106 protein-coding genes, 2 tRNA genes and 3 pseudogenes (1 of these 111 only partly in view) are annotated in these 114153 nt (G+C 66.8%); 72 read left to right on the top strand and 39 right to left on the bottom strand.

Features of this window, described 5'->3' with window-relative positions:
* Positions 1 to 83: 83 nt before the first annotated feature.
* Positions 84 to 317: pseudogene (locus AB0J46_RS43360) on the bottom strand (transposase); the annotation flags it as partial.
* A 789-nt stretch (positions 318 to 1106) separates the two neighbouring features.
* On the opposite strand from AB0J46_RS43360, the gene AB0J46_RS43365 reads away from it, so the two are divergent.
* The gene (locus tag AB0J46_RS43365; protein WP_364341012.1) at positions 1107 to 1817 is read left to right on the top strand and encodes a hypothetical protein; all 711 of its coding nucleotides are present in this window, start codon (positions 1107 to 1109) and stop codon (positions 1815 to 1817) included.
* Positions 1818 to 1885: 68 nt separating this feature from the next.
* On the opposite strand, the gene AB0J46_RS43370 is transcribed toward AB0J46_RS43365, so the two are convergent.
* Complete coding sequence (locus AB0J46_RS43370) at positions 1886 to 7348, bottom strand: LamG-like jellyroll fold domain-containing protein (protein ID WP_364341014.1); 5463 nt, start codon at positions 7346 to 7348, stop codon at positions 1886 to 1888.
* A gap of 2729 nt (positions 7349 to 10077) precedes the next feature.
* Between AB0J46_RS43370 and AB0J46_RS43375 the strand changes: the two genes are divergently transcribed.
* The 14 genes from AB0J46_RS43375 to AB0J46_RS43440 all read left to right on the top strand — a co-directional run bounded on the left by AB0J46_RS43375 (position 10078) and on the right by AB0J46_RS43440 (position 28589).
* The gene (locus AB0J46_RS43375; protein ID WP_364341016.1) at positions 10078 to 12264 is read left to right on the top strand and encodes an AAA family ATPase; all 2187 of its coding nucleotides are present in this window, start codon (positions 10078 to 10080) and stop codon (positions 12262 to 12264) included.
* Positions 12261 to 13478, top strand: coding sequence for a hypothetical protein (locus tag AB0J46_RS43380; RefSeq protein ID WP_364341018.1), 1218 nt, complete (start codon positions 12261 to 12263; stop codon positions 13476 to 13478). The genes AB0J46_RS43375 and AB0J46_RS43380 overlap by 4 nt, the downstream gene beginning before the upstream one ends.
* 585 nt (positions 13479 to 14063) lie before the next feature.
* Entirely contained in the window at positions 14064 to 14414 is a 351-nt protein-coding gene (locus tag AB0J46_RS43385; RefSeq protein ID WP_364341020.1) for a hypothetical protein, read from the top strand.
* Positions 14415 to 14443: 29 nt separating this feature from the next.
* Positions 14444 to 16075, top strand: a complete 1632-nt coding sequence (locus AB0J46_RS43390; protein WP_364341022.1) for a YDG/SRA domain-containing protein — start codon at positions 14444 to 14446, stop codon at positions 16073 to 16075.
* Between the two features lie 287 nt (positions 16076 to 16362).
* Positions 16363 to 16779, top strand: a complete 417-nt coding sequence (locus AB0J46_RS43395; RefSeq protein WP_364341024.1) for an HIT family protein — start codon at positions 16363 to 16365, stop codon at positions 16777 to 16779.
* A gap of 518 nt (positions 16780 to 17297) precedes the next feature.
* Entirely contained in the window at positions 17298 to 18617 is a 1320-nt protein-coding gene (locus AB0J46_RS43400; protein ID WP_364341026.1) for a helix-turn-helix transcriptional regulator, read from the top strand.
* Positions 18617 to 19348, top strand: coding sequence for a toll/interleukin-1 receptor domain-containing protein (locus tag AB0J46_RS43405; RefSeq protein WP_364341028.1), 732 nt, complete (start codon positions 18617 to 18619; stop codon positions 19346 to 19348). The genes AB0J46_RS43400 and AB0J46_RS43405 overlap by 1 nt, the downstream gene beginning before the upstream one ends.
* A 56-nt stretch (positions 19349 to 19404) precedes the next feature.
* Entirely contained in the window at positions 19405 to 21255 is a 1851-nt protein-coding gene (locus tag AB0J46_RS43410) for a hypothetical protein (RefSeq protein WP_364341030.1), read from the top strand.
* A gap of 21 nt (positions 21256 to 21276) precedes the next feature.
* On the top strand, positions 21277 to 22347 hold the full coding sequence (locus AB0J46_RS43415; RefSeq protein ID WP_364341032.1) for a hypothetical protein: 1071 nt from the start codon (positions 21277 to 21279) through the stop codon (positions 22345 to 22347).
* 7 nt (positions 22348 to 22354) lie between these two features.
* Positions 22355 to 22762, top strand: coding sequence for a hypothetical protein (locus AB0J46_RS43420; RefSeq protein ID WP_364341034.1), 408 nt, complete (start codon positions 22355 to 22357; stop codon positions 22760 to 22762).
* A 393-nt stretch (positions 22763 to 23155) separates the two neighbouring features.
* Positions 23156 to 24241: an AAA family ATPase gene (locus tag AB0J46_RS43425; protein ID WP_364341036.1), complete on the top strand. Its 1086-nt coding sequence runs from the start codon at positions 23156 to 23158 to the stop codon at positions 24239 to 24241.
* Positions 24242 to 24246: 5 nt separating this feature from the next.
* Positions 24247 to 24918 (top strand): DUF4276 family protein, encoded by a 672-nt coding sequence (locus tag AB0J46_RS43430; protein ID WP_364341038.1) that lies wholly within the window; start codon positions 24247 to 24249, stop codon positions 24916 to 24918.
* A gap of 1302 nt (positions 24919 to 26220) precedes the next feature.
* Entirely contained in the window at positions 26221 to 28167 is a 1947-nt protein-coding gene (locus tag AB0J46_RS43435; RefSeq protein WP_364341040.1) for a hypothetical protein, read from the top strand.
* Between the two features lie 83 nt (positions 28168 to 28250).
* On the top strand, positions 28251 to 28589 hold the full coding sequence (locus AB0J46_RS43440) for a hypothetical protein (protein WP_364341042.1): 339 nt from the start codon (positions 28251 to 28253) through the stop codon (positions 28587 to 28589).
* 184 nt (positions 28590 to 28773) lie between these two features.
* On the opposite strand, the gene AB0J46_RS43445 is transcribed toward AB0J46_RS43440, so the two are convergent.
* The gene (locus AB0J46_RS43445) at positions 28774 to 29286 is read right to left on the bottom strand and encodes a VUT family protein (protein WP_364341044.1); all 513 of its coding nucleotides are present in this window, start codon (positions 29284 to 29286) and stop codon (positions 28774 to 28776) included.
* Positions 29287 to 30659: 1373 nt separating this feature from the next.
* Between AB0J46_RS43445 and queC the strand changes: the two genes are divergently transcribed.
* From queC to dbpB (AB0J46_RS43480), 7 genes are all read left to right on the top strand, one after another.
* Positions 30660 to 31355, top strand: a complete 696-nt coding sequence (gene queC, locus AB0J46_RS43450) for a 7-cyano-7-deazaguanine synthase QueC (protein ID WP_364341046.1) — start codon at positions 30660 to 30662, stop codon at positions 31353 to 31355.
* 13 nt (positions 31356 to 31368) lie between these two features.
* On the top strand, positions 31369 to 32007 hold the full coding sequence (gene queE, locus AB0J46_RS43455) for a 7-carboxy-7-deazaguanine synthase (RefSeq protein WP_364341048.1): 639 nt from the start codon (positions 31369 to 31371) through the stop codon (positions 32005 to 32007).
* Entirely contained in the window at positions 32007 to 32372 is a 366-nt protein-coding gene (gene queD / locus AB0J46_RS43460) for a 6-carboxytetrahydropterin synthase QueD (protein ID WP_364341232.1), read from the top strand. The genes queE and queD overlap by 1 nt, the downstream gene beginning before the upstream one ends.
* The gene (gene folE2 / locus AB0J46_RS43465) at positions 32362 to 33162 is read left to right on the top strand and encodes a GTP cyclohydrolase FolE2 (RefSeq protein ID WP_364341050.1); all 801 of its coding nucleotides are present in this window, start codon (positions 32362 to 32364) and stop codon (positions 33160 to 33162) included. The genes queD and folE2 overlap by 11 nt, the downstream gene beginning before the upstream one ends.
* A gap of 946 nt (positions 33163 to 34108) precedes the next feature.
* The gene (gene dbpB / locus AB0J46_RS43470; RefSeq protein ID WP_364341052.1) at positions 34109 to 35254 is read left to right on the top strand and encodes a DGQHR domain-containing protein DpdB; all 1146 of its coding nucleotides are present in this window, start codon (positions 34109 to 34111) and stop codon (positions 35252 to 35254) included.
* Positions 35251 to 36498: a tRNA-guanine transglycosylase DpdA gene (dpdA, locus tag AB0J46_RS43475; protein WP_364341054.1), complete on the top strand. Its 1248-nt coding sequence runs from the start codon at positions 35251 to 35253 to the stop codon at positions 36496 to 36498. The genes dbpB (AB0J46_RS43470) and dpdA overlap by 4 nt, the downstream gene beginning before the upstream one ends.
* A 21-nt stretch (positions 36499 to 36519) precedes the next feature.
* Complete coding sequence (gene dbpB / locus AB0J46_RS43480) at positions 36520 to 37662, top strand: DGQHR domain-containing protein DpdB (protein ID WP_364341056.1); 1143 nt, start codon at positions 36520 to 36522, stop codon at positions 37660 to 37662.
* Positions 37663 to 37698: 36 nt separating this feature from the next.
* Here the strand turns inward: dbpB (AB0J46_RS43480) and AB0J46_RS43485 are convergent, their stop codons facing one another.
* The 4 genes and pseudogenes from AB0J46_RS43485 to AB0J46_RS43500 all read right to left on the bottom strand — a co-directional run bounded on the left by AB0J46_RS43485 (position 37699) and on the right by AB0J46_RS43500 (position 41432).
* On the bottom strand, positions 37699 to 38523 hold the full coding sequence (locus AB0J46_RS43485; RefSeq protein ID WP_364341058.1) for an HNH endonuclease signature motif containing protein: 825 nt from the start codon (positions 38521 to 38523) through the stop codon (positions 37699 to 37701).
* Complete coding sequence (locus AB0J46_RS43490; protein ID WP_364341060.1) at positions 38480 to 40036, bottom strand: hypothetical protein; 1557 nt, start codon at positions 40034 to 40036, stop codon at positions 38480 to 38482. The genes AB0J46_RS43485 and AB0J46_RS43490 overlap by 44 nt, the downstream gene beginning before the upstream one ends.
* 636 nt (positions 40037 to 40672) lie before the next feature.
* A pseudogene (locus AB0J46_RS43495) lies at positions 40673 to 41146 on the bottom strand (NUDIX domain-containing protein).
* A gap of 34 nt (positions 41147 to 41180) precedes the next feature.
* A complete protein-coding gene (locus AB0J46_RS43500; protein ID WP_364341062.1) occupies positions 41181 to 41432 on the bottom strand; it encodes a winged helix-turn-helix domain-containing protein in 252 nt (83 codons plus the stop codon).
* A gap of 118 nt (positions 41433 to 41550) precedes the next feature.
* Here AB0J46_RS43500 and AB0J46_RS43505 point away from each other — a divergent pair, with 118 nt between their 5' ends.
* Positions 41551 to 41769, top strand: a complete 219-nt coding sequence (locus AB0J46_RS43505) for a hypothetical protein (RefSeq protein WP_364341064.1) — start codon at positions 41551 to 41553, stop codon at positions 41767 to 41769.
* 277 nt (positions 41770 to 42046) lie between these two features.
* Here the strand turns inward: AB0J46_RS43505 and AB0J46_RS43510 are convergent, their stop codons facing one another.
* The 3 genes from AB0J46_RS43510 to AB0J46_RS43520 all read right to left on the bottom strand — a co-directional run bounded on the left by AB0J46_RS43510 (position 42047) and on the right by AB0J46_RS43520 (position 44251).
* On the bottom strand, positions 42047 to 42613 hold the full coding sequence (locus tag AB0J46_RS43510; RefSeq protein WP_364341066.1) for a guanylate kinase: 567 nt from the start codon (positions 42611 to 42613) through the stop codon (positions 42047 to 42049).
* Positions 42610 to 43638 carry an AAA family ATPase gene (locus AB0J46_RS43515; RefSeq protein WP_364341068.1) on the bottom strand — a complete coding sequence of 343 codons (1029 nt, stop codon included), beginning with the start codon at positions 43636 to 43638 and terminating at the stop codon, positions 42610 to 42612. Before AB0J46_RS43515 ends, AB0J46_RS43510 begins: the two co-directional genes overlap by 4 nt.
* Positions 43639 to 43885: 247 nt before the next feature.
* Entirely contained in the window at positions 43886 to 44251 is a 366-nt protein-coding gene (locus AB0J46_RS43520; protein WP_357999276.1) for a winged helix-turn-helix domain-containing protein, read from the bottom strand.
* 152 nt (positions 44252 to 44403) lie between these two features.
* On the opposite strand from AB0J46_RS43520, the gene AB0J46_RS43525 reads away from it, so the two are divergent.
* The 8 genes from AB0J46_RS43525 to AB0J46_RS43560 all read left to right on the top strand — a co-directional run bounded on the left by AB0J46_RS43525 (position 44404) and on the right by AB0J46_RS43560 (position 50394).
* Entirely contained in the window at positions 44404 to 44733 is a 330-nt protein-coding gene (locus AB0J46_RS43525) for a hypothetical protein (RefSeq protein ID WP_357696286.1), read from the top strand.
* Positions 44726 to 46060, top strand: a complete 1335-nt coding sequence (locus tag AB0J46_RS43530) for an FtsK/SpoIIIE domain-containing protein (RefSeq protein ID WP_364341070.1) — start codon at positions 44726 to 44728, stop codon at positions 46058 to 46060. The genes AB0J46_RS43525 and AB0J46_RS43530 overlap by 8 nt, the downstream gene beginning before the upstream one ends.
* Positions 46061 to 46081: 21 nt before the next feature.
* The gene (locus AB0J46_RS43535; RefSeq protein WP_364341072.1) at positions 46082 to 46759 is read left to right on the top strand and encodes a DUF2637 domain-containing protein; all 678 of its coding nucleotides are present in this window, start codon (positions 46082 to 46084) and stop codon (positions 46757 to 46759) included.
* A 10-nt stretch (positions 46760 to 46769) separates the two neighbouring features.
* Positions 46770 to 47099 carry a hypothetical protein gene (locus AB0J46_RS43540; protein ID WP_364341074.1) on the top strand — a complete coding sequence of 110 codons (330 nt, stop codon included), beginning with the start codon at positions 46770 to 46772 and terminating at the stop codon, positions 47097 to 47099.
* 12 nt (positions 47100 to 47111) lie between these two features.
* On the top strand, positions 47112 to 47273 hold the full coding sequence (locus tag AB0J46_RS43545) for a hypothetical protein (protein WP_364341076.1): 162 nt from the start codon (positions 47112 to 47114) through the stop codon (positions 47271 to 47273).
* 241 nt (positions 47274 to 47514) lie between these two features.
* A complete protein-coding gene (locus tag AB0J46_RS43550) occupies positions 47515 to 48849 on the top strand; it encodes a replication initiator (RefSeq protein WP_364341078.1) in 1335 nt (444 codons plus the stop codon).
* The gene (locus AB0J46_RS43555) at positions 48842 to 49033 is read left to right on the top strand and encodes a helix-turn-helix domain-containing protein (RefSeq protein WP_357999261.1); all 192 of its coding nucleotides are present in this window, start codon (positions 48842 to 48844) and stop codon (positions 49031 to 49033) included. The genes AB0J46_RS43550 and AB0J46_RS43555 overlap by 8 nt, the downstream gene beginning before the upstream one ends.
* Positions 49030 to 50394, top strand: coding sequence for a tyrosine-type recombinase/integrase (locus AB0J46_RS43560; protein ID WP_364341080.1), 1365 nt, complete (start codon positions 49030 to 49032; stop codon positions 50392 to 50394). Before AB0J46_RS43555 ends, AB0J46_RS43560 begins: the two co-directional genes overlap by 4 nt.
* A 1370-nt stretch (positions 50395 to 51764) precedes the next feature.
* Here AB0J46_RS43560 and AB0J46_RS43565 read toward each other — a convergent pair.
* The 3 genes from AB0J46_RS43565 to AB0J46_RS43575 all read right to left on the bottom strand — a co-directional run bounded on the left by AB0J46_RS43565 (position 51765) and on the right by AB0J46_RS43575 (position 54868).
* Positions 51765 to 53807 (bottom strand): hypothetical protein, encoded by a 2043-nt coding sequence (locus tag AB0J46_RS43565; protein WP_364341082.1) that lies wholly within the window; start codon positions 53805 to 53807, stop codon positions 51765 to 51767.
* Positions 53807 to 54100 carry a hypothetical protein gene (locus AB0J46_RS43570; RefSeq protein WP_364341084.1) on the bottom strand — a complete coding sequence of 98 codons (294 nt, stop codon included), beginning with the start codon at positions 54098 to 54100 and terminating at the stop codon, positions 53807 to 53809. Before AB0J46_RS43570 ends, AB0J46_RS43565 begins: the two co-directional genes overlap by 1 nt.
* A gap of 108 nt (positions 54101 to 54208) precedes the next feature.
* The gene (locus AB0J46_RS43575; RefSeq protein ID WP_364341086.1) at positions 54209 to 54868 is read right to left on the bottom strand and encodes an HAD family hydrolase; all 660 of its coding nucleotides are present in this window, start codon (positions 54866 to 54868) and stop codon (positions 54209 to 54211) included.
* Between the two features lie 296 nt (positions 54869 to 55164).
* Here AB0J46_RS43575 and AB0J46_RS43580 point away from each other — a divergent pair, with 296 nt between their 5' ends.
* Positions 55165 to 57048 (top strand): DUF2075 domain-containing protein, encoded by a 1884-nt coding sequence (locus AB0J46_RS43580; protein WP_364341088.1) that lies wholly within the window; start codon positions 55165 to 55167, stop codon positions 57046 to 57048.
* 130 nt (positions 57049 to 57178) lie between these two features.
* Complete coding sequence (locus tag AB0J46_RS43585) at positions 57179 to 57346, top strand: GIY-YIG nuclease family protein (protein ID WP_364341090.1); 168 nt, start codon at positions 57179 to 57181, stop codon at positions 57344 to 57346.
* Between the two features lie 204 nt (positions 57347 to 57550).
* On the opposite strand, the gene AB0J46_RS43590 is transcribed toward AB0J46_RS43585, so the two are convergent.
* Complete coding sequence (locus AB0J46_RS43590) at positions 57551 to 57850, bottom strand: nucleoside triphosphate pyrophosphohydrolase (RefSeq protein WP_364341092.1); 300 nt, start codon at positions 57848 to 57850, stop codon at positions 57551 to 57553.
* Between the two features lie 183 nt (positions 57851 to 58033).
* On the opposite strand from AB0J46_RS43590, the gene AB0J46_RS43595 reads away from it, so the two are divergent.
* Positions 58034 to 58990, top strand: coding sequence for a hypothetical protein (locus AB0J46_RS43595; RefSeq protein WP_364341094.1), 957 nt, complete (start codon positions 58034 to 58036; stop codon positions 58988 to 58990).
* A 276-nt stretch (positions 58991 to 59266) separates the two neighbouring features.
* Here the strand turns inward: AB0J46_RS43595 and AB0J46_RS43600 are convergent.
* Positions 59267 to 59339, bottom strand: a tRNA-Arg gene (locus tag AB0J46_RS43600).
* A gap of 1735 nt (positions 59340 to 61074) precedes the next feature.
* Between AB0J46_RS43600 and AB0J46_RS43605 the strand changes: the two genes are divergently transcribed.
* Entirely contained in the window at positions 61075 to 62088 is a 1014-nt protein-coding gene (locus tag AB0J46_RS43605) for a D-alanyl-D-alanine carboxypeptidase family protein (protein WP_352366392.1), read from the top strand.
* Here AB0J46_RS43605 and mscL read toward each other — a convergent pair.
* The 3 genes from mscL to AB0J46_RS43620 are packed head-to-tail and all read right to left on the bottom strand — an operon-like array spanning position 62085 to position 63904.
* Entirely contained in the window at positions 62085 to 62483 is a 399-nt protein-coding gene (gene mscL / locus AB0J46_RS43610; RefSeq protein ID WP_364341096.1) for a large conductance mechanosensitive channel protein MscL, read from the bottom strand. The two genes, AB0J46_RS43605 and mscL, sit on opposite strands and share 4 nt — an antisense overlap.
* Before the next feature lie 33 nt (positions 62484 to 62516).
* Positions 62517 to 63098 carry an RcpC/CpaB family pilus assembly protein gene (locus AB0J46_RS43615; protein WP_364341098.1) on the bottom strand — a complete coding sequence of 194 codons (582 nt, stop codon included), beginning with the start codon at positions 63096 to 63098 and terminating at the stop codon, positions 62517 to 62519.
* Entirely contained in the window at positions 63095 to 63904 is an 810-nt protein-coding gene (locus AB0J46_RS43620) for an S-methyl-5'-thioadenosine phosphorylase (protein ID WP_364341100.1), read from the bottom strand. The genes AB0J46_RS43615 and AB0J46_RS43620 overlap by 4 nt, the downstream gene beginning before the upstream one ends.
* A gap of 132 nt (positions 63905 to 64036) precedes the next feature.
* Between AB0J46_RS43620 and AB0J46_RS43625 the strand changes: the two genes are divergently transcribed.
* Complete coding sequence (locus AB0J46_RS43625) at positions 64037 to 66004, top strand: MFS transporter (protein ID WP_364341102.1); 1968 nt, start codon at positions 64037 to 64039, stop codon at positions 66002 to 66004.
* Between the two features lie 31 nt (positions 66005 to 66035).
* Here AB0J46_RS43625 and AB0J46_RS43630 read toward each other — a convergent pair whose 3' ends face one another.
* The 3 genes from AB0J46_RS43630 to AB0J46_RS43640 all read right to left on the bottom strand — a co-directional run bounded on the left by AB0J46_RS43630 (position 66036) and on the right by AB0J46_RS43640 (position 68509).
* A complete protein-coding gene (locus AB0J46_RS43630) occupies positions 66036 to 66341 on the bottom strand; it encodes an FmdB family zinc ribbon protein (RefSeq protein ID WP_352366385.1) in 306 nt (101 codons plus the stop codon).
* A 69-nt stretch (positions 66342 to 66410) separates the two neighbouring features.
* Positions 66411 to 67916, bottom strand: a complete 1506-nt coding sequence (locus tag AB0J46_RS43635) for a potassium/proton antiporter (RefSeq protein WP_364341104.1) — start codon at positions 67914 to 67916, stop codon at positions 66411 to 66413.
* Positions 67917 to 67939: 23 nt separating this feature from the next.
* Positions 67940 to 68509: a 5-formyltetrahydrofolate cyclo-ligase gene (locus AB0J46_RS43640; RefSeq protein WP_364341106.1), complete on the bottom strand. Its 570-nt coding sequence runs from the start codon at positions 68507 to 68509 to the stop codon at positions 67940 to 67942.
* 24 nt (positions 68510 to 68533) lie between these two features.
* On the opposite strand from AB0J46_RS43640, the gene galU reads away from it, so the two are divergent.
* The 7 genes from galU to AB0J46_RS43675 all read left to right on the top strand — a co-directional run bounded on the left by galU (position 68534) and on the right by AB0J46_RS43675 (position 73079).
* Positions 68534 to 69436, top strand: a complete 903-nt coding sequence (galU, locus tag AB0J46_RS43645; RefSeq protein WP_364341108.1) for a UTP--glucose-1-phosphate uridylyltransferase GalU — start codon at positions 68534 to 68536, stop codon at positions 69434 to 69436.
* Positions 69423 to 70598 carry a gephyrin-like molybdotransferase Glp gene (gene glp / locus AB0J46_RS43650; protein WP_364341110.1) on the top strand — a complete coding sequence of 392 codons (1176 nt, stop codon included), beginning with the start codon at positions 69423 to 69425 and terminating at the stop codon, positions 70596 to 70598. Before galU ends, glp begins: the two co-directional genes overlap by 14 nt.
* On the top strand, positions 70595 to 71071 hold the full coding sequence (gene moaC, locus AB0J46_RS43655; protein WP_364341112.1) for a cyclic pyranopterin monophosphate synthase MoaC: 477 nt from the start codon (positions 70595 to 70597) through the stop codon (positions 71069 to 71071). Before glp ends, moaC begins: the two co-directional genes overlap by 4 nt.
* Entirely contained in the window at positions 71068 to 71547 is a 480-nt protein-coding gene (locus AB0J46_RS43660) for a MogA/MoaB family molybdenum cofactor biosynthesis protein (RefSeq protein WP_352325746.1), read from the top strand. The genes moaC and AB0J46_RS43660 overlap by 4 nt, the downstream gene beginning before the upstream one ends.
* A gap of 58 nt (positions 71548 to 71605) precedes the next feature.
* Positions 71606 to 72259 (top strand): GNAT family protein, encoded by a 654-nt coding sequence (locus AB0J46_RS43665; RefSeq protein WP_352366396.1) that lies wholly within the window; start codon positions 71606 to 71608, stop codon positions 72257 to 72259.
* A gap of 124 nt (positions 72260 to 72383) precedes the next feature.
* Entirely contained in the window at positions 72384 to 72956 is a 573-nt protein-coding gene (locus tag AB0J46_RS43670) for a hypothetical protein (protein WP_364341114.1), read from the top strand.
* 49 nt (positions 72957 to 73005) lie between these two features.
* Positions 73006 to 73079: transfer RNA gene (locus AB0J46_RS43675), tRNA-Ala, on the top strand.
* A 615-nt stretch (positions 73080 to 73694) separates the two neighbouring features.
* On the opposite strand, the gene AB0J46_RS43680 is transcribed toward AB0J46_RS43675, so the two are convergent.
* Both AB0J46_RS43680 and AB0J46_RS43685 read right to left on the bottom strand, forming a co-directional pair.
* Positions 73695 to 74528 (bottom strand): NAD(P)H-binding protein, encoded by an 834-nt coding sequence (locus AB0J46_RS43680; RefSeq protein ID WP_364341116.1) that lies wholly within the window; start codon positions 74526 to 74528, stop codon positions 73695 to 73697.
* A gap of 396 nt (positions 74529 to 74924) precedes the next feature.
* Positions 74925 to 75452, bottom strand: a complete 528-nt coding sequence (locus tag AB0J46_RS43685) for a CGNR zinc finger domain-containing protein (RefSeq protein ID WP_358301036.1) — start codon at positions 75450 to 75452, stop codon at positions 74925 to 74927.
* A 26-nt stretch (positions 75453 to 75478) separates the two neighbouring features.
* Between AB0J46_RS43685 and AB0J46_RS43690 the strand changes: the two genes are divergently transcribed.
* On the top strand, positions 75479 to 75943 hold the full coding sequence (locus AB0J46_RS43690; protein ID WP_364341118.1) for a GNAT family N-acetyltransferase: 465 nt from the start codon (positions 75479 to 75481) through the stop codon (positions 75941 to 75943).
* A complete protein-coding gene (locus tag AB0J46_RS43695) occupies positions 75940 to 77103 on the top strand; it encodes an MFS transporter (RefSeq protein ID WP_364341120.1) in 1164 nt (387 codons plus the stop codon). The genes AB0J46_RS43690 and AB0J46_RS43695 overlap by 4 nt, the downstream gene beginning before the upstream one ends.
* Positions 77104 to 77144: 41 nt before the next feature.
* On the opposite strand, the gene AB0J46_RS43700 is transcribed toward AB0J46_RS43695, so the two are convergent.
* A complete protein-coding gene (locus tag AB0J46_RS43700) occupies positions 77145 to 77909 on the bottom strand; it encodes an SDR family oxidoreductase (RefSeq protein WP_364341122.1) in 765 nt (254 codons plus the stop codon).
* 233 nt (positions 77910 to 78142) lie between these two features.
* On the opposite strand from AB0J46_RS43700, the gene AB0J46_RS43705 reads away from it, so the two are divergent.
* Positions 78143 to 78628: an NUDIX domain-containing protein gene (locus tag AB0J46_RS43705; RefSeq protein ID WP_364341124.1), complete on the top strand. Its 486-nt coding sequence runs from the start codon at positions 78143 to 78145 to the stop codon at positions 78626 to 78628.
* Here the strand turns inward: AB0J46_RS43705 and AB0J46_RS43710 are convergent.
* The gene (locus AB0J46_RS43710) at positions 78621 to 79589 is read right to left on the bottom strand and encodes an NAD(P)-dependent alcohol dehydrogenase (RefSeq protein WP_364341126.1); all 969 of its coding nucleotides are present in this window, start codon (positions 79587 to 79589) and stop codon (positions 78621 to 78623) included. The genes AB0J46_RS43705 and AB0J46_RS43710 overlap by 8 nt on opposite strands.
* A gap of 59 nt (positions 79590 to 79648) precedes the next feature.
* Here AB0J46_RS43710 and AB0J46_RS43715 point away from each other — a divergent pair, with 59 nt between their 5' ends.
* Entirely contained in the window at positions 79649 to 80344 is a 696-nt protein-coding gene (locus tag AB0J46_RS43715; RefSeq protein ID WP_364341128.1) for a helix-turn-helix domain-containing protein, read from the top strand.
* Positions 80345 to 80616: 272 nt separating this feature from the next.
* Here AB0J46_RS43715 and AB0J46_RS43720 read toward each other — a convergent pair.
* A pseudogene (locus AB0J46_RS43720) lies at positions 80617 to 81015 on the bottom strand (FAD-dependent oxidoreductase); the annotation flags it as partial.
* Positions 80942 to 81376, bottom strand: coding sequence for a hypothetical protein (locus tag AB0J46_RS43725; protein ID WP_364341236.1), 435 nt, complete (start codon positions 81374 to 81376; stop codon positions 80942 to 80944). The pseudogene AB0J46_RS43720 and the gene AB0J46_RS43725, both read right to left, overlap by 74 nt.
* A 255-nt stretch (positions 81377 to 81631) precedes the next feature.
* Here AB0J46_RS43725 and AB0J46_RS43730 point away from each other — a divergent pair, with 255 nt between their 5' ends.
* A complete protein-coding gene (locus AB0J46_RS43730) occupies positions 81632 to 81997 on the top strand; it encodes a hypothetical protein (RefSeq protein ID WP_364341130.1) in 366 nt (121 codons plus the stop codon).
* A 24-nt stretch (positions 81998 to 82021) separates the two neighbouring features.
* Here AB0J46_RS43730 and AB0J46_RS43735 read toward each other — a convergent pair whose 3' ends face one another.
* Positions 82022 to 82591, bottom strand: coding sequence for a helix-turn-helix domain-containing protein (locus AB0J46_RS43735; RefSeq protein ID WP_364341132.1), 570 nt, complete (start codon positions 82589 to 82591; stop codon positions 82022 to 82024).
* 67 nt (positions 82592 to 82658) lie between these two features.
* On the opposite strand from AB0J46_RS43735, the gene AB0J46_RS43740 reads away from it, so the two are divergent.
* On the top strand, positions 82659 to 83828 hold the full coding sequence (locus AB0J46_RS43740) for an FAD-dependent monooxygenase (protein WP_364341134.1): 1170 nt from the start codon (positions 82659 to 82661) through the stop codon (positions 83826 to 83828).
* Between the two features lie 21 nt (positions 83829 to 83849).
* Here the strand turns inward: AB0J46_RS43740 and AB0J46_RS43745 are convergent, their stop codons facing one another.
* Positions 83850 to 84866 carry a lytic murein transglycosylase gene (locus AB0J46_RS43745; RefSeq protein WP_364341136.1) on the bottom strand — a complete coding sequence of 339 codons (1017 nt, stop codon included), beginning with the start codon at positions 84864 to 84866 and terminating at the stop codon, positions 83850 to 83852.
* A 152-nt stretch (positions 84867 to 85018) separates the two neighbouring features.
* On the opposite strand from AB0J46_RS43745, the gene AB0J46_RS43750 reads away from it, so the two are divergent.
* Entirely contained in the window at positions 85019 to 85489 is a 471-nt protein-coding gene (locus AB0J46_RS43750) for an STAS domain-containing protein (RefSeq protein ID WP_364341138.1), read from the top strand.
* Positions 85490 to 85527: 38 nt separating this feature from the next.
* On the opposite strand, the gene AB0J46_RS43755 is transcribed toward AB0J46_RS43750, so the two are convergent.
* From AB0J46_RS43755 to AB0J46_RS43765, 3 genes are read right to left on the bottom strand one after another with little or no spacing between them, the layout of a single operon-like run.
* Complete coding sequence (locus AB0J46_RS43755; RefSeq protein ID WP_358301000.1) at positions 85528 to 85896, bottom strand: STAS domain-containing protein; 369 nt, start codon at positions 85894 to 85896, stop codon at positions 85528 to 85530.
* The gene (locus tag AB0J46_RS43760; protein WP_364341140.1) at positions 85893 to 86996 is read right to left on the bottom strand and encodes a cobalamin-dependent protein; all 1104 of its coding nucleotides are present in this window, start codon (positions 86994 to 86996) and stop codon (positions 85893 to 85895) included. Before AB0J46_RS43760 ends, AB0J46_RS43755 begins: the two co-directional genes overlap by 4 nt.
* On the bottom strand, positions 86993 to 88573 hold the full coding sequence (locus AB0J46_RS43765; protein ID WP_364341142.1) for a PP2C family protein-serine/threonine phosphatase: 1581 nt from the start codon (positions 88571 to 88573) through the stop codon (positions 86993 to 86995). The genes AB0J46_RS43760 and AB0J46_RS43765 overlap by 4 nt, the downstream gene beginning before the upstream one ends.
* 294 nt (positions 88574 to 88867) lie before the next feature.
* Here AB0J46_RS43765 and AB0J46_RS43770 point away from each other — a divergent pair, with 294 nt between their 5' ends.
* From AB0J46_RS43770 to AB0J46_RS43785, 4 genes are all read left to right on the top strand, one after another.
* Positions 88868 to 88996, top strand: a complete 129-nt coding sequence (locus AB0J46_RS43770) for a hypothetical protein (protein WP_364341144.1) — start codon at positions 88868 to 88870, stop codon at positions 88994 to 88996.
* 17 nt (positions 88997 to 89013) lie between these two features.
* Positions 89014 to 89253, top strand: a complete 240-nt coding sequence (locus tag AB0J46_RS43775; protein WP_364341146.1) for a hypothetical protein — start codon at positions 89014 to 89016, stop codon at positions 89251 to 89253.
* Between the two features lie 2 nt (positions 89254 to 89255).
* Positions 89256 to 89525: a hypothetical protein gene (locus AB0J46_RS43780; protein WP_364341148.1), complete on the top strand. Its 270-nt coding sequence runs from the start codon at positions 89256 to 89258 to the stop codon at positions 89523 to 89525.
* 384 nt (positions 89526 to 89909) lie between these two features.
* Positions 89910 to 91181 carry an MATE family efflux transporter gene (locus AB0J46_RS43785; protein WP_364341150.1) on the top strand — a complete coding sequence of 424 codons (1272 nt, stop codon included), beginning with the start codon at positions 89910 to 89912 and terminating at the stop codon, positions 91179 to 91181.
* A gap of 62 nt (positions 91182 to 91243) precedes the next feature.
* Here the strand turns inward: AB0J46_RS43785 and AB0J46_RS43790 are convergent, their stop codons facing one another.
* From AB0J46_RS43790 to AB0J46_RS43805, 4 genes are read right to left on the bottom strand one after another with little or no spacing between them, the layout of a single operon-like run.
* Positions 91244 to 91987, bottom strand: a complete 744-nt coding sequence (locus AB0J46_RS43790; protein ID WP_364341234.1) for an amino acid ABC transporter ATP-binding protein — start codon at positions 91985 to 91987, stop codon at positions 91244 to 91246.
* 29 nt (positions 91988 to 92016) lie between these two features.
* Positions 92017 to 92925 (bottom strand): amino acid ABC transporter permease, encoded by a 909-nt coding sequence (locus tag AB0J46_RS43795; RefSeq protein WP_352353100.1) that lies wholly within the window; start codon positions 92923 to 92925, stop codon positions 92017 to 92019.
* Positions 92926 to 92927: 2 nt separating this feature from the next.
* Positions 92928 to 93890 carry an ABC transporter substrate-binding protein gene (locus AB0J46_RS43800; RefSeq protein ID WP_364341152.1) on the bottom strand — a complete coding sequence of 321 codons (963 nt, stop codon included), beginning with the start codon at positions 93888 to 93890 and terminating at the stop codon, positions 92928 to 92930.
* A 14-nt stretch (positions 93891 to 93904) separates the two neighbouring features.
* On the bottom strand, positions 93905 to 95467 hold the full coding sequence (locus tag AB0J46_RS43805; protein ID WP_364341153.1) for an amidohydrolase: 1563 nt from the start codon (positions 95465 to 95467) through the stop codon (positions 93905 to 93907).
* 117 nt (positions 95468 to 95584) lie between these two features.
* Between AB0J46_RS43805 and AB0J46_RS43810 the strand changes: the two genes are divergently transcribed.
* Positions 95585 to 96460 carry a LysR family transcriptional regulator gene (locus AB0J46_RS43810; protein ID WP_364341155.1) on the top strand — a complete coding sequence of 292 codons (876 nt, stop codon included), beginning with the start codon at positions 95585 to 95587 and terminating at the stop codon, positions 96458 to 96460.
* A gap of 111 nt (positions 96461 to 96571) precedes the next feature.
* Positions 96572 to 97747, top strand: a complete 1176-nt coding sequence (locus AB0J46_RS43815; protein WP_364341157.1) for an amidase — start codon at positions 96572 to 96574, stop codon at positions 97745 to 97747.
* 18 nt (positions 97748 to 97765) lie between these two features.
* Here the strand turns inward: AB0J46_RS43815 and AB0J46_RS43820 are convergent, their stop codons facing one another.
* A complete protein-coding gene (locus tag AB0J46_RS43820) occupies positions 97766 to 98806 on the bottom strand; it encodes an AsnC family transcriptional regulator (RefSeq protein ID WP_364341159.1) in 1041 nt (346 codons plus the stop codon).
* 109 nt (positions 98807 to 98915) lie between these two features.
* On the opposite strand from AB0J46_RS43820, the gene AB0J46_RS43825 reads away from it, so the two are divergent.
* From AB0J46_RS43825 to AB0J46_RS43855, 7 genes are all read left to right on the top strand, one after another.
* Positions 98916 to 99626, top strand: a complete 711-nt coding sequence (locus tag AB0J46_RS43825; protein ID WP_364341160.1) for an amino acid racemase — start codon at positions 98916 to 98918, stop codon at positions 99624 to 99626.
* 146 nt (positions 99627 to 99772) lie between these two features.
* Complete coding sequence (locus AB0J46_RS43830) at positions 99773 to 99925, top strand: hypothetical protein (protein ID WP_358300966.1); 153 nt, start codon at positions 99773 to 99775, stop codon at positions 99923 to 99925.
* Positions 99926 to 99989: 64 nt separating this feature from the next.
* Complete coding sequence (locus AB0J46_RS43835; protein ID WP_364341162.1) at positions 99990 to 100967, top strand: MvdC/MvdD family ATP grasp protein; 978 nt, start codon at positions 99990 to 99992, stop codon at positions 100965 to 100967.
* Positions 100964 to 101932 carry a TIGR04500 family putative peptide maturation system protein gene (locus tag AB0J46_RS43840; RefSeq protein WP_364341164.1) on the top strand — a complete coding sequence of 323 codons (969 nt, stop codon included), beginning with the start codon at positions 100964 to 100966 and terminating at the stop codon, positions 101930 to 101932. The genes AB0J46_RS43835 and AB0J46_RS43840 overlap by 4 nt, the downstream gene beginning before the upstream one ends.
* A gap of 88 nt (positions 101933 to 102020) precedes the next feature.
* Positions 102021 to 103226: an SMI1/KNR4 family protein gene (locus tag AB0J46_RS43845; protein WP_364341166.1), complete on the top strand. Its 1206-nt coding sequence runs from the start codon at positions 102021 to 102023 to the stop codon at positions 103224 to 103226.
* A 52-nt stretch (positions 103227 to 103278) separates the two neighbouring features.
* The gene (locus tag AB0J46_RS43850; protein WP_364341168.1) at positions 103279 to 103773 is read left to right on the top strand and encodes a hypothetical protein; all 495 of its coding nucleotides are present in this window, start codon (positions 103279 to 103281) and stop codon (positions 103771 to 103773) included.
* Between the two features lie 109 nt (positions 103774 to 103882).
* Positions 103883 to 104014 carry a bacteriocin gene (locus AB0J46_RS43855; protein ID WP_352353089.1) on the top strand — a complete coding sequence of 44 codons (132 nt, stop codon included), beginning with the start codon at positions 103883 to 103885 and terminating at the stop codon, positions 104012 to 104014.
* A 58-nt stretch (positions 104015 to 104072) separates the two neighbouring features.
* On the opposite strand, the gene AB0J46_RS43860 is transcribed toward AB0J46_RS43855, so the two are convergent.
* Both AB0J46_RS43860 and AB0J46_RS43865 read right to left on the bottom strand, forming a co-directional pair.
* Positions 104073 to 104516 (bottom strand): PaaI family thioesterase, encoded by a 444-nt coding sequence (locus AB0J46_RS43860; RefSeq protein ID WP_364341170.1) that lies wholly within the window; start codon positions 104514 to 104516, stop codon positions 104073 to 104075.
* A gap of 45 nt (positions 104517 to 104561) precedes the next feature.
* A complete protein-coding gene (locus AB0J46_RS43865) occupies positions 104562 to 106505 on the bottom strand; it encodes a BTAD domain-containing putative transcriptional regulator (protein ID WP_364341172.1) in 1944 nt (647 codons plus the stop codon).
* 78 nt (positions 106506 to 106583) lie between these two features.
* On the opposite strand from AB0J46_RS43865, the gene AB0J46_RS43870 reads away from it, so the two are divergent.
* The 9 genes from AB0J46_RS43870 to AB0J46_RS43910 form a co-directional block, all read left to right on the top strand.
* The gene (locus tag AB0J46_RS43870; RefSeq protein ID WP_364341174.1) at positions 106584 to 107456 is read left to right on the top strand and encodes an alpha/beta hydrolase; all 873 of its coding nucleotides are present in this window, start codon (positions 106584 to 106586) and stop codon (positions 107454 to 107456) included.
* Positions 107457 to 107613: 157 nt separating this feature from the next.
* Positions 107614 to 108636, top strand: a complete 1023-nt coding sequence (locus AB0J46_RS43875) for an oxidoreductase (protein ID WP_364341176.1) — start codon at positions 107614 to 107616, stop codon at positions 108634 to 108636.
* Positions 108617 to 109465 (top strand): TIM barrel protein, encoded by an 849-nt coding sequence (locus tag AB0J46_RS43880; RefSeq protein WP_364341178.1) that lies wholly within the window; start codon positions 108617 to 108619, stop codon positions 109463 to 109465. Before AB0J46_RS43875 ends, AB0J46_RS43880 begins: the two co-directional genes overlap by 20 nt.
* The gene (locus AB0J46_RS43885) at positions 109455 to 110741 is read left to right on the top strand and encodes a M20/M25/M40 family metallo-hydrolase (protein WP_364341180.1); all 1287 of its coding nucleotides are present in this window, start codon (positions 109455 to 109457) and stop codon (positions 110739 to 110741) included. The genes AB0J46_RS43880 and AB0J46_RS43885 overlap by 11 nt, the downstream gene beginning before the upstream one ends.
* Positions 110738 to 111913: an Ldh family oxidoreductase gene (locus tag AB0J46_RS43890; protein WP_364341182.1), complete on the top strand. Its 1176-nt coding sequence runs from the start codon at positions 110738 to 110740 to the stop codon at positions 111911 to 111913. Before AB0J46_RS43885 ends, AB0J46_RS43890 begins: the two co-directional genes overlap by 4 nt.
* Positions 111910 to 112830: a Gfo/Idh/MocA family oxidoreductase gene (locus tag AB0J46_RS43895; protein WP_364341184.1), complete on the top strand. Its 921-nt coding sequence runs from the start codon at positions 111910 to 111912 to the stop codon at positions 112828 to 112830. Before AB0J46_RS43890 ends, AB0J46_RS43895 begins: the two co-directional genes overlap by 4 nt.
* Positions 112827 to 113285, top strand: a complete 459-nt coding sequence (locus AB0J46_RS43900) for a hypothetical protein (protein ID WP_352353080.1) — start codon at positions 112827 to 112829, stop codon at positions 113283 to 113285. Before AB0J46_RS43895 ends, AB0J46_RS43900 begins: the two co-directional genes overlap by 4 nt.
* 181 nt (positions 113286 to 113466) lie before the next feature.
* Complete coding sequence (locus AB0J46_RS43905; RefSeq protein WP_364341186.1) at positions 113467 to 113994, top strand: EF-hand domain-containing protein; 528 nt, start codon at positions 113467 to 113469, stop codon at positions 113992 to 113994.
* A gap of 128 nt (positions 113995 to 114122) precedes the next feature.
* Positions 114123 to 114153: the 5' portion of a DegT/DnrJ/EryC1/StrS family aminotransferase gene (locus AB0J46_RS43910; protein WP_364341188.1), read on the top strand. Its footprint extends 1175 nt past the window's final position; only the first 31 of its 1206 coding nucleotides appear in the window; it begins with the start codon at positions 114123 to 114125; its stop codon lies beyond the right edge, outside the window.

A 114153-nucleotide genomic window follows, 5' to 3' on the forward strand; every position in this document is an offset into this window, starting at 1 on the left:
CCCGTCGGAAGCCTTTCGCCACCCGCCCATCCAATGGTCATCCAGATCACCGAATGCACGGCTCACCAAGATCGTGCTCAAAAAGCAACAGCCACCGTTCCTGTGCGGGTGTCCCACTCGCGGCTGCGGTAGCCGTTGCGCGAGTTGGTCCGCTCGCTGCTGCGCTGCCCGTAGGCGGCACCGCACAGGCTGTCGGCCTCAGCTGACATCAACGCTTCGGCCATGGTCTTCACCATGGATCGCAACATGTCAGGGTCGTCGGTCTCGATCTGCTTCGCGAGCCATTGAGCAGGCGTCACACTGTTGTCTGCGGCCATCGACTGGTTCTCCTTCGATCTTGATCTTGCTACTCGAAGGATCACTCGATGGCCGTCTTCATTTCACGACGCCACGCCTGCGACCAGGCCAAACTCGTACACCACTCCCGTGGACGCAACCTCGGTGAACGCCACTCGTGCTGGGGGGCTCCTATCGCTCCGTGTCTCGACGATCAAGGACCTGGCCTTGACGATCTCCCGTGGGGATGGCGGACGACCACCTCGTCGCCGTGCGGAACCTGCTATGTCCATGGTGCTGACGCAGCTATCATGGCCGCTTCGGTGCAGTCGCGTCCGACGTGGACGGGGTAGAGCCTGAGCCGGTTGTCTTCGATGGCTCAGCGCAGGCTTCGTGCAACGCGGCCGGCGTTGTCCAACTCCAGTGGGAGACAGGAATGGGGAAGATCTTCTCTCCGGAGCCTGGCGCGCAGAGTTCGGGTTCCTCGTATGCACGCAGCCATACGTGTGTCGGCAACTTGGCGCACTCTTCCCCGCTGTCGGATAGACGACGATCGTCGGTGCCTCAGCACAGGCATCTGACTCCTTGAGCGTCTGAAGCCTACCGAGTATCCGCCTCGCCGCCTCCCCTCACAGATCAATGCGTGCGGCAGGGACACCACGCGAAGCAGGATTCGCCCCGTGTCCGGCCGCATGACGGTGAAGGTTCGCGTCGCCTCCCAGCGCAACGCCACCTCGCTCTCGTCATAGACGTAGACCGCTGACCGCATTCGCTGATCTGCTCTAAATGGCAGAATGAAGCACGACGTATGGCCCAGGGGAGTGGAACAAGTGACAATGCTCTATTCCACAGTTTCGGACTTCTGCACTGTGTTCACCACACACGACGACATCGGGACTGTCGCGTCGCTGATCGGTGCAGTCCCTCTGACGGTGGACTACCGGATGCCGGAAGCTTACAACGAGAGCACCGTCACCATCATGCGCTGGGGCGAGGGGATCCTGGTCACACATCCCTACTACAGCGACCTATGTGCCCGCCAAGAGGCCATGAGGTCCCTGTCCCGCGATGGCCACCTCGCCGTCTGCGTGACTTGGGGAATCTCGATCGCTCCATGGTCGAAAACCCGCTCCAGGATGGATCCGTGGCGCTCGGCGGGGGCATTGTTCGCGTACTTCGCCTACGCCGTCAACGGGAGACTGGAGGTCGGGTTCGACCCTGACGAGTTCGACAAGTCCGACCCGGCCGCCCGGTGCGGCTGGAATACCGGGGCGGTCGACGCCTACCTGCATGACCTGGACTTCAGCCCGCTCATGGTCGAGACACAGCCGCTGTCCGAGGGGGGTTCGGGACAGAGTCGGGGCGCTGTTTCCCAGCACGAGGACGCCTGCATCACCATGCTGGAACGCATCGCAGGCGCTGCCTTTCCGATCGATCACAAGCGGCCAGCCGGGCCTCATGTCGGCTTCACCATCGCCACGCCGCTCCCGGCCATGAGTGATGCTGATTTCACCCACTTCATGGGGCCATCGCTGAGTTGAGGATCGCGTCGCCGGCTCCATGAAACGGATGAAGCCGGCGACGCCTCTCTTAGTAATGCAGTCTCAGCTTACGGATTAGATCCCGTACCTGAGGAGATGAACATCCAGAAGGGGTCCTTGTCGAGTAGCCTGTACTTCTGCCAAAACCATCTCAATGCGGTGCCCGCACTGCTGTTGTGCGTTTGGCGCACGTACTTGTAGCTGACATTGGCCGTGAGCGTTCCGGAGGTGTTCCTTCCACCTCCTTCGTAGCTTGAGGCGAATGGGTATTCATCGCATTGGTCGGTGGCGTTGTTCTTGGTGAGCAGCACGCACGCCTTGTCTTTCGCCTTGACATTGTCTTTGTAGAGTTGGTTGTCCGTGCCGTCCGGGTTCTTCTCCCAGATCCTGTGCAGCGGAGCGCCCTTGCCCCCGATACCATTTACGATGTATTCCAGGTAGTCCCCTGGGATCACCTTGCTGGTGTTGGCGAAGGCGCTTTTGATGTGACCAGCGACCTCTCCGTGGGTGGTGCTGCCTTCATAATAGGTGAGGAACCTGTTGCCTCTGGCCAGAACGCAGCCTCCGCGATGGTCGGTGTATTTTGGAGAGGTGTCGCACATCACCTCCGGCTCTGTAACGAAGTTCTCGATATCCTCATCGTTCAGGAGCTTACCGTTGAGATATCCTCCGACTTCGATGTACGTGCCTATCTTGCAAGTGCCCTGATTGTGGAAACCGGAGCTAGCAGCGGTACTGGACTTGATTTTGAAGTGCGCGTATGGGTCGGATTTCCATCCCGCGCGCAATGCCGTTCTGGAAGAGGCGCCATCGACGGCACAGACCCCCGCACTCGGGTGGCCGGCCGTCGTGATGTTGGCATTCAGCGTGATGCTGTTGTCATTGACACTGACGCCCTCGGGTTCGATCTTGTACCAGACGTCGATGTCGCGGCTGTGCCTGCTGTAGTCATCCAGAGCCTGGGCCAGGTAGTTTCCGACGCGAGTAAGAATCATCGTGGTTGCGGTGAACTGCGTGAACCCCGCAGGGATCTTTGTCTTCACGCCATCCACGATGACCGTGTGGAAGAGGGCGACCCCGTAAGTCCAGGTGAAGCACCACGTAAAGGGCCGGTACTGATTGTGGAGAACGGGCTGGGGCGGGAAACCCTTCCAGCCTTCCTTCCGGCAGGTCTCGGTCGTGAAGTGACCCAGGAAGTCTGGCGATGCCGCCGCAGCGGACTGGGTCGCCTGCTCTCCGCCGCGGATGAGCTGGCCGCCAGCGGTATTGATCGTGACGGTGCTCCAGGTGGTCCACGCGTCGTTGACGCCTGCAGCAATGATGCGGGCGCGCAATCTCACTGTCTCCCCGTCCCGTAGCTTGCCCTTGGGGATCTGCAGAGATACCTGGGCATCGTCGGGCTTGGCGGTGATCTTGCCCAACCAGATCAGACGCTTGTCCATGGTCGCCTTGTCCGCCTTGACGGACTTGGTGGGCTTGCCGGCGATCTCCACTTCCACCTTCGCCTCGCTGTCGCGCCCGGCGGTCAGCCCGGCGGTCAGCCGCGGGGTGAGGGTGGAGGCGATGGTGACGCCATCCATGGTGCGGCTGTCGTTGACCGTCAGCTTCGCGATCCCGGCAGCGGGGTCAGCGGTGCCGGTGTCCTGTCGCTGGGTTGCGCTGCTCGCCGCTGCGGCGCCGATGGGGGTGTTCATGTCGGTTTGGATCGCGGTCGCGGTCTGGACGCGGTTATAGATGCGTACCTCGTCGATCAGGCCGCTGTAGAACTCACCCCAGAAGGCGTTGCCGCCGATGCGTAGCGCGCCGCCGTCGTCGACGACATCACCGGCCATCGACACCTGCCCGGCAAGGGTGCCGTTGACGTACACACTGGCTGTGGCGCCATCGTAGGTGAAGGCCAGATGACTCCACTGATTGAGTGGCAGCGCGGTGCCACTGGCGATGCCGGCGGCCTCCTGGGTGGTCTGCAGCCAGCCTCCCGGGCCGGAGCGTTCAGTGGAGGCATACAGGCCATAGCTGCCGCCCTCGGCGTGCTCCTTCATCAGCACGCTGCGCCAAAGGCTGTCCTGTGTCGCGGGCCGCACCCAGGCCGACAGCGTCAGCGCGTTGGTCAGGCGCAGCGATGCGGCGTGCGGCACGGTGACCCAGCTGCTGGAGCCGTTGAAGGACAGAGCCTTGCCGTGCTTGCCGGTCGCCGTCCAGGTGGTGTCGGTGGCGGCTCCGGTGTTGTTCTGCCCGGAGGAGTCGCCCACGGTCGTGCCCGTGCCCTCTTCCATGCCATACGCGGCCACCAGGCCCGGGTTCGTCGGCTGGGCCGTTACGGTGGCCGAGACCTCGTTTGAGGAGGGGCCGAGGTTACCGGCCGCGTCGGCGGCGCGGACCCGGTAGTAGTACGTCCCCGCCATGAGGCCCGGATCGGTGAACGTGGTGGTCTGTGACGAGCCAACCTGGTTCGCGGCCGACGGGGTGAATCCCGGCGTCGTGGAGCGGTGAATCCGGTAGCCGTCCACGCCCACGTTGTCCGTCGAGGCCGTCCAGGTGAGCTGCGCCTTCCCGGCACCGCCCATCGCGGCGAGCGAACCGGGCGCGCTCGGCGCCTGGGTGTCCGCCGGCGCCGTCCCGCCGATCGGGGTGGTCATGTCGGTCTGGATCTCGGTCGCGCTCTGGGCGCGGTTGTAGACGCGCACTTCGTCGATCAAGCCGCTGAAGTACTCACCCCAGATGGCGTTGCCGCCGATGCGCAGCGGGCTGCCGTCGTCGATGAGGCTTTCGCTGTGCGGGGTCTGGGCGACCTGCTGTCCATTGACGAACAGCCGCAGGGCGGCGCCGTCGTAGGTGAACGCCAGGTGGCTCCAGGCGTTCACCGGCAACGGCGAAACACCGTCAGCCGTCGCATGCCCCTCCGTTGAGACCTTCGCCCAGCCGGACGGGACCGAGTCACCATTGGCGGCGTACAGGAGATAGGAGACCCCTCCAGCACTCAACTCTTTGCCCACCACGCTGCGCCAGTTAGCGACCGTGGCTGGGTTGACCCAGGCCGAGAGCGTCATCCCGGTCGTCAAGCGCAGAGAGGCGGCGTCCGGAACGGTGACCCGGCTGGAGAAGCCGTTGAATGACAGAGCCTTGCCGTACTTGCCGTTGGCCCAAGCTGTGCTATCGCCCGTGCCGGGGTTGTTCTGCCCGGAGGAGTCGGCCACGTTCGTGCCCGAGCCCTCGTTCATGCCGTAGGCCGCCACCAGACCCGGCACCGGAGGCGGTGCGTCCGCGCCCGTGGTGAACGACCAGGTGAAGGAGGCCATGACGTTGTCCGAGGCGTCCTTGGCACCGCTGACCTCGACCTGGTACGTCGTCTGCGCGGCGAGCTTCGAAGCCGGCGTGAACGTCCATTCGACATTGGTATCGCTGCCCTGCAGCGTCCCCTGCACTGCGGCGCCTGCCGGGTCTTTGATGGTGAGTTGTACCTGGGACACCGCCTTGTTGAACGTCGCCTGCACCGCAGTGCTCACTGGCACGTTCGTGGCTCCACTGGCCGGGCTCGTCTCGACGACCGACGGTGCCGTGTTATCAGTGGTGAAAGACCACTGATAAGGAGACTGGGTATTACCGGCCTGGTCCTGGGCTCCGCTGACCTCAGCGCGGTAGGTCATTCCAGCGGAAAGCCTATTGAGCGGCCTGAACTCCAGCAAGGTTCCGGATGCGTCCATTTCCGCTTGCCCCTCGACTGGGTTTTCCTGTTCGTCGGTGAGGCTGAAGACGCCGCCCGTGACCCGCTCGTCGAAGCGGACCATGACGCGGGACGATGTTGGGACGTTTGTCTCGGCCGCGCTGGGGACTGTATGGAGCACTTCCGGGGGAGTGGTGTCTGCTGGGTCAGGTTCTTCGCTCGGGGGTTCGTCGGGAAGGTCTTCGGCCTTCACTTCGAAGGGGTTGACCACCTGGGTCTGCAGTTCCTGAAGTTGCTCCCGGGTCACCGGCTCCGGGGGTACAGGCTCGGGATGGGTCTCCACCTTCCAGGCAACTGCCTGCTCGTAGGAGGGAGGCTCCGTCAACGGTGGACCATTGTGACGGAAGATCACCGTCTCGGTCTCAGGCTCTGCTGGGATGTATTTGATCACAAGCGCAGGCGGGTGGCGATAGCCCGGGTAAGGCTCACCGCCGCCGAACTGGCTGGAGTAGTACTGGCGCCAGTTGATCGCGGCGGTTTCGCTGGCGGCCTTCAGCACGATCCCGTGGTTGGCCTTGCCCTCTTGGATCCAAGCTCGGGTCATGGCGGTGACCTCGTAGAAGAGTTCCCAGTCCTTGGCGCACCAGCTGCCGCTGGGGTCGTCGTAGTTGTAGCCGGACCGGTTCACCGTCTCGGCGGCCGTGCTCGGGGGCTTGTTGTACCAGTCCAGGCTGTCGATCGTTCCGTCGAGGGTCCATGCGGAGGTGACGCGCTCGGCCCGGATGCCGGCACCCATCGTTTCCCCGCACAGCTGCCCATTGGGCCCGCCGGACTTGTAGTTCCACATCCGCAGGTCCGCGTCGTTGACGGTGGCACCCTGCAGCACCGGGTCGGTGAGGTCGAACTTCATGTACACGCGGGCGATGTCCGCGCTTGTGGAGGTGGTGCCCGAGCGCAGCCACCCGGCCGCGGCGTTGTTGTTGTAGGGGTCGTTCTTGCTGATCCAGGCGTCGGTGGGGGCGCCGCCGCCGAACCATTCGGAGGCGGCGGCAATCGTCACCGGGTAGGTCACCGCGGGGTCGGCCAGGAACTTCTCATCCGGGGAGAACACCAGCTCCGAGGTCTTCCCGGAGGTCTCCACGCGCGCCTTGACCGGGGAGGTCTTGCCCTGCTCGGGGGACGCCTCGACCTTGGCGTCCATGGCGGTCAGCACGATCGGCGCGGCCTTGGCCTTGCCCTTGGCGTCCTGGAGTTGTGGCAGCCCTTGTGGTGTCTTACCGAACGTGGTGTCTTCGGGCAAGGTGAGCGGCAGCCGTACGGTCACAGGGCCGGTCGGCTGCCGGCGGAAGACGACCTGGGAGGTGAAGCCGTCGGCCTGGGCGATCACCACCAGGTCGGCGCCGGGGGCGACGGCGTCGGGGTAGGTGACCGCGTTGCCGGAGATCTTGGGTTCCGGTAGTGCCCGGGTCACGCCCAGGCCGGTCTTGCCGTGCTTGCCGGCCGCGGACACCAGGTGCTTGGTGCCGCGTCCGCCGAAGGTGAGCGGGGTCTTGACGCGGGTGGCCTGGAGCTTGCCGTGGCGGGTGATGATCGTGGGGTCGATGGGTTCCCAGGCGCCGCTGGCCGGGTTCTTGAGTTGGACGGGCCGGGTGTGCACCTCGGCGCGCAGGTTCTTGCCGTCGGGGTTGGCCCAGACCTTCATGGTCTCGGTGAACTGGGTGGGGACCTCGACGGGTTGGCCGGATTTGGCGGCCTTGTCCCAGGCGGTTTTGAGGGCTGGATTCGAGGTGGCGCCGGGTGGTGTTGTCGATGCGGAGGCCGGGGTGTTGGGTGGCGTGGAGCCCTTGGCGATCGCGGGTGCGCTCATGAGCGAGAGCGGCAGCGCCAGAGTCGCGATCAGGGCAGCGCGGCGGCGCGTCCGGGTGGATAAGCCGGACGCTGATCGGCGTGTGTTCACTCACAGCCTTTCGAACAGATGTGGCAAAACGGCCCTGATCATCACATAAGGCAGAACTAAAAGTAAAGATCGTTTTCAGTAACGGGAAGGAGATGCTCCGTAATGGCCGGAGGCGATCCACTTGCTGGCTCAACCAATTTGCTCGCTGTCCGCAAGCTGTCATAAAAGACCCTGTCCAGGCTCGGCATCCGGGGGGCCGCGATGCGCCAATGAGGAGCGCCACGTAGCCGAAATCACTCGGCGTCCACCTGATCAACCGCTGGGACGACGACCAAAGGGACGCCGCCGGATGGCCAGCCCCCGGCTGTCGCACAGTGGGCAACCGGTACCACCCCGCTGCAATGGCTGCTGACGCAGCGGATCCGCCACGCGCAGGAGCAGCTGGAGGCCATGGATGACAGCGTCGCGCCGGCTGCGGGCATGGGCACGGCGGCAATACTGCGCCGCCACTTCCATCGCACGACCGGCGTACCACCAGACGCCCACTGTCGGAGGCTGCAGACCTCGGACTCAGGCACGATCAGGAACCGCAGCACCTGCTGTAGGAGAGCGCGGGCTGTACCATCCAGTTACGCAATCTGACCTGGGCAATCACCTTATGTTGTGGCCGTGCTTTCTTGATCATCCCGCGTTTATCCCCGCGATCGATCGTCCACGCGGGATCCGTAAGGGCGTGGCCAACGTGACTGCGTAGCTCCACATCACCGCCTTGATTTCCTTATCGCCTATCAACCGACACGGCGCCATAAGGATTGATCATGCGGAGCTGGTTGCCAGGCACCCTGTCGTCGGACGATCCACCCCAATTCTCGCAGCCGACTTTGCATGCCATCATCGCGCAGGATCCTCGTCATTCCACGGCCTTGCGGCAAGCAGACTGGCAACTGACACTCACGGCCGGGCTTTGTGTAACTTTCATGCCCTCCACTACACCGGTCCCCTACACGACCGATCCTCCTCGTGGAGGAGCTGGCCTATAACCAGCTCCGCCATGATCATCAGGCATGTGGCCGGCGTCCCTCGCCGGAGGCCCCTTGAAATCCCCTCTGTATCGAGCTGGCCCGCACGCAAGAGCAAGGCCGGAAGCTCGCCGATGTGTCCAGGCGTTCACGCGAGGGCCGATTGTCACGCTCGGAGACGCATCTCGCACTCCCCGTCCCGAAGCCTGGTGTGCGACTATCGAACCCTCCCGGCTAGAAAGGGTCTCCCTTCGCGAGAGGAGGATGCATGAGCGTTGTTCTGGCGCTGCTTGGAGTCGTCGCCTCGATCGCTGGCATCGTCCAAACAGCGGTTGTCATCATTGAGAGGGCCGAACGCAAGCGCCGAGAAGCGCAAACCGCTAGATCGGATGGGCGAGACAGCGTCACCCGCCGTGCGGTACCTCGCCGCACAGATGCGAAGTCCGACGTCGAGTTCCCCTGGAACCCAGACACTGTTCGCAGCTCATGGCGCTCCGCTCTCGCGTATCTTCTGGGGTTCGTCGGGGGCTTGGTTTTCCGTCGTGATCAACGGACCTCCGTGCGCTTCCATGCCGTGCAGTCGATCCTCATCGACATTGTGGCCGTGGTGTCCTTCTTGGTCACTCTGGTTCTGGTGGGCGTCTATGCCTCGCTTCGGTACCAGGGGGCGCCGGCGGAGATCCCGTCGGACGACGTCGTCATGTGGGCCTGGGCGCTCGTATCCATGCTGGGACCGCCTGCCTTGCACCTTCTCTTGACTATCTTGGTACTCACTGGACGGAGCCCTCGTGTCCCGCTCCTGTGGAAGGTCGCGGCGACCGTCACCGCTCGCCCGGCCGAGGACGCGGGCCGAATCCCCCACCTAGCGAGTCCTATCTCTTCTCGGCCAATGTCGAGGGGGTTTCAAGGTACTGATCTCGCGGCAACCGTATCGACTGCCCATGCCTTCGATCCTGTCTGGGGTCGTATCGAGCGGTACGCTGGCGAGGCGTTCCAGCTACGGAGCGGTGGCAGTTTCACATATCGGCTACGGGACGATGAGGTCTACCCTGACTGGACGAAGATTGGTATTCATCGGTCCAATTTCGTCCGGGCGTGGGGCCGACGACCGCTGTCAGCGCCCGGACAGCTCGGCAAGGAAATCACTGGTCCCTCGTACGTTTTCGCGATCCTTACGGATCCACGGATCGCAATAGAGGAAAGGCCTGTCACGCGCCAAATGTCAACCGAACTGATCGAGGAGCGACCGTACGAATCAGCGCTGCACCGTGGACGACGCGCGGCCGAAGGTCGATGTTCCTGGCACGGCCAGACCTGCGAGGAATCAGTGGTCGCTAGTGTCCTGACACGGGATAAGGGCGGCGAGACATGGCACGCCGTCTGCCAACGCGCTTTGAGTGCGCTTCATGGCAACTGATGGGACTGGAAATACCTGGTTGCAACGGTCGCGGTGCTGGTTCATTCAGTGCTGGATCATCCTTCGGTGCTGGAGGGACAACCACCCACACGTCGGGTGATCGCGGACCTACAGCGCTGGCGGGCCGGCCCGGCGCGGCTGACATGTCGAACTCACTTTGACCTGCAAGATCGTCCAGCGGCCAGGACCCCTTGTGATCAACCTCCGTAACGTCATGCAGGAGTCCTGAGGATGTGTAAGAAGACTTCACGTGGGAGGGACTCATGATGGACTGGGAACAGGGCGTGATCGTGTGCCGCGCGGCACGCCAGGTAGTCGAAGCTGGTGTTCTGACCGGGGAGTCGTCGTTTGTTCCTGGCCGGCGCACCTGGACAGTGGATGCCGCGGACGAGTTGTTCCGCCGGTTCGTTGAGAACTTCGACGAGTCGTCTGACGAGTTCCTGGTCAAGCTCAAACGGCAGATCGCCGAGGGTAGCGACGAGGCGATCGTGCTTGCCGCAGAACTGCTCTACCTCAACGTCATGCCGCTCAGCCCTGCCACCATTGGCGTCAATCGCAAATTCGAGATCCTGGGCAGCGTGTTGTCGTGGGCCTCCTTCGAGGCGAAGGTGCCCGACGATTTGGCCGCGGCAGCCTCACCGGGCTACATGAAGGGTGGCCAAGCGTTCCTCAACTACCGCTGGGCCCAGTTCGCCTTCCTCATCCGCCTCACGCAGCTGCTGGTGAAGCTACCGCTCCACGAACGGGAATCGGCTCTGCGGGATCCGTGGCGCTTCCGGGACCTGGCCGAATCGGTGCTCACGGACTACGACGGCAAGTCGCGGGCCCGCGCCCAGTTCCACGTGCTGCTGTTCTTACTGTCCCCCGACGTGTTCGCCCCGGTTTCGGTCGAACGCAACAAGCAGCTCATCCGGGATGCCTTTGCAGACCGGCTGGCCGAGCCGACCGGGGATCTCGATCGAGACATACACGCCATCCGCCAGCAGATCGAAGCAGAACACGGCGGACGGTTCAGTTTCTATGATGAGCCCTGGCGGTCTCGCTGGGAGCCGCCTCCGCCACCGCGGTCGCAGAAGGGCTGGCTGGTACGCGGAGCCAACGTTGACGGCGTCAACGCGATCCCGCAGTGGCTGGCCGACGGCTTCTGCTCAGTCAGCTTCTCTGAAATCGAACAACTACCCGCGGGCGCGTCCCGGCAGCAGGTCAAGGACGCTGTTGCCGCAGCGCTTCCCGACGCCAAACAAGGCAAAAGGGACGTCACGGCCGGGCAGCTGTGGCGTTTCCTCAGCGGCTTCCAACCCGGTGATCTCATCGCGACCGTCGACGGCGATGCCGTCTATGTCGGCACCATCACCAGCGACGCGTATTTCGACGATTCAGCCGGCCGTGGCCTGGCTCGCCGCCGCTCGGTCGAGTGGCACCCCACCGCCATGAGCCGCCAGACCCTCCCCGAGGAAGCCCAGGCCAAGCTCAAGACTGCGATGACGATCGGTGAGCTGACCAGTGTGATCGCGGCGCTGGCCACCAGCGCAGGACTGGAGGAGAAACTCACCGACGAGGTGCTGGCCCAGGACGAGACCCGCGGCCTGATCGTGCCCGCACTCACCCAGGCGTTCGGCGACGACCTGCTCATGCCGCTCAGCTGGCTGCAGGAGACCGCCGACCTGCTGTCCGCCAAGCGGCAGATGATCCTCTACGGCCCACCCGGTACCGGCAAGACCTACCTGGCCACCAAGCTCGGTGAAGCGCTGGCCGGCCCCGATCGCACCAAGCTGGTGCAGTTCCACCCTTCTTATGGCTACGAGGATTTCATCGAAGGCTTCCGCCCTCGGCTCGGCGAGAACGGCACGGTCGGCTTCGACCTGGTGCCCGGCCCGTTCAAGAACGCGGTGGAGGCGGCCGAGAAGGAGCCCGACCGGCCGTATGTCCTGGTCATCGATGAGATCAACCGCGCCAATCTGGCCAAGGTGTTCGGCGAGTTGTACTTCTTGCTGGAGTACCGCAACCACGAGATCACTCTGCAGTACTCGCCGGATGAGCCGTTCAAGCTCCCCAAGAACGTTTTCGTCATCGGCACCATGAACACCATCGACCGCTCGGTGGCGTTGATTGACGCGGCCATGCGCCGCCGGTTCGTCTTCCGCGCCCTGGTCCCGCACCGGCTTCCGGTAGACGGACTGCTACGCCGCTGGCTGGAGCGCGAGGGACTCTCCGTTCTGCCCGCGCTCCTGCTGGAGGAGGTCAACCGCCGCCTGAATGACCCGGACCGCGCCGTCGGCCCCTCGTACCTGATGACACCCAACGTGGCCACCCACCGCGGACTGGAACTCATCTGGGCGGCGGAGATCCTGCCCCTGCTGGAAGACCAGCTCTACGGCAAAGTCGACGACATCGAGGCCGAGTACGGCCTGCCGGTCCTGCTCGCCGCGCTCGGCCACACTCTGCCGTGACCCTGCATCTCCACCTCGCCGAGGCCACCGCCAGCCTGCCTCAGCCCCTGACTCCGGCGCAGATCGCCACACTGGCCACCGTCCCAGAGCTGGTCACCATTACCCCGACCGCGGGCGGACGGTGGCGACTCGCGGGACGCCAGCGCGTCGGGACCGTACGGCTTGGTCACAAGGACGGCGCCATCGAGCTACGCATCCGACCGAAATTGCCCGTCCGGCGGCTCCTTGGCCTGCTCGGCGACTACGACGACATCTGGCAAAACCGCCAGATCACCGCCGCGACCGACCATCTGCTCGTGCCCGCACTGGCCACTGTGTTCGCCCGCGCGGCAGAGCGTGCGCTCCGCGGCGGGGTTCTGCACGGCTATGTCTACCGCGAGGACGCTCTCGCCGTCATCCGGGGCCGCATCCGGACCAGCGCTCAGCTGAGCCGCCGGATGGGGCTGCCCACTGTGATCGAGGTCGCCTACGACGACTACCTGGCCGACATTCCCGAGAACCACATACTGCTCGGCGCGATCGAGCTCGCCCAGACCCTGCCGGGCGTCGCGGACACCACGATTGCGCTGCTGCGGCACCTGGCCGGGCGGCTCGTCGGCATTGTCTCCGCCCGACCAGGGGCGCTGCCGACGTGGCGGCCGACCCGGCTCAACGAACGCTATGTCCCCGCGCTCCGACTAGCGGAATTGATCCTTTCTGGGGCCTCACTGCAACAGGAGGGTGCGCAGGCGATACAGATCGACGGCTTCATCCTGAACATGGCCCAGATCTTCGAACGCTTCCTCACCCGGCAGTTGACCACTGGGCTTTTGCCGTACGGCTTGCGCTGCGTCGCCCAGCAGGGGCACCGGCTGGATCAGCAGAGGCGGGTGCTGATCCAGCCCGACATCCTCATCTACCGCGACGGGCGACCCACCGCGGTCGTGGACGCGAAGTACCGGACTCTGGACGGGGCTCCGCCAACGGGGCATCTGTTCCAGCTGATCTCCTACTGCACCGCTCTCGGCCTCGCCGAGGGGCATCTCGTCTATGCCTCCGGAACGCCGTCAGCAGAGCCGTACCGGATCAAGAAGTCGGATATCAGGGTGTACGTGCATGTTCTGGATCTCAGCCAAGGGTCCACCGACCTGGCAATCGCGGTAGCCGCGTTGGTCGACCGCCTCGCAGCAGGTCCGGAAGGGCCACGCCAAAGGGTAGATCCAATCCCACTGTAGGAGGAAGCGGTTAATCCGTCCCGTGGGGTGGCTTGAGCTGGGCCAACAGCCCAAGCATGGAAGTCAGCCGGGATCATCCCGCATGTGTCCCAACACATACAGGCGACCCACGCCAGTCAGTAGAGGAGTTCAGTGTGCCCCGTGTGCGTTGATGACGAGTCAGGTGTTCGCGCAGATGTGCTCCGACTTGATGGTCACGGTGGATCTCGCCAAGCAGCGGTCTTTGGTTGCCGTCTACCGGTTGGCAGGGGCCACGGGGACACCTGCTGCCACGTTCAGCGTGTTGTGAGGGACCTTGCGGTCAAGAGTGCACGGCGCTCGGATCCGTTGGCATCAAAGAGGCAGCCTCATCGTGGTCCGTGGCCGGGACAACGTCCAGTGCGTTACTAGTGGTGCTCCCTGTAGCTGAGACCCTTCTAGATCGATCTTCCTATCATGCTCGTGTCTGAGGAAGATTGACGGTGGGGATGGCTGGCGAGGAAGGGGTGCGAGAGGTGCCCGTTTTTCATGTATTTGGATGCTCATGTGAGGTGGGTGCCGGTAGCATCCCGGATGTAGATTCGTCGTGGATTGGTGGAGGTTGTGGTGGATGAAACAGTGAACCTTCGGATGAGCGGAGATTTTGCCGAGCAGGAGCTCCGGTCGCTCTACGATTGGTTGTTGAGGGACCTCGATGCCCTTGACTATATGGATGTGCGCCTGCAGTCTAAGGACCCGGAGCCCGGTGAGATGGGCGACACTCTCGATCTCATCGCTCTGGCCGTGACGAGCGCATTGCAATGGCCCGCTTTCATCGAGACAGTGGCGCAGTGGCGTAGAACGCGGCGGCATCGCCCACAGGTAACCATCGAACGTGGGGGGACCACCGTCGTGGTATCTGAGGCGGAGTCGGAACTCGTGGTTCAGATTCTCAAGGCGTTGGAGGGGAACGATTGAGTCTCCCTGATCCATTAGCCTCGCGTGCCGTGCTGATTGGCACGAGCAAGTACACCTATCTAGCGTCTCTCCCTGCCGTTGAAAACAACCTGACGACCTTGGGTGGTCTCCTTCAAAGATCTGACCTGTGGGGACTGCCGGCAGAACACTGCACGATTGTCCATAATCCCACCACGGTAGATGCGATGATGGATCCACTGTGGCAGGCTAGAGAAGAGGCAAAAGACACTCTTATCGTGTACTTCGCTGGCCATGGATTGATGCATTCCGTGGAGAGCGATCTGTATCTCACTCTAGTAGACTCGCATAAGGACCGCATGTACAGTGCGGTGGCCTATGACACGGTACGAAACGAGCTTCGAGCGAGTCGCGCGCAGCGAAAAATCGTAATCCTAGACTGTTGCTACAGTGGACTTGCGCTAGGGCTGATGGGCGCCGAAGACGGTACGGAACGTGTCGCTAACAATGCCCGTGTCACCGGCACATACTTGATGACGGCGACGGCCGAGAATAAGACAGCGCTCGGCGGTCTCGACACCTATACTGCCTTCACTGGCGAGCTCATTCATCTCATTAGCACTGGAATCCCGGAACAGCCTGAGTTTCTAGAGCTGGATACAATTTTCCAACATGCGCGCGAGTCGTTGCGGGATAAGGGCCTTCCTATCCCGCAGAAGCGCGAGTCACACTTTGCCGCGCGCCTCACCTTGGTGCGTAACCGCGCACATAAAAGCCAGCAACGTATTACGACAAAAGAGTTTTACGGTGTCATCGAGGGGATTCGGCCAGGGACCATTTTCGAGAGCCGTAGAGCTCTGCACGACGCAGGTGTTCATCGGCCGTTGCAGGCAGGCATCTGCGGAACTGCTGAGCGGGGCGGCGCCGAGTCCATCGTCGTTTCGGGGGGTTACAAGGACGATGAGGATTACGGGGATGTGATTATCTACACCGGACATGGTGGGCGTGATCCTAATACTGGCGTGCAGGTCAAAGACCAGTCGGCAGACGACTCGGGCAATGCTGCTCTCATCAAGAGCATTATGACTGGGCTGCCAGTTCGGGTCGTTCGTGGCGCTGGGGGTGACAAGGAATTTTCGCCGCCAGCTGGCTATAGCTATGACGGGATATTCACGGTAGCCGATTACTGGACCAAGCGCAGCGTCGATGGGCCTATAGTCCTCCAGTTTCGACTTGAGCAGATAGATGACGGGACGCCTAAGAAGGCTGGGGCGCTCCATCTGAGTCGCAAGCTTTCCCCTGGGCATAGGGAAGAGGTCGCTCCAGGAGTTTATACGGACAGGCTGCTCGCAGCGGAACTAAAGCAAGTGTACGACCATGCATGTCAGGTATGTGGCACTGCGCTAGAGGTGCCAGGTGGCCTACGAATTGCCGCTACCGTGCATATCCGTGGGCGAGAACAGCCTCACTTGGGCCCTGACAGCAAAGACAACATGCTTTGCCTGTGCCCTAACCATCGAGATCTTTTTAGATACGGTGCGATCACCATTGAGGATGATTACAGCATAATTGATCGTACGGATGGCGAGACGATCGGAAAACTTGTGCTGAAGCATGATGTTGATCGTGACTATCTCCGCTACCATCGCGAGCATCACGCTCTCGGGCCCAACGGTTCGGCGGAGGGTCAAATGCAGCTCTAAATAGACGGAGCTTCTATCTTCAGGGTCGCGCCAATGCGTGCGCAAATTTGAGTGTGTGAATCGAAGCAGGCAATGAAAGAGGGCATAACAAGATTGCGGGCGCGCGAACTAGATTGGTCATGGAGGGGTGGGCAGAGACCTTCGTTTGTGTCCGAGGGCATGCCTGGGATGGCGCGCCCGGATCATATGACTTCCGTGGCGCTGCGATCGGCCGCTCCTGACGGATCCTTACGCTCCCATATACGAGTCTCACGAGATGCGGGAAGATCGGAAACATGCCAATATCCATGCCATCCGTCGACCGATGTCCCTTCTGCGATTATCTCGCCGGGTTTCACCCTTCCACCATCCTGGAACGAGGGGAGCAGGTCGCGATCCTTGTCACACGTTGGCAACGTGGGCAGGGACACGTGCTGGTGATCCCGGTGGCTCACCGTCCTACCGTTATGGACGTGGCCCCCGCAGAGGAGCAGCAATTGATGAGCGCCGTGCGGCGCGCGGCCCGCGCCATCACAGCGGCCTACGACCCTGGGGGCATCGCTGTCTGGCAGAACAACGGGATATCTGCGCGCCAAGCCGTCCCCCATGTTCACTTCCATGTGGCCGGCACTCTCCCCGAGGGTGGCACGCAGTCGGGCGAGGTCCCTTGTCTCGACCTCGATGAAACCGAAGTGATCGCCAAGCGCCTCAGTCCATATCTCTGAGGGGCCCGCTGGTGATGACGTCCCTTGGACTCCTAACCAGCTCAGATCGCCGGAGCATATGCACTAGTTAGGCGCCCAGACTGGTCTGAGGCAGCGCGTTCAGTCTTTCGGATCGTCAAGTCTAGGGGCCTTCGTTGGCGGTCGAGCTCATCAACTGCCTGACACCGCCGTCCCGCCCTCCCATCTGCGATCAGTGGCGGCTCGCTGGCATGGGGCGAACACACGGGCACTGGTGTGGTAGAGCCCGCTTGGCCATGGTCGGCAGTCGGTCGTGTATGTCCTTATCCGGTTCGTCGTGTGGCTCACCTGCCCCCTGAACAGGCTTCCGGGCGGCCGTCTCCCCTCAGCTTCGCTTCCAGCATCGCAGAGGGAAGCCCGTTGACTTCACGCATGGTTTCCCTACCGCAGCCATCCTCCGGCTGGAAACGGGAAACATGGCGACTGGCCTTGCCCGCGCCGCACCGGTGGCGCACTCTTACAGACAGTAACTCTCGGTGCCGCGGACGTGCTGGAGGTCCATGGTGGTCCAGGGGCAGGTCTGCTTCGGTCGAGAATTGCGCAGGCGACGCCTCGCCGCCGGCCTCACTCTCACCAGCCTGTCCAAGCTCGTCCACTACAGCAAGGCTCAGTTGAGCAAGGTCGAGAGGGGCTTGAAAGCGCCCAGCCAGGAGCTGGCCCGTTTGTGTGACACCGCGCTCGGCGGTGGGGGCAGTCTCGCTGCCCTCATCCCCATGCGGCCCGCTGGAACGCGAGTTTCCGAGGCGACAAACGATGACGTGGAGGAGGTGTGGCTGATGCAGTTGTCTGGCGACGGGCAGAGCTGGTTTCAGCCGTTGAGTCGGCGACAGGCGATGACGATGGGCGTAGCGACGGTTGCTGGCATGAGCATTGGCCGCCAAGACACGGCCTTTCCTGTTGAGAACGGCACTCTGCTGGGGATGTCCCGCGCATTATTCGAGCACTACCGGCAGCTTGGGCAGGTGGCCGGCCCGGAGCTGGTGCTACCCGCGCTCATCGCCCAGGTTCACTCGCTGCAGGAGCTTTCCTCCCGTATGGGGTCAACCACCAGAAACGCGCTCTTGCGGCTCGCCTCGCGGTACGCCGAATACGCCGGATGGATGATGCAGGAGTTCGGCAACGATGAGGCTGCCTTGTGGTGGACTCGGCGGGCAATCGATCTCGCGGCCGCCGGCGGAGATCGCGACTTGGCCGCGTACGGGCACGTTCGCCACGCGCTGGTCACGCTGTACCGCGGCGATCCATCACAGACAATTGAGCTGGCGAAGCGCGCGCAGGGCGCCGGATTGCCGCCCCGCATCCGCGGCCTGGCCGCACAGCGCGAGGCCCAGGGGCACGCCCTCGCGGGCGACTATGACTCCTGCATGCGTAGCCTTGACCAAGCTCGCGCGCTGCTGGATCAGCACGCGCCCAACTCGCAGTCGCCCGTCATCGGCACGACGAATCTGTCCGACCCGGTCGGCATGATCACCGGCTGGTGCCTGCGTGATCTGGGGCGACCGCAGGAGGCGGCTCAAGTCATCGGTACGCACTTGGCGCTTGTACCGCCGCAAGCGCTGCGCACCCGCGCTCGCTTCGGTATTCGTCACGCACTCGCCTACGCCGTGGCGGGCGAGATCGAACACGCCTGCCGCCTGTCCGCCGAACTGCTGGCCGGCGCTGTCACCGTGAGCTCCGCCACCATCGCCCAGGACATACGCGCTCTCGCGCGGACGCTCGCTCGACACCCGAGCAATCCGGCAGCACGCGAACTGGCGCAGGAAATGGCCGCAGCCGCGCAAGCGGTCAACCTGCAGACCTATAGAAGGGGCATCCAGTAATGCACGAGGTGTTCATCAACTATCGCACAGGAGATGGCGAGAAGGTCGCCGCTCTGCTCGAGCGGGATCTCTCGCACCGTTTCGGAGATGAGCACGTCTTCCGCGCCTCTAAGTCCATTCCGCCCGGGTCTGCGTACCCTCGCGAGCTGATCAGCGCGGTACGTCGCAGCTACGTCGTGCTCGTCGTGGTGGGAGAGAACTGGTCGAGGCGTCCAGAACTGCACGATGAGGACGACTGGGTGCGCAGGGAAATACTGGAGGCGTTCACCTGCGGCATTGAGGTGATCCCCGTCCTGGACGGTAGGAAGACCGAGCGCCTGAACCCGGCCGATCTGCCTGAAGCGCTGAAGCGGCTCGCGGACGTGCAGTCGGAACGACTCGACTTCCAGGATCTGCAGTCAGGTCTCATCCGCATAGGCAACGTGCTGGCCACAAAGCTGCCCCTGCTGAAGGCCGTGGATCGGTCCCTCCAGCAAGAGCCAAGGGGCGGCAGCGTGAGCAACTCGGTCGACGAAGTCCAGGGGACCGCTATCCAGACCCGTGACATCACCGGCGACGTCGGCACGGTCATCAAAGGCAATCAAGGACCGGTCCACACTGGCAAAGGCGACCTCTACCATCATTCCCCCCATGTCTCTGGTACCGGCGGAACGTACATCGCCGGCGACAACCAGGGAGGCGTGCGGCACGATTTCGGCGGAGCCCGCCGGCATGAGGGGGACGACAGTTGACCGAAGTCTCAGACGTTCACGGGCCTGTGCATACAGGGACCGGAGATCTCTACTTCATGGAGGCGGCGCGGGGCCGAGGCCCCCGACCGACCTTCATCGAGGAACTGGACTGGCTGTGGCGACATTACGTCCACCCGCCCGGCCATGGGCAGGCGAGCGACATCCTCAAGGCTTGCCGAACGTTGCTCCTGGATGGCGCACCAGGGAATGGTCGGATAGCCACTGCAAAGGTCCTGTTGCGCGAGCTGTCCTCTGGAGCCGAACGGTTCCACGAGTTGACATGGGAGGAGAAGAACGGGCGATACCAACTGGAACCGGCCTCGATCGGCGATGACGACCGCGTGTGGCTGGACCTGTCGCGAGCCGACGAGCGGGCCTGGCGCTGCTTCCAAGACGAGTTGTCCTCGCTACGCAAGATGGTGGTCGAGCACGTCGCGTTCCTGGTGATCGTCCTGCCCAGTAACGGACGCGAGGGGCTCTCGCCCGAGTTCGGGCAGTTCCACTGGACGATCGGCCATCCTCCAGCTCAAGAGGTCCTTCGCCGTTACCTGCGGCTGGCGGGCGTACCAGGCGCTGTGGCCATTCCTCCGCCCGAGTTCCTGAAGACCGAGCGGCCCGTCAGGGAGATCGCCAAGTTCGCCGATCTCGTTGTCTCGGCGTACAAAAACGCACCCGAAGTCCCGCACCATGCTTGGTACAAATCCGCAGAAAGCGCGTACAGCGGCTTTGGAACAGGAGTTGCCGAGGCGGTCAAAGAGCTGCGTCACGGCCCCCAGCGGGCCTTGCTCCTGGCCACGGCGATGCTGCACAACGCGCATGTCGACCATGTTCATGATGCCGCCGTGGCGTTGCTTGACATCGTCGGCTACGCGGACGAAAGGCACTCTCTGGAACGTTCCGATCTCCTCACCAGCCTCGGCGAAATCGGGGCCGTTGCCGACGCCAACGGCCGCGTACGGTTCAAGGAACTCGGATACGACGCTGCCGTCCGCGCACTCTTCTGGCATCACATGCCGGCCTTACGCGACGGCATCCAGAGATGGGTCGGAAGGATGATCGACGACCCATGCCTGCCTGATGACGATCGCTACCAGCTGGCGAAGCGCTTCGCAGAGCAGTGCCTGAACCTGAGATACAGACAGGTCCTGGTCGAGTCGGTGGCGGAGTGGACCAAGGGACCGAAGACCTACCGCAGGCAGATGGCTGCTGACCAAGCGTTGCGCCGCGCGCTCACAGCCGAGGAACACGGCATGTTCTTCCGCAAGCAGATCTACAACTGGGCGCGCGACGATCACCTGTCCGAATCGCTGGCACAAGTGATCATCAGGATGTGTACCGAGGTCATCGCTGTCACCCATCCTGATCAGGCTGTGGTGCGCCTCCACCACCGGGCTCGGCGCGAGAGCCGCAGCACGAATGCTCGTACAGCACTGCTCGAAATGGTCGCCGCGGACCCGTGGCTCCGCCGACTGCTGCTCGTCCGGCTCACCCGGCTCGCCATGAATGGCAGGGAGTGGCGAAGAGACGTCGAGCTCTTCCTCGACGTCGCCGAACCGGCCGCCTTCACTGCTCCCGGCGATCGAGATCGGCCGCTTGTCGCGGAAGCAGAGATGCGAGCCTTATTGACTGAGGGGTGGAAGCGCGCCTTCCGCGACAGTTCCGCGCTGGCCTGGCACGACAGGGCGCGGGAGTGGCTTATCACGGCTCTTCATGACGATCGCCATCGTGACCTGCTCGTTGACATCCTCATCGAGGGAAGTGAGCGCCGTGGCGAGGTCCTGGGCGGTCTCTACACCGCGGCCCGTGGCCTGTCGCGATTCACGCCGGATGACCGGGCGCGCAGCGCCACCCTGCTCAACGTGGTCCTGCGGAAAATCTGCACCGCCCAAGGCATTCAGGTCAGCTGATCAACCTTCGTGGAGGGCACCATGAGTTCGGGCCGCAACACGGTCATGATCTACCTTTACGCCGTCGGCGTCCTCCTGCTGGCGGGCCTCATCGCCTTTGCTCCACGCCAGATATGGCTGCCGGCCTTCGTGATGGCACTGGCCGCGGGCGTGGCTCCGCCTATCAGGGCTGTGATTCGACGCCGGTCACGTACACAAAGAGAACCCACGACCCTGTACGTGCCCCCGCCATCGCCACCAGTAGAGCCTCTCGAACACCGGGTAGAGAGGGTCTCGCTGCCGAGCCGGGAGGATGACTACGACTTCCTGCTGTCCGCCACCATCCTTTGGGCACCGTTGAAGCGGCCATGGGACGACCGGCGCATCAATCCCGAGGCGCTGGCCGTGAACGCCATCCTCAAGCGCGCACGAAATATTACGGAACAGTGGGAACCGGGCCGCGCTTCGCTCGTCATGCACGAACTGGGCGAAGTCCTGGGCTCGATGGAGCCGGATGCCACTGGCTGCGTCCAGGCGATGGCCCAGGCCATCCAGCTCACTCTCTCCACGGAGGACCAGGAACGCCTTAACAAGCTGGCTGCTGTGCGGAAGGACAAGGTGGTCTGGGAACACGACCGCAAATATGAGCAAAGCAAGCGGGAGTACCTCGGCGAGGACGTGCTCAAGAACACCGGCAGCGCCGTGGTGTGGTGGCTTGCAAAGAACGACGACCACATTGAGAGAACAGTGAACGACCTCGGCCTGCTAGCCAGACTCACCTCGGCTGCCAACAACAAAGAGCTGCTCGAGTCGAACGGCAACGGGAGCACGCCCTTCGAGCCGTTCGCAGAGACACCGTCGCCGAATGGCAGCTCGCCGGTGGACCACCTGGCCGCCTTCTTGCAGATCACGGATCTGCGGGAGAAGGACCTGTTCACTCACCAGGTAGCTCTGCTGGTCGGCACGTACGGCCGGCCTGACGTGGCCGATGAGATCCTCAGCAAGTTCGGGCTGTCCGATCCAGAGCCTCCCGGCAGCGCGGAGGCTCCGCAGGATGAAGGTCCGGACGGCCCAGACGGTATCCATCAAAACGGGTGGGACGAGGAGATCTGAGGACATCATGGAAGCAGAGCTCGTGGCGCTGGCAACCTCCGGCGCGACCACACTGATCACACTGATGATCTCCGACGCATGGGCGCAGACGAAGGAGAGACTCGCAGGCATACTGGCCAGACCCGGAAATGAAGATGACGTGCTGGGGGAACTGGAAGCCTCCCGTGTCGACCTGGTGGACGCTCTTGTACGAGGCGACGGAGGAAGGGTGGCCGCGATCGAGGCCGAGTGGCGCGCCCGCCTGCTGAGGTTGCTCCTAGAATTCCCAGGCACGGCCGATGCCCTACGGAGCCTTCCAACCCCGCCGACGGGCACGGTCTACAACCACATCAGCGGGCCGGTACGGTCTGCTGTGGTCGTCCAGGCGGGACGGATAGATGGGTCTACTTTCTATGCTCCTCCGGATGCGACCTAGAGCCGATCTTGCAGGTGGAAGCAGGCAGTACGGAGAGCATGAGTCTGTGTCTTCGCGCTTAATCTGCCCACTGCTGCCGCTGTGGGACTCTCCGATCTCCGTCGCGAAATGACTCTTCGCGATCGGCGAGTACGACGCCATGAGGCGGTCTACTTGTCCAGTACGGTCGAGCGCACGGCGATTGCTCGTTCTCAAGGGCGTCCAGCCATGCGAGGCTGGCGACTTCGGTCAGACACACCCACCAGGCCGCGGGAGGCATGCATGCAGGACCTACTCGCTCGTCGGAAGCTGCTGATGGCTCTGGTTCGGCGGCCAAGTCGCGCGGTGATGGCTCAAGCTCCGACTGCAGGAGGGTGGACGCGCCGCACCGGAGGATCACTCTAAGCTGGGCACATGGCGCCACGGAGATTGCAGTCGCTCGCGATCAGGGGTTACACCTCGATCCGCTCCACTGAGGTGGAGTTGCGAGATCTCAATGTTTTGATCGGCGCCAACGGTGCGGGCAAGAGCAATCTCATCTCTATCCTTGCCCTGCTCGGCCGGATCGTCGACCACGAGCTGAACCTGTTCGTTGGCCAGGCGGGTGGGGCCTCTGCCTTGCTCTATCGCGGCGGCAAGAGCCTCCCGGAAGTCAACCTGCGCCTGAGCTTCGGGTCCAACGTGTACAGGGCCAAACTCATCCCGGCGGCTCGCGATGAGCTGATCTTCGGCATTGAAAGCATCGAGGTGCGTGGCGAAGAACACGTGCTGGGACGGGGGCATAGGGAGAGCCGCCTCACGGATGAGATCGATGAGCAGAGTTTGTCATTGATTGCCGGACATATGGCTGACACGCTGCGCGGTTGCCGCATCTTCCATTTCCACGACACCAGCGCGAACGCTCCCGTCAAGCAGACAGGATTCGCCTCCGACAACATTGCGCTGCACCCAGATGCCCGGAATCTGGCCGCCATCCTGCTTCGCCTTCAGCAGGAGAACCACGCCGCATACAGGAGGATCGTCCAGACGATCCAGCAGGTCGCGCCGTTCTTCAGGGACTTCGTACTCATCGAGGAGAACGACCGACTCCGGTTGCGGTGGCAACAAGAGGGCTCGGACGTCGTCTTCCCCGCGGACGCGCTATCGGACGGAACACTCCGTTTCATCTGCCTGACGACCTTGCTTAGCCTTCCCGATCTTCCCGATCTCGTCGTGCTGGACGAACCAGAGCTCGGTCTGCACCCCTACGCCATCGTGCAGTTGGCCGACATGTTGCGCGCCGCTAGCACCACCAGTCAAATCCTGATCGCCACCCAGTCGGTGACGCTCATCAACCAGTTCGAGGTAGACGATCTCATCGTCGTTGAGCGACACAGGGGAGCGTCGGTCTTCAAACGCCTCGCTCCCGCAGGATTGGCCGACTGGCTGGCGGAGTACTCCTTGGGCGAGTTGTGGGAGAAGAACTTGCTCGGCGGCAGGCCGCAGACCGAGCTGCGGTGACTGGAATGCGCCGAGTGCACATCCTGTGCGAGGGCCAGTCCGAGGAGACCGTAGTCCGCGAAGTCATCGAGCCCTACCTATGCAGCTCCGATGTCTACGTTACTTGGTCCATCTTCACTACCAAACGTCCCGCAGGTGGCCCTTCCTATAGAGGAGGCATGTCCACGTGGGCCAAGCTCGCCACAGAGATTCGCCTGCTCCTGGCTGATTCGTCCATCACCGTTTTGACGACCATGCTTGACTACTACGGACTCCCAAGCGACGTGCCCGGCATGGCGACACGTCCCTCGGGTTCGCCGTACGACCGTGTGACTCACGTCGAGCGCGCCATGGCTGACGCCATTGACCGCTCTCGTTTCCTGCCACACCTGGTACTTCACGAACTGGAGGCATGGGTTCTGCTGGGTCATGAGGCACTTGGCGAACTTACCGGCGACGACGCGCTCGCCCAGGCCGTCCAAGCCATTGTGGCGCAGGCCCAAGGTGCAGAACTCGTCAACGACGGGGCCAGCACAGCGCCCTCCAAACGTCTACTTCGTCTATATCCGCGGTATCGCAAGACCTCTGACGGCCCGCTTGTCATAGCCGAGATCGGCATCAACACCATCAGGAATGCCTGTCCTCACGCGGACGCCTGGTTCTCCGCGGTGAACACCGCGCTCACGAAAGAACTATGACGCCCCGGATCCAGACGCCTCGGCAAGCCGGCTCTCGGAAGGTTGCCCCTACCGAGATTTCACGCGAGACCGGCAACAGGTTGCACAATCGTTAGCCGGTGCTTGGGGGCTGAGAAGTCATCGGCTTCTGAAGAAGGGCCCGGCAGAGGTATGCGCGGCAACCGGATATAGGCCCAGAAGATTCGTCCGTCGCCAGTGAGGAGGAAACCTCGTTGGCGCTAGGTGTCCATAGCGGAGCAGGACGCCTACAACAGCCCAGGAAAGTTCCGAGTTAGGAGAGTGGTAGCTACACTGCTCGTCAATGTCCATTGAGCTGCGCATATAGCCTGAGAGGTGCGTGAGCGATCCAAGATCGTCCCTCATCGGTCCCGTACCCTTGAGGTCACGGCTAGGTGTTCTGTCCCGTGAGGTTGGGCACGCGACTGGCGGGTGGTAGGCCGTTCAGTGCGGTGTGGTCGCGATGGTGATTGTAGGTGCGCAGACAGCTCGGCAGGGTCGCTCGGCGTTCGGTCTCAGAACGGTAGCGCTGGGGGTTGGGCCCGTGGTTACTATCCGATGCGTCAAGTGGTAAGAGCACGGTATACCGATGATTAGCAAGGTTCGGCCGTCCTCTAGTGCGATTTGCCTCGATTGGACACATATGGAACCATGCGTAGCTTCCATGCGTTTCGCCCGTTTTGACCAGAGCCTGGTGGCTTAATATGGCATGACTAAACCAACCATCTCTTGGTACTCTTCTGACCAGCATTTGGCTCCATGCCGTGACTCTTCCTGAACCTTCGGTGGCTACCTAGTCGAAGTTTTCCGCAATGGCCGTCTACGTTACGCGACTAGCAGGTCGCGGTGACCGACGAGTCGCGTGGCAGAGGGACGACGAGCGGACGGGTCTAGACGCCTATCGCTTTGCGCGCGGCGAATGAGACTGGTGGCCTCGGGAAACTCCGGGTGTCCGGGTGCCTCGGTGCTCTGCCGAACCGAACGGCCTAGGCAGCCCACTGTATGGCGCTCTAGGCGTCGTACTCCTTCTCGGAGGAAGACGTGAGCTATTACGTTGTCGAGTACCCAGCGTCCGATGGGGAATCCAACTCCGCGGTCAACCCGTACCCTGGCGCGGATAAATCAACGTGGACTCGAGCCTTCTCCACCGCGCTATCCCAAGCTACTGGCCTTCCTCTGGAAATAACCGATGGGCTAGCACCCTACGTCGTTCGCTCAAAAGACTTCCTCGTACGCCAACGTGGCGCAGATGGGGTCGAATATCGGATAAAGCCGGGCGTTATTGTGCCAGACCACAGCACTGGCTTGAAGATCATGGAGGTTGTCGTCCATGGTTACGCCGGCAGTCCCGGGGAATACAACGAACGAATCCGCGGAGCATTCGACTCTCCCGCACGCCGCAATCCTGACCCTTCCCGAATGCTTCCACGCCTTGTCACTGGAAAAAGGGAGGATGGGCAGCCCGCCGCATTTCTCACGACCGAATATCCTGTTGCTGGTGCGACACTCAGCGGGCTGATTAGCGCCATGACGGATGCACTGGACAAGGCGGATAGTGATCGCGGATACAAACTGCGCGATGATATGGCGATTTACGGTCAGAACGAAACGACGCTGCATGCCCTATTGCTGCGCACAATCCGCGAATCGGATGGCGCCAACGGCCCACACGTCCGCCGTGTACTCGATCTAACAGCTATAAAGGGTGCCAACCGTTCTCGTGCCCGCCTCGAACTTCATGGCCTTTCTCCAAAGGAGATAGTTTTCGGTGTAGACCGTAACGACCTGGAACTCAACGATGCCGATCTGCCTACGAGGGTGGCCGATCCAGCGGTCTGGGTGCCGGCGCTCGCGGACGCGTTGCAGGCGGCTTACGATGATGATCTACATGTACTACATAAGCGCGCACGGCGGGCTGCGAAGGTAGCCACTGTCAAGATCCAGATTATAGTGGGGGCCTCTGCTCCTGAGGATTTCCACAACGTAGTCTTCGATCCAAATCGTGCCGACCACCGTCGCCCGCCCCTGGGCTACAGCCTGGTCGAAAAGGCTGCGTCGGATCTCCGCGCTGTCCTGCGTGACGCCAGGAAACATGGCTGGATCAGCGAAGAGGAACGAGCCTGGCTTGCTGGCGAGGGCTCCGACCCCGATCAACGTCCTAATGAGGACATTGTTTCCGTCCGTGACCGCCGTGACCGCGCTCTCTTCGCTGTGGTCTTCCCCAATAATGCAGCACGAGCACAGGCCGTACGCAGAGTTCTGGGTGAGCCCTCACGAACTGCGACTAGCAAGGAGCATGTCTGGCATCGGCTACGCATGGTCTCATCAGTCATAGGGGAAGGTTATGGCTTTCGCTGGAACCCGCGTGTCTTGGACGGCTTGCTGAGCAGCACCTTCATTAAAGAAGGCCGCCACCTTGCTGATGAGCCGGCCTGGAACAAGGTGATCAGGCCAGCATCGGGCAGCGAGGTGGTCCCCGAAATACTCGAGCGCTTCTTGACGACACGTGGTATCCACTGGCTCGCCGAGCGAAAGATTATCGAAGCAGACCGAGGTTCGATAGGTGCGCAAAACGAGGGTGGTGAGACGACTGACGGAGAAACGCTCGCCGATAAGAAAATTCGTCGAAGTACGATAAGCGCGCGCAAGGCAATGCTTGCCCAACCTCGCCGCACGCTAGGACTGATGACTGAGCTTGCCCGAGCCTCTGTTACGAATCAGACTCCACGCCAAGTGGACGTCGACGGTAACGCAATTGACGGGACGAAAGCAGACAAGTACTGGTTCGACATCGAATTCCCGAAGACTCAGAGCAGGCGTTCGCCGAAGCTTACTGCTCGGGCTAGCAGTACCGATCAAACCGAACCACAGCCTCCGCCCCTGAATCCATTGGAGATTTTCGCTAAGTCGCGAGGCCGGTTCTACGATGCCGTCACTGAAGATCTACCGCTGACTATGGGAAGGGTGCTCAAGACAACGCGTTCACTAATAGTCGACGCCCAAAGTGCCAACCAGAAACCTCTGCATGGGGCGGCAGATGAAGAAGTTAAGGCATTGCAAGAGGCTCTGTACGCGGTGCAGGCAGACCTGAAGTCACTTAAGTCGGCCGTTAGTGATATGCAGTTCGGAATCACGAATATCGAGGATTCAATGTCTGAGAAATTCCTCACAGAGGCGAGCGGAAGCGAGGAGTCCGATTTCGATGAGTTCGATACCAGCATCTCTCCAATAGAGGACGGTGGCCTTGCGTGAAGAATTCTTTGCCAGCGGGACCAGTACTGACCACTCCCCGTTTGGGCGCTCTTCCTAGAGCCGCTGGCAGATACCTTGATCAGGTGCTGTTCACACCCGTGAAATGGTCGGAGCGATGGCGGTATGAAGAGTTGGGAATTACTACTGCGATTTACCTGATCGCGGATGCGGAGTACCGTCTGCGCTGGCTGGGGCAAGCCAACCGTCGAGACGGCTTGATCTCACGACTAGCAAGCCATGACAGCGATCCGGCGAAGCGAGAAGTATTCGCTAATATTCGTGTACTTCGTCTGGTGGATCACACGCCGGCGCAGTCGGTGGACGCCATTGAAGGACGATGCGCCGACGTTTTGAAAATCCGAGAGGCGATGCGGCCACGAGTGTGGCCGTCTGCGCGGGATTGGTTCCTGCTCACTTCCTAACCCTGCTGGCGCCAGACTGCGGGCTGCCTAATAAGGGTGTGTTGCTAGCCAGCAGCAATGCGTGGATTCCTAGCATTCTGCCTCACCGCGCAGGAAGGCGACGGAGGGTTGGCGCGTCTGCATCTTTTGGCCGTGTGAGAGGCCCAACATGTCTAGGCTTAGTGCATAGACATGTCGCGCCAGTTCAGCTAGTTGAGCGTCTATTGTGTCGCAGCAACGTCAAAAGTATGACAGCGGCAATAGTCATCCATGTCTTCCCAAGAACCTGGCCTGGGAGATACTCAAGGGAGCCAAACGCGAGCTTCAGAAATAGAAGACTGTCTATGAGAAGCCCAATAGCGTTTGAAGTCAGCATGGCAATAAGCAACCCTCGTCGCCGCAGTGGCTCGTAAACGGAGAAATCCGCTAGTTCGGCTACTGCGAAGGCTACGGCAGATGCGACGGCAAGGGCCGGGTCAGCCATAAAATAAGAAAGTATGGTACCCACTGCGATGGCTGCTAGCACCGGCCCTCGGCCCGCGGCCTCTCGGGCAAGGTCGCGGAGCACGAGCGCTAGGCCGACCAAGTACACGCCGGCCGGTGCAACTAAATCAAAACCAACTGGTACGGCCCCAATGTGGGCAACTGCGATATTAGCCGCAGGAATCGTTGCCATATAGGCTGTCAGCGTGACTCCAGCCATGCCGATCTTCTTCATGTTCTTCTTCCTCACCTTACGTCTGACCGGAGTCCCGGACATCACGAGCTCGAGACGAGCGTTCCGACATTACAACGTACGACACTGACAATCGGGGCAAGCGAGGCATGCGGCACAGGTCGCCTCTTCTTCTCGATCTCCCGGTCGAGGCGGATGCTCGCCCTGGCTACAGGACGGTGTTGGCGACGCCGGCAGCAGCCCACCATCTCGGACCCGCACACCGCTGTTCGGCTGGCCCTAATCGAACCCGATCTCACAACAGACGCGCCCCGGCATGACACTTGCTGATGTGGCGACATCACATACAGCTTCACCAAGGACGGAGGATGTGCGTGGCGACCGTCATTGACGGTACCTCCCCGATGGGTAGCCGGCAGCGCGACGGTGGCGGATCACCTACACAGTGACCTGGACCGTACGGGCGTTCGTCCGATGCCTGCCTCAGGGCGCGCCCGTGGCGGGTGCACTTCGCCGGCTCAATGCCCTGCTCGCCGTTGCACGACATGACGCGACGGAGCCAAGCGACGTACGTGCGGTGGACGAGGAAGGCGGTGACAGCGAGGGGGCGCCGTACCTGACCCGCTTCGACGAGGTCTCCGGCGCGAGCAGGAGTTGTCCGTCGAAATCCCCTCGTTGAGGGGCTTCTTCTTCAATGTGGAAGGATCTACGACCGACGATGCCGGCGGGCTGTTCCTGGTGGGGGTCCGGCGATGGCGCAGGCGGCGTAGACGGTGAGGCCGCAGAGCTGGCCTTCGTGCCGGGCGGCACACTGTGGCTGTCTATGGCGACGCGGGACGGTACAGCGGACAACCGGTCATCGTGCGCCGCCTCTGAAGCGCAGGGGCTTCTCCCTCAGTAGGTCAACGGGACAGACAGCGTACCGAGACGGGCAAGATCAAAATACCTACATGTTCATCAAACCAGGGGACCCCTGATGGCCGCTTGCTGTCTGGCGTGCCGTGCTCGTACAGCCTCTGTTGCCCTGCAGATCGTAGAAGAGCCCGCTAGTGCGTGGCTGCAACCTCTCATGCACCGCATGAATCCGGCAAACAACACATTCTACGAGGGAGCCCAAGCATTGGGCGCGAGGCGGCACTCTGAGCGACCGCCTAGCCTAGAAACTGACACCCTGTGTGCTTCAGTCCCTAGTGCACTTTCCTGCTACCCGCACCGTGAGCAGGGTCGCCGCGACGAACAGCCGCCACCTCAGACCACCCCACCCTGAGGGATGGCATGCTGGGCTTGCCCAGAGACCACGCTACCTGGGGCAAGAGCGATTGGGTTGGCACCAGTTGCCGTTGAAAACTACGCTAGCCCTGTGGGATGCCTGTAAGGCAGTTTCCGCCGTCCCATCGATCACAGAGGGTGAGATCGTGACCACAGAGAAGCGCAAGGCCGTCGTCCTACTGAGTGGGGGTCTGGACTCGACCACCGTTCTTGCGTTCGCCCGCCACGAGGGGTACGAGACCTATGCCCTCAGCTTCCGTTACGGGCAACGACACACTGAAGAGATGGAAGCGGCCAAACGGGTTGCCTCCGAACTAAACGTAACCAAGCACGTGATCGCTGATATCGATCTCGCAGTCTTTGGTGGGTCGGCACTGACCGACGACTCGCTCGAGGTGCCACATCACACCAGTGTTGACGATGTTGGGAAAGAGATCCCAATTACCTATGTCCCCGCGAGGAATACGGTGTTCCTGTCTTACGCGCTAGCGTGGGCAGAGACTCTAGGCTCCTCGGACATCTTCATTGGCGTAAATCAGACCGACTACAGCGGCTATCCCGATTGCCGCGAGGACTACATCGCAGCCTACGAGCGCATGGCAAACCTAGCCACGAAAGCTGGTGTGGAAGGTGCACTGAAGCTTAAGATCCACACTCCGCTTATCAACCTCACCAAGGCTCAAACTATTGAGCTAGGTCAGAGTCTCAACGTCAACTACTCGTGGACGCACAGTTGCTACGATCCGGTAGATGGGCGCCCCTGCAAATCATGCGAAGCATGTCTCCTGCGCGCGCGGGGGTTTGAAGAACTCGGGCTAACTGACCCTGCGTACGCAGAGTAGATCCCAATAAGATATGTATCGCGTTAAAGAGATATTCTATACTCTGCAGGGCGAGGGCAGCCATGCAGGACGCCCGTCGGTATTCTGCCGGTTCACTAGTTGCAACTTGTGGACGGGGCTCGAAAAGGACCGGCAAAGGGCCATATGCAAGTTCTGCGATACGGACTTCGTGGGCACTGATGGTTCAGGAGGCGGCCGCTTTCGCTCCCCTGACGAACTCGCTTCCGCTGTAGCGAAGGCGTGGCCAGGAAGGGACGACACTCACAGCCGGCGGTATGTGGTCTGCACTGGAGGCGAGCCTCTCCTGCAACTGGACGACGACGCAGTAGACGCGCTGCGTGACAAAGGATTCGAAGTCGCGATTGAGACAAACGGGACACGGCCGGCCCCTAAGAGAGTCGACTGGATCTGTGTCAGCCCCAAAGCTGGCGCGGAGCTCGTCCTACGATCAGGAAATGACCTGAAGCTCGTATATCCACAAGCAGGTGCAGAACCGGAACTATTCGAGCATCTTAGTTTCGACCGTTTCCTGCTTCAGCCAATGGACGGCGAACATCTAGTGGCGAACGTCAAAGCTGCCATTGAGTATTGTCTTGAACATCCTCAATGGCATCTCAGCATCCAAACCCACAAGATCCTGGGAATCCGTTGATCGAGATCTATCGCGAATTCACTTTCGAAGCAGCTCATCGATTGCCGAACGTTCCACCTCAGCACAAATGTGCCCGACTTCATGGGCATAGCTATCGTGTAGAGATTCATATAGGCGGAGAGGTTCAGCCTGCAACAGGCTGGCTGATGGATTTCGCCGATATAAAGTCAGCCTTCAAGCCCGTTCTCGATCAACTAGACCACTACTACCTAAATGAGGTGCCAGGGCTAGAGAATCCAACAAGTGAGATCTTGGCGATGTGGATCTGGGACCGCTTGATTGATGCTTTGCCACTGACAGAAGTCCATGTACAAGAGACCTGCACATCCGGCTGTGTGTACCGGGGGCGAACTGATGCTAGATGATGTGCAAGCTCATGCAGACTCTCGTGGCGTAGACCTCGATGAAGTCGGTATCGACGGACTCCAATACCCGGTTCTCATAGCTGATAGAGAGGGCGTGAAGCGGGAGACCATTGCGACGGTGAAAATGTCGGTCGCACTCGCCTCCACCATCAAAGGGGCGCACCTGAGCCGCTTCGTCGAAATCTTCCATGCATCCCGCGACCAACTCTCCCTCGTAACGGTGCTCTCAATCGCTGATGATCTAAGACGCAGCATGAGCAGTCTCAGCGCTCGGGTGCATCTAGAGTTCCCATACCTGGTCGAGAAGCAAGCGCCTGTCACGCGCCTGCGAGCATATGTGGCATATCAGTGCGCGATCGAGGCTGAGAGTAGCGCAACAACTCCTCGGCTTGCTTTGCGTGTGCAAGTACCCGTAACCAGTGTTTGCCCCTGCAGTAAAGCGATCAGCGATCGGGGTGCTCACAATCAGCGCGGAAATATCACTGTCTACATCGAGCCCACTCCGCCTGCTACGGATCTTTGGTTCGACGAACTAATAGAACTGGCAGAAGAAGCTGCATCTCAGCCGGTGTATGCCTTGCTCAAACGACCCGACGAGCGCCACATAACAATGGCTGCATATGACAACCCTGTCTTCGTCGAAGATATGGTACGCAACGTTTGTGTTGCGCTGAATTCCTGGACGAACTTGATCGCTTATCGCGTACAAGCCGTAAACGATGAGAGCATTCACAATCACGCAGCGTATGCTGTGACATCCAGGAACATGACATCGACGGGAGCGTCATGACAGATGCCCCATTGGTGCACATTGCGGTAACGTGTACTAACCGTAAGCGCACTATTATTTCGGACCACCTACGAGCGGGTAGTTTGCCGGATGAGAATATCGAGACGCGTAGCGATCAATGGATCGAGCGTCTGTCGGCAACCCCGCCAAAGGCGCGTGCTCGCGACATCTATGCAGGCGAACATTGGGTGATGGCTCAGACCTTGCCAGAGATCGTGGGGCAGAGAGTCAAATTGTGGGTCTGCTCAGCGGGGTATGGATTGATCCCGGCGGAAACTGCTATCGCCGGCTACGGAGCTACCTTTTCGTTCGGGCACCAGGACTCCGTCGCCAGAAATGGTGATGGCACTTCTGCGTGGTGGAATCGTCTATCACGCTGGTCCGGGCCTTCCCATGGAGAGCCTCGCTCCTTTTCGCAACTAGCGACTCGTTACCCCGGTTCACCCATAATCGCAGTGCTGTCGGAGCCATATCTACGCGCATGTGCAACCGATTTGGCCGATGCTGCATCGAATCTGAGCGATAGAGATCACCTGTCTATAATTGGGCCCGGAGGGCGCTGCGCACCATTAGAAGATCGGATTGTGCCAGTGACGGCAGCGCTCAGAAGTCTGGTTGGTGGGAGCTTGCTTTCACTCAACGTGCGTGCCGCAGCACATGTGCTCAAGGAAGCGCGAGCTCGACGCGAGGAACTTCGACACTCAGTGTTCCTTAAGCTTATGGCGGAGGCCACAGCATCAGCGCCTCCAGAAGTTCAGAAGCAACGCGGAACGGCAATGAGTGATGATGAAGTTCGCGCCTACATTAGAGATCGTTTGATATCAGGCGCTGTATCGCATACTCCTCTACTGCGGGATCTGCGCGCTACCGGAAGATCTTGCGAACAGGCACGTTTCAGGCAGCTCTTTATCGAGGAGCGTCGCGTACGCGCAGCCGGGATGTTGTCATGACACCCGAGGATCCGAAGACGATTGAAGTCCGTGCGCTTAGGATAGTACAGGCGGCCGAGAATCCACTATATGTGTTCATGCTGCGCGCGGAGGAGGTGCTTCAGTTCGCGGACATCTCAAGAGTAAGTAGAGACGAAGTCGGCAAATTGATTGGCTACCAACGCCCACAGGTCAAGAGGCATATCGAGGACATTGTCGAGTACCTGGACAGCGATAAGCCCATTTTCCCGAACCCCATAATTATGGCGCTGTCTCCCAACGTGCGCTTCCGGAGCACTCGGGGTGGCAAAAGAATGCCTAGCGATAGAGAGTCTGTCACTGGGCGCCTGACTCTTTCGCTCCCACAAGAAGGAAAGCCTAAGCCGGCATGGATCGTTGATGGTCAACAGCGTGCGCTTGCTCTAGCTCGAACGCGCCGAAACGACTTCCCTGTGCCGATTAATGCCTTTGTGGCGGATACGGTTACATTGCAGCGTGACCAGTTTGTTCGCATTAATAACACTAAACCACTCCCGCGAGGGCTCGTAACAGAGCTACTTCCAGAAGTAGAAAGTCCCCTGCCGGCTCGTCTAGCAATTCGAAAGGCTCCATCCTATCTGTGCGACCTCTTGAATACTGACCAAAACTCGCCATTCTATGGGTTGATCAGGCGCGCATCAACTGCCGCTAATAAAGACAAGCGCGCGGTTGTGACGGATACAGGCGTCGTAGAGATGATTCAGCAGAGCTTAACATCGTCCTCCGGATGCCTCTATCCCTATCGAGATGTTGGGCGAGGGGAGACGGACTTCGATGGGGTAATCCACGCTCTCCATCTCTATTGGGCTGGGGTACGTGACACTTTCCCAGAAGCGTGGGGTATTCACCCTGAGAGAAGTCGGTTAATGCATGGCACTGGGATAAGAGCAATGGGCCGCCTTATGGATCGAATACTTGGTACGATCGATCCACTCGGGGGGGACGCGCCAGCCAATGTGCGCAAGCATTTGGCATCGATAGCCCCCTATTGTAGGTGGACATCGGGCACTTGGGAGGAGCTGGCATATCGCTGGAATGAAATTGAGAACCTGAGCAAACACGTGAACGAGTTGTCTAACCACCTCATTAGAATCTACCAGGTCGAACGCAGGGCTCTGTCATGAAATTCTTCTTCCCGGACAGCCAGGATCAAATTAGCCCTTCGTATGACTTTGTAAATGAAGAATACAGCGCCTACCGAGTACGTCAGCGCGACGATACGTATGCGCATGAAGTGCTGGCTCCGGCTCCTTATGATGGAATTCTGGTTAGTAAAGCTATCATTGATGGCTCCGCTAGGGGAGCCGGAAAGTACTCTGAACGCCAGAGGGAGCGTCTTTACTGGGAGGGCGTAAAGGAATATTTCCGTCTACCAGCTCACCTCGAGGCCCTCGGTGACTGCGGTGCGTTCACTTACGCCGATCAAGAAGAGCCTCCGTACACTGTTTCACAAGTTCTGGACTTTTATGAGAGATGCCAGTTCGACTCTGGGATAAGCCTGGATCATGTAATCTTTGGATATGACGCCGCAGTGTCCGATGAACAAGTAAATCGTGCATGGGTGCAACGGCGTGAGATGTCCCTGCGGTATGCGGAGGACTTCCTAGAACATGTCCATTCCAGAGGCCAGGTGATAGAGCCAATCGGAGCAGCGCAAGGTTGGAGTCCCGCTAGTTACGCAGACAGCGTTATGCGCCTTCAGAGCGTTGGCTATAGTCGCATAGCCCTGGGCGGAATGGTTCCATTGAGAACCGACGACATACTTGAGTGCTTGATAGAAATCGATAAAGTACGAGAACCTAAGACGCACCTACATCTCCTAGGCATCACGCGCATGGGATTCATGGAGACATTTGGTAATTATGGCGTCTCCAGTTTCGACAGCACTTCACCGTTTCGACAAGCGTTTATGGATGATAAAAACAATTACTATACAACAACCGATCGATACACTGCCATTCGCGTACCGCAGGTCGATGGTAACCCCAAGCTGAAGAAGCTAATCTTGGCCGGATCTGTTTCCCAGCAAGCAGCTCGAAGCGGTGAGAGAGAATCTCTGAGGCGTCTGCGGTCCTACGATCAGGGTCTAGAAACCTTGGACCGCGTGATCGAAGTGCTTGAGGAGTACGAGCAGTTGGTAGATCCTCCCGTTCTCAAGAAGGATCGGCGGACAGGAAAGATCACCAGCACCAGTAAGATTCCTTCGTATCGGCGCACTCTTGAAGCTAAGCCTTGGCAGTCGTGCATGTGCGCAGTGTGTACGAGATACGGTGTGGAGGTTATTATCTTTCGGGGCTCAGAGCGAAATAAGGGCCGCGGGTTTCATAATCTCGCCGTTTTCGCTGATATGATACACCATATCAAGTAGCCTCTTTGGATAGGAGAACCTATGGCGACTCGACGCATGCTTCGTCTTCCTGCTCTGGAGGTAAGGCAGGGATCTCGACGCATCTACTGCTTCGCAGTAGATGGGAAGAAGCTGCATGAGTTTGCCGCGGTCTCTCGCATCCGACGAGACGATGATGCTCAACTTCAGGGGTATCAACGTCCAGAGGTCGCGAGTCATATCAAGGCTATTCAACGGTACCTGGAGTCAGACGGGGCGATCCTGGCTAACGCAGTCGTGCTAGCCTTCAATTCCAAGGTTCATTTCGAGTCGTCTAATGGCCGTGAAGTAGTTACTTACTCGACCCCCGGCGAGCTCCTGATCCCAGTCGTGGACGGATCTCCCGATAGCGAGAAGCCGGCATGGCTCGTGGATGGACAACAGCGGAGTGCTGCTCTCCGTGAGGCTGATGTCCAGGAGTTCCCTATCCCGGCTGTGGCCTTCATCGCAGATGATGAGAGCGAGCAACGAGCTCAGTTTATTCTTGTGAATAATACCAAGCCTCTCCCCAAGGGCCTGATACACGAGCTCCTTCCGGAAACGCAGGCGCATCTGCCACCGGCCTATGCGCGAAAGCAGCTTCCCGCCGTCATCATGACGCGTCTCAATGGGACGTTCAAGGGACCATTCTATCGGTCAATTGCCACACCGACTTCGCCAGATGGCTATATAAAAGATAATAGCGTCTTGAAAATGATCGAAAACAGTATATATGAGGGAGCTCTATACAAGTACCGTAATCCGCATGATGGGACAGGTGATGTGGATCGCATGCTGCAGCACCTAAATACCTACTGGAGCCTCGTTCGTGATGCCTTCCCTGAAGCTTGGGCATTGCCGCCTCGACTTTCCCGCCTTACTCACGGCGCGGGTATACAGGCGATGGGATATTTGATGGACCGCCTCACCCAACATCTGCAGCCTGATGAGATGGTTCCCGTGGTGAACGATGCGCTGAAGCGTATCGAACCTGGGTCGGCGTGGACAGGAAGGAGTTGGAATCTCGGAGACGGGAATCCGCGACGGTGGGATTCCATACAAAATACGCCGAACGATGTTAGATGGCTGTCGCGTGGGCTCCTGTATCTGGTACAGCAGGAATCTCTTTTTCTGCACGCCGATGATTCTGGGTACGGCGAGGTATAGCCCCTCAAGAATCGGACGTGTCCCCTCTCGCTTGAGCTACCGTCTCCGGCGTGGCTGCAGATAGTGCTGGTCGCACAAGACTTGTAGGTTGTCTATGACATCCAGGCCTTCAGGGTCCCGCAAGCTGACAACGAGTCGATTGGATTCAGCATTGGCTGTGCAGGGATGGGCTTCACACTGGGGTGTTTGCCTGAGGGCCATATAGCGAACCTCTCTCCCTATATGGCCCCCCGTTGATATAGTTTGGCCGTAGAGCCAATTGTGTGCAGCCTGGTGCTGCAACATGGAGATTAGACTTCCTTTTCCTCCATTGCATGGCTCGCACAAGATCTGCCAGTTGCTGCCGTCCAATGGGTCTCCGCCAAGGCGCCATGGAACGATATGGTCGAGGCTCTCTGTTACGTTGCGCAAATGCTCGCCGCATGCAGAGCAGCGTCCATTCTGTCGTTTTTCGAGCTTTTGGTACATTCCCCTTTGGGCGCGAACGTCGCGTAGGCCGTACTTTCCGGCGTTAGAAAAAACATAACCCCTTCTGTTTGTTGATCTATATTGATCACAGATAGCGGCCAGGACATCGACGAGTATCTTCGTGCGTGGAACGCTCATTCTTTGGAGGTGCGCCTCAATGAGAGGCCGCAGTGCTGGATATCCAATTCGCTGTGGCTGCTCCCACGCTGCGGCCGGCGCTAAGCCGAAGATGAGGGGTACGATTGATAGGAGATCCCCCTCAGTAGTGGGAAGGGCTGCCAACTTAGGATCATGGTAGGAGCCTAGCGCGCCATGTACGCACAACCATTGTACTGTGGAATTAATCAGGTTAGGATGCGTCAGTCTTGCCCGTGACAAGTGCTGACTTAGCATACTGGTACTTTCCTTTGAGTCGTGCGAGCTGATTGAATGCTTGGTCAAGCGCGTCGCGTCCGGGGCCTATGTTGAGCCCACTCCAAGCCCACTTGGTTGCGAAGAACTGGGCGGGCATGCTCTCTAGGAATTTCCGAGCTCGCCGCTCGACCTTGTTCAGGAGTATCTTTCGCGCTTCTTCTGGGTCGGTTGTATCGACCTCAAAGAATTCCTCGTCTTGATTACCGAGATTATCGAGGAAACTCTCTTGGAGTTTATATAGTACAATCGCTACGATCAGTTGAGAATGGCCCACGTCCCACAGCGTGTAGCCAGGCTCGTGCGATGGTTCGGCTTGGTAAGTTTCTGAGACTACCCGCCAGAATGTAAGGAAGAATTCGCCCCAATCATCCAACTTCCACTGTGTTGTCCGATGGCGTCGAGCTGCTGTGCTTTTTCCGTTGATTTGCGGATAGAGGTTGGGAAGCATGAGTTGGAAAACGGGGTGTCTGGCGTTGTACCAGGACTTAGCAATCCGAACCATGGTTTTGTAGCCGATGCGGTTCTGATTCGGACGTTCAGTAAGGTTGACCTTGTCGTAGAATGGGCTACGCGCGTCAAAGTGCACGACCCGCATGAGCTCGTACTCGGTTACCTTTACTCCAGCTTGGACAAGCCTGTCCTGGAGCGTATCGAGTTCGTATCCAGTCAGCGAGAGAGCGGCATTAGCCGTGATGAACTGGTCAGGAATTCCTTTGGCAGTGTAGTTGATCACTGTAAATTGAAAAACCTGTTCCCGCCAAGGGCAGTCGAGAATTGCTGTTATGGCGAAGGTAATTTCCTTCTCACATGCCGCAGCGCCGAGAATCCGATGCTGGCCGTCGATGATTGTCGCTGGCTTTGCGAGCTCCCTAAGATCCTCTTCGTGATCGTCAACCCACTGATCATCGTCTAGTCGCGCTAGGAGTCGTTTGAGAATTGATGTGCCGAGTTCTACCTCGCTGTCGTGATCCGTTGATAGATCATCATCTAGAGTGGCATAGTCCTCGACTGAATCGCCGATCTGGTCACTATCTGCGATATCGGGTGTAAGAGCGTCCTCGTCTTGGTCGCCACCGGTAAATTCTGTGTCCTGCGCGAGACGAAACTGAATCTGGGCGCGGACCAGTTCCCGAATGTTGTGGAGGGGCAGATGGTCGAATTGATCGTTAACGTGTATCCGGCAGCGTGGGTTTACGACAGTGTTCTCGTCCTCCAGAAACTCGACCTTGAGGAGGGAAGAGTTTGCTTCGCGGGGGTGTAGTCCCACGATCAGGCTTGTCGGGGACAGATTGTTCGGTCGCCTGAAGAATTCTTTTGCCTTCGCGACTCGAGTGTCGTCCGCGCCCCGCTGGAACCCAATAAGGTCCTGGACTGCGCGGCGCGGGATGCTGGCCCATGTGAGTATCTCTTCTGCGGATGCAACGAACGTCAACAACCACAGTCCGTCGCCGTCGCGGTTCTGCCTGTATGCGATCGCCTCGTAGGTTGGCACGTATGTAATGTATCGCTCAAGGCGGGCACGTGCATCTCCTCTGTTTGTTTTGGCCGGCTCCATGTTCCCTATCGTTAGGTCCACGACGGCCTGGGCCAGTCGGAGCGGATGGCTTGGTGGTTGACAAGAGGGTGGCGCTGGACACGGTGCTCCACCTTGCTTTGAAGAATGAAGATCATCGCCGGTTCATGAGCCAAGCGTTATCTCGAGGGCGTTGTCGCTCGACGCCAGTGACTGATATCTCCTCTTGGAGATGTTTCGGATGCTGTGCGGTGATTATGCGCATTCTCGGTGGCAAGCGGACCCGAAGCGCAGGGCCGCCAGGCCCGAGCATCGGAAGCCGCGCGGCAGTCGATCGCCCCGACCATGCTCGGTGAGTACCGGGGTGAGCGATCGCCACGGTATTAGGCGGTGAATCCTGCTCGTCCTGGCGCGTCGGCGGTGCGTGCCCGGACCGGCCGAAGAGCCGCAGCCGGGCGCGCTTGCCGCCCGACGCGCACGGCGGGCCGCGCAGCGGACCGCCTTTAAAACCGTGGAGAAAGTCCTCATCCAGTCGGTGATCACGGCTTTGGCCTGCGGCTTTGCCAGAGCGTCGTTCATGCTCGGGTCTGGCTCCATGTCAGGGCGTCTCGGGTCTCAACCGACGTGCGGGCCGGCTCCTTGGAGGTAGTGGTGGATGCGCATGCGCATTGACCGGTCCATCCGCTAGCTCTCGACGTCCTCCCGCCCCACTCATCGGACCTCGCGGGACTCTGAGCTCGGGGTCGGTTCACCCTCGGTGGGGCGTGCTGTGAGCACGATGGAGACCTCTTGCCGCGCTTCCCCGTTGCTGGTGTAGAAGACGACGTGCTTGGGATCGCTGTATGTGCCGACGATCCTGATGATCTGGCAGGTGATCCCGGTTTCTTCCATCGTCTCGCGTATGCCTGCGGAGGGGATGGACTCGCCGGGGTCGATGGCGCCGCCGGGAAGGGCCCAGTTGTCGTTGTCACTGCGGCGGATCAGGAGTAGGGCGCCGGCCTCGTTGGTGACGGCCACGTTGACCGAAGGAACGAGGCTGTTCGGCAAGGGTGCGTCTGGGGCGTCGTAGTAGTCGATCCGGCGGCTCATGCCCCGGGAGACTACTCCGCCAATGTGCCGGGGCTTAGCTCTTCGTGGATTCGGCTTCGTTGGGTGGGCTGACGAAGCTGCCGAGGTTCGGCACGGTGTAGAGCAGCCCTTCGTCGCGCAGCTGGCGGATCGCCTTGCGGATGGTGTCGCGGGCCACGCCGAACTCCTGGACGAGGCGGACTTCCGAGACGAGGTACTTTGGCGGGTATTCGCCGCTGCTGATGCGTCCGCGGAGGACGTCGGCGACCTGCTGCCAGCGGGGGCGATCCGGCTCGAATTCGATCACGAGGCCCAAGCGTAGAAAGGGGACTTCAAGGGTCGTCACTCGCCTATAGGGATCTATCGCTATCCCTCGGTATCCCTAGGGGTAGACAGGCTCTACGTGCAACTTCTACGCTCGTGACATGGCGACCAAGAGTCACTGCCTTGTAGCGCTTCGCGCCTGCTTCCCCGGCTGGTCCTTCTTCCAGAGTGACGCAGGCGCCTTCTATGGGAGCCGGAGCGGCGTACGGCTCAGCGACAAAGAGGTTGACGCTGGGATGCAGCAGACGGTGAGCGCGGATGACCTGGAGACCTTCGTCAGGCTGCTTCTCGCGCAGGCGCAGTTGGGGGCCGAGGTATGAACGTACCGTCGTGGCGCTTCGACCATCACAGCCATCACTTGGCAGTTCCTCAGGAGGATGTGCTTCAAGTGGCTTGGCAAGACGTTGTGCGGCGATGCGATCGGATCAGGGTCCATGAGCACACGTGCACCTGCATGCCTCCGATGTACGAGCTGTGCGCGGCCGGCGGGTTGTCGTTCATCCGACGCTTGTCATGGGACGGCCGTCCGCGCGTCGTTCAGACCGAATGGATGTCTGCTCGGGCTGCTCGGCAGCTGTGGATGCAGATCCTCACTGGTTACGCGCGTTGATCCATCGGCGCCACTTCGCGGCCGTGGTAGGCGCCTGCGATTTGCCGCGCTATCTCTTCCGGCGCGATCAGGTCGGTTCGGTGTCGGTGATGGAACGTGATCTCACCATGGGTGTGCAGGTCGGCGAATGCCTCGTCCCATGCTGCCAAGCGGTGTGGGGTGTCTATGTCGAGGCGCTGTCGCGAGCGTTCCTCGCAGACCGCCCGCGGTACCCACAGCAGGACGGCCAGCCAGGCTGTTGCCTCGGTCAGCCGGCGGATGTCGGCGATCGTGCCCAGATGGACGATCGGTACCCGGCCGGACGAGACCAGTTCGTCGATCTGGTGGCGGTCGATGGCGTACGTGTTGCCGTATCGGCGCGTCTCCAGGAGGAGGCGGCCGGCAGCTCGCAGCCTGGCCAGTTCCTCGACGGTGACGAAGTCGTACTCTGTGCCGCGCTGGTTGCCGGCCTTGAGCTTGCGCACCAGGGTGAACCGCGGGTCGAGTCGGCTGAGGACGGCGGTGATGGTGCTCTTGCCGCTGGCGGGTGGCCCGTACAGGACGATGCCCCTCATGTGAGTATCCGCTTCAGGGTCTCGCGGGTCTGGTCGGCAAGGCTGATGGCGGCGCCGAGGCGGTTGTCGACGGTGATGTGGGCGGTGGGCGGGCTGGTCTCGGAGTTGAGGCCGCTGACGTACGTCTGCCAGTTGGCGAGCTTCCAGGCGTCTCGGGGCGCGCCGCGGAACTCGATGTACTCGCGCATGGAGTCGGCGTCGCAGCGCACCCAGACCACGGCCACGTCGATGCCCTTGGCCGCGCATCGGTTGGTGAGGCGAGAGATCCAGTCGGGGGATTGGAGTTCGGCAATGAATGGCGCCGCGAGGATGGCCGAGGTGCCGACTTTGAGGTTGTCGAACGCGGTTTCCATCAGGCACCGGTACTCCAGTGGGCGGACCTCGCTCAGGTACAGCTCGGTGTGCCGGTCGTGGGGGTCGCCGCCGAGGGAGATCAGTAGGCGCTCGACCATGGGGCGGGTCAGGGAGTCCTTGTCCAGGAAGGCCCAGCCGGTGATGTCGGACAGGAAGCGGGAGAACTCTGTCTTCCCGGATCCGGCGTAGCCGCCGACGAGGGTGAGGATGGGCTTGGGGCTGCCCTGGCCGTGGCGGCGTCGCCAGGCGTCCACGACTCGGTTGAGGAGGGCGTTCTGCTCACCGTTGATGGGAGCGCCCGAGACTTTGACGAGGGCCTGTTCGATCACCTCGGCGGCGGCGTTGTCCACGGCGGGGTCGGTGGGCTGGGGCAAATCCGAGATGGAATTTTCCACTTCGGATATTTCGCCAGGAAGCGGCAGCCGGAAACCCAGTGTGGGTTCGTTTGCCTGGTATAGGAGGCAATAGGCTCGTCGGTAGTGAGGCCCGGGATATACCGATCCCTGTTCGTGTGCCCAGAGTGTCTGGAAATTCGCGGCCGGCGCGGTGAGCCCGTGCCGTGCGGCGACCTGGCGTAGCTGGTCACCTGCGGCTTCGAGGGTGAGTCCGTGTGCTTCGCGGTACTGGCGCAGCAGCAGAGGTTGCCATCCGGGGCGGTGAATTGTCTTCATCGCATCCTTTTGCGCGCTTGGAGGGGCGGGCGTGTGTAAGCGCATGTGTAACCGCCGTGCAGGCAGCAATGCAGAAGCTTAGCTAACGCTCCGTGATACTCAACAGCGGCGATACGCGATGAACTAACGGCATCCCGCAGGGGATTACGAACCACCAGAAAGGGGGTGCCGAGAGTGACCGCAAACGAGCGAATTCTGGCCGAACTTCAGGCCATTCGGTCGGAGATGGAAGAGTTGGCCTGTCGGGTCAGCGAGATCGCTTCCGCTCTTGGAACACGGCCTTCTCCAGGTCGGCGATCCGCTCGCCGAGAGTCGCCAGAGTGCTCCGCATCTGAGAGAGCTGGTCCATGACGTCCGACGAGGCCGGCTCTTGGAGCGACTCCGCCGCGCCCTCCCGTACGAACACGCCCTTGCCCTGCTGGCCGACGATCAGCCCCTCGGTGCGGAGCACGCTGATCGCGGCCTTGACCACGCTGGCGGACACGTCGTAGCGCTGGCCGAGCTGGGCGGTCGAGGGCAGCGCAGCGCCGGGCGCGAGTGAGCCCGTTCTGATCTGCGTACGAAGGTCGTCCGCTATCTGGAGGTAGCCGGGGCGACCGCTCTTCTCGACCATGCCGCGCCTTCCGTGAGGTCGTCTGGCCTCTACTTCAGCACACCCCGCACGACATGCCAACCAAGTCTTCGTGGAATCCCTTGACAACTTAGAACGCCAAGTGTTCCATGAATACTAAGAGTTACAACGTCACTACGTAAGGAACTCACGCCATGCGCACCGTCCCCATCCCTGTGGACACCAGCAAGCTCGCGATCACCTGCGTGAAGGCGCCGCGCCCGCGGCTGCTCAACAAGGACACCGGAGAGATCAAGACCGACAAGAACGGCAACACCGTCTACGAGGTGACGGTGTCGGTAGAGGACGAGTTCGGCCGGATCGAGCTCGTGAAGATCGGTATCAGTGGAGAACCGCCCATCAAGGCCGGCGACGCCGTCAACGCGGTCGGCCTGCTCGGCTACGTCTGGGAGATCGCCGGTCGTTGGGGGATCGCCTACCGGGCCGCCGCCCTGCTCCCGCAGCAGGAGGCCGCCAGTGTCTGATCAGCTCTACACCCTGCTCGGAGTCCTGGCCGCTGTCGCGGCCGGGCTCTGGGCCTGGCGCCGCTGGCATCACCCGTCGTTCTGGCTCGTCGTCGGCTATCCGCTGACCGCGATCAGCGTGCGGGCGTCCTGGCGCAAGGTCGCCCTCGGATGCGGGCTGACCAAGAAGCGGCAGCGGTTCTGGTTCACCACCGTTCCGGGCATGGTGGCCTCGACTGGCGTCGTCCGCGTCCGGCGCAAGTTCCAGCGCGTCGCCGTGGACACCAAGCCGTTCATGTGGCTGCCGCTGCCGACCCGTTACGGCTGGCGGGTCACGCTGCACACCCTTGAAGGCCAGATCCCGGCCGACTACTCCGACGCCGCCGAACGGCTGGCGCACTCCTGGGGCGTGCACGCCGTGCGCGTCTCCTCCGACAAGCCTGGCCGGGTACGGATCGCCGTCATCCTGCGCGATCCGCTGGTCCAGGTTGATGACCTGCCGCCCTCGACGGAGCTGCTCAAGGTCACCGTCGGTCGGCTGGAAACCGGCAAGCCCTGGACCGTCGACTTCCGAACGGTCCCGCACTGGCTGAACGCCGGCGCCACCCAGTCCGGCAAGTCCAACCTGGCCAACGCGCTCATCGTCGGCCTGGCCCCGCAACCCGTCGCCCTGGTCGGTTTCGACCTCAAGGGCGGAGTCGAGTTCACGCCGTACGCGCCGCGGTTGTCCGCCCTGGCCACGAGCCGCGCCGAGTGCGGGGGACTGCTCGATGACCTGGTGGAGCTCATGACGGACCGGATGGGCTTGTGCCGGATGGCCTCGGCCCGCAACATCTGGCAGCTCCCGCCGGGCATGCGTCCGGTCCCGGTCGTGGTCCTGGTCGACGAGTTGGCCGAGCTCTATCTGATGGCCGACAAGTCGGAGAAGGACGAGATCGCCAAGACTTCGACCGCGCTGCTTCGGGTGGCGCAGCTCGGGCGCGCGTTCGGCATCTACCTGTTCTGCTGTGGTCAGCGCATCGGCTCTGACCTCGGTCCCGGTGTCACCGCCCTTCGGGCTCAGTGCTCCGGGCGGATCTGCCACCGGGTGAACGATCCCGAGACCGCCACCATGACCCTCGGCGATCTCGACCCGGCGGCGCTCGACTCGGCTCGCGCCATCGCCGCCGAGACACCTGGCGTCGCCATCGTCGCCGGTCAGGACGGCCAGTGGTACCGGGCCCGGTCCTTCTACGTCAGCGAACAAGCCGCCGAACACGCCGCCCACACCTACGCCGACAGAGCGCCGAAGTGGGCGGAGGTCATGGCCGAACAACCTCACCAGACACCCGACTCCCAGACCGCCTGACTCGCCGGAGAGGAGAGCAAAATGCGACGCTCCGCCGCCTGGCTGCTCGACACCGGCCCCGTCGTCGTCCTGGCCCTCATCGCCGGAGCTGGGTCCTTCACCCACATCCGCGACACCGCCACCGAGAACGGCCAGCAGGGTTGGATGGCCTGGGCCATCGCGGTCTGTATCGACCTGACCTGCGTCATGGCCGCACGCGAACGCCAGCGTGACAAGAAGACAGGCAAGGCTCGGAGCGGTCTCGTCTCCTGGCCCGTCCTCGTCCTGTCCGGCGGCGTCGTTCTGTCCTTGGCCGCGAACCTGCAACAAGCTGCACCGACCGTCTGGGGCTGGATCACCGCAGCCACTCCGGCCGGCGCCTTCCTCGTCGCGGTCTCCATGCTCGAACGCCGCGCCACCACTGCCCGTACCGAACTGTCCCAGGACGTCCTACAGCCGTCCTCGTCCTGGGCACAGGCGTCCCCGCCCGTCTCAGAGACGTCCCAAGCCGTCCCGTGCGAGGAACGTCCCGCTCTCGTCCCGGCGGACGAGGACGGCCCCGCTCCTGCCCCTGCACTGGTCGACTACGCCCGCCGCGTGGCCGCCGAACACCAGACCAAGCACGGCAAGCCCATCACCCACGACCTACTTCGCGCCCGCCTGGGCGTGTCCAACCAACTCGCCTCAGCCCTGCTCCGCACCCTGCGGACCACCTCTTGAGAGGAACGTCATGCGCGACCAACGCCGAGAACTGATCAACGGCCTGCTCAACCTGGCCATCTTCCTGGAGACCCACCCCGACGTACCGGCTCCGGCTGGCGTCACTCTCCACCACTTCCCTGACCACGAAGCCGACGAGGACATGCGCGCCGAGGTCGACCAGATCGCCGCCCGGATCGGATCACCTATCGAATTCGAGGACTCCCCGTACGGCCACTACGCGACCTCCGTGCACTTCGGGCCGGTCGAATACCGGGCCGTGGCCATCCTCGCCGCTGCCCAAGCCCGCCACGACGCGGTGAACAGCTACCGCGACTCCATCCAGCACGACGAGACCTAGGAGCTCACCAACATGCGTATCCGCCTCGAAGGTAACCGCGCAGAGATCACCCCCGGTCTGATCCACCTGCGTGAGGTCTTCACGGTCACCGCGATGTCCCGGGCGTACCCGGACCGCGCTCACCCGCGCAAGTACCGCGTGTACGTCCGCATCGTCCCTCGGGACAACCGGTGACCATCCCGATCCCGCGCTACTGCTGCTGCACCTGCAACGGCACTGGCATCACCGACGACCAGACCTGCGCCGACTGCCACGGCAGCGGCATCGACAACCACGGCGCATAACGCGCAGCGCCCCCCGCCTGGCCACACATCCGCCAAGATCCGCGCCAGGCCGGGGGCCATCCACACCAGCGTCACTGGATAGGACGGAACCCATCTTGCCCCACCTTGCCCGCTCTCACGCGGTAGCCGGAATGATCGACCGGCTTCACCAGCCCGACTACGACCGCTGGGCGCACCAGATCAAGCGCACCGGCGGCTGCCGCCAGCCCATCCACCTGCGTGGCAAGGTCGAGCACTACGACCAGGCCACCGGCCAGCTGCTCCACCGCTACAGCACCAAACGCGAACCGAACGGAGTCCTGCGCGTCCCGTGCAAGACCCGCCGCGCCTCCCGCTGCCCGGCCTGCGCAGAGGTCTACCGCGCCGACACCTACCAACTCGTCCGCGCCGGCCTCATCGGCGGCAAGGGCGTACCCGAGACCGTCAGCTCGCACCCGTGCCTGTTCGTCACCCTCACCGCGCCCTCCTTCGGCACAGTCCATGTGCGGCGGGAGAAGAACGGCAAGGTCCAGCCCTGCCACGCCCGCCGCAACGCCCAGACCTGCCCGCACGGACAGCTCATGTCCTGCACCGACCGGCACCACGCCGACGACCCGCGACTCGGCGAACCGCTCTGCCCCGACTGCTACGACTACGACGGCTCAGTCCTGTTCAACGCCATCAGCCCCGAGCTCTGGCGCCGCTTCACCCTCGCCCTACGCCGCCGCTTCGCTCGCCTCAACGGCCTGACCGTCAAAGCCCTGCGCGACCAGGTGACCATCGCCTTCGCCAAGGTCGCCGAATACCAGCGCCGCGGCGTCGTCCACTTCCACGCCGTCATCCGCCTCGACGGGCCGGACGGCCCCAACTCGCCACCGCCGGCCTGGGCCACCGCCGACGCCCTGGCCGACGCCGTCCACCACGCGACGGCCGCCGTAACTGCCGAGGTCAAGCCGCTGGGCCGCATGTTCCGCTGGGGCACCCAGCTCGACGTCCGCCGCATCACCATGACAGGCGACCTCACCGAACAGGCCGTCGCCGCCTACATCGCCAAATACGCCACCAAGGCCGCCGAGTGCGTCGGCACGCTGGACCGCCGCATCCAACCTCTCGACGACCTCGACGCCCTACCCATCCGCGACCACGCCCGCCGCTTGATCGCCGCCTGCATGCGACTGGGCAGCGACGAGGACCTGGCCGACCTGCGGCTCACCCAATGGGCCCACATGCTCGGCTTCCGCGGCCACTTCTCCACCAAGAGCCGCCACTACTCCACCACCCTCGGCGAACTCCGCGCCGCCCGCGAAGAACACATGCGCACAGAAGAGATCAGCCTCGGGCGGCTGCCGCTCTTCGACGAGGACACCATCCTCGTCGTCGCCCACTGGGAGTACGCCGGACAAGGACTCTCCCTCGGAGATCAACTCCTTGCGGCTGCACTCACCGGCACACCACTCGCAACGCAGTTGGTGACCGCCGATGAGTAGGCGCGACGAACTGCTGACCGTCCCGCAGGTTCTCGCCGAACTGGGCGGTGTCTCCCGGCGCACCTTCTACCGCTGGCGCGAGCTCGGCCGCGCGCCGGTCTGCGTCCAACTGCCCAACCTCGAACTCCGCGTCTGGCGGAGCGACCTCACAGCCTGGCTCGACTCGCGACGGGGGGCCGTATGAACACCACTTACGACGTGAAGCTCGGCGAGATCCAGCACCGTACGGACCGCGAGACTCCTACATTCATCGCCCGCTGGCGGGTCGCTGGCAAGCCCAAGTCCAAGAGCTTCCGAACCAAGGGCCTGGCCAACGCCTTCGTCTCTGACCTGCGCCAAGCTGCCAAGGCGGGGGAGGAGTTCGATATCGCCACCGGCCTGCCGGTGTCGATGCTCGCCGCCGGGTCCTCTGGGCCGTCCTTCCTGGAGTTCGCTCAGGCGTACGTTCTCCGCCGCTGGAACACCTCAGCGGCCCGGACCCGCGAAACGGACGCGTACGCGCTCCTAACCCTGATTCCAGCCCTGGTATCCGATGCACCCCGCCGGCCCGCTCCTGAGGAACTGCGGGAGGTACTCAGGGGTCACGCACTGCTCCCGGAGGGCAGACGTGCCGCTCTGACCACGGCCCAAGCAGCGGCATTGGCCTGGCTGGAGAGGGCGTCACTCCCGCTCTCGGCACTGGGAGAGGCACATGTCCTCCGTACGGCCCTCGACGCCATCTCGGCCACCTTCGCCGGCACTCCAGCGGGGGCGAACACGGTACGGCGCAAGCGCGCCATCCTGCATCACCTGCTGGAACACGCAGTAGAGCAGAAGGTGTTCAACACCAACCCGCTGGACGAGATCAAGTGGACGGCACCGAGGGCCGTCACAGTCATCGACCCTCGTACGGTGGTCAATCCCGCACAAGCACGGCAGCTCCTCAATGCCCTGCCCAAGGTGGGCCGCAAGCGGGGCGCTCGACTCCAAGCCCTGTTCGCCTGCATCTATTACGCCGCTCTCCGGCCAGAGGAGGCGGCCGACCTCCGACTGAGGAACTGCACCCTTCCTGACGAAGGCTGGGGCCTGATCGTCCTGGAGAAGGCCCGTCCCCAAGGCACGAAACGCTGGACCAACTCCGGCGAGACCCACGAGTCCCGCAGCCTGAAGCACCGCGCGGACAAAGAGACACGAGAGATCCCCATCCCGCCCACCCTGGTCACCTTGCTCCGCGACCACGTCGCCGAGTACGGCACGGCCAAGGACGGCAGAATCTTCAGCACGGGCACCGGCGGCACCTACTCCAGTTCGGCGCACTCCTACGTCTGGCAGGAAGCCCGCAAGCTGGCTCTCACCCCAGAACAGGCCGCCTCCTCACTGGCAGCACGACCGTACGACCTCCGCCACGCCGCGGTCTCCCTCTGGCTGAACGCCGGCGTCCCGGCCCCCGAGGTAGCCAAACGAGCCGGCCACAGCGTGGACGTGCTCCTGCGGGTCTACGCCAAATGCATCGACGGCCAGCAAGAGCAGATCAACAGCAAAATCAACAACGCCCTCGACACATAACTAACCCTTGTCCCGTTCGGCCCCGGATCTGCCGGGGCCCTTTCGTTTCACGCTGCTCGCCATGCCGCGTCGTTCCCACAGAAGCCCATCACGCTGCGCCACCCTGTCATGCACGCGCAGCGAGAGGAGGACCATGCACACCGACCCCAACCACCCCGCACTGCTCCCCGCAGAGGCAGATTCGCCGCAGCAACGGCCGTACGACCGGTCGCTTCGAGACCTTCCCCGGCTCCTCAATACGTCCGACTCCCTCGACTGGCGAACGTATTCACCCCCTGCCTCGCCCAAGCGATCAGGTCTGCGAAGGCGGAGTCGCTTGATCCAGTCGGCGCTCATCGCTGGCCTCTTGGCCTGCGGCAGCTTCAGCCTATGGTCGAGTGCATGGGGCAACGACAATGCGTCACCTCGAACGACGGCCACCCCTATGCCGACACCCCGCCTGAGTCCTACTGAACGCCGAGTCGCGCTCACTCCACCAGCGACGCACACGCCCGCTTCTTCTTCGCCTTCCCCCTCGACGGTGCTGCGGACAGTGCGTAAGCAGAAGGACAAGGCGAGACGGCCGGGGGAGCGCCAACAATCACGGGGTGAGGCTGTGGCACGCCAGCGATATCAAGCCGACCCTCGGACGCCGCACACGACGACTGCAATGCCTCCTGGTCGGCCGCGAAGGGACAGGCCTGTGGTTCCTGAGCACCGCGACAGGAGGAACTCGGCTCCTTGGATCGCCGCGAAATGCGACGAGCTCTTTCCGCCATCCCGATCAGAGTTCCTCATCCGCAATCGGGCATGTCACCTTCTCTACGGCTAGCGCCGTCATCCCCGAGTGGAGCTGAGGAGCAGAGGCCGGAGTTTCCGGGTGAATTCGATGACGTCCGCTACGTGATCTCGACCCGGCGCGCCTCGGGCAATTAGGACAGACAGTAGCTTGGTGCCATCCGATGTCCATGCTAGCGCTCTGGCGCCGATGACATTCCCATCCGTGTCTTTTATTAAGGAACTGAAGCCAGGCTGGATCTCGGCGGGTAGATTAGTTCCGTGCTCCTTGGTCTTGGTGTATTCCAGACTGTCTATCGTGGAAGCGAATGGGTCGTAAAGTTCGATAGACATCCGCCCCTTTTTCTCGGTATCTGGCAATCGGCTGATGATGCAGTGAGAAAAATACTTCACCGACGTAGAGCCGCTTGCGCGAAAGTTGCTGATCCCCAAGGCGCGAGCAATGGCCTGATTCGAAACCACTCCGCACTCTAGGGGCGCGGCAGTCACGTTGCCTAACGGACGCCGATCTACGGGAGGGGGTGGCGAAGACGGCGAACATGCTGTTGTGACAGTTAGCATGATCACCGGTAGGAAGAATGCGTGCCAAGGTCTCAATTCTCTGCCTCCGGCTTTGGAGGATTGGGCTGCTTAAAGCCATCATCAACGGACTGGGAGGTACTGTTGAAGATTCCCGACGCTGGTGAGTGCAGCAGCCACTGATCATAGGCGAGCGCTTCGCTTTCGTTCATTTCACTGCGTGGCTTGATGCGGTCGCTCTGCAGGAAATCTCCTCCAGAGCCTTTGGCGGAGCTCTCGAATCCATGAGGGTGAGCGGTGCCGGCAGTATCTTCATCGCCGAAAAGCCCGTGCCGCATCATCGTGTTGGCTGCTAGATCCTTGAATAGATTCTGGCTCTGAGTCAGTTTGTCAACTGCTTTGCGTCGCGCCGTCTCGCCCTCGGTGAATTCGATGTTGTCGCTAGCATAGCTCTCTGCAAACTCGTATATGCCTCCAACGATGTCTCCGGCAGGTGCAAGTGCTAGCTTGGTTGTTCTCGTTATGGCATCTGTGAATGCTTGGTTAAAGCGGTCTCTTCGATCTGCCTCGTTAATGGTTGCCTGGTTACCGGCATCTGTCACGAAGTAAAGCGACTTGCTAAGGGTAAATGCTTGCGCGTCGAAGAAGTCTCCTTGGCTGCCAGCCATGGCATCCTTCAGCAGCTTCTGACGATACGAGCTTTGTTCGGCTTTGGTAGCGTTGGTGTGACTCTTGAGCCAGGCTGAAAATTCGGATTTGATGTCGTTGGAGATATCCGCTCCTCGTGCATCCAGGACTTTGAGACTGTACTCCCCATGGGTTTCCGCGACTGTTCTGAATGCCTGAGTATCGTTGAAGGCCCAGACCATCACATTTTTGAGCTCATCGCGGTCGAACTTCGCTCCATAAGCTTGATCGCCCCGAATGAGAGGGTCGCTGTCGGGCAGTGGAAGGACACCCGGCTTCTCCGAAATGGTCCCATTGGCGACTCGATGAACGTCGCTCATGTAGGCAGAGAAGATGCGGCCGGCGCTCTGGCGAGCCTCACGGAGGTTGGCCTGCGCTCGTGGGTCCGACCAAAAATGGACGGCCCAGGACGCGATCAAGGCTGACTTGTAGCCGCGTGAACTGCCGGGAGGTTGGCCGTGGTCGCGGAACCTCGTGGTGGCCGCCTCAATAGCCCGGCCCAGGTCGCCGCTGCTATGGCCCCAGCGGTTGTCGCGCATCAGGAAGGACAGGGGCTTACGGGCGGGATCGGTGAAGAAATCCTGCGCAACTCTGGCGTTGTTAGCCAAAGCAGCTGCCAGGCCGGCACCGAACCGGATGATGACCTCCTGTTGGGATGGTGGCTTCTTGGCGTTGTCGAAGACCTTGTTGGCGATCTTGCGCAGGAACGCGTCGTCGAATGTGCCGTACCGTAGGAGTTCGTCAACCACGGTATCGCTCAGCAGATCGTCGCTCGACAGCAGCTCGTTGACGTAGCTCTTGGGTAGCTTCATCTCGCCGACTCCACGCGAGGCCGTTCCCAAGGTGACGCTCAAAGCACGTGCCACACCGTCCATGACGGGGGACGACAACGACGCTTTCCCCCAAGGCTTTTCCGCAGAGCCGCGGTGCTTCAGGTAGAGGTTCGTCAGGAGCACCTTCAACTCCTCGGGAGGCATCTCCTTGAAGAAGGCCACCGCGAAGTAGGGATCGTGCTGGTGCTTCTCCAGCAAATCCAATGTTTCCTTGGTGAGGCCGCCCCTAGCGCTGAGAGCGTCTTTCATGGCCTTGCGAAGCTGGTCGGCTACGGACTTGGCGGCTGCGGCGCCACTTGCCGGCGAGTTCGAAGCCCACAGCGTTTCATCCGCCCAGACAACGCCCTTGTCGAGCGCGATCTTCTGGGTGGAGACGATCAGGTCCAGTCGGCGCTGAAGGTCGGGAATCTGTTGGGCGATCTGAGATGCGACGTCTGCCAGTGTGCCTGGCCCAGTCATGCTGGCGCCGATCGACCCCAAGGCTCTACCGATCTGCGCATCCGCGTCCGGCCATGACTGTTTCAGGCGCTTGATCTCGCCGATCAGCTGAGTCATCAGCGCCGGGTCGATGCCGATCCGGTTCGCAGATGGGCTCATCAGCCGGCCCTTCCCGGTAAATTGAACGGCGGGGTCCAGCCTTGGCCCAACGCGGTCGTTGGCTCGGCAGGGTCGGGATATGCGGACTCGACCAGTGCCAAGGCTCGGTTGAAGGCGCCTCTATAGGCCGCCTCCCATGCCTGGCAGTCCTTGAGCAGCTTGTCGGCGGCCTTGCCCTTCATCGCGCCGTCTTCGAGCAGCCTGACGAGTTTGCGCACGTCGTTAGCGTGCTGGTCGCGTAACTGCTCGATCGTCCGCCGGGCGGCGGCGATCTGTTCCTGGGACGCCATCATCCTGGATCCTTCGGATCTTGAGGACGACTATCTGTGGGATCAATGTGACGATAAAGGGCGGTCGTAGTGCCGTCGAGCCGAATGACTCATACGGCATAATCTCAACGTTTATCTCGGCTGATGCGTATCACGAATAATGGCAATCGCCTCGGCTATGTCCGCCACCACGTGATCGGCCCGATGCTCGTGCCCCGGCCACGTACCTCGATCGACCCAGATCCCGCGCAAGCCCACAGCCTGAGCACCTGCGATGTCCGCGATGAGGTTGTCACCCACCATCCAGCCGCCATCGATGAGGCTGGCTCCGCACCGCTCGGCGGCGATCTTGAACAGGCGAGCATCCGGCTTCCGGACGCCCTCAACCCCCGACACGGCGTAGCCATCAACCGCGTCGGCCAGGCCGGTTCGGTGGAGCTTGCCGAGCTGGTTGTCCGCCATGCCATTCGTGACGATTCCTACTCGCCACCCCGCGGCCCGTAGGTCAGCCAACCCCGCCAAGACTCCTGGGTAGCACTCCACGAGGTACGGCATTCGCTGACGGTAGCCGGCCCACAGCTCTTCGACCGGCTCCGGCAGCGCAAAGTGCTCGCGCACCTTGGTGAAGAAGACGTCTCGGTGAGGGTGAACGCCCTGATCCAGGGAGGTGAGCCAGGAGATGTCTTCCGGCTCCAAGTGATGGTGCTCAGCAAACTCCTCGGCCCACCGCAGGAACGCGCTGCTGAGGTCAATGAGCGTCCTGTCGAGGTCGAAGAGGGCAAGGCGCTGCACGATGACACCCTAGGTGTGAACATCCCACGATAACAGTCCGTCCTGTGGCCCGCTGAGTACCTCGGCCAGTGCCCTCCGATTCATCACGTCGCATCATCTGGTCTGGCGCCTGCGAAATGCGGAGAGGTGACACCGGCTGCTCCGCTCAAGGCTTTCGTCGGCTTATCCGGGGGTGGATCCAGGCAAGATCCCGCTAATCTTTGACGCATCGGTGATGCGGCCCGACGGGCTTCCGCCCCAGTTGCGGACACGCCCCCATACCGCACGAGTCTTTCGTGCTGCCTGGGGGTACATCCGTGGCCGTTTTCCGGCACTCGGCGGAAAGCCTTGTCCAGTTGGTGTCTGAGTCGGTGCCCGAACGCGTCCTCAGCGAGGTGATCGCTGAGAACATGCGTGCCACCCAAGGCATCAATCCAGGCAAGAGCGAGCGTAGGTCTTGGGACCGGAGCATCCCGATCTTGGCCCGCGATCTGATGGAAGCCGGGCTCGGTGGCGTCGAGATGCTGATTGAGTACCAACTGCCGTTAACCAGCAAGCGGGCGGACGTCATTCTCGCCGGACGCGACCGGCGCACAGGAGCCGACTCCTACCTGATCGTCGAGCTCAAGCAGTGGAGCCAGGCCGAGTTGTACGAGGACGACGCTGAAATGGTCCTGGTGTCCGGCATGGGGCCGCGGCCCAAGCTTCACCCGGTCGTGCAGGTGCGGGGCTACTGTGAATACCTGGCCGACTTCGTCGGAGCCCTGGACCAGCACCACAACGCCGTGCGTGGAGTGGCCTACCTGCACAACGCCAGCGACCCGGACATCCACGATCTCTACGACCACGTCGAGGACGAACGCACCCGACTCTTCAGCAAGACACGCCGCGGCCAGTTCGTCGACTACCTCAAGGCACAGTTCGCGCCTGAGCCCGGGGCTGCAGCGGCCGACCGCCTGCTGTCGAGTTCCATCCGGCCGTCCAAGCAACTGCTCAAGGTCGCTGCCGGCGAGATCAAGAACCGCGATCAGTTCGTCCTGCTGGCCGAGCAGCGGTTGGCCTACGAGATGGTCCTGCACGCGGTGGAGAAGGCTCGAGCGAACAATTCGAAGCAAGTGGTGATCATCACCGGCGGGCCGGGTTCCGGCAAGAGCGTCATCGCGCTTTCCCTGCTGGGTGAGCTCTCCGGCCGTGGGTACTCGGCTCTGCACGCCACCGGTTCACGGTCCTTCACCGAGACGATGAGGCGCGTCGTCGCCAAGGGGTCGACCCGGCTGAAGGGGATGTTCAAGTACTTCAACAACTTCATGACCGCCAACCCCAATGACGTGGATGTCCTGATCTGCGACGAGGCCCACCGCATTCGCGAGACCTCGGCTAACAGGTTCACCAGATCAGACCAGCGAACAGGCCGGCCGCAGCTGGATGAGCTGATCAACGCAGCGAGAGTGCCGGTCTTCCTGCTGGATGAGCATCAGGTGGTACGGCCCGGCGAGATGGGGCGCGTCGCCGACATCACCACCTACGCCGAATCACTCGGCCTCGCTGTGCACCAGGTCGACCTGGACGCACAATTCCGCTGCGGTGGGAGCCGCAAGTACGAGGAGTGGGTGCTGCGCCTGCTGGGCTTGGACGGCGACTCGCCAGAGGTGTGGAAGGGGGACGACCACTTCGCTGTCTCCCTGACCGAGTCTCCGTACGAGCTGGAGGCCACGCTGCGAGCCAGGCTTCAAGCGGGCTACTCGGCGCGGATGACAGCCGGGTTCTGCTGGCCTTGGAGCGCGCCGAATGGGGATGACAGCCTGGTCGCCGACGTGCGGATCGGCGACTGGGCGCGGCCATGGAACGTCAAGGGAGACAGGGCCGTGGGGAACGCGCCGGCCAGCGCCTTGTGGGCCTCGGCGGCCGGTGGCTTCGAGCAGGTGGGGTGCGTCTACACGGCGCAGGGCTTCGAGTACGACTGGAACGGCGTGATCTTCGGCCCGGACCTTGTCTACCGCGACGGCAAGTTGGTCACCGTTCGCAGCGCCAGCAAGGATCCAGCGCTCATGCGGAGAGGAGGCAGCGACGAACAGGCGGACCGGTTGATCCGCAACACCTACAAGGTGTTGCTGACCCGCGGCATGATGGGCACCGCCGTGTACTCGGTCGATCGGGCGACGCAAGAGTTCCTCTCAGGGCTGCTGGAATCCCAGGCATGAACGACCGGGCAGAGTTAGAACCTGCCCGGTACCCGTTGCGAGCTCCGACGGGTAGGTAGCAGGAAGCGGTTGACCTTCGGCCAGGCCGGCGAAAGGAACTGACGGACTGGATGCCAGCGCACGCACGGGTGTGTTGGTTCGTCATGACGAGCCCTGGACGGGAGAGTCTGAACTGATCGCTCAGCTGGATCTTCCCCTCAATTTGGATCAGAACCGCCGTCATGCTTTTCATCCGTACTTGAGCGGTCTTCGCTCCTCGGCGTGCGCCCATGCTCGCGGCCTGCCGATCAGCGCTTGAAGCTTGCGGCCGGCGTCACGCGTGTGCTCATCGCCCTTTCAGGATGTTTGGAGATCACGTCGACTGACACTTTGAGGAGTTACGGGACGCTGCGAATCCCCGCGGCCTTCGATATCTGCCTATGACTCGCACGGCTCATGGGCCATGCTGCTACGAATCACATCTGAGCAGAGATCCTCATGGTTCAGCCTGGGCAATGACCCATCACGCCAGGTAGAGACGGTGGTGGAACCCTCCGCGCTCCTCGCGTTTGTTGGCCGCCACCTTCTCGATCGCACTCCAGTCGTGCCCGTGGACCGTAGCTAGCGCACGCAGAACTTCGTACACATCGGCGATCTCCTCCGCGACTTCGGAGGGCGACGCCTCGCCGAGTTCGGTGGCCTCTTCAAACAGTTTGGTCAGCAGAGCATTGCGGTAGTCGACGCCGTCGAGCACGGTAATGACCGGTTCTTCACCGCCCTGGCGGATGATGTCCGGAATCTTGTTCCGAACCAGCTTGCCCATGCTCCACGTCCTCCACTTCGAGCGCCCTACCTGCAAGGCTTCTGAGCCTATCGAGCCTCAGTGACATCCACGTGATCGCGAACTAACCTGAACCGGTCGAAACGCGATCAAGGCTGGTATGTACGGATGACTATGGAGTTCTTTCGCGAAGAACCGACTGCTCGCTCCTCATGGAGGCTGGCGGTGCTCATGGGCGCCAACTCGCGTACCTACAAGTTCGCCTTGGGGGAGGCGCTGCTGGGCGCCGCTGCCGAGGGGCGCACCGACATTCCTCTACGGGAGCTGGCCAGGCCGTACGCGATGAGCCTGGTGGAACATCTGGCCCAGGCGCCGCAGACCTCGCAACGGAGCGCTACCGGCGGAGCCGACTTCCTGACCGTGGCTCAGGAGGAGACCGCAGAGTCCATACGACTTGGTTCGCCCACCGAGAAGTTGCTCGCCGCTGCGATGAAGTCGATGCCTGAGATGGTGATGCAGAAGTTTCACAATCTGCGCGGCAACGGCGGTGCTGAGATACCCCATCGCTTCTACGAGGTAACCGGCAACGCTCGGGAACGGGTGGTCAAGCTGACAGAGCCTCTCCGTGAGGTTGCTCTGTCGGAGCAGAGGACAACTCTGCAAGCGGAGCTGGCTGCTAGGTGGAGCATCGTTGAGACCTCCTTCGCCGCCGGAGTAGGCCGAAGTCTGGTGGAGGAGGGCGTCGCGGTCGATCTGACGACGCTGCGGATCACTGACAAAGAACGGCGGCGCTCAGTCACCGGGGTCACTGACGCTGTCATCGGGTTTCAGCATGGCCGCTGCATCATCTGCGCCCAACCGCTCATCCCGGGTGTCGACGACGTCGCGGTCGACCACGTGTTTCCGTTCTCCTTCAAGCGGCTCCTGAGCGGTACGAAAGTCGACCTGGACGCGATCTGGAACCTTGCCCCCGCGCATAGGCTGTGCAACGGACAGAAGAGCAACCAGCCGCCCTCACAGGGCGAGCTCACTCGTCTGGCTCTGCGGAACGAGGCGATCATGCAGTCACCGCATCCGCTGAAGCGGACCCTCCAACTGACGTTGAAGGGGCATGGCTATTCGGGTGGACGGGTCGGCGAATGGTGGGACTTCATCAACGAAGTGCGTAGCCGGCTCCAATAGCGGCGCGGGACAGTCGGACGGTTCACTGCCGTCCTGTCGATGCTCACCCGAGAGCGTCTTGCAGGGGAGAACGGGGCGGCAGCGGGAAGCTCGGCGGAGTATGAACCCAGGCTCAGGTGCCCCGGGGACGTTCCAAGATCATCCCCCATATGTCCCCAGAGCGCTGTCCTACGGCTGCATTCGGGTGCACTCGGCGGCCTATCAAGGGTCTGGTAAGCAAAAGACCTGCGGCTGAGAAACCGCAGGTCAGAAGGTGAAATGCCTGATCAAGATGAGTGCCCCCGGCAGGATTCGAACCTGCGGCACCCGCTTTAGGAGAGCGGTGCTCTATCCCCTGAGCTACGGAGGCGGACTCTCGTAAGCCTAGCGAAAGTTGGGCAGTGCGTGGGCCGCTGGGCCGGGGTCAGTTTGGTGAGGTTGGTTATGGGTGCTCTGAGCTGCGGTAAAGGCATGGCAAGCGGTCGGATTCCGGTGCTTCGTGCGTGGCTAGCTTCTGCCTGTGACCAGGAGGCGATCCACGCAAGCTCGTAGGCGGCCCGTTGTGTTGTTCGGGGCGTTGCTGGCGCCGGCGATTCTTGCCGGCGGACTGTTGGCGGGGGAGATGCGGGGGTTCGAGGGAGTTGGTGCGCCGGTGGGGATGGAGGAGCGGAGGGCGGTGCGGTTGGCGTTCGAGCCCGTGTGGATGCCCGCGCCTGCGCATCCTGATCGGCGGTACGAAGGGGTGATTCCGGCGCCTGTGCGGAAGGTCTCCGAGGTGTCTGAGGCGTTGGAGGTGCGGTCTTCGGCACCCGCGCCTGCGCCGGAGCCGGATCCTGTGGTTGAGGAGGAGCCGTACGCGTCTGAGGCTTCGCGGTCCTCGCCTGGGTGTGCGGGGGAGTGGGAGGACACCTGGCTGTGGGACATGTGCCGGGAGCGGGAGCAGGAGGCGGCACAGAATGCCCGCTATGGCTGGTTGTCGGGCTTGTGAAGTCGACGAGGGGCGTTGGATGAGGAGGGTGTGGTCACGGGGTGCGGCGGCGCCTTAGGGCGCCGGCGGCTGGCTAGGCCAGTGACCCATTCTTTCCGTGTTGCTGTGTCTCGGGGCGGTTAGGCGGCGGGAGTGGCTGGGGGTTGGCGTTGATTGCGGTTGGGGTTTCCCGATCGGGGGACACTGCGCTGCTGGGGCAGGGGGCGTCGGCTTCGGTGGTCCCGTCGGAAGCCGTTGTGGAATGTCTGGTCACTGTGCATGACGGACCTGCGTGCGACTGCGCGGCCGGGGTGAAGGCTCTGAAGCCAAGGGCTGGGATGAGGTTCAGGAGTGGCTCGGCGACGTTGCGCATTGCGTGAAGGACTGTAGGTCGGGTGGCGGAGCTCTTGGGATGACCTCCCGTCGTGCTCAACGGGCCGCGACAGGCTGGGAGATGTGGGCACCCTGTTGGCGGTGATCTCAGGAGGAGCTGGCCGCAAGGGATGGTGAGCAGCCTTCCTGAAGGAGTCGAGCCGTCGAAGCTCAAACGATGGAGGGTTCCGCAAGGGGTCGTCGCGGGTCCTCGGTAAGCGGTCGCGGTCCTCGTGACAAGAGGGACGCCGAAGACCTCGGAGAGGTGAAAAAAGGTGCTGTAGCGGACAGCGGAGATGAACCGCCGCAAGAGAGCTCAGGTGGAGTCGTGGGGGGCTATGTCATACCAGGGCGGCTGGAGGTCTGGGTGTGTGCGGTGCGGCGGTGCATGGGGGGTGCAACCGTGCATGACAAATAGGGGTGCGGTTGGCCCGGCTGGCCAGTGTGCGCATCTCGCAGCCGTCTCCAGGTTGTGCAGTGACAGCGCCTCAGGGGCCGCCTGAACACCGACAGAGAGGTCAAAGGTGCACTGTTCGGTGGCGAGGGTGGAGGTAGGGATGCGATGCCGCTGGTGGGGAGGGGGAGCCGTACATAGTGCGCTTTTTGTCTCATAGCAGCTCTTCGGAGTTCGGTCCGGACACTCAAGGGGCTGTAGTAACGTGCGTGCCTGACCCGGGTAACGAGTGTGCAAACGGAGGAGTCGAACGTGCCATCCCCTCGATCAGCGGGTCTGATCGCGGTCGTCATGGCGATGGCTTCTCTCTTCGTGCCATCAGCGGTTCAGGCGCAGGCGCGGACCCAGGTGGAGCGGCGGGATCCGAGCAATCTGGCGGAGCTGCGCAAGGAGGCCGAGAAGTCGGCCAAGGAGCTTGAGGACGCCACCAAGGCGCTGGAGAAGCGGCGTGCCACGATCGCGGCGTCCGAGAAGGAGCTCAAGACCAAGCTGAACGGGCTGCAGGACCTGGAGCGCAGGCTCGCGGTGATCCGGCAGCCGGTCTCGCAGCTTGCGGAGCTGCTCTACGAGCAGCCCGTCGGGGCGGACGGCGTGGTGCCGTTCCTGTCGGGGGACGCCGGCGTCGGCACCCTGCGGGCGCTCTCGGACTCGACGGAGATGGTCCGGGTGCGGCAGCAGGCCGTGGAGCAGACCAGCACCCTGTACAAGGAGGCCGAGCGGCTGGCCGCCGAGGCTCAGGAGCTGAGGGCGGGCAACCTGCTGGCCGAGGCCCAGATGGCGGCCGAGATCGACACGCTCAGGCAGCGTTCGGACAAGATCGTCAAGTCGCTCACCGCGGCGCTGGTGAAGCTGGGCATCAAGATCGACAAGGTCGGACGGGCGGCGCTGGGCTGCAACCCCCTCCAGGCCGCCACGGCCAACAACTACCCCAACGGGCTCATCCCCAAGAGCATGCTCTGTCCGTTGCAGCAGAAGGGGTTCAGTCTGCGGGCGGACGCCACCATCGCCTTCGTCAGCCTGAACGAGGCCTACCGGAGGCGGTTCGGCAAGGCGATCTGCGTGACAGACGCCTACCGGAGCCTGGCCGAGCAGCAGTCCGTCTACTACCGGCGGCCGGGGTTCGCGGCCGTGCCGGGGCGGAGCAACCACGGTCTCGGGCTGGCTGTGGACCTGTGCGGCGGCGTGGAGCGGTTCCGGTCCACGGAGTTCGTGTGGATGGAGAAGAACTCCAAGAGGTACGGGTGGTTCCATCCCGCCTGGGCCTACAGCAGCCCGTTCGAGCCGTGGCACTGGGAGTACGACCCGAAGATCGACTCGCAGCTCTAGGCGGGCACGACCTCGGCGCTGCAGAAGGCGCAGCGGGAGGCGGCCTTCGGGATCTCCGACAGGCATTCGGGGCAGTCGCGGGTCACGGCCTCGACCCGGGCCGCCGCGCGCTCCTTGAAATGCGTGTACGGCTTGACGACCAGGAAGTAGATCACCGCCGCGATCATCAGGAACGAGATCACCGCGTTGACGAACTTGCCGTACATGAAGTGGGACGCGCCGACGGTGACCCTCAGCGAGGAGAAGTCGGGCAAACCGCCGAAGGCCGAGATCAGTGGGGTCAGCAGGTCGGCGACGAACGACTGCACGATCGAGTTGAAGGCCGCCCCGATGACCACCGCGACCGCCAGGTCGAGGACGTTGCCCTGCATGAGGAACTTCTTGAATCCGTTCATGGCCAAGAATCGTAGTCGAACGATTACTCTCTGCTAACTCTTGAAGGTGATGGAGAGGCGGCCCGATGTCTGGGCGCCTGCCAGCTGGGCAGCCTGGTACGGGGTCGCCGCCAGCACCACCAGCGCGCCGCCGGTACGGGAGTCGTCGGCGGGACGCGGGATGGTGATCACGCGGACGTCGTCGGCGATGAGCTGGGCCGGCTGACCGCTCTCCCCGGCGGCCAGGACGCCGACGGTCGAGCCGGGGGAGATGAGGGCGACGGCGTCGGGGTCGGCGATGCGCACGGGGGCGGCCACCGTGCCCGGCGGCAGCGGCAGGGGATGGAGCAGGCGGGCGTCGGTCAGCGGCTCGCCCCGGCGCATGGGTCCGGCGAGGTAGCGGCCCGCCGCGTAAGACCGGACGGCCCCGTCGGGCGGATGGGCGAGCGGCGCCGGACGGAGGTCGCCGGGGCGCAGAGGACCGGGGGCGAGGTCGCGGACGGCGACGAGGACCTCGGGGCCCGCGGCTGGACGGAGCGCGACATAGGCCGACAGGACGCCCACCGCGGCCAAGACCGCCGCGATCAGACGCCGCCGCCGGGCCCACGGCCGCAGCCAGGCCGGCTGCCTACTCACGGCAGCTCGAAGGGCAGCTTGATGCCGTCGAGGGCCGAGCCGCAGGAGCACGTGCGGTCGGTGGGCAGGGCCTGGACGGTCTCGGCGATCAGCGTGCGCATGCGGGTGACGTTGCGGGCGAAGAACTCCAGCACCTCGTCGTGGGTCACGCCCTGACCGGCCTCGACCCCGGCGTCATGGTCGGTCACCAGGGAGAGCGAGGTGTAGCACAGGGCCAGCTCGCGGGCCAGCACCGACTCGGGGTAGCCGGTCATGCCCACGATCGACCACCCGTTGGCGGCGAACCACTGGGACTCGGCCCGGCTGGAGAAGCGGGGGCCCTCGATGACCACCAGCGTGCCGCCGTCGACGACGTCGCCCCAGCCGGTGGAGCGGGCCGTGGCCACGGCCGCGGCTCTGCCGGACGGGCAGTAGGGGTCGGCGAAGGAGACATGGACGGCCCCCGAGACGTCGTAGTACGTCTGCGGCCGGCCCGAGGTGCGGTCGACGATCTGGTCGGGCACGACGATGGCGCCGGGGCCGTACTCGGCCTTGAGCGAACCGACGGCGCTGGGGGCGAGCACCTGCGTCACGCCGAGCGAGCGCAGCGCCCACAGGTTGGCGCGGTAGGGGATGCGGTGGGGAGGGAAGCGGTGGTCCCGGCCGTGCCGGGGGATGAACGCGACCGAACGTGAGCCGATGCGGCCGATGGTGACGACGTCGCTGGGCGGCCCGTAGGGGGTGGAGAGCTCGATCTCCTCCGCGTCGTCGAGCAGCGAGTAGAAGCCCGAGCCGCCGAGGACGCCGATGTCTGCGCGAGTGACCATGGCGCCGAGAGTAGCCGGACGGCCGAGGGCCGCGAGAACGCCGAACGCCGTTCTGTGGACAACCGCACCGGCGTCGGCGCACCGCCTGAACGCGGAGCGTACGCACACCAGTACGAAGAGTAGGATCGCCGCATGCGGCAAAAAGGGCTGGGCCTCATCATCCTCGCGCTGATGCTCGGCATGCTGCTGGCCTCCCTCGACCAGACCATAGTCTCCACGGCCCTGCCGACGATCGTGAGCGACCTGGGCGGGCTGGAGCAGCTCTCCTGGGTGGTGACGGGCTACATGCTCGCCTCGACCGTCTCCACGCCGTTGTGGGGCAAACTGGGCGACCAGTACGGCCGCAAAAAGCTCTTCATCACCGCGATCATCATCTTCCTCCTCGGATCGGCCCTGTGCGGGCTGAGCCGGAACATGGGGGAGCTGATCGGGTTCCGGTCGATCCAGGGGCTGGGCGGCGGCGGGCTCATGGTGCTCGCGCAGGCGATCGTGGGCGACGTGGTCTCGGCCCGCGAACGAGGGCGCTACCAGGGCTTCTTCGGCGCCGTCTTCGCCGTCAGCAGCATCGTGGGGCCGCTGCTCGGCGGGCTGTTCGTCGACCATCTGTCCTGGCACTGGGTGTTCTACGTCAACCTTCCCCTGGGCGCGATCGCCCTGGGCGTGATCGCGGCGGCGCTGCCCGGCGACGACACGCGCACCAGCCATCGCATCGACTACGCCGGGGTGGTGCTGCTCGGCGGCGCGACCTCGTGCCTGGTGCTCATCACGACGTGGGGCGGCACGACCTATCCCTGGGCGAGCCCGGTCATCGCCGGGCTGGCGCTGGGGGCTGCGGCCCTGGTCGCGGCGTGGGTGGCCGTCGAGCGGCGGGCCGCCGAGCCGGTGCTGCCGCTGGGGCTGTTCCGGGTGCGGGCGTTCGCGATGTCGTCCGTGGTGGGGTTCGTGGTGGGGTTCGCGATGTTCGGGGCGCTCACGTACCTGCCGCTGTTCCTGCAGGTCGTGCATGGGGTGAGTCCCACTTTGTCCGGGGTGTACCTGCTGCCGATGATGGCCGGGATGCTCACGATGTCGATCGTCAGCGGGCTGGTGATCTCGAAGTCCGGCAGATACCGCTTCCTGCCCATCACGGGCACGGCCGTGGCGACGGCGGGGCTGTTCCTGCTGTCCGGGCTGAGTGAGCGCAGCAGCCTGCTGACGATGGGCGGCTACCTGCTGGTGCTCGGCGTCGGGCTCGGGATGACCATGCAGGTGCTGGTGATCGTCGTGCAGAACGCCGTCGACTTCAAGGACCTCGGCGTGGCCACCTCGGGGGCGACCTTCTTCCGGTCGATCGGCGGGTCCTTCGGGGTCGCCACGCTGGGGGCGGTCTTCACCGGCACGCTCAACGGCGACCTGCGGGAGGTGCTGGCCAGGGCCCGGTTGCCGGCGGGGTTCGACCCGTCCAGGATCCAGCGCGACCCGACCGTCATCCAGCGGCTGCCTCCCGCGCTGGCCGGTCAGTTCCTCCATGTGTACGCCGACGCCATCGCCACCGTCTTCCGGGTGGCCGCGCCGGTGATGTTCGGCGCGTTCGCGCTGAGCTGGTTCATCCCGCAGGCGCGGCTCAGGGAGACCACCAAGGCGGCGGACCTGGGCGAGGGGCTGGGCGCCACGTCGGCCGAGCGGTCGTCGCTGGAGGAGGTCGAACGGGGGCTCATGCGGCTCGCCGACGCCGACCTGCGCAGGGGCTACTACGAAAGGCTAGGGGCGCTGGCCGGGCTGAGCGGCCTCGCGCCGCAAGCGGTGTGGGTGCTCGCCAGGCTCAACGGCAAGGGCTGGGTCGGCGCGGGCGAGCTGGCCGAGTGCGCCAAGGTGAGCAGGGCGCACGGACGGCCCCACGTCGACCGGCTGGTGGACGAGGGGCTGGTGGAACGTTCTGAGGACGGCGAGCGGCTGCGGCTCACGCCGAAGGGGGACCGGGCGGCCCTGGGGCTCGTGCGCTGCTCACGCGAGGGGCTGAGCAGGCTCGTGGCCGACTGGGGGCCCGATCCACAGCTGACGCGGCTCGTCGATCGCATCGCGCCGGAACTGCTCGGCGCGTACGCCGACCGGCCTCGATGAGGCCCCCGCCCGTGCGGGCGGGGTGACGCGCCTAGTTGGAAGCCGCGGCGGGTGCCGGCGCCGGGGTGGACGACGACGAGGACGACGCGGACGACGACTCGCTCGACTTGCTCTCGGCCGGCTTCGACGGGGTGGTCGAAGAGGCGGAGGACGTCGAGGACGAGCGGTTGTCGGTGCGGTAGAAGCCCGAACCCTTGAACACGATGCCGACGGCGGAGAACACCTTCCGCAGGTTGCCCTGACAGTTGGGGCACACCGTCAGCGCATCGTCGGTGAACTTCTGCACGACTTCGAGCTGCTCGCCGCAGTCGTTGCAGGCGTACTGGTAGGTCGGCACGCGCTCCTCCTTATACGTTCTGGCACTCGAGCGATGCGACTGCTAATGCTAACCGATTGGGCCAAACACCTATTCCAACCCCCGCTCCCCGTACCAACCGGCCAGCTTGCCGCTGCGGCTCACCGCGCGCAGGCGGCGTTCGACCTGGTCACGGCAGGCGGCCGTGGTGACCACCAGGAGCTGGTCGTCGGCCCGGACGCGGGTGCTGTTGTCCGGTACGAACGATTTGCCGTCGCGGACCACGAGCGTGACGGCGGCTCCGGCGGGCAGGCGCAGCTCGAAGACCTCCACGCCGTGCAGGCGCGACCCGACCGGCACCTTGACCTGGAGCAGGTCCGCCTTGAGCTCCTCCAGCGGCGCGGACTCCACCTCCAGGTCGTGCGCCTCGCCCGGCGCGCTCACCCCGAGCACCCGGGCCGCGTACGGCAGTGTGGGCCCCTGCAGCAGCGTGAACACGATCACGATCACGAAGACCTGGTTGAAGATCTCCTTCGAGCCCTGCACGCCGGACGCCCATGGGATCGTCGCCAGCACGATGGGGATCGCGCCGCGCAGCCCCGCCCACGACAGGAACGCCTGGTCGCGCCAGCTCACCCGATCCAGCCGCAACGCCCGGGCCACGGTCGAGCTGACCAGCACCGACAGCGGGCGGGCCACCATCACCAGCACCGACCCGGCGATCACGCCCGGCACGATCGCCGACGGCAGCTCCTTGGGGGTGGCCAGCAGTCCGAGCATGACGAACAGCCCGATCTGCGCCAGCCACGCCGCGCCCTCGGCGAACCCCCTGGTCGCGGCGCGGTGGGGCAGGCGTGAGTTGCCCAGGATGAGGGCCGTGAGGTAGACGGCCAGGAAGCCGGAGCCGTGCAGCAGCACCGCGCCGCCGTACGAGACGAAGGTGAGGGCGAGCACGGCGATCGGGTAGAGGCCGGAGGCGGGGAGGGCGACGCGGCGCAGCGCGTACGCGCCCGCCGGTCCGACCGCGAGGCCCACGGCCGCGCCGATGACCAGCTCGATGGCCGTCTCCAGCAGGAACGTTCCCACGGACGCCGGCCGCCGGGACGCCCCGCTGAGCAGCACGACGGCGATGACCGTCGGGGCGTCGTTGAATCCGGACTCCGCCTCCAGAACCCCCGCCAACCGGGTCGGGAGCGGCAACCTGCGCAGCACTGAGAAGACGGCGGCCGCGTCCGTCGAGGCCAGCACGGCGCCGAGGACGAGCGCCGCGGTCGGATCCATGCCGAGCAGCCCCTGGACGGCCAGCGCCACGACCACGATGCTCACCGTCACGCCGACGGTGGCCAGGATCAGGGCGAGCGGCACCGATTTGCGGACGTGCGACCAGGTCGTGGTCAGACCGCCCTCGGCCAGGATCACCGCCAGCGCGATCAGGCCGATCTGCTGGACGGCCTGCGGGCTCTCCAGCTTGGCGCCGAACCCCGAGGCCCCCAGAACCAGGCCGAGGGCCAGGAAGAGGAGAAGGCTGGGCAGACCGCTGCGATGTGTGATGCGTACGGACGCGATGGCCGCGATGACAATTCCGGCGCCGATCAGGAGCCAGACATCAAGCGTCATCCAGCCCCCTCTCGTCCCTTCGGTCACATAAGACTAGTGAGTCCGCGCGGCGTCATCGCAAAACGGACCCGATGGTCGTGCGGCTCGGCGGGCACGTCGTCGATCAGCTCGCCGTCGTGCAGCAGGGCCACCGTGGGGACGTTGGGCCCCACCCTGGCCAGCGCGCGGTCGTACGAACCGCCGCCGCGTCCGAGCCGCACCCCCGTGCGGCGGTCGACCGCGAGGGCGGGCACGATCACCAGCGCGGCCGTGCGGACGGCGTCGACGCCCCGGCGCGTGTCGACCGGTTCCATGATGCCGAAGCGGCCAGGGGCGAGCGTGTCCGGGCCGTCGTAGACCGCCCAATCCAGGTCATTGTCCTCTTTCAGCACCGGAAGGATCACCGTCGCGCCGTGTTTCCACAGAGCGAACACGAGACCGTGCGTTTCCGGCTCCGACCCCGCCGACCAGTAGCAGGCCACCAGACCGGCCATCTGGACCCACGGCTGTTCGAGCAGCGTCTCGCGGACCTTGGTGGCGTTTGCCCGCAGTTGTTCGGGGGGCAGAGCGGTACGCGCCGCGAGCAGTCGGCGACGCAGGTTCAGCTTGTCCACAGGTACCTCCACTAGGGTCTACTCATGGCTGACTTCGACCCTGTGACGAAAGCCGTCGTGCCCGCCGCGGGTCTGGGCACCCGGTTCCTCCCGGCGACCAAGGCGACACCCAAAGAGATGTTGCCCATCGTCGACAAGCCCGCGATCCAGTATGTCGTCGAGGAGGCGGCCTCCGCCGGGCTCCTCGACGTCCTCATGGTGACCGGCAAGAACAAGCGGTCCATCGAAGACCACTTCGACCGCGCGTTCGAGCTGGAAGAGGCCCTGGAGGCCAAGGGCGACGAGCAACGGTTGTCCCAGGTCCGCGAGCCCGCCTCGCTCGCCACGCTGCACTACGTGCGGCAGGGCGAGCCGAAGGGGCTCGGGCACGCGGTGCTGTGCGCCAAGCAGCACGTCGGCGACCACCCGTTCGCCTGCCTGCTCGGTGACGACCTGATCGACTACCGCGACCAGCTGCTCAAGCGCATGATCGAGGTGCGTGACACGTTCGGCGGCAGCGTGGTGGCGCTGATGGAGGTGCCGAGGGAGCAGGTCTCGCTCTACGGCGTGGCCACCATCGCCGGCACCGTCGAGGACGACGTCGTGCGCGTGACCGACCTGGTGGAGAAGCCGCCGGTGGACGAGGCGCCCTCCACGTGGGCGGTCATCGGGCGATACGTGCTCGATCCCGCCATTTTCGAGGTCCTGGAGAACACCCCGCCGGGGCGCGGCAACGAGATCCAGCTCACCGACGCGCTGCGCACGCTGGCCGGCCGCGGCTCCGAGCAGGGCGGGCCGGTGCACGGCGTGCTGTTCCGCGGGCGGCGGTACGACACCGGCGACAAGCTCGACTATCTGCGCACGGTGGTGAAGTTCGCCGCCGATCGCGAGGACCTGGCGCCGGAGTTCGTGCCGTGGCTGCGGGAGTTCCTCGATGAGATCGGTTGACGCGCATCTGGCCGAGATCCTGGCCACTGTGCGTCCGCTGGCGCCTCTGGAGCTGGAGCTGGAGCGGGCGCTAGGCACGACGCTGGCCGAGGACGTCTCCTCGCCGGTGCCGCTGCCGCCGTTCGACAACTCCGCGATGGACGGCTACGCGGTCAGGGCCGAGGACGTCCCCGGCACGCTGCCGGTGATCGACGACGTCGCCGCCGGCTCCGACGAGCTGCGGGCGGTGGGCCCCGGGCATGCCGTCCGCATCATGACCGGGGCGCCGATGCCGGCCGGGGCGGACTCCGTCGTACCGGTGGAGTGGACGGACGGAGGCACGGTCTCCGTCCGGATCAACCGGGATGTCCCGGTCGGTAACGCGATTCGCCGGGCGGGCGAGGACGTCCAGGCGGGCGAGGTGGTGCTCAAGGCCGGCACGGTGATCGGGCCGGCCCAGCTCGGGATCATCGCCGGTGTGGGCCGGCGGCGTGTGTGGGTGCGTCCGCAGCCGCGCGTCGTCGTCATCTCGACCGGCGCCGAGCTGGTCGAGCCGGGGGCGCCGCTGAACCGCGGGCAGATCTGGGACTCCAACAGCTTCACCCTGACGGCCGCGGTCCGCGAGGCGGGCGCCGAGGGGTTCCGTGCGGGGTCCGTCGGTGACGATCCCGCCGTGCTGCTCGACCAGCTCGACACCCATCTGGTGCGCGCCGACGCGATCATCACTAGCGGCGGAGTCTCCATGGGGGCCTACGAGCCCGTCAAGGAGGCGCTGTCGCCGCTCGGCACGGTCCGGTTCGAGAAGGTCGCGATGCAGCCCGGCATGCCGCAGGGGTTCGGCGTCCTGGGCGACGACCGGGTGCCGATCTTCGCCCTGCCGGGCAACCCGGTGTCCAGCTTCGTGTCGTTCATGCTGTTCGTCCGCCCCGCGCTCGACAAGATGCGCGGCCTGCCCACCGACACGGCCCCGGTGACCGCCTACGTCACCGCGGCGTTGCGCTCGCCGTCGGGCCGGCGCTCGTACCTGCGCGGCGTGCTGTCCTCCGACGGCACGGTCGCGCCGGTCCACGGGCAGGGATCCCACCAGCTCGCGGCCCTGGCCTCGGCGAACGCGCTGATCGTGGTGCCGGAGGACGTGACCGAGGTGCCCGGCGGGTCCGAGGTGGAGGTGATCCGGATTTGAGCGAGTTCACGCATCTCGACGAGACGGGCGCGGCGCGCATGGTCGACGTCTCGGCCAAGGACGTCTCGGCCCGTACCGCGACGGCGACCGGGCGGGTGCTGCTGTCGTCCGAGGTCGTGGCGCTGCTGCGGTCGGGCGAGGTGCCCAAGGGCGACGCGCTGGGGGTGGCCAGGATCGCCGGGATCATGGGGGCGAAACGCACACCCGACCTCATCCCGCTCTGCCACCCGATCGCGTTGCACGGCGTCAAGGTCGTGCTCGACGTCGAGGACTGGGGCGTGGCGATCACCGCCCGGGTGAGGACGGCCGACCGCACCGGGGTGGAGATGGAGGCGCTGACCGCCGTCACCGTGGCCGCGCTGGCGCTGATCGACATGGTCAAGGCGGTCGATCCGGCCGCCGTGATCACCGACGTCCGGGTGGAGGAGAAGGTGGGCGGCAAGACCGGTCTGTGGACCAGGGAAGCCACGTGATCAGGGCGCTCGTGGTGACCGTGTCGAACCGCGCGTCCGCCGGGATTTATGCCGACAAGTCAGGGCCGCTGCTGGCCGAGCTGCTGGCGTCCGACGCCGGCTGCGAGGTCTCGGGGCCTGTGGTCGTCCCCGACGGCGATGCGGTCGAGGCGGCGCTGCGGGACGGCGTCGCGCAGGGTTACGACGTGATCGTCACCACCGGCGGCACCGGGCTCACGCCCCTCGACCTGACGCCGGAGATGACCGCCCGCGTGATCACCAGGGAAATTCCCGGTATAGCGGAGGCCATTCGCCTGGCGAATCGCGACAAGGTGCCCACGTCGGTCCTGTCCCGGGGGCTGGCCGGCCAGGCGGGTGACACGTTGATCGTGAATCTGCCCGGCTCGTCCGGGGGCGTCCGGGATGGGGTGGCGGTGCTCGCGCCCGTCCTGCGGCATGCCGTCGAGCAGATGAAGGGCGGCGACCACCCCCGCTGACCAGGTTTCGGTCTGCCGATCGATGATCCGTGGCGACATCGAGCCCGATGGGGGGATGATGAGAGGCGTGGATCGACTTCGTGGCTGGCCGGCGATTCTGAACGAGGGCCCGGTAGGCCTGCGGCCGCTGCGGCTGAGCGACGTACGCGTCTGGCGCGAGACCAGGTTGCGCAACGCCGACTGGCTGCGTCCCTGGGAACCGAGCAACCCCGAGACCCCGCTGTTCAGGACGGGGCTCGGCCCGTACATCTCCATGGTCGGCACCCTGCGCCGCGAGGCCAGGCAGGGGCTGGCGCTGCCCTGGGTGGTCACCTACGGCGGTCGCTTCGCCGGGCAGCTCACCGTGGGGGCCATCGTGTGGGGATCTGCCCGTTCCGCCCAGGTCGGTTACTGGGTGGACGGCGCGCTGGCCGGGCGGGCCATCATCCCCACCGCCCTGGCCCTGGCCGTCGATCATTGCTTTTTCACCACCGGATTGCATCGGCTAGAGGCGAACATCCGTCCTGAGAACCAGGCCAGCCGTAGGGTGGTGGAGAAGCTCGGGTTCAGGGAAGAAGGCATTCGGCGTCGCCAACTCCACATCGACGGGGCCTGGCGCGACCACATCTGCTACGCGCTGACCGTCGAGGACGTCCCCGGCGGCCTGCTCGTACAGTGGCGGCGCGCCCGTGAGGCGGCCGCTCACGGCGGTTCTCCGATCGAAGAGGTTTGACGATCTCGCGACACACCGCACCGAATGCTCGTCAATCAGTGACACACGGTCTTACGGTGCGTGACGTGAGCACAATGAAGGCGCGACGAGCACAGACGCGCTTTCGTGCTGCCCGGAGGTGGTCGTGAGCAGCGTCTTCCTCTATGTCGCCATTGTGGTGATGTGGCTGTGCGTCCTGATCCCGATGTGGTTGCGCCGGGACAAGACGAACCTCCAGGAGCTGGCCGAACTCGAAGAGCACTACACCGGCGAGCACGCCCTGCCCGACCTGGACAACCTCGACGCTACCCTCGGCGACGAGGACGCGCCGGAGGTCGAGAAGGTCGATGTCCGGCAGTTCCGGTTTCGGCGTAGGGCGATCATCGTAGCGCGCCGCCGGAGGTTGTTGTTCTTCACCGCACTGCTCGTGCTCGCCTCGGTCGTCACGGCCGGGGTCGAGATGATCCCGTGGTGGGGTGTGGCGCCGTCCGTGGTCGTCATGCTGTCGTACATGGCCTTTCTGCGGATCGCCGTACAGGTGGATCGCGAACGCCGCGAGCGGGCGCTCCAGGCGCGCTCTGAGCGGCTGCGACGGGCCCGCGAGCGGCGCCGGGCGGAGGCCGAGGTGGAGGCCGAGGTGATCGACCTGACCGCGCTGCACGCCGACGTCCTGTTCGACCAGTACGCCGAACCGCCCAAACGGGCGGTGGGGGACTGAGAGGATGGCGCGAGGACCCTTGGGAGTTTGCTAATCTGGTCGAGTCCTTGGGGATGTAGCGCAGTCCGGTAGCGCACTTCGTTCGCATCGAAGGGGTCAGGGGTTCGAATCCCCTCATCTCCACCCAGGTCAAAGGCCGCTTCCCGGTTGTGGGAGGCGGCCTTTTGCGTTGCTAGGTGACTAACTGAGTGACTACGGTTCTGATCGTTTCTTCAAGCTCGAGCCCCGGAACGTTCGAGCCGCTCGCATGGTCTGGCGCACTGGAACCAGCCCCATTACTCTCGGCCATCTGTGATCGCATGACTCCTCCGGGCGTCCCCGAGGCAAGAGCCGGCCACAGGACAGTGAACGGTGTCTGATCTGGTGCGGCTGGACGTGGGTGATCCCGGCGCGTCCGGACATGGTTCGGGCAGGCAGTGCGCGAGTGATCCCCTGCTGGACGACCCATCTGTCCCGTCTACTTGGCTTGGCCCTGAATCCCCCGGGCTGATGGCTACGCGAAAGCTGACGGCGCGCCGCTGGTGAAGGAGATGGCCGGCCGTTGATCATAAGCCGGTCGGGGTATGCGGGTGTCTGACGTACGCCAACCGGCAAGTGGGACGAGAACCACCTGGACGGCGTGCGCCGAAAAGCGATCATCGCCTTCTCGGGAAGCGATCTTCTCGACGCCTTTTGCTCCGCACGGCATGCGGCCGACAAGCCCACAGCCGTGTCCTTGGAACTCACAGGTTCATGCTGTCAGCGGAAGGCTGCGGCGTTGCGCTTGGCCCAGTCGGCGAAGGTGGCGGGGGCGCGGCCGAGGATCTTCTGGACATCGGGGCTGACGGTCTGTTCGCGCAGGGTGGGGGTGCCGAGAATGTCGAGGGTGGTGTCGGCCACCGGGGCGGGCATGAAGGTGAGCATCTGGGCGAGGGCCTCTTCCCGGGTCTGGTCGATGAAGGCGACGGGCTCGCCGATCGCGTCCTCGATGGCGGCCGCGCGCTGGCGCGGGGTGGTCGGCGTGGGGCCGGTCAGTTCGTAGATCGCCTTCGTGTGGCCCGGCTGGGTCAGGGTGGCGGCGGCCACGGCGGCGATGTCGTCGGGGTCGATGACCGGGAGGCCGACCTCGCCGAAGGGCGCGGCGATCGTGCGGGTCGCCTTGACGGACGAGGCCCAGGCGTAGGCGTTGGAGGCGAAGCCGCCGGGGCGCAGGATGGTCCAGTCGGTACCGGACTCCATGACGGCCTGTTCGAAAGCGGCGAAGGCCTGCCCGTGTGACAAGGAGTCCGGGCGGGTGGCCACTCCCTGCGAAGAGAGCAGGACGATCCTTTCGGCGTCCGCGAACTGGGCGACGACCCGAGCGGGGTCGCCGGCCATCATCAGGTCCCCGCCGACGAGGAGGAAGACCGCGTCCGCTGCGGAAGGCATGTCGGCGGACGACTGGGAGAGGTCGGCGGCGACCGTGCGGACGCCGGGCGGCACGTCGCCATGGGCGATGCGGCGGGCGATGGCGGTCACCTCATGGTCCTGCTCCGCGAGGATGCGGACCAGCGTGCGGCCGACATTTCCGGTGGCTCCGGTGACGACGATCATAACGAACACCTCGACTTACGAGTTAGTTGGCTGACTGACTGAGTAGAACCTAGCACGATTGGGATCCCTCTAGTTAGTCAGGTGACTGACTTTTCGGGAGTCCGCCTGCGGTCAGGAGATCGGCGGCGAGGGGAGGGGCTCATGGGGACGGCGGTCGAAGACGTGCGCCTGGAGGGCATGAGCGCGCCGCGGCCTCGCAACGAAGCCGTGTTGAAGGGCTGTCGCGGACACCGAGCGGGGAGGGGCGGGGTTGGTTCAGCCGGTTGAGGGGAGCAGGGGAGGGGGCTCGGCCTGCCTTCGAAGTGGCTCAAGCCGGCCGGGGCAGTCATGGGGTGGCTCACTCGTGTGGAGGGGTGGCCCTCGCCGGAGCAGCAGTTGCGCTCGCCTGCCAGGCAGTCAGCCGGCAGGCGTGGAGTGGCGGGCGCGGTGGCGGCGTACTGCGTCTCTGTTGGCGCACGAGGGGGAGCAGTAGCGCTGACGTGCGGTGCGTGAGGTGTCCGCGAAGATCGTGTCGCATCCGGCGGCGGCACACCGTCCGAGCCGGTCCATGCCCCGGCTGACGAGGTGCATCGCCGTGCCGACCGAGATCAGCGCGAACAGCACCGCGCCGAGCGGCTGCAGGTCGTCGCGATAGTGCAGGTGCCAGCCATGGGCGTGGTCGGTCAGCCGGGGGTAGGCGGCCGACCGGGCCAGCATCTCGTTGACCAGTTTGGCCTTCTCGCGCTCGCCCGTGGCGTCGACGACGTTCGTCCAGGCGGCGATGACGGCGAGGGTCTGGTCGAGATCCGACGGTTCGACCGGGCGTTCCAGCACCAAACCGGCCGTGCGGCAGCGGTGGGCGAGTTCCTCGGCGCTCGCCGGTGGGCGGTTCGCCAGTTCCGCGGCGAAGTTCACCACGTCCGCGCCGTAAGGGTTGAGGTGCACAAGGTCATTACATCAGCCTGTACGTCATGACGCGAACAGCAACGGAGCAGGATGTTCCGGAACTCGTCCGCCTCCGGGCGCTGCTCTTCGACGACCTCGGCGGCGACTTCTTCCACCCCGCGGACGCCGACGACGACTGGCGTGACGCGCTCGCCCGGGTCTTCACACAGAAGCTGGCCGAACCCGACTGTCACATCCTGGTCGTGGACGGCGACACCGGCCTGGCCGCCTGCGGCATCGGCACGATCGAACAGTGGTTCCCCGGCCCTCACTCCCGCAACGGGAGGATCGGCCACGTCATCGGCATGGTCACCGACCCGTCGTACCGGCGGCGTGGGCACAGCCGGGCGATCATGCTCGGCCTGCTCGACTGGTTCCGCGACCGGGACGCCGTACGGGTCGATCTGACCGCCTCCCGCGAGGCGGAACCGCTCTACCGGCGACTCGGCTTCGCCGACCACCCCGACCCCCTGTTGTGCTGGAAGCCGTGAGGACGTCGCGATACCGCTGGATCATTCTGGGGGCCGCGACCTTCACGCAGGCCGCGGCCGCGTTCTTCGTGCAGGGCATCGGCGCGATGAGCGTCCATCTGCAACGGGACCTGACGCTGAACACGACCCAGCTGGGCCTGCTGCAGTCGGCGGCTCAGCTGCTTCCGCTGGCCGGGCTGCTCGTGGCGGGACGGCTGCTGGACCGCCACGACGAACGCTGGGTCGTCGGGGTCGGCGCTCTCGTGGTCGCCGCCGCGCTGGCCGCCGGCAGCGCGGCTCCGGGGTACGTCTCCTTGCTCGTCGTCCTGCTGGTCGTCGGTGCCGGGTACAGCGCCATTCAGCCGGGCGGCAGTAAGTCGGTGGCGTCCTGGTTCGATGCCTCGAAGCGCGGTCTGGCCATGGGCATTCGTCAGGCGGGGCTTCCGCTCGGCGGCGTTCTCGCCGCGTTCGCGCTTCCCGCACTGGCGACGCGCTTCGGCTTACGGTCGACGCTGGTGGCCGGCGCGCTCGTCGCGTTGTCGGGCGCCGTCGTCTTCGTAACCTTCTACCGCCGCCCACCGGACCGGCGTCCGGTGCCGGCCGCGTCCCGCGTGCGGCTGGAACTGCTGCGCGAGCCGTACCTGAAGAAGATCATCCTGTCCGGCGTGAGCATGGTGTCGGTGCACAGCGGCGTGGGCGTTCTCACCGTGCTGTACCTGCATGAGGTGGCGTCCATGGACGCCGCCTCGGCGGCCTTGGTCTACGTCGCGGTCCAGTGCGCGGGCGCGCTGGGCCGCGTCAGCCTGGCGGCGTGGAGCGACCGGCACAGGTCCGGCCGCTACGCCTGCGTCCTGACCTGCCTGGCCGCCGTGATCACCGGGATGACGGCGCTGGCCACCCCCGTCGGCCGATCCCCCGTCGCGGCCTGCCTGCTGTTCGTCTGGCTCGGCTTCTTCGGAATCGGCTGCTACGGCCCCTGGGTCGCCTACGCCGCAGAATCGGCGCCGCCGGACCACATCGGATTCGCTCTCGGCCTGGCCATGGCCGTCAGCCAGGTGGCGATCGTCCTGGCGCCGCCCGTGCTCGGCCTGCTCACGGACCTGACCGGCAGCTTCGCACCCGCCTGGGCGCTGCTGGCCGCGCTGACCGCGGCCACCGTGGCGACGACCGCCCGGCTGTGACCAGTTCGGGCGGCCGTCGGCCGGGTCCTCCTGCCGGATCGTCACCAGGGCAGTGGGCCGTCCTCGCTGAAGAAGCCGCCGGTCGGGCCGTCCTCGCCGAGGGTGGCCAGGCGCACCACCACGGCCGCGCCCTGCGCCGGGGTGAGGAAGCCGCTGTGGCCGTTGATGTCGGTGTCGACGTAACCGGGGGCGGCGGCGTTGACCAGGATGTTCTCTTTGCGTAGCTCGTTCGCGTACTGCAGGGTCAGCGCGTTCAGCGCGGCCTTGGACGGCGAGTAGGCCGCTGACGGCAGCCCCGACAGGGGCCCGTCGACCTCGGCGGTCAGCGCCAGCGAAGCGGCGTGGCTGGAGAGGTTGACGATCCGGGCGGCGGGGGATCGCCGCAGCAGCGGCAGCACCGCGTTGGTCACGTTGATCACTCCGAGGACGTTGGTGTCGAACACCTCGCGGACCAGCTCCACGTCCACGGCGCTGGGGACGCGGTCAAGGGCGTCCTGGGGCGCGGCCTGGCCCGATCCGGTGATGCCGGCGTTGTTGACCAGCACGTCCAGACGGCCGAAGCGGTCGTGGATCCAGGAGGCGGCCGCCTGGGCGGTGGAGGGGGCGGTGACGTCCAGTTCGAGCGCGTGCGCGTCGCCTCCCGTGGCGCGGATCGTTGCCGCGGTCTCCTCGCCGCGGCGCGCGTTACGGGCGCCGACCAGGACGGTCACCTTCTGCGCGGCCAGCAGTTCGGCGACCGCGCGGCCGATTCCCTTGTTCGCGCCGGTGATCAGGGCCACCTTCGGCTGTGACGTGTGCTCGTTCATGGGTGGGGTTTCCTTTCGCACTGGGCGGGTGATGTCTCCGCGTTGTCCATGGAGACTCCGCTCCCCGGGATCCTGTGACGCTGTGCCCATGTGGTGTGCGTCACCGGGCAGGAGGCCGCTGGGAAAAGGGCTGCCGAGTGACCCGAATGTCGTCTTGAATGTCTGGGAGCGACCAGACGTGTCCTGGGGAGAGTCGTATGGCAGCTGTCGTGCCTGCCCGTGACGGGGAGCGGATGCCCGTGCGTTCGAACGGCCAGGACTGGCAGGTGTCCTGGCACCCGGCCGGCGACCCGCCGGAAGGCAGGTCTCACGGAGCCGCCGGCATCTGCGTGACGGACGCCGATGAGCTGGTCCTCATCAGCCATGACGGTGAGCACTGGGGTTTCCCCGCCGGACGGCCCGAAGGAACGGAGACCATCGAGGAGACCCTGCGCCGGGAGATGCTCGAAGAAGCGTGCGTCACGGTCATCGGCAGCCGCCTGCTCGGGTACGCCCGCAGCGAATGCGTGCGCGGGCGCGAGCTCGGCCTGGTCCTCGTCCGCTCCTACTGGCGTGCGGAGGTCCGGCTGGAGGAGTGGGCGCCGGAGTTCGAGGTGCAGCACCGGCGGGTGGTTCCGGAGTCCGAGGCGAAGAGGCACGTCCGCGATCCCGACCTGGCCGCGACCCGGATCTCCTTCCGTGCTCTGGAAGAGGCAGGAGCCGGTACGGCTCTCAGATGATGCGCACGACGACCTTGCCGCGTACGCCGCCCGCCTCCAACGTCCGGTGCGCCGCGGCGATGTCGTCGAGCGGGAAGACCGTGTCCACGACCGGGCGGATGGCGCCGCCGTCCACGTACCGGGTGAGGTCGGTGAGGAGCCGCGTGGTGGGGTTGCCGCTGAAGAAGCGCACGCGCCGCCGGCCGTGGACGGCCGAGGCGGCGATGTACGCCACGGACGCCGCGATCCTGCGCGGATCGAAGGCGATCGCCACCATGCGGCCGGACGGTGTCAGCAGGCGGCGGAAAGCGGCGTGCTCGGTGCCCGCAGTGTCCAGGATCACGTCGAACCTGCCCAGATCCGCCGGGCCGACGGTGGCGTAGTCATACGCCTCGTGCGCGCCGAGGTCGCGGACGAGGTCGAGGTTGCGTGCCCCGGCGAGGGCGGTGACGTGGGCGCCGAGCACCCTCCCGAGCTGCACCGCGACAGCGCCCACCCCACCGCTGCCGCCGCGGACGAGCAGCCGGTCACCCGGCCTGAGCCCGGCCTGGTCGCGCAGCGCCGTGATGGCCGTCGTGCCTGCCGGAAGCGCCGCGGCCGCCACCAGGTCGACGGACGCTGGGGCCGGGGACAGGCGGCGGGGGTGGATCGCCACGTACTCGGCGGCGCTTCCGAACGTGCGGCCCAGCGTGCCCCACACCCGGTCGCCGACCCGGGGGCCGGTCACCCCGGACCCCAGGGCGACGATCTCGCCGGCGAGGTCGATCCCGAGCCGTTTCGGGAAGCCCCGCTGCATCAGCCCGGTCACCAGGCGCAGCCGCCCCGTCCGGCCGTGCACCTCGCCGCCGTTCACGCTGACGGCGTGCACCCGCACCAGCACCTGTCCGGGGGCGGGGACCGGCTTCGGCACCGTGCCCACGTACAGGACCTCCGGCGGTCCGTACCGGTCGAACAGGGCCGCGCGCATCTCGTTCGTCTCCATGCGGACGACGCTAGCCCGCTAAACGGACGGGGCTCTCCATTTAGGCTAATGTGAGAAAGATGCCCATTCCTCGCTCTCAGTTGGCGCCCGCCAGGGAAATGCGGGCCGACGCGCGGCACAATCGGGCGCGCATCCTGGAGGCCGCGCGGGAGACGTTCGCCAGGCGCGGTCTGGACGTGCCGATGGTGGCGATCGCGCGGCGCGCCGGGGTCGGCGTGGCCACCCTCTACCGGCGTTTCCCGTCACGCGAGTCCCTGATCACCGAGGTGTTCGCGGATGAGCTGGCGGCGTGCGCGTCGGTCGTGGACGAGGCGCTGGCCGACCCGGATCCCTGGCACGGGTTCTGCGGGGCGATCGAGAAGGTGTGCGCGATGCAGGTCGCGGACCGCGGGTTCACCGACGCCTTCCTCACCGCGTTCCCCGACGCGGTCGACTACGAGCGCACCCGCGAGCGGGCCGAGCGAGGCTTCGCGGAGGTGGTGCGGCGGGCCAAGGCCGCCGGGCGGCTGCGGGCCGATTTCGCCTCCGCGGACCTGGCGCTGCTGTTGAGGGCCAACTGCGGCATCGTCGCCGGCGCCGGGGAGGGGGCGGCGGCGTCGCGGCGGCTGGTGGCGTATCTGCTGCAGTCCTTCCGCGCCGACCACGCCGAGCCCCTGCCGCCCCCGCCGCCCCTCACGCTCGGCCACATGGCCCCGACGTCGTCCGGTACGCCCCACTCGGCGGCGAGGCCGGCGAACGTGCGGAGCGGCCGTTGACGCCGACGCCCGGCAGGACGACCCCGGCCGCTCGTGGTGGAGGGCAGGGGGTCAGCCGGCGGTCTCCTCGTCGCGCGGGAAGAAGGGCAGCTCGATGCGCACGCGGTCGGCGGCGGCGAGGATCCGGCGTCGCCCAGGTCCAGGCAGGTGACGTACGGGCCGGGGGTGAAGTCGCGCGGCGGCACGCCGAGCAGGTCGGCCGCCGCGTTGTACCCGGCGGCGAACACCTCGGGGAGCGCGCGCAGCCACCGGTCCACTGGGATCCGGCCGAGGTGGTCGAGCTCGTCGGAGATCTGCCGGGTGAGCTCGCTGGCCCGCATGCCGACCGACCAGACCACCGCGTCCGCCTCGACCTCGGTGCCGTCGGACAGGACGGCGTACCCTGCGCCGACCTCGGTCACCGTCGTCCCGAGACGGCGTTCGACGCCCAGCTCGTCCAGTGCCGCCTCGATCTGCGGACGCGGGCCGGGGCCGAGCTGGTGTGCGACCACCGGCGACCGGTCCACCAGCAGCACCGGGCCCCGGACGGCCAGCGCGGTCGCGGCCTCCAGACCGGTGAAGCCGGCGCCGACGACCACGGCCGTGAAGTCCTCCCGGTCACGCAGGAAGCCGGTGAGCCGCCGGGCCCCGTCGAGGGTGTCGATGTCGAAGAGCCGTTCGGCGCCGGGCAGGTCGCCATATCTGCAGCGGGGCGTCGGGGCGCGGCCAGTCGGGGTAGGCCCCGTTCTCGACGTCGAGGCACTTGCCGCTGCCGCCGCCGGGCGGGCTCTCGAAGAAGAAGGAGTGGTAGTTTCCGCCGACCTGGGCGCCCAGCCGGACGCGGGAGCCGAGGACGCATTCAGGGTTCTCGATGTTGTAGCGGCAGGCGTTGGGGATGTCGACGAAGAGCTGTCCACCGGTGATCGGATTGGTGATCCAGGTGTCGGGGCCGCGGTCGCGACTGCTGTCCGCATCGGCGGGAGCGGGCGGTTGAACGGCGAATGCCAAGAATGCCGCGGTGATCGCGTTGAGGAATGTTCTGGGCTTCGACATTTCGATTCCCCCCGCACTGCTCTTTGGCTGCGGAGGTGGTGCTCAAGCCTATCCCGGTCCAGGTCAAGGCGTATTCAATGAATCGCTGATCAGGCTGCCCTCCCGCGTAGGTGCGGCCCTTTTAGGCTGGGCTAAAAGGCATTGTGGGCCGGGTTCCGGGTCGGGCAGGCTCTCCGTCATCGGGGCGAACAGGGCCCGGTGAAATCGCTGAACATTCGTGTCGCCGTGGTTTTGCGCGGCCGGAGAGGACGAGAAATGTTCGGAACGGGAAAGCGGACGAGGAAACTGCTCGCCGCGGCGGCCGCCACCGGTGCGGCTCTGACGATCGTGGCCACTCCCGGCCCGGCCGCCGCGTCGGCGTCGGCCTGGTGCCAGTCGAGCTACCTGGTCTACAAGTACTGGAAGTCGGACGGCACCATCGGCCGCTGGAGCCAGAACTGCGCCGGTGACCACTCGCTCAATTCCAAGGGTTACAAGCTGGAACCCGGCGGCTGGTCCGGTTACATCGACTACAGCGACGGCACCTGGGATTACTTCTGCGACTTCCAGGACAAGTGGCTGGGCAAGCGGGTCGTCAACATCACGATGGCCGCCGCGAAGATCGAATACTGCGTCAAGTAGTGATGCGGCAGGCGGGGCGAGCGGTCACCTGGTGGGGCGCAGGCCGTCCAGCAGCACGGTGAGGTAGGCGTCGGCGAGGGCCTGTGAAGGGGGCTGGGCGCGGGCGACGGCCAGGGCGGTCCGGCCGAGAAGCGTCGTGACGACGGCGGGTTCGATGTCGGTGCGGATCGCGCCCTCGCGCCGCGCCCCCTCGATCATCTCCTCGACGGCGGCGGCCAGCCCGGCGCGCAGGGCGGTGGTGGCCGGCAGGTCCAGGCCGTAGAGCTGGTCGTTGACGGCGTGGTGGGCGGTCTGGAACGCGATCAGCTCACGGAGGAAGGTCTGCAGGGCCTGGTGGGCCGTGGTCTCGGCGAGCAGGTCACGGGCGCGCTGGACGACCGGTTCGAGCAGGCGGGAGACGGCGGCGTCCAGCAGGGCGTCCTTGCCGCCGAAGGCGCGTACGACGGTCGCGGCCCCCAGCCCCGCCTGCGTGGCGATGGCCTCGACGGTGAGCGTCGCGCCGGGTTCGGCCAGCAGTGTCATGGCGGCGTCGAGGGCGAGTCGGCGGTTGCGCACGGCGTCGGCACGGCGCTTGGGCTCGGCGGGTGTTGACAACTGAAATGCTCATTCCACATAGTTAACTGGAACGCTTATTTCAGTTACTGTACCCCGAGGAGCCTCAGTGAACGAGCGCATCCTGATCTCCGGAGCCGGCATCGCCGGGCTGGCCCTGGCTCACTGGCTGGCCCGGCTGGGCTTCCGGCCCACCGTCGTCGAGCGCGCCCCGCGCCTGCGCGCCGGCGGCAACGGGGTGGACCTGCGTGACCACGCCGTCGAGGTGGCCGCGCGGATGGGCATCATGCCGCAGGCGCGCGCGCTGGCCACCGACGTGCACGGCATGAAGTTCGTGGACGCCGGCGGCCGGCCCGTCGCCCGCGTCGACACCCGCGACCCCGGCTCGGCGGAGATCATGCGTGGCGACCTGGTGGCGCTGCTGCGCGAGGCGACCGACGCGGAGATCATGTTCGGCGACGCGATCAGCGGCCTGGACCAGCGCGAACAGGGGGTGCGGGTCGCCTTCGAGCACGCGCCCGCCCGCACCTTCGACCTGGTCGTCGGCGCCGACGGCATGCACTCCCACGTGCGGCGGCTGGCCTTCGGGCCGGAGGAGGAGTTCGTCCGGCACAAGGACCACTACTTCGCCTTCGCCGACGCCGACGCCGCGCTCGGGGAGGACCGCTGGGTCACGATGTTCAACACGCCCGGCCGCATGGCCGGCATCTACCGGTCGGGCAACCACGCGCAGGCCAAGGCGTACTTCATCTTCCGCTCCGCGCCGCTGGACTACGACCACCGGGACGTCGCCGAGCACAAGCGGCTGGTGAGCCGGACGTTCGGGGACGAGACGTCCTGGCGTACCCGGGAGCTGCTCGACTCGGCCCTGGCCGACCCCGACTTCTACTTCGACGCGCTGGGCCAGGTGCACATGGACTCGTGGTCGAAGGGCCGCGTCGTGCTCGTCGGCGACGCCGCCTGGTGCGCCTCGCCGGCTTCTGGGGCGGGCGCGGAGCTGGCCCTGGTGGGGGCGTACCGGCTGGCGGGGGAGCTCGCCGCCGCCGGTGGTGATCATCGGGTCGCCTTCGCGCGGTACGAGGCCGCCCATCGCCCGCTGGTGGCCAGGAAGCAGCAGATCGGCCCGAACGTCCGGCTCATGGTGCCGAGAACCGAGGGCGGGCGATGCGTCCGGGACACCTTGGTCCGCCTCCCGCTGCTGAAGGCCATGGGAGCGGTGGAACGCCGCCTCCAGACCAGGACCGCCCGCCCCTTGCCGGACTACAGCCCGGTCCGGTAGCGCAGGCGGTCGTGGGCGGGGTTACTTCGGGCCGGTCAGGCGGCGCTCGCCTGCTGTGGTGAGGACGAAGACCTGCCAGTTGTAGTACGCGTAGTACGCGCGCGGGTCGCGGCGCATCTGCCGGGCGTGCAGGAGGACGGCGTCCACGTACGCCTGGGACGGGTTGTAGGCGTGCAGGGCCCGCCGGTAGTCGCGGGGCGCGCCGCTGGCGTGGAGGTAGTTGGCCGCGCCCATGACGGCGTCGCGGGGGTTCTGGACGTCGCCGCCCATCCCGTATGCGCGCCAGGTCGCCGGCATGAACTGCATGGGGCCCTGGGCTCCGGCGTGGCTGTCGGCGCGGACCCGTCCGAACTTGGTCTCGACGAACATCACCGACGCCAGGACCTCCCATTCCACCCCGAAGCGGCGCTCGGCCCGCTTGAAGTGGCCGAGCAGTTCCGCGGCCGGGCGGGCCGCCTGGACCTTGAACACGGCGGACGGCTTGATGGGCCGGGTCAGGGCGAGCAGCCCGCGCAGGGCGCTGACGTTGTCCTTGGCCTGGGCGGCGAGGGCGGCGGGCAGGCGGGCGAAGGCGCGGTCGGCCAGGGCGCGATGACGGGCGGCGTGGCGGTAGAGGCGCTGCTGGTAGAGGGCCAGGAGTTCGACGTCCCGCGGCGGGGCGCCCGTCGAGGGGCGCCAGCGGTCGATGGCCGCGTTCAGGGCCGTGGTCGTGTCACGGAGGGCCGTCGCCAGGCGGGCGGGGTCGGTGGGGAGCGGCGCGCCGGGGGCGGGGAGCGCCTGGCCGGAGGAGGCGCCGGCGCTCGCCGTCGCCGACGGTGAGGCGCTCGTCGCCTTCGCGGAGGCCGAGGAAGGGACGGAGGGCGAGGAGGGGGTGGAAGCGAGGGAGGGTGACGAGGGGGCGGCGGTCGTGGCCGTGGCGCCGCATCCGCCCGTCCCGGCGACTGCCGCGCTCACCAGCAGGAGGCAGGCGAGCGTACGGCCCCGGCCGGTGCGGGGCTGCGGCGGGCGGGCGCGGAACGGGCGTCGGAGGTCGTCCATGGTCGGCCAACCTACCTGCCTCACGGCTTTATACCGGACATCTCGCCCCGTATCGCTCCGGTGGGCGGCACTCGGCACCGGGGATGCGTACGCTTCTTCCAAGGCGGCGGCGTGGCCGGGGATCGGCCGGGTAGAAGAGGGACCACCGGGAGGTGAGCGGCATCGACGGCGGAGAAGACGAGAAGAGCTGGCGAGGGCCCCGGTTGCGGGCGGAGACGAGACAGGCGGACGGGTGCCTGGTCATGGGGTTGAGCGGGGAGCTCGACTTCATGCAGAAACCCGAGTTCCGGCAATGGGCGCTCGGCGTCGTGGCGGGCGGTCACGACGACGGGAACAGCGGGAACGGCGACAGCGCGGCGCCGATGGTCGTGCTCGACCTCAGGGGCATCGAGTTCTTCGACTCCACCGGGCTGTCCGTCGTCATCGCGCTGTGGCAGCAGGCGCGTGACTCCGGCGGCGATCTGGCGGTGGCCGCGCCGCCGCCGATCTGCGCCAACATGATGCGGCGTACGGGGCTGGCCGACCACATCGCCATGGGCGACACGGTGGCCGCCGCGGTGGCCGGGGCCGCGATCCTGCGCCGCACGAGGCGCGACACGGCCGACCAGGCCGCGGCCGGCTGAACCGGCCGGGCCGGATTTGAGCGGGCGGCCGGCGGGTGTCAGTCCTGGGTGAAGGAGTGCTGGGTGACACCGGCCGGGGCGCCGGTGAGGTGCTCGTACGTGCCGCTGACGTCCAGCAGCCGCTCCAGCACCCGCGGGCGCTGCTCCAGGTGCAGCCGGGTGCCGGCCGTCACGGCGTGCTGGTGGATCATGAGCAGCGCCGACAGGCCGCTGGAGTCGCAGAAGTGCAGGCCGTCGAAGTCGAGGTGCAGGTCGGTCAGGCCACCGTCGGCGAGCGCGGCGAGAGCGGTGGTCAGGAGCTCTCGCGCCGTGTTGTAGTCCAGGTCGCCGGTGACGGCGACGCGCAGCACCCCCGGGTGGGGCGTGGCCTGGACGAGGGTCAGCGGGTCGGGGGCGAAGGCGGTCATGCGATCTTTCCGTGGCCGGGGAGCGGGGTTTCGTCGGTCGGGGAGGCCGCGGCGCGCACGGCGTCGCGCCCGTGGGTGATCAGTGCAGAGGCGCGCGGGAAGTCCTCCAGCCGCCTGCCCAGCAGGTCGAGAGCCGGCATCAGCGTGCCCGCCGGGACGCCGCGAGCGGTCAGGACGCCGGCCGTCCAGGTGAGGAACCGGGTGAACAGCCCGGGGTCGTCCACGTAGAGCGCGGTGGCCAGGAAGTCGACGATGTGCAGGATGTCCTCGGCGGTGTGCCGGCGTTGCCGCGGCGTGTAGTCCGCCATCGCCGGTACGCGTTCCTCCAGGCCGCCCATGACATCCCTGACCAGGCTCCGGGCCGACCGGCTGACCATGGTGTACTCCTGGTCGTCCAGGTGCGGCAGGTCGTCCACGGCCTGGCGGGCGGCGACGGGGCGGGGCAGCGGGCCGGCGGCGAGCCGGTCGGCGGCGGCGGCGCCGTCGGCGGCCCAGGCGTCGGCGCCGAGGAGCCGGGCGTAGAGGCCGTCCGGTCCGAACGCGGCGCCGCCGACCATCACCGGCGTGCCGGTCGCCTGGCAGGCGGTGATGGCGGCGTGGGCGCCGGGCAGCCGGGTGGGGATGGAGCTGGACAGCGCGACCACGTCGCAGGCCGTGCGGTGCAGGTGGGTGATGAGGTGGGGCGTCGGCACCTGCGCGCCGAGGTAGTCGACCCGCCAGCCGCGAAGCCGCAGCACCTCGGCCAGGATGCGGGCGGGCATGGCGTGCCACTCGCCGTCGATGCAGGCGACCGCGATGCGCCCGAGTGCCGGGCCGTTCGCGGCGGCGGCGCGGGCGGCGGGGTGGTGGGCGAGCGCGGCCAGCACCCGCTCGTTGACGGCGGTGGCGGTGTGCTCCTGCGCCACGGTGATCTGGTTGCTCTCCCACTCCCGGCCGACGCGGGCCTGTACGGGGGCGACCACGTCCAGCAGCAGGGTTTCCAGCGAGATGTCCTGGTCGAGCGCGGCGAGCGCGGCGTCCGTGGCGGCGTACTCGTCGCCGGCGACAGCGGCGTCCCAGAGTTTTTCGCGCCAGGCGGAGAGTCCGTCTGCGTGCGTCATGCGGTGAACCTTCCCCGTCCGTGTCCTCCCACCGCGCTCAGATGTGCCCCGCGCGGCGCGGTGATGGCGATGACGGCCATGTCATCGTGATCGCCACCTCCTACCCACTGGGACGACAACATCTCCACACGTTCCGTGATCGCCTCGGGCGGCATGCCGCCGCACTGCCGCAACTCCTCCTGCAGCCGCTCGTCGCCGAACATCTCGTCGCCGAGCGGGCCGCCCTTGGCCTCGGTGATGCCGTCGGTGTAGAGCAGGCAGGTCTCGCCGGGTTCGAGGACCACGGTGTCGGTGACGCTCGTGACGCGTTCGAGCATGCCGATGAGGGTGCCCTTGGTGCTGGCCACGTCGACGCGCCCGTCGCCGCGCACGACGAGCGGCGGGGCGTGCCCGGCGCTGGTGACCCGGAGCAGGACGCGGTTGCCGGCCCGCTGGATCGAGGCCAGGACGAGCGTGACGAAGCGGGACCGGTCGCCGCCCTTGATGAGAACGCCGTTGAGCAGTTCGAGCACGCGCTGGTGGTCGCCGGCCATCGGCAGCAGGGCCTGCAGGGTGTGCCGGATCTTGCCGGTGAGCACGGCCGCCTCCAGGCCCTTGCCGGCCACGTCGCCGAGCACCACCAGCGACTCCTGTCCGGCCTCGGCGGGCGGATGGAGGTCGTAGAAGTCGCCGCCGACGCGGGCGGTGTGCTCCGAGGGACGGTAGCGGGCGGCGACCTCGACGCCGTGCAGGCTCCGCGCGCGGGGCGGCAGGAGCTCGCGCATGAGGGTCTCGGTGATGTCGGCCTGCTCGGCGTACAGGCGGGCGGCGGACATCGCGGCCCCCGCGCGGGCCGCGAACAGCCGCGCGAAGACCTCCTCGCCGTCGGAGAAGCACGCCTGGCCGCTGCCGCGCAGCAGCACGAGCGCCCCGGCCGGGACGCCGTGGCCGGGCAGCGCGGTCACCACCATCGAGCCGATCTCGCCGAGCCCGTCGCGGGCCAGCCAGCCGGGGGCGGTGGCGGGGTCGATCCAGCGGGAGGGCAGCGGCGGGTAGCCCTGCAGCGCCTCGGCGAGACCCGGCACGGCCTCGGGATCGACGGCCAGCTCCTCGCGGACGACGACGCCGTCCGGCCCGCAGTACGCGATGGGGTGCCGGCGCCGGTAGGGCGGCAGGATGACCAGCGCGGCGTCGGCCAGGTGGCGGGCGGCCAGCCGGGCGGTCACCTCCAGGCAGCGGTCGAGGTTGAGCGAGGACAGCAGCTCGCTGGAGGCCTTGTCGAGGAACGACGTCCGCTCGCGTTCGAGGTGCAGGGCCTGGGTGGCGCGGTCGAGGTCGGTGGTGTCGGCCAGCCACCAGGCGATCATGTCGCCGTCGCGGACCGGACGCGCCTCGAACGTGGCCGCCCCGATGGAACCGCGCACCCCCTCAGGAAGAGCGGCGTCGGGCGGGATGACGTCAGGGAGAGGGATTGTGGCGGCGTGGGCGTGGGAGAGCCAGGCGGGAGCGCTGTCCGCCAGCGCCGCGCCGGGGACCGCCCCGGGCAGCAGCCGCAGCGCCGCGTCGTTGGCCAGGGCGATGACACCTGCGGTGTCCACCACCAGAACCGGGTAGGGGGCGCCGCGCCACACGGCCCCGGTTTCGTCCTGCCCCAGACTGCTCGTCAGACCTCTCAAAACAACGAGCCCGCCGCGACGGGCTCTGCCTCCCTGAATCATGGTTGCTTGTGCACCTTCTTCTCTCCACTGTAGCCGAGGCTCGCCCACCGCCCCAGCCGCGGACGGCCCGGCCGAGCGCCCCCGACCGGCCGTCTCCAGTGGTTTCCAGTCGTTTCCAAGGAGCCGCGGCCAGGGTCTGACCGGTCAGGCAGAACGCAGTCGGCGGACGGGGAGATGATGGGCGAGACGAGGACCCGGTCGGTTCTGGGCAGGACGGGGGCGGCGCTCGTCCTGGGGGCGGTGCTCGGGTGCGCGCCGGGCCCCGCCGACGCGGCGGACGCGACCGTCGGCGCGGCGGCGTAGTGGTGCGCGGCAAGGTGGTGAACTCGGCCGGCCGGCCGGTGCAGGGCGCCAAGGTCGTGGTGAAGGACCGGCGTTACTACAACAGCGACATCGTGCTGCACAGCGACGGCAACGACCTCTACCGCGCGCAACTGCCCCGCGAGCCGTCGTCCTGGCTGGTCACCGGCAGGCGGCCCGGCGCCGACGGACGCCACTACGGCGGCCTGGTCTGGTTCGACAACCTTCCGGAGGACGTCGACCAGCAGACGTACGGCTGACGATGACCCCGGTCGGCCCGCTGATCGACGGCAGCGACGGCAAGGTCGTCCCCGGCCGCACGCCGGCCTACACGGACAGCGGCTGGGCGGTGGTCGACGTGCCCCTGGGCCGGTACCGCATCACCGCGACCTACCGCTCGGCCACCGGCGGCGAGGTCTACCCGCTCCAGGTCGAGCTGACCGGCTCCGCCGCCTTCGCCCCGCAGGTCACCGCCGACTTCGAGCAGAGCGGGACCAACCAGCGGATCAGGCTGGAGGCCAGGTTCGGCTGAACCGGCCGTGCCGCGGAGAACCTCGATGCACATGGACGACGATCCGGAGCCGGGTGCCGCCGCGACTCCGCGTTCCCGCGCCCGGATGGCCGCGGGCCTGCTGGCCCTGGCGGCGGTCGCGGTGGCCGGCGCCCTGGCCGGCAGTCTCGGGCACTACGTGCTGCTCGACCGGCCTGCCCAGGGTGACCTGGCTCGACCCCGCACACGTACGCCTGGACGACCGGGGGAGGCGGGGCGGGCAGACGGTCGCCCTGGACACTCGCTCCGGACGTCCACTCAAGCCCGGCCGCCTCGGGGGCGGCTGAGGGGCGGACACGACGGGCGGCGCACCGATATAATGATCACGCATCCCGGCGGGCAGGCGCCCCCGGGATCTTGCTTTTCATGCCCTCCACACCTCATCGCACGTTGCTCGCCGCGGCCGTCCCGCTCTTCCTGTCCATGAGCGCCGGGATCGTCGCCCAGCTCGTCACCACCTCCCTCCTCGGCCGCCAGGCCACGGCCCAACTGGCGGCCTTCGCGCTGGTCAACGCGGTGCTCACCCCCGTGACGGCCGCGGTGTCGGGTGGCCTGCGGGGGATGGCGCCGTTCGTCGCCGCCTGCCGGGATCGTCCGGCGGAGGCGCTGCTCGTCCTGAAGGACGCGCGGTGGCTCACCGCCGGTCTCGGCACGGCCGGCGCGGGCGTCATGCTCGGCGTCCCGATGATCGCGCGGATCGGCGGGGCGCCCGGCGAGGTGGTGGCCGAGTTCGGGGCGTTGCCGCCGCTGCTGGCGCTCCAGGTGCTGCTGTATTCGGCGGGCAGCGGCGCCGGCGGCGTGCTGGTCGCGCTCGGACGCAGCCGCCTGGTGCTCTGGTCCGGCCTGTCGAGCACGGCCACGGGGGTGGTGCTGCATCTCGTCCTGGTGCCGCAGATGGGCGTCCAGGGCAGCGGGGTGGCGCTGGTGGCGTCCACCGCCGTGGCCGTCGCCGTGTCCAACACGCTGCTGCTGCGTCTGCCCGAGCTGGCCGGGCGGTCGTCGTGGCCGGGCCGCCCGCGATGGCGGGAGATCCTGCGGATGGCGCGGGTGGGCGTCCCGATGTCGGCCACGCTCGTCGTGAAGTTCGCGGTCATGGGCGGGGTGACGTACGCCGCCGCGCGGACCGGGGCGCAGGGGGCGGCCGCGCACGCCATCCTGCTGTCGCTGCACGGATTCCTCGGGCTGGCCGCCGTCGCGGTCGCGCAGGCCGCGACGCCGGAGATCGCCAGGGCGGCCCTGCCGGGCGAGGCCCGCCGGCTGAACCGGACGGCTCTGACCATCGCTGCCACCGGCGTGCTGGCCGGCGGGCTGGTGCTGGTCCCGCTGGGGGAGACGGTGCTCAGGCTGTTCACCTCGGACGCCGCCGTGCTCGCCGTCGCCGTCGGCCTGGTGCCGTTGTCGGTGGTGCACGCCCTGGCCGACCACTGCGCGATCGTGATGTCGGCCGGGCTGACGGCGCTCAGGCGGTCGTCCTGGACGCTGGGGTCGGCCGTCCTGGGGAACGGCCTGCTGGCGTCCGTGGCGGGGCCGGCGGCGGGGGCGTGGGGGCTGCGGGGCCTGTGGCTGGCGTTGATCGCCGGTTCGCTGCTCGTCCTCGTGACGCAGACGGCCGGTTTCCTGCGGTTCAGCGCGCGCTAGAAGGGGTTCAGCGCGCGACAGAAGGAGGGGAAGGGGGCTCCGGCGGGCGGAGCCCCCTCGCGTCAGCTGCGGTCCTGGGTCAGGACGCTGGACAGGAACGCCCTGGTCCGCTCGTGCTCCGGGTTGGCCAGCAGCTCGGCCGGCGGGCCGCTCTCGACCACGACCCCGTCGGCGAAGAAGGCCAGTCGATCGCCGACCTCCCTGGCGAAGGCGATCTCGTGGGTGACCACGACCATCGTCATGCCGTCGGCGGCCAGGCCGCGCATGACCTCCAGCACCTCGTCCACCAGCTCGGGGTCGAGCGCGGACGTGGGCTCGTCGAACAGCATCAGCTCCGGGCTCATCGCCAGCGCCCTGGCGATGGCGACCCGCTGCTGCTGGCCGCCGGAGAGCTGGTGGGGCCGCTTGTGCGCGTGCGCGGCCAGGCCGACGCGCTCCAGGTGCTCCATCGCGGTCGCCCGGGCCCGCTCCGCCGAGACCCCGAGGACGTGGACGGGGGCGCAGGCCACGTTCTCCAGGGCGCTCTGGTGGGCGAACAGGTTGAACCGCTGGAACACCATGCCGATCCGGCGGCGGAAGACGGCGAACTCCTTGGGCGTCCACGGCCGGTAGCGGCCCTCGCGCAGGCTGTGCCCGACCTCCTCGCCGAGCACCCGCAGGCTGCCGCCGAGCACCGGCTCCAGCCCGTTGACGCAGCGCAGGAAGGTCGACTTGCCCGAACCGGACGGCCCGATCACGCAGCTCACCTCGCCCGGCGCGACGGTGAAGTCGACGCCGTTGAGCACCTGCGTGTCGCCGAAGCCCATGCGCACGCCCGTGGCGTGCACGACGGGGCTCACGCCGCCGCCTTCGGCAGGATCCGGGCCGCGAGGCCGCCGCCGCGGACCAGCCGTACGGCCTCGGAGCCGAACCGGCGTTCCAGGCGGCCCTGGAGGAAGGTCGCGACGGCGGTCATCAGCATGTACCACAGGCTCGCCACGATGAGCAGCTCCATGATCAGGTTGTTGGCCTTGTAGATCTGGCTGGCGTTGGTCATCAGGTCGTGCCCGGCCACCACGTAGACCAGCGAGGTGGTCTTCAGCATGGAGATGAACTCGTTGCCGGTGGGCGGGATGATGATCCGCAGCGCCTGCGGCAGCACGATCACGCGCATGCGCTTGGCCGGGGTCATGCCCAGCGCGTACGCGGCCTCGGTCTGGCCGTGGTCGACGGCCTGGATCCCGGCCCGTACGGTCTCGGCGAAGTACGCCGCCAGGTTCAGCCCGAGCCCCAGCATGGCCGAGGTGAACCCGGTCATCACCTCGTTGGTGTCCCACTTGACGCCGATCATGGTGAACGGCACCTTGAGCACCAGCTCGGGGAACAGGAAGGCCAGGTTGTACCAGAAGATGAGCTGCACCAGCACCGGCGTGCCGCGGAAGAACCAGATGTAGAGCGTGGCCAGCCCGCTGAGCACCGGGTTGTGCGACAGCCGCATGATCGCCACGGCGACGCCGAGCACCAGCCCCAGCACGGTCGCCAGCACCGAGATCTCGATGGTGACCCAGACCCCGGCCAGGATGCGGTCGTTGAACAGGTATTCGGCGACCTTGCCCCAGTCGAGGCGCGGGTTCACCACGACCAGGTAGACCAGCCAGCCGGCGATCGCGGTCACGACGGCCGCGGCCGCCAGACGGCCCCAGTGGCGCGTCCTGGCGACCGGGACGTGCTCCCCGGACGGCCCGGTGAAGGGCTCCGTGCGCATGATCACTTACCGCCGTTGACGACAGCGGACTGGACGGCCAGCTTGTCCAGGTTCCACGCCTTCAGCAGCTTGGCGTACTCGCCGCCGGTGATGAGGGAGTCGAGCGCGCCCTTCACCGAGTCGACGAGCTCCTTGTCGTCGGGCTTCATGCCGATGCCCCACGGGCTCTCGGTGCCCTCCAGGGCCATCGCCTCGACCTCCAGCTTGGGGTCGGCGGCCTTGCTGGCGGCCACCACGTAGTCGGTGATGGTGGCCTGCGCCCGCCCGCCGGTGACCTGGATCAGGGCCTCCTGGTCGCCGGGGAACTTCAGGATGTTCACGGCCGTCTTGCCGGCCTTCTTGCAGTCGGCGTCGTACCCCTCGGCCAGCTCCATGGACGAGCCGTTGTCGACGACGGACACCGTCTTGCCGCACAGGTCGGCCGGGCCGCCGATCTTGGCCGGGTTGCCCTTCTTGACCAGCAGACCGGCGCCGGCCTGCACGTAGTCCACGAACGTGACCTGCTTCTGCCGGTCCGGCGTGTCGCTCATCGAGGAGATGACGAAGTCGTAGCGGCCGGTGAGCACGCCGGGGATCTGGGAGTTGAACTCCTCGTCGGAGATGGTCACCTTGGCGCCGAGCTTCCTGGCGATGGCCCTGGCCAGCGCCGGGTCGAAGCCGATCGCCGTCTTGCCGTCGCTCGCGTACAGCTCCATGGGCGGGTAGCCGACGGACGTCACGACCTTCAGGCCCTGCGTCTTCAGGCGGGCGGGCGCCTTGGCGGCGAGAGCCTGGTCCGGGGTGATGGCGTTGATCACGTCGGCCGCCTTCTCCTCGGTGGGGGCCTGGTCGAGCGTGACCGCCGCCGCGCCGCCGTCCGCGGGGGCCGCGGCGTCGCCGCCGCCGTCCAGGGACTGGGCGCCGCAGGCGGTGGTGGCGGCCAGCAGCGCGCCGGCGGCGAGGGCGGAGAGAGTGCGGATGTTCACGAGGGGGTGCTCCTTCAGGATCGCTGCCAGCGGACTTCGCCGCCGACGACGGTGGTGAGGACCTGGGTGCGCAGCACCGCCTCCGGCGGCTCCAGGTACGGGTCGGTGTCCACGGCGATGAAGTCGGCGAGCATGCCGGGCGCGAGCACGCCCTTGCGGTCCTGCTCGCCGGCCGCGTACGCGGCGCCGAGGGTGTGCGCGGTGATCGCCTCGGCCATGCTCAGCCGCTGCTCGGGCTGCCAGCCGCCGGCGGGCGTGCCGTCCTGCCGGGTACGGGTGACCGCGGCGTAGAGTGCGGCCCACGGGTCGGGGCTCTCCACCGGCGCGTCGGAGCCGAAGGCCAGCGCGACCCCGGCGTTGAGCATGCCTCGCCAGGCGTAGGAGGCCAGGTCGTGGCCGGCGAGCAGCGAGTCCACCAGGGCGATGTCGGTGGTGCAGTGCACCGGCTGCATCGAGGCGACGACGCCCAGCCTGGCCATCCTGGTCAGGTCCTGGGGGCGCAGGTGCTGGGCGTGCTCGATGCGGTGCCGCAGGCCGGCGGTGGTCCCGATCGCCTCGTAGGCGTCGAGGACCAGCCGGTTGGCGCGGTCGCCGATGGCGTGCGTGGCGACCGCGATGCCGGCCGCCGCCGCCTTGCTGAAGATCCGCACGAGGTCTTCGTACGGGGTGACCGCGATGCCGGTGTTGTCGTGCTCACCGGCGAACGCCTCGTGCATGTGGCAGGTGTGCGAGCCCAGCGCGCCGTCGCTGAACACCTTGACCGGCCCGGTGCGGACCCAGTCGTCGCCCTGGCCGGTACGGCGGCCCTCGGCGATGGCGGCCTCCAGGGCGACCGTGGGGATCGCCTTGTGCACGCGGATCTTCAGCTGGCCGGCGTCGCGCAGCTCCAGGTAGGCGGCCCGGCAGTCCTCGCCGTCGATGTCGTGCACGCTGGTCAGCCCGAACGACAGCAGCTCCTCCTGGCCGGCGCGCAGCAGGTCGCGCAGGTCGCCGGAGACCATGAGGGCGCGCAGCGGGTAGGAGGCGGACTCGCGCAGGATGCCGGTGGGCTCCCCGTACGCGTCCCTGACGATCTCGCCGCCGACCGGGTCGGGGGTGGAGGCGTCGATCCCGGCCATCCGCAGGGCGGCGGAGTTGGCCCAGACGGTGTGGCCGTCGACGTTGGGCAGCGCCACCGGCAGGTCGGGGCAGACCGAGTCGAGGGCCTTGCGGTCGGGCTGGACCGGCGGGTTCCAGATGTTGCTGTTCCACCGGCCGCCGAACAGCCAGGCGCCCGGCCGCAGGGTCGCCGCGTGCGCGGCCACCTTGGCCAGGGCCTCGTCCAGGGAGCGCACGTCGCGCAGGTCGACCGCGCCGAGGCTCTGGGCGTACTGGGCCGTGTGGATGTGGGCGTCGTACAGGCCGGGCAGCACGGCGGCGCCGTCGAGGTCCACCAGCTCGGCTCCCGGGCCCGCCGCCGCACGCACGTCGGCCTCGGTTCCGACGGCGACGATCAGCTCGCCGTCCACGGCCATGGCCTGGGCGGCGGGGGCGCCGTTGGTGCCGGTGCGAATGGTGGCGTTGCGGTATACGCGCATGTCATGGATCTCTCAGGGGTTTCGGGTGGGGTGGTGCGGCTCACTGTAGAAGTGGTGGAAAGAAGTAGGAAGCGATATAAACACGACATTTAGCAGCGCTGAGAGCAAGGAACGCTTATGCTCAAGCCAGAACATCTGCGCACACTGCGTGAGGTCGTGCGCCTGGGGTCGTTCGCGGCGGCGGCGAACCGGCTCGGTTACACCTCCTCGGCCGTCTCCCAGCAGATGGCCGCGCTGGAACGGGAGACCGGCGTGCGGCTGTTCGACCGCTTCGCCCACAGCGTGCTGCCGACCAGCGCGGCGGAGGTGCTGGCCAGGCAGGCCGAGACCGTGCTGGCCGACATCGAGCGCATGGTGGCCACCGTCCAGGCGGTGCACCGCAACAGCGAGCCGCAGATCCGGCTCGGGCTGTTCCCCAGCTTCACCGGCGTGCTGGCCGACGTCATGCGGCGGATGGAGCCTGAGGACCGGGCCGGGATCCGGCTGTCGGTCGCCGAGTCGTCGCAGCTCATCGCCCGTCTGGGCACTGGTGGCGAGATGGACGCCGCGGTGGTCTACCAGGTCGGCAACACCGGGCTGTCGTGGCCTTCGGTGCTCAACAGGCGGTGGATCGCCGAGGACCGGTACCGGCTCGTCCTGCCCAGGCTCTGGCCGGACCTGTCGCCGTACCGGGCCGAGCAGCTCGTGGACCTGCCGTGGATCATGCACCATCCGGCCAGCAGCGACGCCACCCTCTTCGAGGCCCTGTTCGCCCACTGGAGCCTGCACCCGCGGGTGGTCTGCCACTCCGACGACTTCAAGATCACCCTGTCGCTGATCGGCGCCGGCGTGGGCGCGGCCCTCATCCCCGACCTCGCGCTGCGCGGCCACGGCGAGGACGTCGTGGTGGTCGACGTGCCGTGGCTCAACATCAGCCGCAGCATCTTCACGCTGGTCCACCCCGACCGCGAGACCGCCCGCCTGCAGTGGCTGCTGGACGAGCTGACCGTCTGAACCGCCTCTCGACGCGGCCGGGGCCCATCTGCCAGCATGTGCCGGATCATCCCCCGGGCCGCGGCCACCTGGCGTCGCCGTGCCCGCGCAAGGCTAAGGAGATCTTCCACCGTGGAACGCGAGGCGGCGATCGCCCAGTCCGCCGAGGCAATCCGCCTCCACAGCGGGCACCACATCCTCATCGAGGCCGGCCCCGAGCCCGTCCTCGACCGCCTCGGGCGCGACGACCGCAGCACGCCGGACGGCCCCCTGCGGAACTGGACGTACGTCGTCAAGGACATGATCGACGTGGCCGGCCTGCCCACCACCCGCGGCTCCGCCCTGTACGGCGCCGAACCCGCCCTGGCCGACGCCCGCTGCGTCGAGCTGCTGGACGCGGCCGGCGCGCTGCTGGTCGGCAAGGCGAACCAGCACGAGTTCGCCTGGGGCGTGACCAGCGAGAACCCGCACTGGGGCGACGTCGGCAACCCGCGCCACCCGCACCTGACCCCCGGCGGTTCGAGCGGCGGCACCGCCGCGGCGCTCGCCGCCGGGATCGCCCGGTTCGGGCTCGGCACCGACACCGGCGGCTCGGTGCGCATGCCCGCGGCCTGCTGCGGCGTGGTGGGCCTGCGCCCGCGCTCGGGGGCCGTGCCCGCCGCCGGGGTGGCGCCGCTCGCCCCGGCCTTCGACGTGGTCGGCCCGATGACCACCTCGGTCGCCGACTGCGCCCGCGTCTGGCAGGCGCTGACCGGCGAGGCCGTCGAGCCGCCCGACTCGCTGGCCGGGCTGGTCGTGGGCGTCGCGGAGGGCTGCGACCAGGCCGGGGACTTCGCCGAGCTGGGCGCGCGGCTGCGCGAGGTGACCCTGCCCGCCGAGGTGCTGGAGCCGTACTGGACGATCGTGGGCGCGCAGGCGCGCCGGACGCACGAGGGCACCTTCCCCGAGTGCGCCGCCCGCTACAGCCCCGGGGTACGGGCCAAGCTGGCCGCCGCCGGCGGTGTCGGCCACGAGGAGTACCGGCGGGCCGCCGAGCGGCTGGCGGCGCTGCGGGCCGCGTTCGCGGCCACCATCGAGGGGATCGACCTGCTGGTCATGCCGACGCTCGGCGCCCCCGCGCCCCGGGTCGGCTGCGACGAGGCCCGGGTGCGCGGCGAGGTCGGCCGGATCACCGCGACCGTGTCGGCGCTCGGCCTGCCCGCCCTCGCCGTCGGCGACCTGCAGCTCGTCGCCACGAGCGAGGCCGCCGTGCTCCGGGCGGCGATGTGCAGGGAGGCCCGCGGCGGGACGATCCCCGAGCCGCGCTGACCCCCGAGGATCCGCTGGTCAGGCCGCCCCGGGCAGGCTCCACGGATCCACCGGCACCACCTCGGCGCACCGGCCGTACGGGTCGAGCAGCCGCCCGTACAGCTTCGACTGGCGCAGCACGATCTGCCGGTCGGCCACGGTCACGTGCGGGAAGCGCTCCTCCAGCCGCACCACCAGCGGATGCAGGTCGGCCACGCCGTGCAGGCCCACCGTCAGCAGCATGTTCCGCGGCCCGGCGAGCGCCGCGCAGGTACGCGTCTCCGGCCAGCCGAGCAGCGCCCGGCCGGTCTCCTCCAGCAGCGCGTCGGGCATCCGCAGCCACAGCAGCGCGGCCGAGTGCCAGCCCGCGTGCGAACGTGCCAGGTCGCAGCGGAAGTCGAGGTCGCCGGTGGCCACCAGCCTGGTCAGCCGGCGCTGCACCGTGCGCTCGGACGTGCCGACCGCCCTGGCCAGCTCGGCGTAGGGCGCGCGGCCGTCGGGCAGCAGGGCGGTGAACAGCCGCCGGTCGATCTCGTCCATCTCCCTGGTCGACTCCGGCGCGGCCGGCCGCCTGGCCAGGGCGGCCGCGGTGCGCGGCGGCAGCACCCGCAACCGCCAGCGGCACGACGCCTCGAACACCCGCGTGGCGACGTGCGTGCGGACCTTGGCCACGCCCGGCACCCGGGGCAGCGCGGTGAGCACGTGGTCGGCCAGGGCCGGCATCGACGGAGCCACGGCGATCACGAACAGGTCGTGCCCGGCGGCGACATGCTGGACGGTGATCAGATGGCGCTCCCGCGCCAGCGCCGCCGCCACCTCGGCCGCCGCGCCGGCCGCGCAGTCGATCTCCAGGAACGCCATGCTCAGCGCGTGCATCTGGCGGGGGCCGAGGGCGACCGTGGTCCACGCCTCGCCGGTGCTCGTGAGCCGTTGCCAGCGCCGCGCCGCCGTCACCGGGTCGGCACCGACGGCCGCCCCCACCTCCACCCAGCTCGCCCGCGGGCTGATCTGCAGGGCGTCGATGAGCTCAAGGTCGGACTCGGCCAGCAACGAGGGCGGCTGCACGCCGGAATCCTGCACTGATCCTCCCTTGATGTCCGATTGCCGCGTTCCAGCGGTCGGGACACCCTATACCGGGATCCTGGGCCCGACCGCCGTCAGGCGCAGCCACCGAAAGGGAGACCCGCGGATGACCTCGCTCGGCCGGGCCAGGATGGTCGGCGTGCTGGGCGGCATGGGCCCGGCCGCTACCGTCGACTTCTACGGCAAGCTCGTGGAGGAGACCGCCGCCACCAGCGACCAGGAGCACGTGCCGGTCGTCATCTGGGGCGACCCCCGCGTCCCCGACCGGTCGACGAGCCTGCTCGGGCAGGGTGAGGACCCGACCCCGCAGTTGCGGCGCGGCATCGGGGCGCTCAGCGGGGCCGGGTGCGAGCTGCTGGCGGTGCCGTGCAACACCGCGCACGCGTTCGTGCCGCGCCTGGCCGAGGAGGCCGGGCTGGAGCTGGTCAGCATCGTCGAGGTCACCGCCGCCGCCCTCGCCGCCGACGGCGTCCCCGCCGCCGGGCTGCTGGCCACCACCGGCACGCTCCGCGCCGACCTGTACGGCCCCGCGCTGCGCCGGCACGGCGTGACCCCGATCGAGCCGGACGAGCCCGGCCAGCGCGAGGTCATGGCCGCCATCGCCGCCGTCAAGGGCGGCCGCGCCGGCCGGGAGCACGCCGACGCGCTGGCCGCGCAGGCCCGCTCGATGGCCGCGCGCGGCGCCCGGCGCGTGGTCGCCGCGTGCACGGAGGTGCTGCTCGCCCTGGACCCGGCCACGGTCCCGGTCCCCGTCGTGGACCCCGCCCGCCTGCTGGCCCGCGAGGTCGTCCGCGCGGCGCTGGCCCCGCGCGGCTGAACCGGACTTTCTTCACTTCCACCTCTCAAGTCACATCCAAGCCACTTCCAATCTCCGGATGGTGGGCTTGGCGCACGAGCTGAGGACGTGCCCGCACGTCCGCGAGCCGGGGGGCTCGCAGCTCGATGTGAAGGGAGGTTACGACCATGAGCAAGAAGATCGTGAGTCTGGACGATCTGGGTGACGAACTGGCGGTGATCGAGGAGGCCGATCTCGGCCTCGTCGCGGGCGGCATGCGGATGCAGCGCTGCTACGGCACCAACGGCAACCCGCCCACCGACTGGGTCTCCGACTACTGATAGAGACGATTCGCGGTCGCGTGGGAGGGGAGCCCGCTCTCCTCCCGCGCGGCTGGGGGGACACGTGCTACTGATTCTGAGCGAGCCCGGCGACGCGACCGTCGACCTGGTGCTGCCGAAGCTGAAGGCCCGGGGCGCGGACGTCCTGTGGTGGGATCCGGGCGAGTACCCGTCCGCCGCCCGGCTGACCGCGCGCTTCGGCGCGGATGGTGAGGAACTGGTCCTGACCAGGGACGGGCAGGTCTTCGACCTCTCCGGCACGACGGCCGTCTGGACCCGGCGCCCCGGACGGCCGCGCGCCGCGGACGACGTCACCGCGGACGACCTCCGGGCGCGGGTGGGCGAGCTGTCGGAGTGGTTCACCGACGGCTTCTGGGACCTGCTGGACGCGCGCTGGCTGCCGGCCCGCCAACCGGTGCTGCGCAGGGCGCACAACAAACTGGTCCACCTGGCCCTGGCCCGGCGGCTGGGCTTCGCCGTGCCCCGGACGGTGATCACCAACGACCCGTCCGAGCTGGTGCCCGCCTACGAACACGCGGACGGGCGGCTGATCGCCAAGGCGATGGAGCACACCCTGTTCGAGATCGACGGCGGCGCGCACGCCGTCTACACGACCGTGGTCACCCGGCGGTCGCTCGGCGGCCGGGGGCGGATCGTCCACGAGCCGGTCATCCTCCAGCCGTACGTGCCCAAGGCGGTGGAGCTGCGGGTCACCGTGGTCGGACAGCAGGTGTTCACCGCCGAGATCGCCTCCCAGGACTCGCCGCGCACCCGCGACGACTGGCGTCACTACGACTTCGCCCGCGCCCGCCACAGCGTGCACCGCCTGCCGGACGACGTCGCCCGCCGCTGCGTCGACCTGGCCGCGGCGCTCGGCCTGTCCTTCGGGGCGATCGACCTCATCCTCACCCCCGACGGGGAGTACGTCTTCCTGGAGATCAACCCCAACGGCCAGTGGGCCTGGATCGAAGACCTGACCGGCCTGCCCATCAGCGACGCCGTCGCCGACTGGCTCACCGCCGGAGAAACGGACGCGCAATGACTCAGCTCTCCCTCGGGCCGGCCCTCGAAAGCGGCGTGAACCTGCTGCACGGGCTGACCCGCCGGCGTTCGGCCGTGGAGGAGGCCCGCCGCACCGCCGCCGCCTGGGCCCAGGCGCACCCGCGGCTCGGCGCCCAGCTGGTGACCAGCCCGCGTCCCGGCTCGCCGGTCGTCGACTACGACCTGCTGCTCGACCACCCGTCGGGCGGCACCATCATGCTCGGCGTGCAGGCCGAGGACGGCACGTCCTGGCTGGTCGACCACTCGACCCACTGGGCCGCCGGTTACGTGCTGACCGTGGACGGGACGCACGTGTCGGTGTCCGAGGCGATGCTCATGCTGCGTTCGCTGGCGCGTCCCGGGATGTCACCGCAGGAGGAGCTGGTCCGGTTCTGCGTGCTGCGCAACGCCGCCGAGCAGGAGGAGGTCGGCCTGGCGGACGTCCAGGCCGCCGCGGACGGGTTCCGCAGGCGGCGCGGCCTGCTCGGCCACGACACGATGGCGGAGTGGCTGGACCGGATGGGCATGAGCGCCGAGGCGTTCCACGACCACATGACCATGACCGCCAAGGACCGGCGGTTCCGCGCCCGGAAGCGGGCGGAGCTGGCTCCGGCGTACCTCGACCGTCATCGTGACCGGTTCGCCCAGGTACGGGCGGCCTGGGTGCTGTCGGACGAGCCGGTCGAGGCGGCCGAGCTCGACGGGCCGCTCGCCGGCCGCTGGGACCTGCGGCTGACCAGGGCCCGGACGTGGGCGGGCGAGCTGCCCGTACCGCTGCGGGAGCTGCCGGCCGGTGGCGCCGCCGGCCCGGTCCCCTACGAAGAGGGCTTCCTGACCGGCCAGGTCGTCGAACGGCAGGAGGCCGTGGCGGACGCGGCCACGCTGAAGGCCGCCGGCGAGGCAGCCTTCGAGGAGTGGCTGACCGGAGCCGCCCGGGAGGCCGGGGTCACCTGGCACTGGCTCTGACGCGTCCGGCGCCCGCAGCGTCGAACCATTTGGAGTGATTTCTCCGGGCATGTCGGTGCCTTCCGGTACTGTGCCGCAGGTGCGGCGGATGATCACCTCTCGGGGCTTGTGGTGGGCGCTCGCGGCGGCGGCCGTGGCGGTGGCGGCGGTCGTGTTCGTCCGCCGCTCGCGAACACCGTACCCGGCCCTGCCCGACGAGCGTCCGGCCCTGGACGGACCGCCTCCCGAGCGGGACACCCCGCCGCCGTGGCCGCCCGTCCCGATCCTCGGCACGCCGACGAAGGCGGACATCGAGCGCTACGCCACCAGGCCGGCCGGCTTCTTCGACCACCCCGCCGTCGCCGCCTTCTTCGCGGACCGGCAGCCCCTCGACGGCCCCACCCGGCGGCGGCTGAACCGCTGGGCCATGGTGGCATTGGCGGTCGTCCTGCTGGCCGGGGGCGCGCAGGTCCTGGAGTCGGCTGTGTTCTCCAAGGGAGGAGAAGCCGCGACCGAGGCCGAGTACCTGCCCTGCGCCCAGGTGTACGCGGACGCCGGCGTCGGCTGCGCCACGGAACCGCAGTGGCAGGTGGACTCCGGCTCGGAGCCGGACATCGAGTGGTCCCCGGCCCTCGAACCGGCCGACCAGCAGCGCGCCGAGTCCCAGGAACCGCCTCTCGCCCAGGAGACCGTGGACGCCGACTGCCGTCCACGGACGGCCAAGCCGCACGTACGCGCGATCAACCCCAAGGTCACCCGCGCGGTCAACCGGCAGTGGCGGCGGATCGAGACCTGGCTCAAGGCCAACGCCCCCAGGAGCTACCGCACGCTCGGCGGGCCGGGAAGGGCGAGGACCATCGCGGTCGCCGAGGCCCAGACGGGCCTTTCCTTCCCCGACGACCTGCGGGCCTCGCTGCTGCGCCACAACGGCTCCGCTGGCACCGAGGCGACCTGGCCCTTCGGGTTTCTGGGCAACGTGAACGCGACCATCCGCCAGATCCGGGACGAATGGCGCACCCTGTGCCAGATCGACGCCACCGACGACTCGGACGACCCCCGCACCGAATGGTGGGACGGACGCATGATCCCCGTCGGCTCCGACGGCACGGGCAACAGCCTGGTGGTCGACTCCGTGCGCCGTGACGTCGGCAAGACCGAGCACGCGGGCAACATGAGCTTCACCCCCGGCGGGATCCGCATCCGCTCCTACCACGCCCTGCTGAAGGCGACCGCCGACGCCCTGGAGACCGGCGGGACCGTCGGCTCCTGGAAGCCCGAGGCGACCGCCGGCCAACTGGAGTGGAACCTCCCCTGACCCACCCGCCGCACCCGTCGACAGCGCCGTGCCCGGGTGTCACGATGCAAGGATGATCGCCCCCCAGGTCATCGCACCCTCCGCGCAGAACGTGGCCAGAAGGCTGGTCCTGGCCGGCGCGGCGGGGATCGTCCTCACCGTCGCCCTCTTCGCATGGGCCGCCCTGACGCCGGACCTCATCCCCTCGCTGGGGGCGCGTTACTGCGGCGAGTACACCGGCTGCATCGGCTACCTCTTCCTGACCTGGGAGTACGGCCGGTGGGTCGCGCTGGTCGCCGCCTGGCCGTTGCTGCACCTGCTCCGCGTACGCCCGGCGTGGCAGGTCACCCTGATGGCCGCGCTGTACCTGGTGGCCATCTGGCAGGTGGCGCTGCTGCTCATGCCGGCCGACTTCGTCATCGGGTTCTACCTCATCCTCCTCAGCGGCGTGATCGCCTTCCCCGCGGCGGCCTGGACGACCATGCCGCACCTGCCGCGCGCCGTCCGGTTCGTCACCGCCGGCATCGCTCTCGCGGTCTGTGTCGTCACCTGGCCGCTCGTTCAGTGACGCGCAAGCGGGCACCCCACCCGCTCCTAGTGATCGCCAAGACGCCCCCAAGCGCCTCCTGCGACCGTGAGTGCGCGACATTCACCACGACAGAGGGGGACGTTCCCAGATGAACGACTTCGAGACCGGCGCCCGCGAGCTCGACGACAACGAGCTCGCCGCCGTCACCGGCGGCATGTGGGCCAACTACGACTGGATGAACTACGACTGGCGCGACGCCGTCATCGACGCCCTGCCGTAACCACGCGGCACACCGCCGGGGCCGCCGCACGCAGGGGTGGCCCCGGCCTCGCGCCGGATCAGGGCCGGCCCGTCGTCCGGACCATGACGGTCGCGGTCGCCGTGGCCACGACGTCGCCGCCCGGGCCGAGGAGCTCGCCGGCGAGGAAGCAGACGTCTCTGCCGCGCCTGACCACGCGCCCCCGCCCGACGAGCCGCCCGGGCCGCGCGGGACGCAGGAACTGCACATGAAGGTCGAGGGTCGGCGCGAACTGGTCCTCCGGCAGCGTGGCCACCAGCGCGGGCCCAAGCGTGTCGTCGAGCATCGCGGCCAGGAAGCCGCCCTGGACCACACCGACCGGGTTGGCGAACTGCTCACCCGCCCGGAACGCCACCTCGATCGTGCCCGCCTCCGGATCGACCTCGACGAGCTCCCAGCCGAGCAGCGCCGCCGCCGGCGGTGGCGGAACCCTGCCGGCGACCATGTCCCAGAACATCCCGCGCCTGTCCGCGTGCGTGGTCATGCCCGCCATTGAACACCCCGCCACCGACAGTCCGGCGGCCATGGGCTAGGCCCCCAGCTCGGCGAGGAACCCGGCGACCGGGCCCAGCGTGATCAGGCCGCTGCCCGCTCCGGCCAGCTCCGCCGCGGCGGGGGCGAGAGCCCGGCGGGCGCGGTCCGCCGCCCGCCGGTCGCCGACCGCGACGGCGGCCCGCGCGACCAGGCACCACATGGCCTCCAGCAGCAGGTCAGGGGGCGGCTCCGGGATCCGGCCGACCGCCTCGGCGGCCTGCGCGCCCCGCCCCTCCGCCAGCAGGACGAACGGCCGCACCCACGGCTCGTACGGCCCCCACTCCACGTCGCCCCGATCGGCCTCGCCCAGGACAGGCAGGCCGTGCCGCACCCGTACGGACAGCAGCGCGAGCGGCAGCAGCCCCCGCCGCAACCCCGGCATGCCGACGTCGTCCAGCCGGGCCGCGGCCGCCCGGTAGGCCGCCTCCTCCTCGGCCGCCGGCACCCGCCCGCCGGCCGCCTCCCGCAACACCCGGTACCAGTCGGTGAACACGCTGACCAGCGGCAGCTCGTTCCGTTCCGCCAGCCGGTCGGCGGCGGACGCGTGCCGGTCGGCGGCCCCGAAGTCGCCGAGCGCCCCCAGCGCCTGGACGCGCACGAGATGCCCCAGCACCTCGAACGTGACCAGACCGTGCCGCGAGGACAACGCGACCAGCTCGGCCCCGATCCCGTCCCGGTAGGAGGCCAGCCCCGCCCGCTCGAACGCCTGCATGAACACCCCGTTGAGCGCGAACGCCAGCAGCGCCGGGTCGTCGAGGCGGCGGGCGATGCGCTCGGCCTCGGCGGCGGCCAGCGGGCCGCGGGCCGACCGGACGCCGCGCGACTCGACGGCGATGGTGGCCAGCAGCCGCGCCCGCGCCGCCTCGGGCGCGCCGGGCGGCAGGCCGGCCAGGGCCCGTTCCGCCGCGGCGACGACCTGGGCCGCCTGCTCGGGGTCGTCCGACCGGGTCCAGATCGCCGGGACGTCGTAGGCGCCGATCACCCGGGCGGTCAGCTCCGGGTCGCCCAGCTCCTCGGCCGCCGCGATGGCCGCCGTACGGTGTCCGCGCGCCGCCTCCAGGCCGCCGCCCCCGGTCACCGCGAGGTTGCGCAGCAGGCCGACCGTCGACTCCAGCCGCGCCCGGGCCCCGGCGCCCACCGTGCGGTCGTACGCCTCGGCCGCCTGCGCCCACACCCGGGCCGTGGCGTCGGCGGGGGCGGCCAGGCCGCGGTCCTGGTGCAGGATGTCCGACTCCAGGCGGCGCAGCCGGGGCCCGGGGTCCACGCCGAGGTGCTCGGCCAGCAGCGTGCGCGCCCGGCGCAGCACCGCCAGCGCGTCCCCCTGGCGTCCGGTGCGGTAGAGGGCGAGGGCGAGCAGCCGCCAGGCGTCCTCCCGCCAGGGGTGCTCGGCGACGTGCGAGTCCAGCTCGGGGACGGCTTCGGCGGCCCGGCCGAGCGCCAGTTGCGCCTCGGCCCGGCGTTCGACGGCGTGCAGCCGCAGCTCGGTCAGGCGGGCACGCTCGGCGCGCGCCCAGTGCTCGTCGGCGAACTCGGCGTAGGCCGGGCCGCGCCACCAGCCGAGCGCCTCGGTCAGCCGGGCCGGTTCCGGCGGGCCGGTGGTCACGGCCTGTTCGAAGCGCCAGGCGTCGACGGCGTCGGGCGCGGCGCGCAGGGCGTACCCCGGACCCTCGGTGACCAGCAGCCGGGCGGGGGCGCGCGGCGGGCGCGTGGGCTCCAGCGCCCGGCGCAGGGCGGCCACGAACGTGCGCACCGCGCCCACCGCGTCCGGCGGCGGATCGTCCCACAGGTCCGCCACCAGCCGCGTCACCGGGACGACCCGGCGCCGGGCGACGATCAGACGGGCCAGCACGGCGCGGTGCCGCGGCCCCTTCAGCGGGATCGGCTCACCCTCGTCGTCCCAGGCCACCACCGGCCCCAGCACCCCGAACACGCTCCCCATCCTTCCTGCTCACCGGATGCTCATCCGCCCCCGGCACGCTGGGAACCGAACCGGTCACCCATCGAAGGAGGGCACCTCATGACCATCCCCGGATTCGACCACCGCCGCGTGACCGTCGCCGACGGCGTCACGCTGCACGCGGCCGTCGGGGGCTCGGGCAGCCCGATCGTGCTGCTGCACGGCTTCCCGCAGACCCACCTGATGTGGCGGCACGTCGCCGCCGACCTGGCCACGGACCACACCGTCATCTGCCCCGACCTGCGCGGTTACGGCGCCAGCGACAAGCCGGCCGAGACCGGCCCGGACGTCTACTCCAAGCGGACCATGGCCGCCGACGTGGTGGCCCTGGCCGCGGCTCTCGGCCACGAGCGCTTCGCCCTGGCCGGGCACGACCGCGGCGCGCTGGTCGCCTTCCGCGCCGGCCTCGACCACCCGGCGGCGATCACCCACCTGGCCTGTCTCGACGTGCTGCCGACCCTCGACATGTGGGACGTCATGCGCGGCGTCACCGCCGCCGTCGGCTTCCACCTCTACCTCATGGCCCAGCCGCCCGGCCTGCCCGAGCAGCTCATCGGCGCGAGCCCGGACGCCTTCTTCGGCCACTTCCTCGACCTGTGGACCAACGACCCGGCGGCCATCCCGGCCGAGGTGCGGGCCGCGTACCTGGACGCCTGCCGGGCCGCCGTGCCGTCGATCGTGGCGGACTACCGCGCCTCGGCCGGGATCGACGTCGAGCACGACCGCGCCGACCTGGCCGCGGGCAACCGGCTGAGCATGCCGGTGACCGTGCTCCAGCAGGACTGGGGCGCCGCCCTCGGTTACGACGCCGCGGCGGTGTGGCGGGCCTGGGCACCCGACCTGCGGCACGACACGGTCACATCCGGACACTTCATGGCCGAGGAGTCTCCCGCCGAGATCGCCCGCGCGCTCCGCGAGCTCGTGGCCCGGTAGCAGCCCCTCCTGGTCAGAGGCCGTCTCGTAACTTAAAGTAATTGACATGTCACGGTAAGTTATTCGACAATGGCAGCGCCAAATGAGGTCGTCCTTCCGGCGGGAAAAGTACAGGCCGGAAAGCCGAGCACGCGACGGAGTAGAGGCGCTCGCCAGCATGTTGCACGCATTCATCGTCGGGATGGGCAGATCCGGCGCAGGGCTGCATCTGCCGTCCTTGGCCAAGGTGCGCGAGGCGGCCCCCGGGCTGCTGGCGCCCGACCCGGTCGTCGTCCTCGACCCCCTCCTGCCACCCGGCGGCGTGCGGGGAGCGGTGACGGCCGGGTCGCCCGAGGAGGCGGCCACTCTGGCGCCCCCCGACCGGACCGTCGTGCACCTGTGCACCCCGCCGCACGTCAGGGCCGGGATGCTGGCCCGGCTGGCGCCGCTCGGCTACCGCAAGTTCATCGTGGAGAAGCCGCTCGCGCTCGACCTGGTCGGGCTGGCCGCCGTGGCCCGGGTACGCCGGCGCTGGGGCCTCGACCTCACGGTCGCCACCCACTGGCTCGACAGCACGCTCACCGGCCGGTTGCGGGCGGCGATGCGCGCCGAGGAGTTCGGCCCCCTGCGGCAGATCCGGGTGGTGCAGAACAAGCCCAGGTTCACCCGCAGCGCGGCGCGTCCCGACGCCACCACGGCCTTCGACATCGAGATGCCGCACGCGCTCGCCGTGGTGCTCAGCCTGGCCGGGGGCGCCCGGATCTCGGCGGCGTCCTGGGAGGACATGGTCACCGAACGCCTGCGGCTTCCCCGGCTCGGACGGGCCAGTTTGCGGCTCGACCACTACTCGGGCGTGCGCACGGAGATCGACTCCGACCTGACCTCGCCCGTACGGGAGCGCCGCATCACCCTGCACTTCGACCGCGGCACGCTCACCGGCCACTACCCGTGCAGCGACGCCGACCACACCGCCCAGCTCAGGGTGGCCACGGCCGAGGGCGAACGGCGTACGGTGTTCACCGACGACGCCCTGCCCGCCTTCCTGCTGGCCGCCTACCGCCGCTACGCCCGCGCCCGCCGCTCGCCCGGCGCGCTGCCCGTCCAGGTCGACGCCGTGCGGCTGCTCACCGAGGCCAAGCACCTGTGCGCGGCGCACGAGCCGGGGCGTGAGGAGGCGCCGCGTGCAGGCACCACCTCCTGAGCTGGCCGGCATCGGCGACGAGGCCGCCCCCGACCTCGACGGCCAGCTCGCCGCCGTGGGGGAGCTGGGCTGGAACCGGCTGGAGCTGCGCACGGTCGACGGCGTGCCGGTCGCCGCGCTCGGCGAGCAGGCGTTCCGGCGCGCGGCGCGGCGGTTGCGCGAGGCGCGGGCCGAGGTCGTCGCGGTCGCCTCGAAGATCGGCGACTGGTCGCGGCCGGTGACCGGCGACTTCGCGCTCGACCTCGCCGAGCTCGACGTGCTGGCCCGCCGCTGCCCGGTGCTGGGGACGCGGCTGGTGCGGATCATGTCCTTCCCCTCGGGCGGCCTGCCCGAGCCCGAGTGGGGGCGGAGGGTCCGCGAGCGGCTGCGCGAGCTGGCCCGCCGGGCCGAGGACGCCGGGCTGCTGCTGGTCCACGAGAACTGCGCCGGCTGGGCGGGCGACCGCGCCGACCGCATGCTGGAGCTGGTCACCGGGATCGGCAGCCCGGCTCTGCGGCTGCTGTTCGACATCGGCAACGGCGTCGCCCACGGCTACCCGGCGGCCCCGATGCTGCGCGAGGTCGTCCCGTACGTCGCGCACGTCCACGTCAAGGACGCCGTCACCGGCCCCGGCGGCGAGGTCGTCTACGTGCTGCCCGGCGAGGGGCGGGCGGGCGTCGCCGAATGCCTGCGCCTGCTGTCCGCCCATGGCTACGCCGGCGCCCTGTCCATCGAGCCGCACCTGCGGCTGCGCCCCCACCTCGACGACCCGGGCGCCGGCGACCGGGCCGCGTTCGTCCGGTACGGGCGGGCGCTGGAACGGCTGGTGGGGCAGGTCGATGGACGTTGACGCCGTGCCTCTCGACGCGGCGGAGCGCGACCTGCTGCTGAGGCTGCTGCGGCTGCCCACGGCGGGCCCGCTGGAGACCGGACCGGCCGGGCCGCCGCCGCGGCTGCGCGAGGCCCAGGAGCAGTACGCGCGGGCCGCCGCGGCGCTCGGCTTCCGCACCGTGCGGCACACCTCGGTGCGCCCGGCCGAGCTGGACCGCGCCGACGTCCCCGCGCCCGTGCGCGAGGCCCTCGGCCTGCCCGGCTTCCTGGACGGCCAGCCCAGCCTGGTGCTGCGGATGGGCCCCGGGCTCCCGGCGTCCCGCACGGTGATGTTCAACGTGCATCTCGACACGGTCGCCGGCGGCGGACCGGCCGGCTTCGACGGCGAGCGGTTCCACGGCCGCGGCGCGATCGACGCCAAGGGCCCGGCCGTCGCGCTGCTGGCCGGGCTGCGGGCGGCGCGCGCGTGCCGTCCGGCCATCGGGCGCGAGGTCGGGGTGCTGATCCAGGCCGTGGCGGGCGAGGAGGGCGGGGCCATGGGCGTGCTCGGCACCCGCCCGCTCGTCGAACGCGGCTACGTCGGGCGGCTCAACGTCTTCTGCGAGCCCACCGGCGTACGGTTCCTGCCGCGCAGCACGGCCGCCGCCACCGCGCGGATCGTGGTGGACGGCGACCACGCCGTGGACGACCGCCCGGCCGCCGGGCACAACGCCACGGTCCTGCTCGGCTTCCTGGCCCAGCACCTGGCCAGGGCGCTCGACCCGGACACCGTGTGCGTGGCGGGCCTGCACACCGGCACCCGCCACAACCAGGTGTACGGCCGCGGCTCCCTCCTGCTCAACCTGCCCTACGCCACCCCCGCCACCGGACGCCGCCTGGAACGGGACCTCGCGCGTGCCCTGGACGACGGGCTCGCGGCCTTCGCGGCGGCCTTCGGCGGCACCGCCCTGTTCGCTAGGACCGCCCGCGACGCCAGGGCGGTCACCCGGCTGGAGTGGCGCAAACGCGGCCTGCCGGTGCTCGACGACCGTGACGCGTGGGGCCACGCGCTCCTGCGCGACCGGGCCGGGATCCCGCCCTGGCCCGCCGGAGAACCGGCCTTCACCTGCGACGCCATCTGGATGGCGGGCGTCGGGGACGCCTGCACGGTCGTCCTGGGGCCGGGCGACCTGGCCGGCAACAACGCCCATGCCGAAGGGGAGTTCGCGCGGGCCGCCGAACTCGCCGGGTTCGCCGCCGCCGTGGCCCGGCTGATGATCGCCTTCACCGACGACAGGATTGGACGAGGAGCATGAACCCCACCGCCCCACCCGCGACGGACGCACCGCCCGCGCAGCCGTACCCGCCGGTCCCGGCAGTCGCCCGGCCGGCGCGGGCCGCCGTACGGGTGCGCCACGACGACCTGCTGGACTTCGTCGCCGCCGTGTTCACCACCCGCGGCCTGGCCCCGGAACGCGCCCGCGAGGCCGCCGCCGCGCTGTGCTACGGCGACCTCGTCGGCATGACCTCGCACGGCCTGGCCAACCTGACCCGGCTCTACCTGCCGCTGTTCGACGAGGGGCGGGTCGATCCGCTGGCCGAGCCGTCCGTGCTGGCCGACCGGGGGGCGGCCGTGCTGCTCGACGCCGATCGCGCCCTGGGGTTGTGGGCCGCCGGCCTGGCCATGGAGATCGCCGCGGGCCGCGCCTCGACGTACGGCGTGGGCCTGGTCTCCGTACGCGGGGGCACCCATCTCGGCTGCGCCGGGCACCACGCGCTGCGCGCGGTCGAGTACGGCATGGTCGGCGTCGTCGCCAGCAACTGCGGCCGGCAGCGCATCGCCAGGCCGCCCGGCGGCGCGGTGGCGATGCTGGGCACCAATCCGATCAGCGTCGCGGCCCCCGCGGGCGGGCATCCGCCGTTCGTGCTGGACATGAGCACCACCGCCATGCCCACCGGGCGGGTCAGGCAGGCCGCGCGGCACGGCGAGGAGCTTCCCGAAGGGGTGCTGGCCGGCGACGACGGCGCTCCCGTGACCGACGCGGCGGCGTTCGACGAGGGGCGGGCGCACCTGCTCTGGCTGGGCGGCCAGGCCGGGCAGTACAAGGGCTTCGGGCTGGGGGTGGCGGTCGAGGTGCTGGCCGCGCTGGTGTCCGGCGCGGGGCTCGGCGCCCACCCCGACGCCCACGACGGCGACGGCGGCCCGAGCGGGCGCGACGACGACATCGGCTTCCTCGCCCTGGCCGTCGCGCCGGGGGCGTTGCGCGAGGGCATGGAGGGCGACGCGGCCACGATGTTCGGCGCGCTGCTCGGCTGCCCGCCCGCCGACCCCGGCTCGCCGGTGAGCTATCCCGGCTGGCACGAGCATCGCCGGGCCGAGGAACACCGGCGCTCGGGCGTCCCGCTCGGCACGGACCTGTACGACGAGATGGCCGCCCTCGCCGCCGCCACCGGTCTCGACGCCCCCGCCCTGGTGGTGGCGCGGTGAGCGCCCGGCTGCGCGTCGCGGTCATCGGGCTCGGCGTGATCTCGCGGTTCTACCTGGCGGCTTTGCACAGCTCGTCCGGGCTGCGGCTGGCCGCGGTGTGCGACACCGATCCGCGCGTCCTGGAGGGGCACCGCGTCCCCGGTTACCGCGACCACGTCCGGCTGCTGGAGGAGGAACGGCCCGACGCCGTCGTGGTCACCGTCCCCAACGACCTGCACGCCCGGGTCTGCGCCGACGCGCTGGAGCGGCGCATCCCGGTCTGCGTGGAGAAGCCGCTCGCCCTCGACGCGGTGCAGGGCAGGCGGCTCACGGACCTGGCCGCCGGCTCGGGCGTGCCGCTGTTCACCGCCTTCCACCGGCGCTACAACTCCGCCGTCGGACGGCTGCGCGCGGCGTGCGCGGGCGCCCGCGTCGAGGAGCTGACCGTGCGCTACCTCGAACGCATCGAGGAGCACGCGGGCGACGACTCCTGGTACCTGGACGTACGCCGCTGCGGCGGCGGCTGCGTCGCCGACAACGGGCCCAACGCCTACGACCTGGTGGACCTGCTGCTCGGCCCGGCGCACGTCGTCTCCGCGCACGTCGACCGGGACGCCGCGGGGGCCGACCGGCAGGCGGACGTCGAGCTGCGCGCCGGCGCGGCCCGCGCGCGCATCCTGCTCGACTGGTCCTACCCGGGCGAGCGTAAGGACCTGGAGGTGCGCCTGGCCGACGGCCGCAGCCTGTACGCCGACATGCTGGCCGGCCACTCCGGCTTCAAGAACTCCCTGTGGCACGAATACGAGGGCGTGCTGGCCGCCTTCGAACGCTCGGTGCGTTACGGCACCCCCGACGGCGAGGGCGGCCTGCCCGCCCTGCGCTTCGTCGAGGACGTCTACCGCCTGGAGAAGGCCGGCGCGGGACGGGGTGCCGCGTGAACCCCGACGAGGACGGCCCCAAGACCGCGGTCACCGGGACCCTGCTGAAGGTGCTGGTGCACCGCAGGCAGGACCGCGGCATGCGGCTCGAACCGTACGCCAGCCGGTGCGTGCGCGCCGGCGAGGTGCACGAGCTGGTCGCCACCGACCACACCGAGACCGACGCGGGCGCCAGGATCGACCGGGTCGCCTTCCTGGGCTTCGCCGAGATCGTCGCGGCCGGCGTGCTGGACCGGGGCGACGAGGTGTGGATCGGCGGGCGCCGGGTCGGGGTGCTGCTCGGCTTCGACGGCTGCCACCTGCCCAATCACTACAACGTGCTGATCCACAGCGATCCCGCGGTCACCGGACGGGAGCTGGGACTCATGCCCGGCGAGCCGCTGGTGTTCAGCCAGGCCCTCCCGGACGAACCCGACGAGGGCGGCGCCCGCGTCTTCCGCTGGCCACTGCTGTAGAGCCGTTCTTGGAATTCCGATTACTTTCCGTGACCTCTGGTTTACCTTCAGTCACTCAGGGTAATCTGTTGATTGCGCACAGTAGTGGGAACCACTCGTTTTCGAGCCCACTAGAGGTCGCGTCCTTCCCCCCGATGATCCCCACCACGGCGGGCGGGCGCGTGTCACGAAAGGACAGACAATGGCTGCGGGCACCAAGACGACCAGCCGGCTGGAAGAGCGCTTCCGCCTCTGGGACAACGACGGCTCCGGCGCGATCGAGCGCTCCGACTTCGAGAACGAGGCCGACGGCATCATCGAGGGCCTGGGCGTGCAGGGGACGCCGCAGGCGCAGCAGCTGAAGCAGGCGTACCTGGCGATGTTCGACCACCTCGCGGGGGCGGTGGGCGCGTCGCGCCTCGACCAGGCGCAGTTCCTCCAGGCCGCCGAGCGCGAGATCATCAGCAGGGGCGACGACGGGTTCGCCCAGGTCGTGGGCCCGACCATCCAGGCCATCGTCAACGTCCTCGACCGTGACGGCGACGGCGAGGTCGACTCCTCCGAGATGGCCAAGTGGTTCGCGGCCATCGGGCTCGACGGCGCGGTCGCCGCCGAGGCCTTCCGGCAGATGGACACCGACGGCACCGGCAGACTCTCCGTCTCCGAGCTGGTCGCCGCCGTCCGCGACTACCACCTCGGCAAGAACGACATCCCTCTGCTCGGCAGGTGACCTAGGCCCGAGCAGGCCGAAGGGTCGCCCAGAGCCGCTGTCTCCGGGGCGGCTCCGCCCGAAGAAGGGGCCGTCCGGGCCGCATTCCCGGGCGGCCCCGCCGCCACCATCGCACCAGGACGGGAACCTTGGAGAAAACGCTCTCTCCGCCCGGGGGAT

The sequence above is a fragment of the Nonomuraea sp. NPDC049758 genome, assembly GCF_040674635.1.
In the GTDB taxonomy this organism is placed as follows: Bacteria; Actinomycetota; Actinomycetes; order Streptosporangiales; family Streptosporangiaceae; genus Nonomuraea.

Bases quoted from the DNA above. Each gene is read 5' to 3' on its own strand.
- AB0J46_RS43370 (WP_364341014.1), bottom strand. From the start codon at position 7,348: ATGAGCGCACCCGCGATCGCCAAGGGCTCCACGCCACCCAACACCCCG.
- AB0J46_RS43375 (WP_364341016.1), top strand. From the start codon at position 10,078: ATGATGGACTGGGAACAGGGCGTGATCGTGTGCCGCGCGGCACGCCAG.
- AB0J46_RS43395 (WP_364341024.1), top strand. From the start codon at position 16,363: ATGCCATCCGTCGACCGATGTCCCTTCTGCGATTATCTCGCCGGGTTT.
- AB0J46_RS43400 (WP_364341026.1), top strand. From the start codon at position 17,298: ATGGTGGTCCAGGGGCAGGTCTGCTTCGGTCGAGAATTGCGCAGGCGA.
- AB0J46_RS43405 (WP_364341028.1), top strand. From the start codon at position 18,617: ATGCACGAGGTGTTCATCAACTATCGCACAGGAGATGGCGAGAAGGTC.
- AB0J46_RS43410 (WP_364341030.1), top strand. From the start codon at position 19,405: ATGGAGGCGGCGCGGGGCCGAGGCCCCCGACCGACCTTCATCGAGGAA.
- AB0J46_RS43415 (WP_364341032.1), top strand. From the start codon at position 21,277: ATGAGTTCGGGCCGCAACACGGTCATGATCTACCTTTACGCCGTCGGC.
- AB0J46_RS43420 (WP_364341034.1), top strand. From the start codon at position 22,355: ATGGAAGCAGAGCTCGTGGCGCTGGCAACCTCCGGCGCGACCACACTG.
- AB0J46_RS43425 (WP_364341036.1), top strand. From the start codon at position 23,156: ATGGCGCCACGGAGATTGCAGTCGCTCGCGATCAGGGGTTACACCTCG.
- AB0J46_RS43430 (WP_364341038.1), top strand. From the start codon at position 24,247: ATGCGCCGAGTGCACATCCTGTGCGAGGGCCAGTCCGAGGAGACCGTA.
- AB0J46_RS43445 (WP_364341044.1), bottom strand. From the start codon at position 29,286: ATGAAGAAGATCGGCATGGCTGGAGTCACGCTGACAGCCTATATGGCA.
- queE (WP_364341048.1), top strand. From the start codon at position 31,369: ATGTATCGCGTTAAAGAGATATTCTATACTCTGCAGGGCGAGGGCAGC.
- folE2 (WP_364341050.1), top strand. From the start codon at position 32,362: ATGCTAGATGATGTGCAAGCTCATGCAGACTCTCGTGGCGTAGACCTC.
- dbpB (WP_364341052.1), top strand. From the start codon at position 34,109: ATGACACCCGAGGATCCGAAGACGATTGAAGTCCGTGCGCTTAGGATA.
- dpdA (WP_364341054.1), top strand. From the start codon at position 35,251: ATGAAATTCTTCTTCCCGGACAGCCAGGATCAAATTAGCCCTTCGTAT.
- dbpB (WP_364341056.1), top strand. From the start codon at position 36,520: ATGGCGACTCGACGCATGCTTCGTCTTCCTGCTCTGGAGGTAAGGCAG.
- AB0J46_RS43485 (WP_364341058.1), bottom strand. From the start codon at position 38,523: ATGCTAAGTCAGCACTTGTCACGGGCAAGACTGACGCATCCTAACCTG.
- AB0J46_RS43505 (WP_364341064.1), top strand. From the start codon at position 41,551: ATGGCGACCAAGAGTCACTGCCTTGTAGCGCTTCGCGCCTGCTTCCCC.
- AB0J46_RS43510 (WP_364341066.1), bottom strand. From the start codon at position 42,613: ATGAGGGGCATCGTCCTGTACGGGCCACCCGCCAGCGGCAAGAGCACC.
- AB0J46_RS43515 (WP_364341068.1), bottom strand. From the start codon at position 43,638: ATGAAGACAATTCACCGCCCCGGATGGCAACCTCTGCTGCTGCGCCAG.
- AB0J46_RS43520 (WP_357999276.1), bottom strand. From the start codon at position 44,251: ATGGTCGAGAAGAGCGGTCGCCCCGGCTACCTCCAGATAGCGGACGAC.
- AB0J46_RS43525 (WP_357696286.1), top strand. From the start codon at position 44,404: ATGCGCACCGTCCCCATCCCTGTGGACACCAGCAAGCTCGCGATCACC.
- AB0J46_RS43535 (WP_364341072.1), top strand. From the start codon at position 46,082: ATGCGACGCTCCGCCGCCTGGCTGCTCGACACCGGCCCCGTCGTCGTC.
- AB0J46_RS43540 (WP_364341074.1), top strand. From the start codon at position 46,770: ATGCGCGACCAACGCCGAGAACTGATCAACGGCCTGCTCAACCTGGCC.
- AB0J46_RS43545 (WP_364341076.1), top strand. From the start codon at position 47,112: ATGCGTATCCGCCTCGAAGGTAACCGCGCAGAGATCACCCCCGGTCTG.
- AB0J46_RS43550 (WP_364341078.1), top strand. From the start codon at position 47,515: ATGATCGACCGGCTTCACCAGCCCGACTACGACCGCTGGGCGCACCAG.
- AB0J46_RS43555 (WP_357999261.1), top strand. From the start codon at position 48,842: ATGAGTAGGCGCGACGAACTGCTGACCGTCCCGCAGGTTCTCGCCGAA.
- AB0J46_RS43560 (WP_364341080.1), top strand. From the start codon at position 49,030: ATGAACACCACTTACGACGTGAAGCTCGGCGAGATCCAGCACCGTACG.
- AB0J46_RS43565 (WP_364341082.1), bottom strand. From the start codon at position 53,807: ATGAGCCCATCTGCGAACCGGATCGGCATCGACCCGGCGCTGATGACT.
- AB0J46_RS43570 (WP_364341084.1), bottom strand. From the start codon at position 54,100: ATGATGGCGTCCCAGGAACAGATCGCCGCCGCCCGGCGGACGATCGAG.
- AB0J46_RS43590 (WP_364341092.1), bottom strand. From the start codon at position 57,850: ATGGGCAAGCTGGTTCGGAACAAGATTCCGGACATCATCCGCCAGGGC.
- mscL (WP_364341096.1), bottom strand. From the start codon at position 62,483: ATGAACGGATTCAAGAAGTTCCTCATGCAGGGCAACGTCCTCGACCTG.
- AB0J46_RS43620 (WP_364341100.1), bottom strand. From the start codon at position 63,904: ATGGTCACTCGCGCAGACATCGGCGTCCTCGGCGGCTCGGGCTTCTAC.
- AB0J46_RS43625 (WP_364341102.1), top strand. From the start codon at position 64,037: ATGCGGCAAAAAGGGCTGGGCCTCATCATCCTCGCGCTGATGCTCGGC.
- AB0J46_RS43635 (WP_364341104.1), bottom strand. From the start codon at position 67,916: ATGACGCTTGATGTCTGGCTCCTGATCGGCGCCGGAATTGTCATCGCG.
- galU (WP_364341108.1), top strand. From the start codon at position 68,534: ATGGCTGACTTCGACCCTGTGACGAAAGCCGTCGTGCCCGCCGCGGGT.
- glp (WP_364341110.1), top strand. From the start codon at position 69,423: ATGAGATCGGTTGACGCGCATCTGGCCGAGATCCTGGCCACTGTGCGT.
- AB0J46_RS43665 (WP_352366396.1), top strand. From the start codon at position 71,606: ATGAGAGGCGTGGATCGACTTCGTGGCTGGCCGGCGATTCTGAACGAG.
- AB0J46_RS43680 (WP_364341116.1), bottom strand. From the start codon at position 74,528: ATGATCGTCGTCACCGGAGCCACCGGAAATGTCGGCCGCACGCTGGTC.
- AB0J46_RS43690 (WP_364341118.1), top strand. From the start codon at position 75,479: ATGACGCGAACAGCAACGGAGCAGGATGTTCCGGAACTCGTCCGCCTC.
- AB0J46_RS43700 (WP_364341122.1), bottom strand. From the start codon at position 77,909: ATGAACGAGCACACGTCACAGCCGAAGGTGGCCCTGATCACCGGCGCG.
- AB0J46_RS43705 (WP_364341124.1), top strand. From the start codon at position 78,143: ATGCCCGTGCGTTCGAACGGCCAGGACTGGCAGGTGTCCTGGCACCCG.
- AB0J46_RS43710 (WP_364341126.1), bottom strand. From the start codon at position 79,589: ATGGAGACGAACGAGATGCGCGCGGCCCTGTTCGACCGGTACGGACCG.
- AB0J46_RS43715 (WP_364341128.1), top strand. From the start codon at position 79,649: ATGCCCATTCCTCGCTCTCAGTTGGCGCCCGCCAGGGAAATGCGGGCC.
- AB0J46_RS43725 (WP_364341236.1), bottom strand. From the start codon at position 81,376: ATGTCGAAGCCCAGAACATTCCTCAACGCGATCACCGCGGCATTCTTG.
- AB0J46_RS43730 (WP_364341130.1), top strand. From the start codon at position 81,632: ATGTTCGGAACGGGAAAGCGGACGAGGAAACTGCTCGCCGCGGCGGCC.
- AB0J46_RS43745 (WP_364341136.1), bottom strand. From the start codon at position 84,866: ATGGACGACCTCCGACGCCCGTTCCGCGCCCGCCCGCCGCAGCCCCGC.
- AB0J46_RS43755 (WP_358301000.1), bottom strand. From the start codon at position 85,896: ATGACCGCCTTCGCCCCCGACCCGCTGACCCTCGTCCAGGCCACGCCC.
- AB0J46_RS43760 (WP_364341140.1), bottom strand. From the start codon at position 86,996: ATGACGCACGCAGACGGACTCTCCGCCTGGCGCGAAAAACTCTGGGAC.
- AB0J46_RS43770 (WP_364341144.1), top strand. From the start codon at position 88,868: ATGATGGGCGAGACGAGGACCCGGTCGGTTCTGGGCAGGACGGGGGCG.
- AB0J46_RS43780 (WP_364341148.1), top strand. From the start codon at position 89,256: ATGACCCCGGTCGGCCCGCTGATCGACGGCAGCGACGGCAAGGTCGTC.
- AB0J46_RS43785 (WP_364341150.1), top strand. From the start codon at position 89,910: ATGCCCTCCACACCTCATCGCACGTTGCTCGCCGCGGCCGTCCCGCTC.
- AB0J46_RS43790 (WP_364341234.1), bottom strand. From the start codon at position 91,987: ATGGGCTTCGGCGACACGCAGGTGCTCAACGGCGTCGACTTCACCGTC.
- AB0J46_RS43795 (WP_352353100.1), bottom strand. From the start codon at position 92,925: ATGCGCACGGAGCCCTTCACCGGGCCGTCCGGGGAGCACGTCCCGGTC.
- AB0J46_RS43805 (WP_364341153.1), bottom strand. From the start codon at position 95,467: ATGCGCGTATACCGCAACGCCACCATTCGCACCGGCACCAACGGCGCC.
- AB0J46_RS43810 (WP_364341155.1), top strand. From the start codon at position 95,585: ATGCTCAAGCCAGAACATCTGCGCACACTGCGTGAGGTCGTGCGCCTG.
- AB0J46_RS43825 (WP_364341160.1), top strand. From the start codon at position 98,916: ATGACCTCGCTCGGCCGGGCCAGGATGGTCGGCGTGCTGGGCGGCATG.
- AB0J46_RS43830 (WP_358300966.1), top strand. From the start codon at position 99,773: ATGAGCAAGAAGATCGTGAGTCTGGACGATCTGGGTGACGAACTGGCG.
- AB0J46_RS43840 (WP_364341164.1), top strand. From the start codon at position 100,964: ATGACTCAGCTCTCCCTCGGGCCGGCCCTCGAAAGCGGCGTGAACCTG.
- AB0J46_RS43845 (WP_364341166.1), top strand. From the start codon at position 102,021: ATGATCACCTCTCGGGGCTTGTGGTGGGCGCTCGCGGCGGCGGCCGTG.
- AB0J46_RS43850 (WP_364341168.1), top strand. From the start codon at position 103,279: ATGATCGCCCCCCAGGTCATCGCACCCTCCGCGCAGAACGTGGCCAGA.
- AB0J46_RS43855 (WP_352353089.1), top strand. From the start codon at position 103,883: ATGAACGACTTCGAGACCGGCGCCCGCGAGCTCGACGACAACGAGCTC.
- AB0J46_RS43860 (WP_364341170.1), bottom strand. From the start codon at position 104,516: ATGACCACGCACGCGGACAGGCGCGGGATGTTCTGGGACATGGTCGCC.
- AB0J46_RS43865 (WP_364341172.1), bottom strand. From the start codon at position 106,505: ATGGGGAGCGTGTTCGGGGTGCTGGGGCCGGTGGTGGCCTGGGACGAC.
- AB0J46_RS43870 (WP_364341174.1), top strand. From the start codon at position 106,584: ATGACCATCCCCGGATTCGACCACCGCCGCGTGACCGTCGCCGACGGC.
- AB0J46_RS43875 (WP_364341176.1), top strand. From the start codon at position 107,614: ATGTTGCACGCATTCATCGTCGGGATGGGCAGATCCGGCGCAGGGCTG.
- AB0J46_RS43885 (WP_364341180.1), top strand. From the start codon at position 109,455: ATGGACGTTGACGCCGTGCCTCTCGACGCGGCGGAGCGCGACCTGCTG.
- AB0J46_RS43890 (WP_364341182.1), top strand. From the start codon at position 110,738: ATGAACCCCACCGCCCCACCCGCGACGGACGCACCGCCCGCGCAGCCG.
- AB0J46_RS43905 (WP_364341186.1), top strand. From the start codon at position 113,467: ATGGCTGCGGGCACCAAGACGACCAGCCGGCTGGAAGAGCGCTTCCGC.